General features: G+C 62.8%; 103 protein-coding genes and 1 pseudogene (2 of these 104 cut by a window edge). 35 read left to right on the forward strand and 69 right to left on the reverse strand.

Features of this window, described 5'->3' with window-relative positions; genetic code table 11:
- A protein-coding gene (gene glf / locus ACF07D_RS05185; protein ID WP_391504155.1) for a UDP-galactopyranose mutase crosses the window boundary here: on the reverse strand, window positions 1–639 show its 5' portion. The gene continues 501 nt to the left of window position 1, outside the view; 639 of the gene's 1,140 nt are visible here — the first part of the coding sequence; the start codon lies at window positions 637–639; its stop codon lies off the left edge, out of view.
- Between the two features lie 114 nt (window positions 640–753).
- On the opposite strand from glf, the gene ACF07D_RS05190 reads away from it, so the two are divergent.
- Together ACF07D_RS05190 and ACF07D_RS05195 are read left to right on the forward strand one after the other, a co-directional pair.
- Entirely contained in the window at window positions 754–2,538 is a 1,785-nt protein-coding gene (locus tag ACF07D_RS05190; RefSeq protein WP_391504156.1) for a LicD family protein, read from the forward strand.
- Window positions 2,535–3,671, forward strand: a complete 1,137-nt coding sequence (locus tag ACF07D_RS05195; protein ID WP_391504157.1) for an acyltransferase family protein — start codon at window positions 2,535–2,537, stop codon at window positions 3,669–3,671. Before ACF07D_RS05190 ends, ACF07D_RS05195 begins: the two co-directional genes overlap by 4 nt.
- A gap of 84 nt (window positions 3,672–3,755) precedes the next feature.
- Here ACF07D_RS05195 and ACF07D_RS05200 read toward each other — a convergent pair whose 3' ends face one another.
- The 11 genes and pseudogenes from ACF07D_RS05200 to ACF07D_RS05250 form a co-directional block, all read right to left on the reverse strand.
- The gene (locus ACF07D_RS05200) at window positions 3,756–5,051 is read right to left on the reverse strand and encodes a nucleotide sugar dehydrogenase (protein ID WP_391504158.1); all 1,296 of its coding nucleotides are present in this window, start codon (window positions 5,049–5,051) and stop codon (window positions 3,756–3,758) included.
- Between the two features lie 85 nt (window positions 5,052–5,136).
- Window positions 5,137–6,228: a glycosyltransferase family 1 protein gene (locus tag ACF07D_RS05205; protein ID WP_391504159.1), complete on the reverse strand. Its 1,092-nt coding sequence runs from the start codon at window positions 6,226–6,228 to the stop codon at window positions 5,137–5,139.
- An 81-nt stretch (window positions 6,229–6,309) separates the two neighbouring features.
- Window positions 6,310–6,759, reverse strand: a complete 450-nt coding sequence (locus ACF07D_RS05210) for a hypothetical protein (RefSeq protein WP_391504367.1) — start codon at window positions 6,757–6,759, stop codon at window positions 6,310–6,312.
- A 156-nt stretch (window positions 6,760–6,915) separates the two neighbouring features.
- Window positions 6,916–7,392, reverse strand: a pseudogene (locus ACF07D_RS05215) (glycosyltransferase); the annotation flags it as partial.
- Window positions 7,389–7,991, reverse strand: a complete 603-nt coding sequence (locus ACF07D_RS05220) for a hypothetical protein (protein ID WP_391504160.1) — start codon at window positions 7,989–7,991, stop codon at window positions 7,389–7,391. The gene ACF07D_RS05220 and the pseudogene ACF07D_RS05215, both read right to left, overlap by 4 nt.
- Window positions 7,992–8,641: 650 nt before the next feature.
- Window positions 8,642–9,607, reverse strand: coding sequence for a hypothetical protein (locus ACF07D_RS05225; RefSeq protein ID WP_391504161.1), 966 nt, complete (start codon window positions 9,605–9,607; stop codon window positions 8,642–8,644).
- A 315-nt stretch (window positions 9,608–9,922) separates the two neighbouring features.
- Window positions 9,923–10,999, reverse strand: a complete 1,077-nt coding sequence (locus tag ACF07D_RS05230; protein ID WP_391504162.1) for a glycosyltransferase family 2 protein — start codon at window positions 10,997–10,999, stop codon at window positions 9,923–9,925.
- Window positions 11,000–12,124, reverse strand: a complete 1,125-nt coding sequence (locus ACF07D_RS05235; protein WP_391504163.1) for a glycosyltransferase family 1 protein — start codon at window positions 12,122–12,124, stop codon at window positions 11,000–11,002.
- On the reverse strand, window positions 12,121–13,926 hold the full coding sequence (locus ACF07D_RS05240; protein ID WP_391504164.1) for an ABC transporter ATP-binding protein: 1,806 nt from the start codon (window positions 13,924–13,926) through the stop codon (window positions 12,121–12,123). The genes ACF07D_RS05235 and ACF07D_RS05240 overlap by 4 nt, the downstream gene beginning before the upstream one ends.
- Entirely contained in the window at window positions 13,923–15,155 is a 1,233-nt protein-coding gene (locus ACF07D_RS05245) for a glycosyltransferase family 4 protein (RefSeq protein WP_391504165.1), read from the reverse strand. Before ACF07D_RS05245 ends, ACF07D_RS05240 begins: the two co-directional genes overlap by 4 nt.
- Window positions 15,155–16,273 (reverse strand): DegT/DnrJ/EryC1/StrS family aminotransferase, encoded by a 1,119-nt coding sequence (locus ACF07D_RS05250; protein WP_391504166.1) that lies wholly within the window; start codon window positions 16,271–16,273, stop codon window positions 15,155–15,157. The genes ACF07D_RS05245 and ACF07D_RS05250 overlap by 1 nt, the downstream gene beginning before the upstream one ends.
- 166 nt (window positions 16,274–16,439) lie before the next feature.
- Here ACF07D_RS05250 and ACF07D_RS05255 point away from each other — a divergent pair, with 166 nt between their 5' ends.
- From ACF07D_RS05255 to ACF07D_RS05290, 8 genes are all read left to right on the forward strand, one after another.
- Window positions 16,440–17,144 carry a glycosyltransferase family 2 protein gene (locus tag ACF07D_RS05255; protein ID WP_391504167.1) on the forward strand — a complete coding sequence of 235 codons (705 nt, stop codon included), beginning with the start codon at window positions 16,440–16,442 and terminating at the stop codon, window positions 17,142–17,144.
- Window positions 17,145–17,150: 6 nt separating this feature from the next.
- On the forward strand, window positions 17,151–17,522 hold the full coding sequence (locus tag ACF07D_RS05260; protein ID WP_391504168.1) for a DUF2304 domain-containing protein: 372 nt from the start codon (window positions 17,151–17,153) through the stop codon (window positions 17,520–17,522).
- Entirely contained in the window at window positions 17,519–19,498 is a 1,980-nt protein-coding gene (locus ACF07D_RS05265; protein WP_391504169.1) for a DUF6541 family protein, read from the forward strand. Before ACF07D_RS05260 ends, ACF07D_RS05265 begins: the two co-directional genes overlap by 4 nt.
- Window positions 19,499–19,576: 78 nt before the next feature.
- On the forward strand, window positions 19,577–20,572 hold the full coding sequence (locus ACF07D_RS05270) for a Gfo/Idh/MocA family oxidoreductase (protein ID WP_391504170.1): 996 nt from the start codon (window positions 19,577–19,579) through the stop codon (window positions 20,570–20,572).
- Window positions 20,573–20,728: 156 nt separating this feature from the next.
- Window positions 20,729–21,331, forward strand: coding sequence for an acyl-ACP--UDP-N- acetylglucosamine O-acyltransferase (locus ACF07D_RS05275; RefSeq protein ID WP_391504171.1), 603 nt, complete (start codon window positions 20,729–20,731; stop codon window positions 21,329–21,331).
- Entirely contained in the window at window positions 21,328–22,194 is an 867-nt protein-coding gene (locus ACF07D_RS05280) for an ABC transporter permease (protein WP_391504172.1), read from the forward strand. Before ACF07D_RS05275 ends, ACF07D_RS05280 begins: the two co-directional genes overlap by 4 nt.
- Before the next feature lie 139 nt (window positions 22,195–22,333).
- Window positions 22,334–23,296 (forward strand): ATP-binding cassette domain-containing protein, encoded by a 963-nt coding sequence (locus ACF07D_RS05285; protein WP_391504356.1) that lies wholly within the window; start codon window positions 22,334–22,336, stop codon window positions 23,294–23,296.
- Between the two features lie 26 nt (window positions 23,297–23,322).
- Complete coding sequence (locus ACF07D_RS05290; RefSeq protein WP_391504173.1) at window positions 23,323–25,128, forward strand: glycosyltransferase; 1,806 nt, start codon at window positions 23,323–23,325, stop codon at window positions 25,126–25,128.
- A 1,065-nt stretch (window positions 25,129–26,193) separates the two neighbouring features.
- Here ACF07D_RS05290 and ACF07D_RS05295 read toward each other — a convergent pair.
- From ACF07D_RS05295 to ACF07D_RS05310, 4 genes are all read right to left on the reverse strand, one after another.
- The gene (locus ACF07D_RS05295) at window positions 26,194–29,565 is read right to left on the reverse strand and encodes a CDP-glycerol glycerophosphotransferase family protein (protein ID WP_391504174.1); all 3,372 of its coding nucleotides are present in this window, start codon (window positions 29,563–29,565) and stop codon (window positions 26,194–26,196) included.
- Window positions 29,566–29,814: 249 nt separating this feature from the next.
- Window positions 29,815–31,575, reverse strand: coding sequence for a hypothetical protein (locus tag ACF07D_RS05300; RefSeq protein ID WP_391504175.1), 1,761 nt, complete (start codon window positions 31,573–31,575; stop codon window positions 29,815–29,817).
- Between the two features lie 198 nt (window positions 31,576–31,773).
- Entirely contained in the window at window positions 31,774–33,915 is a 2,142-nt protein-coding gene (locus ACF07D_RS05305; protein WP_391504176.1) for an LGFP repeat-containing protein, read from the reverse strand.
- 168 nt (window positions 33,916–34,083) lie between these two features.
- Window positions 34,084–34,929, reverse strand: coding sequence for a glycosyltransferase (locus ACF07D_RS05310; RefSeq protein WP_391504177.1), 846 nt, complete (start codon window positions 34,927–34,929; stop codon window positions 34,084–34,086).
- A gap of 115 nt (window positions 34,930–35,044) precedes the next feature.
- Here ACF07D_RS05310 and ACF07D_RS05315 point away from each other — a divergent pair, with 115 nt between their 5' ends.
- Together ACF07D_RS05315 and ACF07D_RS05320 are read left to right on the forward strand one after the other, a co-directional pair.
- Window positions 35,045–35,911, forward strand: a complete 867-nt coding sequence (locus tag ACF07D_RS05315; protein ID WP_391504178.1) for an ABC transporter permease — start codon at window positions 35,045–35,047, stop codon at window positions 35,909–35,911.
- The gene (locus ACF07D_RS05320; protein ID WP_391504179.1) at window positions 35,895–37,025 is read left to right on the forward strand and encodes an ATP-binding cassette domain-containing protein; all 1,131 of its coding nucleotides are present in this window, start codon (window positions 35,895–35,897) and stop codon (window positions 37,023–37,025) included. Before ACF07D_RS05315 ends, ACF07D_RS05320 begins: the two co-directional genes overlap by 17 nt.
- A gap of 77 nt (window positions 37,026–37,102) precedes the next feature.
- Here the strand turns inward: ACF07D_RS05320 and ACF07D_RS05325 are convergent, their stop codons facing one another.
- A complete protein-coding gene (locus tag ACF07D_RS05325) occupies window positions 37,103–38,107 on the reverse strand; it encodes an SDR family NAD(P)-dependent oxidoreductase (RefSeq protein ID WP_391504180.1) in 1,005 nt (334 codons plus the stop codon).
- A gap of 131 nt (window positions 38,108–38,238) precedes the next feature.
- On the opposite strand from ACF07D_RS05325, the gene ACF07D_RS05330 reads away from it, so the two are divergent.
- Entirely contained in the window at window positions 38,239–38,796 is a 558-nt protein-coding gene (locus tag ACF07D_RS05330; protein WP_391504181.1) for a TetR/AcrR family transcriptional regulator, read from the forward strand.
- A 15-nt stretch (window positions 38,797–38,811) separates the two neighbouring features.
- Here ACF07D_RS05330 and ACF07D_RS05335 read toward each other — a convergent pair whose 3' ends face one another.
- The 3 genes from ACF07D_RS05335 to galE are packed head-to-tail and all read right to left on the reverse strand — an operon-like array spanning window position 38,812 to window position 42,281.
- Window positions 38,812–39,792, reverse strand: coding sequence for a glycosyltransferase (locus ACF07D_RS05335; protein WP_391504182.1), 981 nt, complete (start codon window positions 39,790–39,792; stop codon window positions 38,812–38,814).
- Window positions 39,793–39,840: 48 nt separating this feature from the next.
- Window positions 39,841–41,271, reverse strand: coding sequence for an LCP family protein (locus ACF07D_RS05340; RefSeq protein WP_119282775.1), 1,431 nt, complete (start codon window positions 41,269–41,271; stop codon window positions 39,841–39,843).
- Window positions 41,268–42,281 (reverse strand): UDP-glucose 4-epimerase GalE, encoded by a 1,014-nt coding sequence (gene galE / locus ACF07D_RS05345; RefSeq protein ID WP_391504183.1) that lies wholly within the window; start codon window positions 42,279–42,281, stop codon window positions 41,268–41,270. Before galE ends, ACF07D_RS05340 begins: the two co-directional genes overlap by 4 nt.
- A 142-nt stretch (window positions 42,282–42,423) precedes the next feature.
- Here galE and ACF07D_RS05350 point away from each other — a divergent pair, with 142 nt between their 5' ends.
- Entirely contained in the window at window positions 42,424–43,557 is a 1,134-nt protein-coding gene (locus ACF07D_RS05350) for a mannosyltransferase (RefSeq protein WP_391504184.1), read from the forward strand.
- A gap of 32 nt (window positions 43,558–43,589) precedes the next feature.
- Here the strand turns inward: ACF07D_RS05350 and purE are convergent, their stop codons facing one another.
- The 4 genes from purE to ACF07D_RS05370 are packed head-to-tail and all read right to left on the reverse strand — an operon-like array spanning window position 43,590 to window position 52,622.
- Window positions 43,590–44,102, reverse strand: a complete 513-nt coding sequence (purE, locus tag ACF07D_RS05355) for a 5-(carboxyamino)imidazole ribonucleotide mutase (RefSeq protein WP_391504185.1) — start codon at window positions 44,100–44,102, stop codon at window positions 43,590–43,592.
- Between the two features lie 36 nt (window positions 44,103–44,138).
- Window positions 44,139–45,320 carry a 5-(carboxyamino)imidazole ribonucleotide synthase gene (locus tag ACF07D_RS05360; protein ID WP_391504186.1) on the reverse strand — a complete coding sequence of 394 codons (1,182 nt, stop codon included), beginning with the start codon at window positions 45,318–45,320 and terminating at the stop codon, window positions 44,139–44,141.
- A 24-nt stretch (window positions 45,321–45,344) separates the two neighbouring features.
- Entirely contained in the window at window positions 45,345–46,295 is a 951-nt protein-coding gene (locus ACF07D_RS05365) for a YihY/virulence factor BrkB family protein (RefSeq protein WP_119282770.1), read from the reverse strand.
- Between the two features lie 60 nt (window positions 46,296–46,355).
- Window positions 46,356–52,622 carry a DUF5979 domain-containing protein gene (locus tag ACF07D_RS05370; protein WP_391504187.1) on the reverse strand — a complete coding sequence of 2,089 codons (6,267 nt, stop codon included), beginning with the start codon at window positions 52,620–52,622 and terminating at the stop codon, window positions 46,356–46,358.
- Between the two features lie 326 nt (window positions 52,623–52,948).
- On the opposite strand from ACF07D_RS05370, the gene ACF07D_RS05375 reads away from it, so the two are divergent.
- Complete coding sequence (locus tag ACF07D_RS05375; RefSeq protein WP_391504188.1) at window positions 52,949–54,592, forward strand: sigma-70 family RNA polymerase sigma factor; 1,644 nt, start codon at window positions 52,949–52,951, stop codon at window positions 54,590–54,592.
- A 109-nt stretch (window positions 54,593–54,701) separates the two neighbouring features.
- Here the strand turns inward: ACF07D_RS05375 and ACF07D_RS05380 are convergent, their stop codons facing one another.
- From ACF07D_RS05380 to sdhC, 4 genes are read right to left on the reverse strand one after another with little or no spacing between them, the layout of a single operon-like run.
- The gene (locus tag ACF07D_RS05380; protein ID WP_119282767.1) at window positions 54,702–55,469 is read right to left on the reverse strand and encodes a succinate dehydrogenase iron-sulfur subunit; all 768 of its coding nucleotides are present in this window, start codon (window positions 55,467–55,469) and stop codon (window positions 54,702–54,704) included.
- 3 nt (window positions 55,470–55,472) lie between these two features.
- Window positions 55,473–57,305, reverse strand: a complete 1,833-nt coding sequence (gene sdhA, locus ACF07D_RS05385) for a succinate dehydrogenase flavoprotein subunit (RefSeq protein WP_391504189.1) — start codon at window positions 57,303–57,305, stop codon at window positions 55,473–55,475.
- Window positions 57,306–57,351: 46 nt separating this feature from the next.
- Entirely contained in the window at window positions 57,352–57,795 is a 444-nt protein-coding gene (locus tag ACF07D_RS05390; protein WP_119282765.1) for a succinate dehydrogenase hydrophobic membrane anchor subunit, read from the reverse strand.
- Window positions 57,796–57,814: 19 nt separating this feature from the next.
- The gene (sdhC, locus tag ACF07D_RS05395) at window positions 57,815–58,231 is read right to left on the reverse strand and encodes a succinate dehydrogenase, cytochrome b556 subunit (protein WP_119282764.1); all 417 of its coding nucleotides are present in this window, start codon (window positions 58,229–58,231) and stop codon (window positions 57,815–57,817) included.
- A gap of 186 nt (window positions 58,232–58,417) precedes the next feature.
- Here sdhC and ACF07D_RS05400 point away from each other — a divergent pair, with 186 nt between their 5' ends.
- Window positions 58,418–59,539 (forward strand): mannose-1-phosphate guanylyltransferase, encoded by a 1,122-nt coding sequence (locus tag ACF07D_RS05400; RefSeq protein ID WP_391504190.1) that lies wholly within the window; start codon window positions 58,418–58,420, stop codon window positions 59,537–59,539.
- Window positions 59,540–59,568: 29 nt separating this feature from the next.
- Here ACF07D_RS05400 and ACF07D_RS05405 read toward each other — a convergent pair whose 3' ends face one another.
- Window positions 59,569–59,703 (reverse strand): hypothetical protein, encoded by a 135-nt coding sequence (locus ACF07D_RS05405; RefSeq protein WP_391504191.1) that lies wholly within the window; start codon window positions 59,701–59,703, stop codon window positions 59,569–59,571.
- Between the two features lie 261 nt (window positions 59,704–59,964).
- Here ACF07D_RS05405 and aspS point away from each other — a divergent pair, with 261 nt between their 5' ends.
- Window positions 59,965–61,308, forward strand: coding sequence for an aspartate--tRNA(Asn) ligase (gene aspS, locus ACF07D_RS05410; RefSeq protein WP_391504192.1), 1,344 nt, complete (start codon window positions 59,965–59,967; stop codon window positions 61,306–61,308).
- A 43-nt stretch (window positions 61,309–61,351) separates the two neighbouring features.
- Here the strand turns inward: aspS and ACF07D_RS05415 are convergent, their stop codons facing one another.
- The 6 genes from ACF07D_RS05415 to ACF07D_RS05440 form a co-directional block, all read right to left on the reverse strand.
- The gene (locus tag ACF07D_RS05415; protein ID WP_119282761.1) at window positions 61,352–61,888 is read right to left on the reverse strand and encodes a hypothetical protein; all 537 of its coding nucleotides are present in this window, start codon (window positions 61,886–61,888) and stop codon (window positions 61,352–61,354) included.
- Window positions 61,885–63,123: a signal peptidase I gene (locus tag ACF07D_RS05420; protein WP_391504193.1), complete on the reverse strand. Its 1,239-nt coding sequence runs from the start codon at window positions 63,121–63,123 to the stop codon at window positions 61,885–61,887. The genes ACF07D_RS05415 and ACF07D_RS05420 overlap by 4 nt, the downstream gene beginning before the upstream one ends.
- A 46-nt stretch (window positions 63,124–63,169) precedes the next feature.
- Window positions 63,170–63,814 carry a SipW-dependent-type signal peptide-containing protein gene (locus tag ACF07D_RS05425; protein WP_391504194.1) on the reverse strand — a complete coding sequence of 215 codons (645 nt, stop codon included), beginning with the start codon at window positions 63,812–63,814 and terminating at the stop codon, window positions 63,170–63,172.
- Between the two features lie 5 nt (window positions 63,815–63,819).
- The gene (locus tag ACF07D_RS05430) at window positions 63,820–64,401 is read right to left on the reverse strand and encodes a SipW-dependent-type signal peptide-containing protein (protein ID WP_391504195.1); all 582 of its coding nucleotides are present in this window, start codon (window positions 64,399–64,401) and stop codon (window positions 63,820–63,822) included.
- A gap of 86 nt (window positions 64,402–64,487) precedes the next feature.
- Window positions 64,488–65,231 (reverse strand): class I SAM-dependent methyltransferase, encoded by a 744-nt coding sequence (locus tag ACF07D_RS05435; RefSeq protein ID WP_391504196.1) that lies wholly within the window; start codon window positions 65,229–65,231, stop codon window positions 64,488–64,490.
- Window positions 65,228–66,211, reverse strand: a complete 984-nt coding sequence (locus tag ACF07D_RS05440; protein WP_391504197.1) for an NAD(P)/FAD-dependent oxidoreductase — start codon at window positions 66,209–66,211, stop codon at window positions 65,228–65,230. Before ACF07D_RS05440 ends, ACF07D_RS05435 begins: the two co-directional genes overlap by 4 nt.
- Window positions 66,212–66,298: 87 nt before the next feature.
- On the opposite strand from ACF07D_RS05440, the gene ACF07D_RS05445 reads away from it, so the two are divergent.
- The gene (locus tag ACF07D_RS05445) at window positions 66,299–66,898 is read left to right on the forward strand and encodes a helix-turn-helix domain-containing protein (protein ID WP_391504198.1); all 600 of its coding nucleotides are present in this window, start codon (window positions 66,299–66,301) and stop codon (window positions 66,896–66,898) included.
- Window positions 66,882–68,042, forward strand: coding sequence for an FAD-dependent oxidoreductase (locus ACF07D_RS05450; RefSeq protein WP_391504199.1), 1,161 nt, complete (start codon window positions 66,882–66,884; stop codon window positions 68,040–68,042). Before ACF07D_RS05445 ends, ACF07D_RS05450 begins: the two co-directional genes overlap by 17 nt.
- Here ACF07D_RS05450 and ACF07D_RS05455 read toward each other — a convergent pair.
- The gene (locus ACF07D_RS05455; protein ID WP_391504200.1) at window positions 67,984–68,805 is read right to left on the reverse strand and encodes a helix-turn-helix domain-containing protein; all 822 of its coding nucleotides are present in this window, start codon (window positions 68,803–68,805) and stop codon (window positions 67,984–67,986) included. The genes ACF07D_RS05450 and ACF07D_RS05455 overlap by 59 nt on opposite strands.
- A 73-nt stretch (window positions 68,806–68,878) precedes the next feature.
- On the opposite strand from ACF07D_RS05455, the gene ACF07D_RS05460 reads away from it, so the two are divergent.
- A complete protein-coding gene (locus ACF07D_RS05460; protein ID WP_391504201.1) occupies window positions 68,879–69,382 on the forward strand; it encodes a VOC family protein in 504 nt (167 codons plus the stop codon).
- 95 nt (window positions 69,383–69,477) lie between these two features.
- Here ACF07D_RS05460 and ACF07D_RS05465 read toward each other — a convergent pair whose 3' ends face one another.
- From ACF07D_RS05465 to ACF07D_RS05500, 8 genes are all read right to left on the reverse strand, one after another.
- On the reverse strand, window positions 69,478–70,050 hold the full coding sequence (locus tag ACF07D_RS05465; RefSeq protein WP_391504202.1) for a hypothetical protein: 573 nt from the start codon (window positions 70,048–70,050) through the stop codon (window positions 69,478–69,480).
- A gap of 135 nt (window positions 70,051–70,185) precedes the next feature.
- Complete coding sequence (locus tag ACF07D_RS05470) at window positions 70,186–70,809, reverse strand: hypothetical protein (protein ID WP_391504203.1); 624 nt, start codon at window positions 70,807–70,809, stop codon at window positions 70,186–70,188.
- A gap of 116 nt (window positions 70,810–70,925) precedes the next feature.
- Window positions 70,926–72,863: an alpha/beta hydrolase gene (locus ACF07D_RS05475; protein ID WP_391504204.1), complete on the reverse strand. Its 1,938-nt coding sequence runs from the start codon at window positions 72,861–72,863 to the stop codon at window positions 70,926–70,928.
- Window positions 72,864–73,106: 243 nt separating this feature from the next.
- Window positions 73,107–74,462: a GntP family permease gene (locus ACF07D_RS05480; protein ID WP_119282749.1), complete on the reverse strand. Its 1,356-nt coding sequence runs from the start codon at window positions 74,460–74,462 to the stop codon at window positions 73,107–73,109.
- Between the two features lie 59 nt (window positions 74,463–74,521).
- The gene (locus ACF07D_RS05485) at window positions 74,522–75,691 is read right to left on the reverse strand and encodes a glycerate kinase (RefSeq protein WP_391504205.1); all 1,170 of its coding nucleotides are present in this window, start codon (window positions 75,689–75,691) and stop codon (window positions 74,522–74,524) included.
- 114 nt (window positions 75,692–75,805) lie between these two features.
- Window positions 75,806–76,972, reverse strand: a complete 1,167-nt coding sequence (locus tag ACF07D_RS05490) for a CdaR family transcriptional regulator (RefSeq protein WP_391504206.1) — start codon at window positions 76,970–76,972, stop codon at window positions 75,806–75,808.
- A gap of 3 nt (window positions 76,973–76,975) precedes the next feature.
- The gene (locus tag ACF07D_RS05495) at window positions 76,976–77,278 is read right to left on the reverse strand and encodes a Dabb family protein (RefSeq protein WP_391504207.1); all 303 of its coding nucleotides are present in this window, start codon (window positions 77,276–77,278) and stop codon (window positions 76,976–76,978) included.
- 83 nt (window positions 77,279–77,361) lie between these two features.
- Window positions 77,362–77,652, reverse strand: a complete 291-nt coding sequence (locus ACF07D_RS05500; protein ID WP_391504208.1) for a glutaredoxin family protein — start codon at window positions 77,650–77,652, stop codon at window positions 77,362–77,364.
- Window positions 77,653–77,743: 91 nt separating this feature from the next.
- On the opposite strand from ACF07D_RS05500, the gene ACF07D_RS05505 reads away from it, so the two are divergent.
- Window positions 77,744–78,337, forward strand: coding sequence for a hypothetical protein (locus ACF07D_RS05505; RefSeq protein WP_119282744.1), 594 nt, complete (start codon window positions 77,744–77,746; stop codon window positions 78,335–78,337).
- A 68-nt stretch (window positions 78,338–78,405) separates the two neighbouring features.
- Here the strand turns inward: ACF07D_RS05505 and ACF07D_RS05510 are convergent, their stop codons facing one another.
- Window positions 78,406–78,504 carry a 30S ribosomal protein bS22 gene (locus tag ACF07D_RS05510; protein ID WP_005504750.1) on the reverse strand — a complete coding sequence of 33 codons (99 nt, stop codon included), beginning with the start codon at window positions 78,502–78,504 and terminating at the stop codon, window positions 78,406–78,408.
- 100 nt (window positions 78,505–78,604) lie between these two features.
- On the reverse strand, window positions 78,605–79,069 hold the full coding sequence (locus ACF07D_RS05515) for a helix-turn-helix transcriptional regulator (protein ID WP_119282743.1): 465 nt from the start codon (window positions 79,067–79,069) through the stop codon (window positions 78,605–78,607).
- Between the two features lie 141 nt (window positions 79,070–79,210).
- Here ACF07D_RS05515 and ACF07D_RS05520 point away from each other — a divergent pair, with 141 nt between their 5' ends.
- Window positions 79,211–80,578, forward strand: a complete 1,368-nt coding sequence (locus ACF07D_RS05520; protein WP_255808468.1) for a TrkH family potassium uptake protein — start codon at window positions 79,211–79,213, stop codon at window positions 80,576–80,578.
- Window positions 80,571–81,236 carry a TrkA family potassium uptake protein gene (locus tag ACF07D_RS05525; protein ID WP_119282741.1) on the forward strand — a complete coding sequence of 222 codons (666 nt, stop codon included), beginning with the start codon at window positions 80,571–80,573 and terminating at the stop codon, window positions 81,234–81,236. Before ACF07D_RS05520 ends, ACF07D_RS05525 begins: the two co-directional genes overlap by 8 nt.
- A 184-nt stretch (window positions 81,237–81,420) precedes the next feature.
- Here the strand turns inward: ACF07D_RS05525 and proC are convergent, their stop codons facing one another.
- Window positions 81,421–82,272: a pyrroline-5-carboxylate reductase gene (gene proC / locus ACF07D_RS05530; RefSeq protein WP_391504209.1), complete on the reverse strand. Its 852-nt coding sequence runs from the start codon at window positions 82,270–82,272 to the stop codon at window positions 81,421–81,423.
- A gap of 206 nt (window positions 82,273–82,478) precedes the next feature.
- Between proC and ACF07D_RS05535 the strand changes: the two genes are divergently transcribed.
- The 6 genes from ACF07D_RS05535 to ACF07D_RS05560 all read left to right on the forward strand — a co-directional run bounded on the left by ACF07D_RS05535 (window position 82,479) and on the right by ACF07D_RS05560 (window position 87,917).
- Window positions 82,479–83,441, forward strand: coding sequence for a cation diffusion facilitator family transporter (locus tag ACF07D_RS05535; protein WP_119282740.1), 963 nt, complete (start codon window positions 82,479–82,481; stop codon window positions 83,439–83,441).
- 4 nt (window positions 83,442–83,445) lie between these two features.
- The gene (locus ACF07D_RS05540; RefSeq protein ID WP_391504210.1) at window positions 83,446–83,715 is read left to right on the forward strand and encodes a DUF4031 domain-containing protein; all 270 of its coding nucleotides are present in this window, start codon (window positions 83,446–83,448) and stop codon (window positions 83,713–83,715) included.
- Between the two features lie 181 nt (window positions 83,716–83,896).
- Window positions 83,897–85,039, forward strand: a complete 1,143-nt coding sequence (locus ACF07D_RS05545) for an ABC transporter substrate-binding protein (RefSeq protein ID WP_391504211.1) — start codon at window positions 83,897–83,899, stop codon at window positions 85,037–85,039.
- Window positions 85,040–85,100: 61 nt separating this feature from the next.
- Complete coding sequence (locus tag ACF07D_RS05550) at window positions 85,101–85,946, forward strand: ABC transporter permease (RefSeq protein WP_391504212.1); 846 nt, start codon at window positions 85,101–85,103, stop codon at window positions 85,944–85,946.
- Window positions 85,943–86,821: an ABC transporter permease gene (locus ACF07D_RS05555; RefSeq protein ID WP_391504213.1), complete on the forward strand. Its 879-nt coding sequence runs from the start codon at window positions 85,943–85,945 to the stop codon at window positions 86,819–86,821. Before ACF07D_RS05550 ends, ACF07D_RS05555 begins: the two co-directional genes overlap by 4 nt.
- Complete coding sequence (locus ACF07D_RS05560; protein WP_391504214.1) at window positions 86,811–87,917, forward strand: ABC transporter ATP-binding protein; 1,107 nt, start codon at window positions 86,811–86,813, stop codon at window positions 87,915–87,917. Before ACF07D_RS05555 ends, ACF07D_RS05560 begins: the two co-directional genes overlap by 11 nt.
- 112 nt (window positions 87,918–88,029) lie before the next feature.
- Here ACF07D_RS05560 and ACF07D_RS05565 read toward each other — a convergent pair whose 3' ends face one another.
- Window positions 88,030–88,503 carry a nucleoside deaminase gene (locus tag ACF07D_RS05565; protein ID WP_391504215.1) on the reverse strand — a complete coding sequence of 158 codons (474 nt, stop codon included), beginning with the start codon at window positions 88,501–88,503 and terminating at the stop codon, window positions 88,030–88,032.
- 17 nt (window positions 88,504–88,520) lie between these two features.
- On the opposite strand from ACF07D_RS05565, the gene upp reads away from it, so the two are divergent.
- Window positions 88,521–89,156: a uracil phosphoribosyltransferase gene (gene upp / locus ACF07D_RS05570; RefSeq protein ID WP_119282733.1), complete on the forward strand. Its 636-nt coding sequence runs from the start codon at window positions 88,521–88,523 to the stop codon at window positions 89,154–89,156.
- Between the two features lie 100 nt (window positions 89,157–89,256).
- On the opposite strand, the gene ACF07D_RS05575 is transcribed toward upp, so the two are convergent.
- From ACF07D_RS05575 to ACF07D_RS05590, 4 genes are all read right to left on the reverse strand, one after another.
- On the reverse strand, window positions 89,257–90,210 hold the full coding sequence (locus tag ACF07D_RS05575) for an aldo/keto reductase (RefSeq protein WP_391504216.1): 954 nt from the start codon (window positions 90,208–90,210) through the stop codon (window positions 89,257–89,259).
- Window positions 90,211–90,253: 43 nt separating this feature from the next.
- Complete coding sequence (locus ACF07D_RS05580; protein ID WP_119282871.1) at window positions 90,254–91,171, reverse strand: glycerophosphodiester phosphodiesterase family protein; 918 nt, start codon at window positions 91,169–91,171, stop codon at window positions 90,254–90,256.
- A 174-nt stretch (window positions 91,172–91,345) separates the two neighbouring features.
- Window positions 91,346–93,520, reverse strand: coding sequence for an ATP-dependent Clp protease ATP-binding subunit (locus ACF07D_RS05585; protein WP_391504217.1), 2,175 nt, complete (start codon window positions 93,518–93,520; stop codon window positions 91,346–91,348).
- 127 nt (window positions 93,521–93,647) lie between these two features.
- Window positions 93,648–94,373: an AAA family ATPase gene (locus tag ACF07D_RS05590; protein WP_255808475.1), complete on the reverse strand. Its 726-nt coding sequence runs from the start codon at window positions 94,371–94,373 to the stop codon at window positions 93,648–93,650.
- 220 nt (window positions 94,374–94,593) lie between these two features.
- On the opposite strand from ACF07D_RS05590, the gene ACF07D_RS05595 reads away from it, so the two are divergent.
- Window positions 94,594–95,637, forward strand: a complete 1,044-nt coding sequence (locus ACF07D_RS05595) for a low specificity L-threonine aldolase (protein ID WP_119282729.1) — start codon at window positions 94,594–94,596, stop codon at window positions 95,635–95,637.
- Window positions 95,638–95,694: 57 nt separating this feature from the next.
- Here ACF07D_RS05595 and ACF07D_RS05600 read toward each other — a convergent pair whose 3' ends face one another.
- Window positions 95,695–96,306, reverse strand: a complete 612-nt coding sequence (locus ACF07D_RS05600; RefSeq protein WP_119282728.1) for a LysE/ArgO family amino acid transporter — start codon at window positions 96,304–96,306, stop codon at window positions 95,695–95,697.
- Window positions 96,307–96,397: 91 nt separating this feature from the next.
- Here ACF07D_RS05600 and ACF07D_RS05605 point away from each other — a divergent pair, with 91 nt between their 5' ends.
- Entirely contained in the window at window positions 96,398–97,303 is a 906-nt protein-coding gene (locus ACF07D_RS05605) for a LysR family transcriptional regulator ArgP (RefSeq protein ID WP_391504218.1), read from the forward strand.
- A 65-nt stretch (window positions 97,304–97,368) separates the two neighbouring features.
- The gene (locus tag ACF07D_RS05610; RefSeq protein ID WP_119282726.1) at window positions 97,369–97,944 is read left to right on the forward strand and encodes a nitroreductase family protein; all 576 of its coding nucleotides are present in this window, start codon (window positions 97,369–97,371) and stop codon (window positions 97,942–97,944) included.
- A 42-nt stretch (window positions 97,945–97,986) separates the two neighbouring features.
- Here ACF07D_RS05610 and ACF07D_RS05615 read toward each other — a convergent pair whose 3' ends face one another.
- The 10 genes from ACF07D_RS05615 to ACF07D_RS05660 form a co-directional block, all read right to left on the reverse strand.
- Complete coding sequence (locus ACF07D_RS05615) at window positions 97,987–98,406, reverse strand: hypothetical protein (RefSeq protein ID WP_119282725.1); 420 nt, start codon at window positions 98,404–98,406, stop codon at window positions 97,987–97,989.
- A gap of 2 nt (window positions 98,407–98,408) precedes the next feature.
- A complete protein-coding gene (locus tag ACF07D_RS05620; protein WP_119282724.1) occupies window positions 98,409–99,191 on the reverse strand; it encodes a uroporphyrinogen-III synthase in 783 nt (260 codons plus the stop codon).
- A gap of 203 nt (window positions 99,192–99,394) precedes the next feature.
- Window positions 99,395–99,661, reverse strand: a complete 267-nt coding sequence (locus ACF07D_RS05625; RefSeq protein ID WP_119282723.1) for a DUF3618 domain-containing protein — start codon at window positions 99,659–99,661, stop codon at window positions 99,395–99,397.
- Window positions 99,658–100,119 (reverse strand): phage holin family protein, encoded by a 462-nt coding sequence (locus ACF07D_RS05630; protein ID WP_119282722.1) that lies wholly within the window; start codon window positions 100,117–100,119, stop codon window positions 99,658–99,660. Before ACF07D_RS05630 ends, ACF07D_RS05625 begins: the two co-directional genes overlap by 4 nt.
- Complete coding sequence (locus ACF07D_RS05635; RefSeq protein WP_391504219.1) at window positions 100,116–100,421, reverse strand: YtxH domain-containing protein; 306 nt, start codon at window positions 100,419–100,421, stop codon at window positions 100,116–100,118. Before ACF07D_RS05635 ends, ACF07D_RS05630 begins: the two co-directional genes overlap by 4 nt.
- 112 nt (window positions 100,422–100,533) lie before the next feature.
- Window positions 100,534–101,910 carry a hypothetical protein gene (locus tag ACF07D_RS05640; RefSeq protein ID WP_391504220.1) on the reverse strand — a complete coding sequence of 459 codons (1,377 nt, stop codon included), beginning with the start codon at window positions 101,908–101,910 and terminating at the stop codon, window positions 100,534–100,536.
- The gene (locus ACF07D_RS05645; protein WP_391504221.1) at window positions 101,907–103,115 is read right to left on the reverse strand and encodes a CPBP family intramembrane glutamic endopeptidase; all 1,209 of its coding nucleotides are present in this window, start codon (window positions 103,113–103,115) and stop codon (window positions 101,907–101,909) included. Before ACF07D_RS05645 ends, ACF07D_RS05640 begins: the two co-directional genes overlap by 4 nt.
- 11 nt (window positions 103,116–103,126) lie before the next feature.
- Window positions 103,127–104,512, reverse strand: a complete 1,386-nt coding sequence (locus tag ACF07D_RS05650) for a glycine--tRNA ligase (protein ID WP_391504222.1) — start codon at window positions 104,510–104,512, stop codon at window positions 103,127–103,129.
- A gap of 231 nt (window positions 104,513–104,743) precedes the next feature.
- The gene (locus tag ACF07D_RS05655; protein WP_391504223.1) at window positions 104,744–105,679 is read right to left on the reverse strand and encodes a 2-hydroxyacid dehydrogenase; all 936 of its coding nucleotides are present in this window, start codon (window positions 105,677–105,679) and stop codon (window positions 104,744–104,746) included.
- A gap of 70 nt (window positions 105,680–105,749) precedes the next feature.
- The gene (locus ACF07D_RS05660; protein WP_255808478.1) at window positions 105,750–106,706 is read right to left on the reverse strand and encodes an alpha/beta hydrolase; all 957 of its coding nucleotides are present in this window, start codon (window positions 106,704–106,706) and stop codon (window positions 105,750–105,752) included.
- Window positions 106,707–106,746: 40 nt separating this feature from the next.
- On the opposite strand from ACF07D_RS05660, the gene ACF07D_RS05665 reads away from it, so the two are divergent.
- Entirely contained in the window at window positions 106,747–107,631 is an 885-nt protein-coding gene (locus tag ACF07D_RS05665) for an alpha/beta hydrolase (protein WP_119282716.1), read from the forward strand.
- 25 nt (window positions 107,632–107,656) lie between these two features.
- Here the strand turns inward: ACF07D_RS05665 and ACF07D_RS05670 are convergent, their stop codons facing one another.
- From ACF07D_RS05670 to ACF07D_RS05690, 5 genes are read right to left on the reverse strand one after another with little or no spacing between them, the layout of a single operon-like run.
- Window positions 107,657–109,165, reverse strand: coding sequence for a sugar ABC transporter ATP-binding protein (locus ACF07D_RS05670; protein WP_391504224.1), 1,509 nt, complete (start codon window positions 109,163–109,165; stop codon window positions 107,657–107,659).
- On the reverse strand, window positions 109,162–110,136 hold the full coding sequence (locus tag ACF07D_RS05675) for an ABC transporter permease (protein WP_391504225.1): 975 nt from the start codon (window positions 110,134–110,136) through the stop codon (window positions 109,162–109,164). Before ACF07D_RS05675 ends, ACF07D_RS05670 begins: the two co-directional genes overlap by 4 nt.
- 26 nt (window positions 110,137–110,162) lie before the next feature.
- Window positions 110,163–111,242, reverse strand: a complete 1,080-nt coding sequence (locus ACF07D_RS05680; RefSeq protein ID WP_391504226.1) for an ABC transporter permease — start codon at window positions 111,240–111,242, stop codon at window positions 110,163–110,165.
- Entirely contained in the window at window positions 111,239–112,330 is a 1,092-nt protein-coding gene (locus ACF07D_RS05685) for a mandelate racemase/muconate lactonizing enzyme family protein (protein ID WP_391504227.1), read from the reverse strand. The genes ACF07D_RS05680 and ACF07D_RS05685 overlap by 4 nt, the downstream gene beginning before the upstream one ends.
- Window positions 112,331–112,368: 38 nt before the next feature.
- Entirely contained in the window at window positions 112,369–113,430 is a 1,062-nt protein-coding gene (locus ACF07D_RS05690) for a sugar ABC transporter substrate-binding protein (RefSeq protein WP_391504228.1), read from the reverse strand.
- A 138-nt stretch (window positions 113,431–113,568) separates the two neighbouring features.
- On the opposite strand from ACF07D_RS05690, the gene ACF07D_RS05695 reads away from it, so the two are divergent.
- The gene (locus ACF07D_RS05695; RefSeq protein WP_391504229.1) at window positions 113,569–114,246 is read left to right on the forward strand and encodes a GntR family transcriptional regulator; all 678 of its coding nucleotides are present in this window, start codon (window positions 113,569–113,571) and stop codon (window positions 114,244–114,246) included.
- On the opposite strand, the gene ACF07D_RS05700 is transcribed toward ACF07D_RS05695, so the two are convergent.
- Window positions 114,243–115,343: the 3' portion of an MFS transporter gene (locus ACF07D_RS05700; RefSeq protein WP_391504357.1), read on the reverse strand. Its footprint extends 108 nt past the window's final position; 1,101 of the gene's 1,209 nt are visible here — the last part of the coding sequence; its start codon lies off the right edge, out of view; it ends in the stop codon at window positions 114,243–114,245. The two genes, ACF07D_RS05695 and ACF07D_RS05700, sit on opposite strands and share 4 nt — an antisense overlap.

A 115,343-nucleotide genomic window follows, 5' to 3' on the forward strand; every position in this document is an offset into this window, starting at 1 on the left:
GAGACGCACCTCGATGTTCGGGTGGTCAGCCATCTTCTCGAGCCATGCCGTGTAACCGTTGACAGGCAGGCCCTCGTGAGTGTCATTGAAGTAGCGGTTGTCGTAGTTGTAGCGAACCGGAAGGCGGCTGATGATCTCGGCGGGAAGCTCCGTGGTGGGCGTCTGCCACTGCTTCGACGTGTAGTCGCGGATGAACGCTTCGTAGAGCGGGCGCCCGATGAGCGAGATGCCCTTCTCCTCGAGGTTCTGAGCGCTCTTCGTGTCGAACTCCCCAGCCTGCTCCGCGATCAACGCACGAGCCTCGTCCGGGCTGTAGGCGGCGCGGAAGAACTGATTGATGGTACCGAGGTTGATCGGCAGCGGGTAGACCTCGCCCTTGAAGTTCGAATACACCTTGTGCACGTAGCTCGTGAATTCGGTGAAACGGTTCACGTACTCCCACACGGTCTCGTTCGAGGTGTGGAAGAGGTGGGCACCGTAGCGGTGCACCTCGATACCGGTCTCGGGCTCGGCCTCGGAGTAGGCATTCCCTCCGATGTGATTGCGGCGGTCGATCACGACCACCTTCTTGCCGGCGCTTGCGGCGCGCTCGGCGATGGTGAGGCCAAAGAAACCAGAGCCAACTACGAGAAGATCCATGGGGTCTAGTCTATCCGTCGAGATGCTGTGCTCGGCCTTGGCTGTGAGCACATTCCGCCTGGGGAGTATGCTGGATCGGATACCCAGGTATTCCGAATCGAGCAGCCACCACCCATGAACCCCTCAGCAGACGATGCGACGATCGCGCTTCCCGCGTTGCCCGGCAGCGTCGCCTCAATAGATATCTGCTTCGACGGGGTGAGAGTGTGGTCGATAGATCTCAGCGCCAGCGCGCTGCCTGAGGATCGTACCCTCCCCTGGCCGGAGCCGCTGATACCGCACCTTGTAGGATCCACCGAGATTACTGTCGTGGACTCTGGAGACGGCGTCGAGTACGCCCGGTTCCCTGCGGTCTTCGACGCGGCACCGACTCGAACTACAGTGGTCGACGGTGCAGGAATCCCGCTGGCAATTAACAAATGGGGCAGACTGGGCAAGACGCTGGGAGCCGGAAATCCCGGGGTGCAAGAACGGATCCTGCAACGCACGAGCGAAATCATCGAGGTGTTACGTGGTTTCGGGCTACGCCCATTCATTGTTGGTGGCACCCTGCTCGGCGCCGTGCGGGATGGCGCATTGCTCCCACACGACGACGACGCCGATGTCGCCTACCTTTCTGAACACACCCACCCTGCGGACGTCGCACGCGAAGGGTTCTCAGTCGGCCATCGCTTGCAAGCTGTCGGCTACGAGCTTGTCAGACACAGCGCGACCCACATGCAGTTGTACTTCAGGGACTCAGCAGGCGCGCTCGACCACTATGTCGACGTATTTACCGCGTTCTATTCTGCTGACGGACTCATAAACCAGCCCTTCCACGTACGCGGCGACCTCGCGCGCGACGACATGCTTCCCTTCTCGACTGTTGAGATCGACGGCAAGGAGTTCCCGGCCCCGGCGAGGCCTGAAGCGTGGCTCGAAATCAATTACGACAAGAACTGGCGCACTCCAATCCCGGGGTACCACTTGGATACCCCAGTCGGCACGAAGCGGCGCTTCGACGCATGGTTTGGGGCCTTCCACTTCCAAAGGGACTTCTGGAACGACTGGTACACGGAACGCGGCGCGGAGGGCGACGCCGAATGGGATCCTGGTCGGAACTGGGTCGCAGCACAGAACTCGTCGCTGACGGCGCCAACGCTGATCGATTTGGGTGCTGGCTCCGGCGCGTTCAGCGCCGAGCTTGCGGCCCTGTCGCCGGGGCGCAGAGTCATTGCCGCAGACTTTGCTCACGCTGCGACAGCGCTCACGAGAACCCGCGTGGAACGGACAGCAGTCGAGTCAGCGCACGTCAACCTTTATCGCACGCTGTCACTCGCAGCACCCCAAAGCCTCGGAGTGGCCGGACCCTTCGACGTCGTCGCAGTGCATCTACTTGATCAATCAGGTCACCTCGCGCGCGGAAATGCACTTCGGTTGATCCGCATGGCCCTTCGGTCGGGAGGCGCAGGCTTCGCGACGCTCTTCGGTATGCCTGCTGAGAATGTGTCGTTTGACGACCCCACAACTTGGCATCTCGCGCGTCACGATCTGGTTCGCGAGGCAAAAGATCTTGGTCTCGCGGTCGACTTCGAACCAATCTCAAACGAAGACGTTGCTGCCTCTGACCAGGCACAAAGCACCCGCGCCCCGTACGGAGCCCGATTCACACTGAGCGACCAGCCGTTCCCACCGAAGGAGGAGTCTTTGCGACAGCGCCTGAAGCGCCTATTCTTGCGCGCCCGCCCGCAGAGTGCACGCGAAGCAATTGAGACGCTCACTGAGCGCGTCTCAGAGCTTGAGCACGAACTCGATGAGTATCGACGCGATAGCCTCAGGATCGCGGAACTCATGGACCTCGCTGAGCAGCGGCTAACTCCTCCTGCTTCTAGCCCAAGATCCGACACCGGCACAAAGTGAGAGACGCTGCCGCCACCACTTCGGTCCGCCTTGATTCACTCACAGGCCTGCGTTGGTGGGCTGCGTTTGCGGTCTTCCTATTCCATATGCGGGTATTTGCGCCCCTCCCGCACACGAGCGATCTAGTTACGTTTGGCAACTTCGGCGTCACCTTCTTCTTTGTCTTGTCGGGATTCGTCCTCACGTGGTCAGCACGGCCCCAAACCAAACCCACAACTTTCTGGTGGCGACGGTTCGCAAGAATCTACCCGGCCCACATTGTTGCGCTACTGCTTGCCGTTCCGGTTTTCTATAACTTTTCCCCGGCACCCGCGGATTGGTGGGTAAAGCCGGTCTCTGTCGCAGTTCTGTTGCTGTCGGTCTTCTTGTTACAGGGCTGGTCCACCTCACCGGAGATCCTCTTCTCAGGAAACCCTGCCGCATGGACCCTCACGTGTGAAGCATTCTTCTATGCGCTTCATCCGGCTCTTCATCGCGGATTCCTCAAGCTGACCAGACGTGGAGCACTGTGGGCGACCCTTGCCGTCATTCTCCTCGCTCTTGTTTACAGGCTCGCGACTCTCGCGTTTCCGACCGCCTGGTTCGCGATGCTGCCCTTGCCAGTTGTCAGGTTGACCGAGTTCGTGATCGGAATCGGTATAGCGCGTGCGATGCTGCTTGGCTGGCGCCCTAAGACGCCAGTCTGGGGCTGCTATGTTCTTGGCGCAGGCTTTCTTGTTTGGTTCGTTCTGGCGATTAGACTCGATCTGAGCGACATTGTTTCTGTGTCTGCTCTGCGTATCGCAAACGAAATTGTCATAGTACTGTTTGCATTGACGATCTCGGCAGTGGCGGCCCGGGACCTCGAAGGACGGCGCTCTATCCTCCAGCATCCCATGCTGGTAAAACTTGGTGAATGGTCCTTCTGCTTCTATCTCATCCACGCAACCGTCATGTATGTATTCCTCGATGTCTTTGGAATACAGGCTGCGGCTTGGCGCAATTTGGGCTGGCACGCTTTGGTGTTTTTGGTGGCAGCGCTCGGCTCATGGCTGATGCACACAACACTTGAACGCCCGGTTGAAAGCCGCATGCGAAGGTGGTGGGACGAGAAGCAAGCCAACGGTCGCGAGAACTCACCCGCACGCAGTTGAGGCTGTGGTCTTGAAAGGGAACTGTTTCATCGTCGGGCCAATGTACGTGCGCCGCCCGCGTTCTTGTGTCCCTTGGGCCTGTGATTAGGCTGGGCCTCCGATGACAATGCGCGGGACGCCACGCCACTTTGCCGGGTCTGTGGTGTTGCGTCCATCCGCAAAGAGCTTGATTTCTGGGAACTCGGCCGGCCCAAACTCGAGATAGTCTGCATGGTCGGCTTGCAAGATTGCCACGTCCACCGGGTCACCAATGGTGTGCGCTCGAAAACCCAACGCGGCAAGTTCATCCTCAGCAAAAAGTGGGTCATGCACGGTAACCAATGCTCCGCGACTTTCCAGTTCTGCAACTGTCGGGAAGACACCCGACACCGCAGTCTCTTTTACTCCGCCCCGATAGGCCGCCCCGAGGACAGCCACTCGCAGGCCAGCCAGATCGCCAATCACCGCTTCAACGCGATCCACAACGTATCTTGGCATCGTCGCATTGAAGTTGCGCGCAGTGCGTACGATGTCTGCTTCTGGGTCTGTCGAGAGGTAGAGCCTTGGGTAAACCGGAATACAGTGTCCACCTACAGCAATTCCCGGCTTGTGGATATGGCTGAAGGGCTGCGAATTGCACGCTTCAATAACCTTATAGACATCAATTCCAGCCGTATCGGCGAAGCGTGCAAACTGGTTCGCGAGGCCGATGTTCACGTCTCGGTAGGTCGTTTCGGCAAGCTTTGCCATCTCGGCGGCCTCAGCGGTCCCCATGTCCCAGACGCCGTTCGCGCGTTTCAGATCGGGGCGCTCGTCAAACGTCAGAACCGCCTCGTAGAATTCGATGGCTCTCTGCGTGCCGGCTGCTGTCAGGCCGCCAACGAGTTTGGGATACTTCTTCAGGTCTGCGAACACTCGACCGGTAAGCACCCGTTCCGGGGAGAACACTACATGGAAGTCCTCGCCTTCTTTCAACCCTGAGACTTCTTCGATCAGAGGTTTCCACCTGTTCCGGACAGTTCCGACCGGCAAAGTGGTTTCGTACGAGACAAGAGTGCCAGGAGTCAGCTGTTCCGCCAAGGAGCGGGTCGCCGCATCCATCCACCGAAAATCTGGCAGCCACGTTTCTTCGTCAACGAGCAACGGAACAACGATCACGACCGCATCCGCACCGGGAATCGCCTGTGCGTAGTTCGTCGTCGCTGTGAGCTTCCCAGCCGGCACAAGCTCGGCCAGTCGCGCAGCAAGCCCTGCCTCGCCAGGGAAGGGCTCTTCACCGCGGTTGATCGCGTCCACAAGAGCTTGATTGACATCGACGCCAATGACGTCATGGCCCCTCGAGGCATACTGCGTAGCAAGTGGGAGTCCGATTTTGCCGGTAGCGACGACTGCGATTTTCACGCTATCAGTCTACTCGTGCAATCTTAACTAGATGTTAGCCCTCCCCTGCGTCGCGCTGACGGAGACGGCTATCTACACTAGGTTGTCAGAGCCTAGCGATGGCTGCCTTCCACAGCGCTACCTGCGCATCACTCGAAAGCTCATGCGCTGCAGCATTCGCGGCTGACTTCCAGCGGGCGACGGTCGCGGGGGTGAGCTTGTTGAATTGGTCGGCCAAATCGTCGGCGGAGAAGCTCTCTGATACAGCTCCGAGAGCGTATCTCGAAACCAGTTCCGCCATCTCGGGCGACGGCCCGACGATCATCCCCAGACGGGCCTGAACAAAGTCGAAGAGTTTGTTCGGAAGTGCCCACTTGTAACTAAAGTTCAATGGCTCGAGCACAAAGACCCCAACGTCGAATTCGTTCAGGGTCCGGATTAACTCGGCGTAGGGGACGGCCTCGTGAACCGTCAACTGTTCGAGCGAATCACTCCGCGCCCTGAGCTCTGCCACATACGTTGGGTCGTTTGCAGTCAGGAAGAGGTCAAGCGTAACGTCCGCGGAACTACGCTCGAGCGCGTCGATCATGATCTCCAACTTGCGGTCTCGGAGAGCTGCTCCTGAATGCACGAGCCTGATGGGCGGAGCTACGTCTTGCACGGGGAGTTCATGCGCGGGTGACGCGTTTGTTACGACCTCAGCGTTGAAGCCGAACACTCTCTCATACTCGCGCGATAGCCCGGAAGAGACAGTGGACCACGAGTTTGCTTTAGCCACGAAGGTCCGCACCATCCACCCCACAAAGGGCGCGACGAAAAGTCGCCATCTCAGCAGATCCTCCTTCTGCCGCGGTGAGAATTCATGAAGATCTATATGAACCCCCCGCACGGGGCGCAGCTCGAGTGCTATCCCTGCAGGGTCAACGTCGTTCGCAAGGACGATGTCGAAGGAGCGCCCCGCAAGCCTCTGTCGCGCTTCCTGGATCGCGGGGTTGCCCCAATAGGCTGCGCGGTATTGTCGGCTTAATAGCAACGAGCGGCTGTACGCCCAGACTGGATGCTCAGCCGACAGCTCGATGTGGGCGTCAACACCGTCAGGCTGCGAGCCGTAGCCACAGGTCGTCACGGCGTAGTCGTCCACGAAACCCGCGATCTGTTTCAGCAGGCGGGCGTCCGATCGGAGCTCTGAAAACGACAAGATGAGCAGGCTTGGCCGTGGTGTCATAAGTCAATTCTCCCGCAACTTGCGCTCGAGAGGCACGCCAGCCAGCCCACAGTCTCAATAGCGAGCAAGCAAACTCGACGCCGCAAACCGTACCGGTGCTTCACGATGCAGAAGATAACGCAGCCTGGCTGGTAGGAGGGCCTGCAAAGAGAAATAGTGCTTCCTCTTCTCAGCCGCTCGCAGCAGGCTAGCACTGTCAACGCTCGGATCGACTGCAATATTAAGAAAGGCGATATCGGCTCGCGAAAGAACACCCTCTCCTGCCGAGGTACGAGAAAGCTCCGTCCTCAGAAGAGTTGCCACCCGGGCAAGCTCCTCCCGCTCTGAAAGATTCCAGTGATCGATATGGGGCCGGTTGTGCACCAACGGAACTAGGCTGCTTCGGATGAGCTTGACGAGCAGTGCGTGGCGTTGCAGGTCCCGCAGAGAACGGAATGTGTCCCCCGACAGCAGGGGCGCAAGAAACTCGAGGTCTCTCCTGATCTCCGGAACCTGCGTCGTCACCCGCCCGGCTCCATCGCCGTGTATGAGATAGGCCGGACCCCGCCGATCGTAGGATACGCGCTGCCCTGAGAACCACAGGTGCGTGACATATGAGATATCTTCGCCGGTACGAACCCCGGGTTCAAACCGAAGTGCTGGAAACGCCCGCCGAGAGACAAGCCCAAGCGGCGCGCTCCGATAGCTCAGTCTATCGCGCACACCGTCCAACCGACCACTGCGCCAGGGCCGGGTGGGTGGGGAAGGCACCGCCGGTCCGTTAGCGTGACGAACTCGTGCGAGTACTACAGCTGACGAGGTTCTATTGGCACGAATGAGCCATGAGTCGACCGCTCCTGGCTCAAGTTCATCATCGGATCCCATCACCGAGGTGAACTCGCCGGTCGCGAGTTCCAGCCCCAGGTTGAAGGGCCCCGCCGGGCTTGCAATACCATCGTTGAGTTCGACGAGCCTCAGTCGCGGGTCACTGGCGAGCTTCCCCAATCGCCCCCGGACGCCGGCACTAGGTGTGTTGTGACACACGATCGTGAGCCTGAGGTCCGCATCCGTGTGGTTGAGTACCGATCCGACAGAGCGTTCAAGATCCCGCTCAGGCGTGTGCGTCGCGATAATGACGTCTACCTGGGGCACGCTCACTGGCTACTCCGCAAAGCGATCTCAGGGTCCACGCCAAGGAGATTCTCAGCCAGCACCTGCGCCGACATCCTTCCGTCGTGTACAGCTGCCGCGAACTCTGTGCCCTCCGCGGCGAGTGCGCGATAGCGGTCTCGTTGCAGGAGAATGCTCTCCACCACGTTCCGGAGCGTCGCCGGGGTCGCTTCCACGACCGGAACGTCTCTGTGCGTGGTATCTCTGATGTGAGCTCGAACTTGATCATGGAGGTGCCCGACAACGATGCGACCAGCAGCCATCGCTTCGATTGCTGCAGTAGCGTAGTTCCCGACTCGGAACTGCTCTAAGACAATATCTGCACTCCGGATAATCTCCGGCATCTCAGCCGCCGGCACGCCCTGAATTCGCCGGTACTCGATGTGTCCTTCTGCTGCCAACTCTTCCATGATTGGATCCACCATGGCTGATCCCTTCACGTTAGCCTTACTCGGGGCATGGACGACAACTGGAACCTCCCGAATGAGCGGAGCTGGCCCACCCTGCCATCTCTCAGGGTTCACAACAATGGGAAGCAGCTTCGCCCCGGGCCAGTCCAACGCTAGGTCGGAAGTTGCGATGAACACGGGAGCATTGACTTTCCGAAGAATCTCACGATTGGCAAGAGCCTGACGTTCGAGCGTAGGTATCAGCTCCCAGCCGGGATCATTGAAGTGTGACCATCTATCGATTTCTCGGTGTCGGCTAGGCAGACGTAAATCAGAACCGTGCGACACCATACCGACGCCGACGCCGCGAGACTGGAGCGCTTCCGCCTCGGCGACAGGGTCCCCATTGAAGAGCGTACCGAAAATCGGACGCTCTGCTTCGAATAGAACGTGCGTGAAGGAGGTAGCAATACGTTCAAACTGAGCGCGTTGCCATTTTCGCGAATGGTGAAAGACCTCCACAGGGACAATATTGTCTCCGGGGAAGCCAAAGTCTCCAGGGACGGTGTAGTGCATGCTCGATGCACCGACCCCCGCGAGCCGCTCGACCGACCGGGCCCATGCATTGCCCTGGCCCGCGAAGTTAACGGGCGCAATGAAAAGCCGTACATCACTGTCGGGGGCAAACGGCGGGGGTGGAATGTCGCGCGGGTGGTATCCATACTTCTTCGGGTTGAGGCGCACCGAGAGCGGCTCGGGAAGTAGGTCGATTCCACGCCCTGCAATTGACTTGACTCGTCGCAAGAGCGTATGTTGCGCCGATGGCTTCATATGTCGGTTACTCCCCGTTATCGTTCTTGCACACTTGCCCCTAGGAAGTCCGCCAGCGCTCTGGCCGCGAACCGCCCGTCGTGCACCGCGGACGCGAACTCCCTACTGTCTTGGGAAATAGTTCTCGCCGAAGCCGGTGACTCTAGGAGCTGAAGGATCACCTCTTCAAGCGTATCTGGCGTGGCCTCTACGATGGGAAGCTCCCGGCCAGTCCGCTCGCGCACTTCTGAGCGCACAAAGTCGGACACATGACCGACTGTGATACGTCCCGTCAACATCGCTTCGCAGGCGGCTACGCCGTAGTCGCCAAGCCTGAATTGGTCTAACACGATATCAGCGTCTCGGTAGACAGCGGGCATGTCAGATGCTGCGACTCCACGTACTCGTCGGTACTCTATGAGACCACGATCATGCAGACGTTGCATGATTGGGTCGATCAGCTCGGACCCCTTGACTATTCCGTTACTCGGGGCGTGGGCCACGACGGGACGCAGTCTGGACATCGGCAGGGGGCCGGCCTGCCACAAGTTCGAGTCAACTACTACCGGCAGCCAGTTAGCTCCTGGAGGCGCATCGGCCAGAAGCCCCAGCGTGGAGACAAAGACCATGCCGCCAAGTCGGTCAAGAAGTGCCCTGTTTGCTGCAGCATCGCGTTCGAGTCGGGGAGTGAGGGCCCATTCTCCCTCAGAGAACGGGGAGTATCGCTCCGCAAGCACATGACGAGATGGCAAGCGCAGGTCTGTTCCATGCGCGACAAAAGCCACTCTGACGCCTGAGTCCCGGAGTGCATCGACTTGTTGCTCAAGGGTTTCATCAAACACTCTTCCGAAAAGTCGTCTTTCGGCTTCAACAAGTACGTGGGTGAAGCCTGCAGCTACGGCGTGAGCCTGGGAGCGCTGCCACGAGCGAGACAGAACATAGCCGGTTGCGGGGACCGACTGATCGACGGGGAACCCGAACTCTCCGATTCCTGTGTAGGCCATCGAAACGGCGCCCACGTCAGCGAAGTTCCGCTCTGCGGCACGGGCCCAAGCGTCTCCCTGCCCGCCAAAATTCACTGGCCCAATAAACAGCCGAACTCTTGTGGCTGGAGGTACCGCTACAGTCATTGCCGCGGGGTCATATTTGAAGCGGCGTGGCACCAGGGCCCGGACGAACGCGTCAGGGAGCAATCGAACTGCGCGCCCGGCGATGTTGGTGATGCCCTGAGGCAGCATACTCGTCTCCTCGATCAGTCATCGGTTTCGGGGCCGAATCTTGCCCACGTGGTGCCACGGTTACACCCGTAAGGCCTACTCCTACGCACCAAGCCTTGCCAAATAGTATCCAACGTAACGAACAAGAGTGCTCTCTCGGTGCAAGCTGTATCGAAGCTTCACTGGCAACACGCTGTCACGCCGACTGCTGCGCCCCCATGACGCAACAGCCTCGACGGCGTCCTCCTCCGTAATTACCGTTGTTCGAAGCACGTCTAATAGTCTGTGATCTCGGGCAGGCAGAGGCTCAAGCGCACGAGGTGCATGTAGGTCAGCGCTGAGAAGCACTTCCCTGAGTTGGCTAATTTCGTCCTCAGTCCAAGCCTCGTGCGAGTCCCGGAACACCACGTCCGAGAGAACGTTTGCTCTAATGCGGGCAGTCAGCACTGCCGCACGAACCCGCTCAGGGAGAGCCGGGAACCACTCGCTCTCTAGTATCTGTGTCACCGGCTCTAACATTGTCTCGATTGCAGGCCGCATTGAAGTGACGCGGTCAACCGCATCGGCACCAATCACGTAGCGCGGTGAGTCGAAGGCGACGCCCACCCGCCGAGCGCGTGCCAGCAATGCCGTCGTAAAAGGGATGTCTTCGCCGGTCCGTAAACCCTCCGCGAACCTCAGGCGTGGCTGCTCTAGCTGGGTGCGGAGAATCAGGCCAATCGGTGCCGCACGCGAAAAGAGACGGTCCTTGCTAACGTCCAAACTGTTCCGGCGCCAAGGGCGAACTGCGGGGTTACGCAGCTTCATACCACCCTGGTGTTGAAGGCCAGCAAACAGCACGTCCAACCGATGCCGCTCAGCCTGTGCTATCCAAGCGTCAAGCGCGCCTGAGTCCAAATAGTCGTCGCTGCCGAGGATTCCGACGTATTTCGCGGTCGCCTTTTCCAGCCCGTGGTTGAAGGGCCCTGCCGGGCTCGAGATTCCGTCTTCGAACTGCTCAAGCCGCAGTTGATCGTTTTCCAGTTCCCGCAACCCAGGTATGTCATCCGGAGAAATTCCGTGGGCAACGACGGTCACTCGAACATCCGACCGTTCGGCGGCGGCGATCGACTGCAAGCAGCGAAGCACCGGCCTCCTCACATCGTGGACTGCGACTACAAGATCGACGAGCGGTGTCACTCAGGCACCTGCAAGTAAGCGTTCAAGGGCCAGAGCCCACTCCTTCACCTGATGTTCTGCAGACAGCTCATCTGCGGCCCGATCTGCAGCGCGCTTCCAAGCCAGCACCTTCTCAGGCGTCAGCTCATTGATTTCCTGAGCCAGCCCTTCTGGGGTGAAGTCCCCAGCTACCGTTCCGAGACCATATTCGCGAACAATTGTGCTCATCTCTGCTGACGGGCCGACCACGATGCCAAGCCTCGCCTGGACAAAATCGAACAGCTTGTTCGGAAGCGCCCACTCGTAGTTGAAATTTATCGGCTTCAGAACGAAAACACCGACGTCGTATTCAGCAAGTGCATCAGGTAGAGCTGCGTATGGCACTGGCTCGTGGACAGTGACGGCGGGAATTTCTGCGGCGCGAGCGACAATCTCTGCATGGTAGCTCGGATCGTTCTTTGTGAGAAAGAGATCCAACGTGACAGGTCGCGTAGCTCGGCGCACCCCCTCGAGCATGTCTAGAAGGTTTCTGTCACGAAGGCACGCTCCACTATGCACAAGGCGGATCGGCTCCGAAACCGACCGGACAGGCCTGTTTTGGTATGGGGCTGCATTTGTCACAATTTCGGGTGTGATCCCGAACACTCGCTCGTATTCACGGGCGAGTCCCATACTCACGGTGGTCCAAGACGCCGCTTTCGTGACATATTTGCGACATAACCAGACGAAGTAGGGTGAGATCTTTTGAGCCCACGCCAGATTGTGCTCTTTCATTCTCGGCGTGTACTCATGTAGATCAGCGTGCACCCCGGCATGCGGTTTGAGCTCCAAAGCAAGGGGCACCGTCTCAACGTCATTCGCAAGCACTACGTCCCACGAGCCGGGGACTAGCTGTTCCCGGCACCAGCGTACTGCGCCTAGTCGGCTGTATACAGCCCGATACTGTCGCAGCGTGATGTAGCGGCCGTACAAGTCATACGCCAAGCGATCATCGGGGATGCGGAAATGCTCGACAACTCCACTCGGCGGCTCGCCATAGCCACAAGTCGTAACCTCGTAACGCTCCTTGAAAAGTTCAACCTGCTTTAGCACACGCGCGTCGTTCGTTATCGGCGAAAAGGACAGGATCAAGACCTTAGGTTTCATATTGACCCTTCTTCAGTGGGATTATGGAGCCCAGCTAGGCTCGCCTGGATTGCAAATTCAGGCACCGAGCCCACCAGCTCGGCAAAGCTTCCCTGTGCCGCAATCCTCCCGTCGGACATAAACAAGATCTGGTCGCTATCACGAATTGTCGAGAGCCTGTGCGCTACGGCGACAACAGTGACTTCGCCGCGAAGTTCCTGGATAGCGGAAGCAACATCAGACTCAGTCTTTGTGTCTAGCGCGCTTGTGGCTTCATCCAGAACGAGGATCAAGGGATCGCTGTATAGGGCCCTAGCAATACCCATCCGTTGCCGTTGCCCGCCAGACATCGACATGCCTCGCTCGCCGATCTTTCCGTGGATACCTCCGGGTCGTTGCTGAACGAAGTCCCACAACTGCGCACGCTGCAGAGCGGACTGCACTCGCCCGAGATCAATCTCCTCACCCCAGGTCAAAGCAATGTTCTGTGCAATCGTCCCGTCAAAGAGCGAGACGTCCTGGGGCACATACCCCACCCTCGAACGCCAATCTGCAAGAACTTCTTCGATTCTCTGTCCGTCAACCTCGATCGTGCCGCTTGAAGGCACGAGAAGGCCGAGTATGAGATCTACAATCGTAGACTTACCAGCTCCCGAGGCCCCGACCAGGCCAACTGTAGTCCCAATCGGCACTTTCAGATTGATCCCCTGCACCGCAGGACGATCACTGTGCGGATAGGTGAACTCTACGTCTCGAAACTCAAGCATCCTCGGTTCGTCTGCGAGTGGCTTGTGGCCGATCACCTCTGCACGCTCGAGGTACCCCTGGGCAAGATCAATGTCATCCATGACAGCTTGAACTTGAGGGAGGTTCGAATGAGTCTGAGTAACAATCGCTTGGAAGCCAGTAAGGGATGGGACGAGGCGGAAGCCCGCGACACCAAAGAGAGCTACCGCCGCAAAAGCCGCGGCCATGCCCCCGTCGCTCGCGTATGCTACGCCTCCGACCAAAACGAAGCCACCAATAAGTGCGGATTCGAGAACGAACTTCGGAACCGCGCCAAGAAAGCTGATATTGGCTCGCGCCCGTGTCGTGTGGATCCTGTTTGTATGCACCACTCCAGCGACTTCTTCGGCTTTGTTACGGAGAGTGATCTCTTTGAGAGCACCAACCATCTCCGTCATGAGCGCTGCAACTTTGAATGAGTAGTCTCGGTTGACACGCCCCGCTTGCACTGACTTCCTTGACACCCAGAAGTACAAGACGGCAGCAATGAGCCCCAGGTACAGGAGCGTAACCAACGCAGTGATTGGCTGGGCAACGACGATCACAGCGAGCACAGCCACAGCCGTCGTGACGAGCGTCGGCAACGTGAGAAGCGGAAGAAGGAACCCAGCGATAACCGCCGCTATGCCCACATCCGCCATCCGAACCAACTGGGAAGTGCTTCTTTGAAGACGCTCTGTCCAAGGGGCTCGAATATATGCTCCAAAGAGCCTGTCACCGATCTCTAATTCGAATGCGGCAAATCGCCGCGTGGCGAACCATTGAAGCAATACGGAGAGGACAGATTTGCTAATGATCAAGGCACAGGAAGCGACCAGGATCCAGATGTACCCGTCGGGCCCGACCTCACCAACAAGGGGCAACTGAATTGGCTGGTTTTGCACCATGCCGGACATGGAGAGCGCTAGAATTCCCAGCGCAGCCACGTCGAGAAGCGCAAGGCCGGCGCTGAGGACGACGTACCAGTTGAGGAAGCTCTTCGCCTTTGGCGGCAGAAGCGGCATCAGTCGCTTCAGAGTTTGCCACAGAATCTTCATTCTCCATGTCCTTTACGTTGGGGATGGCCAGGAGGAACAGCAAGTCCGATACTGTTGACAGCTCTCTGGGCAACCCGGTCCAGTCCCCACTCCTGATGTGCCCATTTCGCAATGCGGCTCCGCTCCGCTTCGAAGCTCCCTGCTGCTGCGCAATCCAAAGCACGTTCCATCGCATCGGCAACGTCCTTGACTGCGTAGTCGCTAACGAAACCGGCCCGCCCAGCAGCGATGAAATTGGCGCCTGGGCCCGAGCCAGCAAAGATTGCGGGCGTACCCGTTGCTGCGGATGCGTAAAGCTTCGTGGGAAACGCGAAATCGTACCCCTGTCCCGGGCGCAAGCTCGCGAGGGACGCTACTGAGCCACGAAGCCACGAAGCCACGGCTTCTGGTTCGAGGCGGGGCAGAAAACGGACTGTGCCGCTAGGTAGTCCCGCAGCCGCCCGCTCAATATGGGGTCGTTCACTTCCCTGTCCAACGTAGACCAAGCGGACATCGGGTCTCTTCTTCCAAAGCTCCTGAAAGGCTTCTAGGAAGATACCCGCTCCGTGCACTTCGGATGCAGTGCCCGCATAGAGAAAGTACGGTCCGTCGACACTTTCCCTTGGGCCCTCTTCAGCGAAGGCCGCGAGGTCAATCCCATTGCCAATGGTGTGCACATTCCGCACTATTCCGAGCTCGCGCAGTCTCGAGGTCACCCCTTCACTCACCGAGAGGACATGCGAGGCGCCTCGGAGCGCAAATTGTTCAAGTTTGCGAACTACCTTCGCAACAATTCCCGGCGTTTCAACGGCTCCAAGTGCGTCAGCCCAAATATCTGCAGCATAATACGCGTAGGGAATGCGCCGCAGCATGCAGACGAGCCTTACGACCGCCCCTGTGGTCGGTGGCGGCTCCGTGACTACGAGAGCGGGTTTGTGCATAGACAGCAGCCTCAGAAGCAATGGAACATCAAAGCTCATGTACTGTGCATAGCCGCGCACGTAGCCGTCGGCGTCCCGAAGAACGGGAGCTCGACGCAGATCAACAGTGGGTGCCACTCCAGGATCAACGTCTGCGTACTCTCGCGGCGGTCTAGAGGTCAGAACTCGAACGTCGACCCCTATTTTTGAGTAGGCGTTCGCGAGCGCCCGCAGACGAAAGGAAGCGGCCGAAGGTTCAGGCGCGAAGATCCGACTCGCTATGACCACTCTGGTGCGCCTCATCGGTCGGCGTGCAGCTTGAGAAGGCATTACGCTCCTGCGCCAACCACCTTCTGGACCGCGGATGCGATCCGCTCGAGGTCCGATGAGGAAAGCGAAGGATGCACTGGCAACGAAAGCACTTCGCTAGCAGCTTTCTCTGTTTCAGGAAGGTCAAGGTTCATCGCAAAACGTGCCAAGGAGGGCAAACGGTGATTGGGAATGGGGTAGTACACGCCTGAGCCGACGCCGTATTCGTCTTTCAACGCCGTTCGGATCTGATCGCGTTCGCCTGCATCAACCCGGATCGTGTACTGGTGGTAAACATGCACCGCACCCTCACGCACAACGGGCACCGTCACTCCTGACACATTCCCAAGTTGAGCATCGAGAAATGCTGCATTCTCCTGGCGCTTTGCGGTCCAAGCGTCGACCTTAGTCAGCTGCACACGGCCAATAGCTGCATGGATATCCGTCATACGCGCGTTGAAGCCTATGACCTCATTCTCGTACTGGGTCTCCATCCCCTGATTCCGCAATAGACGAACCCCGCGAGCGAGTTCAGCAGTAGCGCAACTCACCATCCCGCCCTCCCCCGAGGTCATATTCTTTGTGGGGTACAAGCTGAACATAGCAAAATCACCCAGAGTTCCCACGGGCCGCCCCCGCCAACTGGCTCCGTGTGCCTGAGCCGCATCTTCGTAGATAGCGATGCCAGTTTCGGAGGCCACTTTGGCGATCTCATCTGCAAGGAACGGGTGGCCGTAAAGGTGCACAGGCATAACGCCTTTTGTTCGGGGCGTGATTGCGCTACGGACAGCCGCAGGGTCAAGAGTGAAAGTCTCAGGCTCAATATCCACAAAGACCGGCGTTGCACCCGTCAGCGCGACAGAGTTTCCAGTGGCGGCAAACGTGAATGAAGGCACAATCACCTCGTCGCCCGGCCCAACTCCGGCCGCAAGCAAGCCTAGGTGCTGCCCGCTAGTCCCGGAATTAACTGCGACGGTCTCACGTCCGTTGACGAAGTGAGCTGCAAACTCTCTTTCGAACGCGGCTACTTCTGGCCCCTGCGCCACCATGCCAGAACGCATCACGCGATCCACTGCGGCGCGCTCCTCGTCGCCGATCAACGGTCGCGCTGGCGGAATAAAGTGAGGCTCAGTCGCCATGATTGCCTTTCCCAGAACTAGATGCCTAACGCCCTGAGGGTCAAGCAGCAGGCCACCTCGAAGATCGGCCTGCAGGCATAATCTTAGCTGACCGTGTGTTGGCTCAGCTGGGCTGCGCTCAACACACGAGGTGCTGACTTTTGCCAGTGTCTGAGACAATACATGCATGACTTCGCTCAGTTCCGGGGCTCTACCCCCGGCACACACTAATCCAGACACCTGGGTAGTGATCCCACTCTTCAATGAGGCCACGGTAATCGGTGAGGTTGTGGCTGGGCTTGTGCCTTCATTCTGCAACGTCGTCTGTATTGACGATGGCTCGACGGATGGCTCGGGTGAGGTCGCGCGTGCCGCCGGTGCCAAGCTTGTCCGCCACCCAATCAACCTCGGCCAGGGGGCCGCTCTTCAGACTGGTTTCGAGTATGCGCTACAACGGGGCGCAACGTTCGTTATCACGTTTGATGCTGACGGACAGCATCGTGTCGTGGATGCTTTGTCAATGCTTAGGCGCGCTCGCGATGAGGGACTATCGATAGTGTTTGGATCTCGTTTCCTTGATGATCGAACCAAACCGGGACTTCTTAAGAAGATTGTTTTGAAAACGGCCGTCTGGGTCACAAACCTGACCACTCGCACTCGGCTGACTGATGCGCATAATGGCCTTCGCGTGATACGCGAGGATGCACTTCGACGAGTGAAGCTCCGTCAGGACCGAATGGCGCACGGGACAGAAATCGTCGTACAGCTTGGACGCACTGGCCTTCCGTATGCTGAAGAGCCTGTAGAGGTCATCTACAGCGAGTATTCGAAGGCTAAGGGTCAGTCTCTTTTGAACTCGGTCAATATCCTCATAGATCTCGTAATCCGGTAGGTGCCCATGCAGCTCATCCAGTTTCTTCTGATTCTCGTTGTTCTGGTCGCCGCTGGACTCGCAATGAGGTTTTTGCCAGGCGACCGCTCTCTGGCCTTGAAGCGCATACTCGCGTTGGGGTTCGTTTTTATCGCAGTGTTGGCGATTATCTTTCCAGAGGCGCTGACTGCCGTCGCTACGTTCTTCGGTGTGGGACGTGGTACGGACCTTCTGCTGTACGTCTTCGTGGTTATGACGCTGCTATTTGCTGTTGCGACGATTCGGGCCAAAGCGCGCAGCGACGCGCGCGTGACTGACCTTGCTCGGGCAGTCGCTTTAATGGATGCTCGAATCTCCGAGCAAGATGACAGTTCGCCAGCGGGGCGCAACAACGAATGAGTGCTTGGATATCGCTCCTATTACCTTCGGCAATTGCGCTCGCGGTGCTGGGAGCACTAGGCCTACCAATCGCGTTCGCACTCAGGCTTAAGGGCTTCTTCGCGTTTGTCACGGCAATTCCTGCGGCTCTGGGAGTCCTCGCCCTGGCGGCAATTTTCGCCCCCTCCCTCGGGCAAGAATGGAGTTTCTTCGTTCCCCTCGCCTTGGCGGCAGTCATCGTCCTTGTGCTTCTCTTCATCGGAACACGCCTAGGTCCGCAGGGTCAACCGGTAGCTCGCCCGCACCGCGCAACGGTGCCCCTCGTATCAGCCGCCCTGGGCGGTCTGGCAATAGCGGCTACCCTCGTGATGAGCCTGAAAGCCCCTGATGCGATCTCTCAGACTTTCGACGCGAATTTCCATCTCAACGCCGTCCGCCAGATACTTGACACAGGCAATGCTTCGCCCTTTGACCTGGACCTCGCCGCTCCTGGTACCAGCGTCTTCTATCCGGCCTTGTGGCATGGCTTCGTTGCGCTCGTCGCCCAGATTAGTGGCGCGAGCATCCCCCTAGCAACCAATGCAGTTGTCTTCGTAGTGTGTGCGGTTATATGGCCGCTTGGAATGGTGACGCTGGGGCGAGCCGTGGCGGGACCTAGCCTCAGTACGACGCTTATCTCCGGTGTGCTCGCAGCAGCGTTTCCGAATTTTCCACTAGCGTTGGTTGGATACGGCGTGCTGTATCCGAATCTCCTCTCAATAGCGCTCGTCCCGTACATCGTGGTCGCTCTAATGCAACTTCTCGGTCTTGCACGTGCGCGCACCGCTGAACGATCTTCGCTTGGGGTTGCCTGGCTGCTGCTCGCGGGCTCACTTGGCGCGTCGGTCCTCGCGCACCCGAATGCGATCCACATCTCCTTGCTCTGGCTCGCGGCCCCTGCCTTGTTCGCGGCGATACGTGCGTGGAGAGGTGACCCAGTTGGCGATTGGTCAGGCAGGATCGCGCTACCGCAGGCGAGTCGCAAAGTACGCAAGCTGCGAGGGCTCATTGCCCCGCCGCTGTTGGTCCTCGCGTTCGCCGCTGCTTGGTACGCGGGCCGCACCTTCGATAACCCGTGGGGCGGAAAGCACAGTCCCGTGGCGGCGCTCATCGACGCTCTTGGGCTAACCCCCCATTTGGAGGGGCATGTTTGGCCCCTCTCCCTGCTTGTACTCCTCGGCAGTATTGCAGCGTGGCGTTCCCGAAAGAGTCGATGGGCTCTAGCGAGTGCGCTTGTGTTGCTTGGCATATACGTGATTGCCGACGGTTTTCCACCGAGCGCTTGGCGAACGTCTATTCTCGCCCCTTGGTACTCCGACCCATGGAGATTGTCCGCTCTCGTATGGCTCGGTGTGTTTCCTTTGGCCGTGCTCGGAGCGACGAAACTCTGGCGCCTAGCCTCAGTCGGCGTACGGCGTGCGACGCGCATGCTTGGGCGCAAGGAGTCCTGGTACACCTTTGTTGCTGGTTTCAGCCTCGTCTTCTTGCTCGCAGCTACACAAGGAGCGGGCGCATACGCGGGTGTCCAGTTCGTGAGTAAGCACTACTCGTCGAGCTCTGACAGTCGACTCCTGACCCCTGATGAGCGCACGCTACTTGAGCGGGTGTCGGATTTCGTGGCCCCCGACGAGGTCATCATCAATAACCCTTGGAACGGAGGGGCCTTAGCCTACGCGCTAGGGGACCGGCAAGTGCTGACGCCGCACACTGGCGGGCGTTATGACCCCCGGATCCTTGAGCTGATCGCTGGGATAGATCGAGGAGGAGAGCGCGCGTGCGAGCTCAGCGCGGCATTCAACGCACGTTTTGTGCTCGATTTCGGAACGGAATATGTTTTCAAGGGCACCCCCCTTGCCAAACCTTATGAGCCAATTAGTGACATTCAAGACGCGCCAGCCCTTACGGAGGTCGATCGCGAGGGAGACGCTGTGCTTTACCGGGTCGACGGTTGCGATTGAACGTTGATGGCGCCAACGGGGAATACACTGAAAGAGGTCACGCCATGAACGCAGAGCCTTTGAAGGAAGAAGCAACTTATGAGCATTAGGTACGGCCTCATCGGGCTCGGGATGATGGGGCGCCATCACGCAAGGGTTCTTCGTGAGATCGACGGAGTCGAGCTTATTGCGCTCGCAGACCCCATGGGTGACCCACATGGAGTTTCAGGCGACACCCCGCTCTTTGACTCTGTCCAAGGCATCATCGACGCACAAATTGACGCTGCTGTCGTCGCTGTCCCAACAAGGTTCCACGAGGAGGTAGCGCTCGAACTCGCGGCGGCTGGCGTGCATACGCTCGTGGAGAAACCTGTCGCCCACACGCTCGAAGCAGCGAAACGCGTAGTCGCCGCGTTTGAGGAGGCGAACCTCATCGCAGCGGTCGGCCATGTCGAACGGTTCAACCCTGCTCTTATGAGTTTGCGGGCACGAATCGAAAATGGGGACCTCGGAGAGGTCTACCAGATCCAGACACGGCGGCAAGGGCCCTTCCCCGCGCGCATCGCGGATGTGGGGGTGGTTAAGGATCTCGGCAGCCACGACATCGACCTCACCTCATGGCTGGCCCAGTCAAGATACGAGACGCTCGCCGCGCAGACCACACACAGAAGCGGGCGCGAACACGAAGACATGGTCTCGATTACTGGATCGCTCGAAAACGGCATCATGGTCAATCACATCGTGAATTGGCTTACGCCGTTCAAAGAACGACTTACCCTGGTAACCGGAGAACGCGGCGCCTTCGTAGCAGATACTTTAACCGCTGATCTCACTTTCTACGAGAACGGCACCGGACACGGAACTTGGGACGCAGTTACCACCTTTAGGGGGGTCAGCGAGGGCACCGTTACACGGTTTGCCCTCGATAAGCGTGAGCCGCTGCGCAATGAGCATGAGGCGTTCCGCGATGCGATCCTTGGCGAGCGTCAGGATCATGTGTCGCTCCGCGAAGGCTACGAGACGCTGAGAGTTGCGGAAGCGGCCATCGAGTCAGCGTCAACTGGCAAGACACTGCGTTTGTCGGAGAGCGCATAAATGTCGGAGCGTGTGAGCCCCCTGGCGTTCATTGGTGAGGGCGTCGAGCTCGGCGCTGATGTCACAATCGGACCAGGCGCCGTAATTCTCGGCCCTTGCATCGTTGAGGACAATGTTTGGATCGGACCGGGCGCTCAGATTGGCGCGCCACCCGAGATGGCTTCCCTCACGCAGAACGCAGCCTGGAGCGGCGAGCTTGACCACGCTGGCGTCCGGATTTGCGCCGGAGCTGTCGTGCGCGAAGGCGCCGTCATCCATCAGGGGACCTACCGCGAGACCACCGTCGGCGCGCGGAGCTGGGTTCTGAACCGTGCATACTTGGCCCACGATGTGCTCCTTGGAGCCGACGCTACCGTCTCAGCTGGCGTGTCGGTAGGCGGCCACTGCGAGATCGGCGACCGGGTCAATATTGGGATGAACGCAGTGATTCACCAACGCCGTGTCATTGCCCCAGGCGCGATGATCGGAATGGGAACTCCCGTAACACGGGACGTACCGCCGTTCGCGAAGGTGTATGGCACGCCGCCACGCATCGCCGGCATTAACGCCGTCGGGCTAGAACGTGCTGGTCACCCCCCGGATCTTGCCAAAGGCCTCCAGGAATACTACGTGCAAGGCGAGTACTTCGTGGATACAAGTTTGCCGCTTCTTGGCATCGAGCCGTTAGCGTCCCAGATCGACTGGTGGCGCTCGCGCAATGGAAAGAATCCCCCGAAGTTCGCGGGACACTTCGAAGAAAAGTACACTAGCTCTTCGTGACGTATAAAGCAGCGCTCAACGACCCTGAGTACGACACCCCTGGCAAGAGCAACGGTCTACTCGACGTATTTAGGCACCGTTACCTTCTGGGTTTGCTTCTCCGAAAGGGAATCGCCACACGATACTACGGCTCCGCTCTCGGCTGGGTATGGTCGTACATTCGCCCTGGCGCCCAGTTCCTCATGTACTACCTCGTGATCGGGGTCATCATGGGCGTCGATCGAGGGATCCCCTACTTTCCGATTTACCTTTTTTCGGGAATCGTCGCGGTAAACCTCTTCGCGGAGGTCCTTCGAAATACGACGAGTGCGATCACGGACAACAAGTCACTCATTAGCAAGATATTTCTCCCCCGTGAGCTCTTTCCAGTTGCAGCGGTTGGCGTCGCCGCGGTTCACTTTCTCCCGCAAGCTCTCCTCCTACTTGCCGTAGCACTGCTCTTCGGATGGTCAATCACTTGGCTCCAAGTCGTGGCGTTCCTTGTCGGAGCGTTCCTCATCGTCATCTTTGGGTTAGGTCTCGGGCTATTCTTTGGCGCTATTAACGTCGCTTACCGGGATGCAAAGAACTTTGTGGATCTCATTTTGATGTTTTCGACCTGGGCTTCTCCAGTGCTGTACTCCTGGAGCATGGTCCATGACAGAGCTCCTGAGTGGCTCTTCAACATCTACATGGTCAATCCTATGACCGTCGCCGTCGAGATGTTCCACGACGCATTCTGGTTGCCATTGGCTCCAGGCGCCATAAGACCAGATTCACTGCTCGAGTTCGCAATCGTTGGGACTCTAATCGCTGCAGTCACGCTTTGCGTTGGACAGATCGTATTTAGAAAGTTGGAGGGCAGCTTTGCGCAGCGACTCTAGTCAAGATGAGCGTCCGGCCATCATTTTCAATGATGTCCAGAAGTCCTTCAAGATCAACCACACGCATTCTTTCAAAGAAGCGCTGGTAGCAACCCTACGCCGCAAAGATCTCACCACTTCCTTCCAAGCCGTCGACAATGTGTCCTTCGAGGTCCCCAAAGGTCAGTCGGTCGCTCTCATGGGACGCAATGGCTCAGGAAAATCAACCACGCTAAAACTCTTGTCCGGGGTACTTCGACCAGATTCAGGATGGATCCGGAGCCGGGGGCGAGTTGCTGGGCTGCTTGAAGTTGGAGCGGGGTTCCACCCAGATTTGTCTGGCCGTGAGAATGTCTACTTGAACGCAGCAATCCTCGGGATGTCGAGAGAGGAAACTGAGGCTAGATTTCAGCAGATACTGGAGTTTTCTGAGATCGGTGATTTCATCGACACCGAGGTCAAACGTTACTCCTCGGGAATGTACGCTCGGCTCGGTTTTTCGGTTGCCGTTCACACCGAGCTTGACATCCTCCTGGTGGACGAAATACTTTCTGTGGGCGATGCTCCGTTTCGGCGCAAATGCGACGAGAAGATGCAGGAGCTTCGCGAGCTCGGAAAGACTATGTTCATTGTCAGCCACAACTCCAGTCACGTTAAGCGACTATGTGAACGAGGCATTGTCCTAGAGCGAGGCTCAGTAGTTTTTGACGGCGAGATCAATGAAGCAGTCGAGGCTTTGAACGCACGCACAGTCGAACCTCTGCCATTCCCGGTCTCGGGTCCTATCCGAGACGCGCATCTGCAGTACCCAGCTTATGGTCGACCTACAGGCCCGGAAATAGCGCTCAATGCCGAGGGCTCGAGCTCATATCAGGAGTTTGATCGAGGCGTCATTACTACCTATATCGCCGACGATGGCGAGCGACGCACCCACGGGCTTGGTCGTGGCGTCTTCCTCGCGGCATACATGAGGAATGGTGGCCCCGAGGGGCCTTGGGGATGCGTCGCCGGAAGCCCGCATGGCATCATTGAGGACTACGAGGCACGGACGCTCAGTTTCCAACACGGAGTGGCTTCTTATCACATCGAAACCGGTCTTACGTTTACACCGCATACGGGTTAGCCAATACCTCTATTTAAGGGCGCATCGTGAAACACTACTCACTCCTGGCAAAAATCTCGCGAGATCATGGCGGTATGACGCGGGCGAGCTTTCGCAGGTCCAAAGCGCTTGCTCGGCTCGGTGAAGACGTTGAGGTACTGACATTCAATGTCGAACCGGATTTCACAGCCGTTATCGATCATGTACGTTCAGCCGGTGAGCTGGGCTCACTCACCGTCCGCAACATGCACACCGAGCTCTGTCGGTCTCCGTCAATGTTCGACCCGGATGCTGCCGAACGACTCGGGTTCACGCGTATCTGCGACCCGTTCCGCCCCACTTCTGATCTCACCCCATTGATCGGGGATTTCACCTCTGACTCGCAAGATTTTGCGGTCACTGAATGGCACGATCACGCCGGAGTACTACGCAGGATCGACCTTCGAAATCGCGAAGGTACGCTCTTCTTTGTTGACGAGCGCAAAGCAAATACCCCGCACCCGAGACGGCTCACGGTTCTTGATTCCAAGACGGGGATTCCGCTTTTCCAAGGAGGGAGTTTCGCTCTCCAAACCCTCTGGCTGGATGCGGTCGTGGGTTCAGACCTCTCGGCCATCACAATTGACGGAGTGGCCCCGAGCGAAGCATTCGCAGGGTACATGCGTCCGAACGTAGTGAAATTCCTAATTCAGCACACCATTCATCAGGTGTCCGGAACGGATCCTGTTACTGGCCCGCTTGAAGCTCGCGTGGCCAACCCGCTCCGCCAGAATCGCACGTTTGATGGACTCGTCACCTTAACGGAGAAGCAGCGCGCACATCTCCTGTCCCGCATTGATCCTTGCACAAAGACAACCGCGATTCCCAACGTAAACCCCGCCCCGAACGATGCACAAGAAGGTATTCCTCGTGATCCTAACCTGTGCGTTGTTGTGTCCAGGATAGAGGAAAGCAACAAGCAGCTATCCCACGTTTTGGGAGCGCTCGACATCGCACGACGGACGAACCCTAACATACACGCTGAGATCTATGGCGGCCCCAATGCCGGCCCAGTATGGGACCGGCTTCACGCCGACCTAGAAGCGCGAGGCCTCGGTGACTCAGTCAAATTCTACGGGCATGAAGAACAAGCAACGCGCCATTTCTGGCGGGCCGGGTTCACCGCTCTCACAAGCAAATTTGAGGGTCAATCCCTGGCATTGGTCGAAGCAATGTCTCGGGGTGCCATCCCCCTATCCTATGACGTGAACTACGGCCCGTCCGAGATCGTCCGTGATGGGCATACGGGTTATCTGGTACCCCCCAATGACATCCAAGCTCTTGCGGATCGCATGGTCCTTGTATCGCGGGAGGGCCCCGCCATCTATGAAATGCGAGAACGCGGTATCGCCGCGTCGAACACGTACAGTGAGGCCACAGTCGCCGGGGCTTGGTCTGGATTGTACGCAGACGCACTACAGGTACTTCCGTTGCGAGAGCGTCTTAGGTCGGCACACGCCTGGGCGACGAGCATCACATTAAGGGGAGGTCGGGACGTCCTGCTGAACTGCGTTCTCCAGGCGCCGCTGAGCCGCGCGTCACTTAAGAGCTCAAAAGTCCACTTGCAAGCTATCGACCATCACAGCCTCAAGTACGCGAGCATTGCGCCAAAGTCAGTGCGGATCAGACAAGGGATTATCAAGGCTCAGTTTGTCGTACCGCCCCATAGCTTCCACGAACTTGGCCGGCGAGACGTGACTGCTTGGTTGCGCCTATCGATTAATAGTCTCGCTTGGGACGTCCGTGTCTCGTGGGATGAAGCATGGTCAGCCTGGCCGGCGCGTTCACCGTCTGGGCAGCTAAATTTACGTTAACAGCTTCGCTACGCCACTGCTATTGGAGGGCGCCCTAAGAACACTTCGGGCTGTCCGCGCCGATAGCCATTGATGATTTGACCCGGCCTTCAGGTCGGTGGGGCGCTAGTGCTCAATGGCCGCCCCAGCTTGTCGCGATCTCATTCCCGACTGTCAATGGCTTGCCTCGACACAAGGGCGGTTAACCTCTTTTCATCACCGATAGAAACTCGACGACACGCTCTTTTGGGGGTTTCTCTGCCATAAGTGTTAGAGATACCACCACGCCAAAAAACATGTGCTTCAATGCAAGTTTGCCGATGATTGTGCGCCATACTAGACGCGCGCGACGGTCAGATGTCGACCTAGAGGTTGTCAATCTACGACCAAAGCCTCAGCGAGCACGCTCGTTTGCCCGAGAAAGCTCGAGCAGGTTCTCCCGCTCCTGCCACGGGAGGGGCCCGCTTCCGGCCGAGAGGTCACACATGCCAAACACGGAATAGGAGTTCGTCGTCGCCGACCATATGATGCTGGTTTGTGGAACCCGTTGGACAACGTTTAGCCTGTGAGATCTGGGGTGAATGCTTTGGCCGCGCTTTCCGCGCCAATACTTACTAGCTCGCGCGTCCGGTTATGTTGGTAGCACTTCGCGCTCTGATCAGGGGCGAAAATCACATTGTCGGTGTTTGGATCGATTCACGCAGATTGCTCCTAGGGAAAGAGGCTCTACTCAAAACACGGTCCGGGCGTGTGACGGTTCTTACCTGAACTTTTCGCGGCCTTGGACGGGGTTACAGTCTTACTCGCGCGTACTAGAAACGTGGTTGCGTTGCTTTCGCTCCGATCGCGTCCCAGGTGTATCCCACTCTTTGCGCCCCTTCTATGCATCTCCTGGCGCGGACGCGATAGATAACGGGGAGTCCGTCCGCGCTCATGTCACGGGGCGATCGCGCAGCGCCTAAGGGGTGCCGCCGTGCCCCTTCATGAAAAATCAAGGCCTCAGGTTCTTGGGGCCATTAACCCCGCCACACCACTGCCGGAGGTCCGCGACTCTCAAAAGAATCTCCCGCGCGGTTTCCTCACAGGCTACTTCCTGCTGGCCGATTGAACTCCCCACACCTCATCGACCACTCGCCGTGCCGCATTACCATCTTCCAACGAACAAAATCGGTCCACGAAGGCCAGGTACTTTGCGTCAGGTGACCAGCTTGGGGCAAGCAAGGAGCGAACTGAAGCGGCTACCTGTGCTTGTTCCATCAGTACTGGTCCGGGAACTATCTCTTCATATTCGAAATAAAATCCTCGGACTCCATCTGCGTATGAGGACAGGTCCGGCGCAAAGAAAATCATCGGCTTCCGGGTAACCGCGAAGTCGAACATCACAGACGAGTAGTCGGTGATTACGAGGTCAGCCGCGAGGTACAAGTCGTTGATCTCTGGATAGTAAGTAACATCAACAACGCTCCCGCTTGAACCAACGCTCGACCCTGCTCTCGCGTTATGGCCGTGACCACGTACCAGGAGCACATACTCCTCACCGAGCTCTTCAGTTAGGGCTTGAAGGTCCAAAAGTTCGACGAAGTCTGCCACCCAGGCTTGCGCTGATTTGTTGTCGCGCCAGGTCGGAGCGTAAAGCACAACTTTCTTGTCGTCTGGAATATCCAGCCGCTTCCGAATCTGGGACGCCAAGCTCTTATCTCGGGGGGAGAGTACATCGTTACGGGGGTAGCCTGTCTCAAGAATAGTCCCCTGATATCTGAACTCCTCAGCAAACTTGTCACTACAAAATGAGTTCGGGGAGACAAGGTAATCCCAAGAAGCCGCCTGTCTGTCCATACGCTCGATCCAGACTGGCTCGCGACGCCGGTCTTCCCAGTAGGAACGTCCGATCTTCTTCAAAGGCGTACCGTGCCAAGTCTGAATATAGGTCTGGAATGACCTCTTCTTGAACCAACTAAAGAAGTAAATGTTGTTGACCAAGTGTTCGGACCGAGAGATTTTGTCGTACCAGTCGCGAGAGTAGCGAATGACGGGAATTGCCCCTTCCGGCAGCGCAACCGTTGGGTCTACGACACCCCAAAAGAGCTTCAAATCAGGATATCTGAGACGGAGTTCTCTATGGAGTGCCAGCGCCGAATCAGTAGCTTGTTCACCTAGGTAGGATTGGAAGAAGACAGAGTTCGGAATAGGTTCCAGATCGGCCTCGCGGTGCCAGCGCTGCAACCTAGCCTGTCCCAAGGAGCCTGTGACGTCGTCCGGCGAGGGGAATGAGAGGTCGATCCACAGCCCTCCAGAAGCGGTCCGAGTCAGTCGCGTCCTATAAGCCGCGCCCTCGGCATCAATTGGGAGTTGGTCGTGCAGGGACTCGCTGAGCCCAAATCGTGACCGTCGCCGGTCATTCTTTACTACAAAACTGTACCCACCTAGCGGGGCAGCCCTACGGTGTCCGAACTCATCAACCTCCAGTAGAAACGTGGCTGTAAACCGATTATCGGCCCAAGATACTTCGATTGCCGGAATCCAGTGCAGGTTCGACTCGAGCCCCATCTCCAAAGGAGTTCTTGAGCTACCAGTCCCCTTAACAACTAACCTGTGTCCATCAAGTTGAACATCTGAGATCAGTGGCGCATAACTACCAGACCGCCATAGAAAGCTCCCTGACTTGGAGCGCGATACTAAGTAGTCCTGTCGCGCAACTGCGCCTTCCGGCAGGAGATCATTGGGCACTACCAGCGACCTACGAAGCAAGAACCCGTGTCGAAGTGGAAGCCGCTTCGTGTTCGACCCAAGCACAATAGTTTGCGACGAACGTTGTCCGTCACTTGTTGAACTACCGACACGTAGACGGCAAGCTCTATCCGTGACCTCGATGGACTCAACGAAGGCCTTGGCGCTCTCTGCAACTACAGTAAAGCCTTCACCTCGTGGCAAGTCGAGAAGGACTCTCGTACCTGACCTGGAAACGTATGAGTCCCACGAGCCCGCAGATCCATTCTGAACGACCTGGCTTACGGCAATATCCCTCACACGACGTCCCTGCGTGATTTGCATACGCAACTCGAGCTTGCCATGTTCGAGAGCGAACCTCGCGACATCGTCGGCAGCCAGGCTCGCGCTGAATCCAGCTGCATCGTAATCTGGCCACCGGGAATGATACCACCGCGAGACAAACTGATGTAGAGCCCGAATGTCAAAGTCGAGCTCTGCACCGTCCAACGCTGACCGGAGATAGAGTCGAGACACCGGACGGTCGCCGCTTGTAAGCGAGATGTGACGGACAAAGCCCCAACCATGCAGTTCAAGAACTCCGCCACGCCAGCTCACGCGGTTGATTCCGTGATCTGTTCGCAATTCCGGTTCGCCCACCTCAAACAAGGCATCCGGAAATGCTGTCTGGACCTCATCCGGGTATGTAGGCGTAAATCGCACAGTACCGTCCGCGTCAACGCGAGTCGGAAGGTGATGCCCCACCTCGTTGTGGGTGAGCATAACGTGGCCGAGTTCCTCGGGCGTACCTTGGTCAAGGGCAAAGAGGGCCACACGGGTTCTTACGTCAATCCGTTCTTGGATGGCGGGCGTGACGTGATCCGACAACATATGGACAAGTTCTTGAACTCGAGCTCTGTAGACTGCGTCGGCATGAAGGGACTCAGACAAGTACGGCATTAGGTCCATTCCAAGAACCTTGGCCACCCAAGCGTCGAAGAAGTCTTGGCTTGCGTTCTCACGCAGGTACTCATAGACGCTCTTCACTACGGCTACACGGTCGCGAACATCCTCTAAGGACCGTTTGTTTTGGGTAATTGACGTCCCATCGAATCGTATCCGCCATTTGTAGACGATCTCCGGGATCACGTCGAAAGCCCTTGCCAACAGGTAAGCGCGAGTGAGTGGGAACTGGTCTTCATAGCGAATACCCTCAGGGAATTCAAGACCTATGCGGTCAACGAATGACATTCTGAACAGCTTGTTCCATGCAAAGACGTTCGCCAGACCGCCGGTGAACTGGTCGGAGGTTATACCAAGCTGCTCCTCTTCGTGCAGTTCGCCCAGCCAAGGTGGAAGGTACTCGGACGTCTCGGACATCCGGTAGTACGCACCTACCACGAAGTCCGATCCAGATAACTCAAGCGTCCGCAACATAGCCCTGTACGCGTTCGGGGGGATAACGTCATCAGAGTCCGCAAAGACCAAGAACTCACCCGTCGCGTGCCGCATCCCCGCGTTTCGCGCAGCACCAAGACCGGAGTTCGCTTGTTGGAGGAGAACAACTCTGCTGTCTTTTCGAGCGAAGTCACGAGCAATGCTCAGCGATGAGTCTGTGGAGCCGTCGTCGACCAAAATGATCTGCAGGTTGCTATAACTCTGGTTGACAATCGACCTCAAGCACTCGGCGAGGTACTCCTCGACGTTGTATATCGGAACGACAACCGAAACAACGGATGTCTGCCGCTCCAATAGAGGCTCGCGTTGGAGTGCCCGGCGCACGACACCTCGCATAGGTACCGGCAATGCATCGAACATGCGGCGACGTGACCGCGCAAACTTCTCGTTTGTAAGGAGACTCTCGATGCTGCGGTTGAGCTGCTCATTGAAGGGAAGAATAGCTAGTTCCTAACTTTCGCACTTGTCGGGCAACCTTTGGATGCGGGGCGATTGGCCCGCCCCCGAGCGCCTAGACTGCATTGCGGTCAACGCGCCATTCTATCAGGCGGGGCCCTCGACACTGCCCGTAACCCTGGGAGCACCGTCGTCGTTCGGATGACCGTTGCCCGCTCTTGAAGCTAGGACTAGTTCTTCGACCATGTCGGCGAGTTCTGACACACGGCGTTGGTCCTCACGCAACTCATCAATCTCGGCATTCAAACGCGCAATTTCACTAGCCACCTCCGCCGGTGCCACCGAGCGTCTGAACGATGCAAATGCGCTTCTCAAACGTCGCAGCATACGTTTAACCTCTTTCATCAAGCTTGTGGATTTGCCCTCCGACACCGGGCTGATCGCTACTGGGGATTGGGCCCCAGCACTCCTGCATTCAATTTTCACGCGCGTATACGTTCTCTCACGGTCACTAACCATCACCCGTCCGGATCCGATAGGTATGACTGCCAGGCCAAAACCACTTGCTTCTCGAGCGAGTTCATCCAGATGAAGGTGCCACGTTCTTGGATCATCAAACGAATAGTTTTCTGCAAGGGAATCCAAGAAATCGATGGTCCCGAGCCCGCCCGATTTCACTGCCATCCGCATCATCGGCCAGAAGCCGGCTTTTCGGCGCCTTGGGTCTTGGCCTTCAGCGACAAACCCGGCAAATACGTCGAACGCACCGGCTGGAAGCGTCGCGACGAAGTGAAGAACCGCATTGTAGTTTGCGAAGCTAACATCAAAAACCTCTGGTTGCAGTTCACCACGTGCGCACTCACGTGCTGCATCAGAATAGTCGATTCCGACGACGACAGATCCCGGAAGCGTCGACACAGAAGACGGAAGATCAACCTTCGTCCCGCACCCCAGATTGACTACCGTGCGACTCGTGAGACGGACATCCAAATCCACGTTGGCAAGGCGCGCATAATTCACCTCTTCGGGGTGTTCGGTCGCAAGCAGTTCCCAAAAATGCCGGTGCATGTTGAACGATCCGAATTGACTGTTGAATCTACGCGCAGTTGCCGGGGGCGTGACTAGCTGAAATCCAGGTTGAGGTGTCCGCCAATTTTCATCGTAATTCATCTCGAGCCACGCCTCGAGATCGGCAGGGGCATTAAAGCTCTCCCCTCGGATCGGAAGATCCCTGAATGGCAACAATTGGTTACGCTTGAAAGGTCCTCTGACGTGGAAAGGCTGACACAAGTTACCCCGCGAGAAATACGCGGCGAATACATCAACGTAAAGCGAGTCGTCCAAGCTCTGCCGGGGTGGTGGATACACCTGCAAGTGTGCAAACGAATGGACACGAACTCGATAGCCAAGAGCTCGCAAGTCCTTCGATAGTCGCATTATCGATCTCGCGACGGCACTTGGGTGCCCGTCTTCAAGGAAGACCGCAACATCTGCGTCGTCGTCGTGGGCCAACAAGTCGCCGTCTCGGTAAGGCCCAAGCGCGGTTCCCCCGACGACAAAGACACGGTGATTGAGCGATTCGAGGGCGTCACGTACGCTCATGAGTACCCGAAGAAGCTCGTTCCTGAGGTCGCTCCCGGCACCATCCGCGAGCATCGGTTTGGGGCGCAACCACTTGTTGAGCATTAAGGGTCGACCACGGGCATCCTCAAAGCGAAACGCTTTCCCGGAATCATCAAAAACCAACCATTGTTGAGCTAGCAGGTCGCCGTCTGCGGAATTCACTACAGCAACCTCGGCGCTTCCGAACAGCCGCTGGGATAACGCGGGCGGCCAAGGAAAGAACTCTTCGCGTTCCTCGACCAATGAAATCGACCAAATACGCTGGTCGTTGAAGATCACATCCACAGAGGTAAGGGTTCGGAGCGTCTTGGGAATATGTACGCCGCTAGCCTGCACGATTACCTGTTCCAGCGGCTCATTCCTTCCGTCACTGATGTTTGACTACCGGTACCCTACAGTTCAGGTCCTTGTCACCATCCTTTCACCCTTGCAGCCTGCGGGGCTGCGAACAAGCCTCTAGCCGGGGGAGGAACTCAGGAACAGTTACCCACGCTGTGGCTCTGCCAATCCATTGGAGCTGGCCGCGTCTTCGACTTCGGAACTACTCTCAGAAGTCTCCCCATTCACGCCAGCGCCAGGCCCATCAGCATTAGCGTCTGGCACGGGTGTTTCGTCAGATGGGGATTGCTCCGCGCGCTCCAGCCGCTGGGACGGAGCGAGCTGCACTGAGACCTTGCCAGAAGCATCAACCCGAAGCGACCCGTTCCTAAACTGCTGGGTCACACCTGCACTGTCTTCAACCAGCGGCCCTATTGGGAACCCCAATGGACCTGCCTGAGCTCCACGGGCTTCGTATGCTTCGAGCATCACACCGAAGACTTCCCATGCGCTTTCAAAGTCTTCCTGGTAGATGACTCCTTGTTCAAACCGCTGGATAGCCCGATCCCCCGCTAGAGTCACTGGAGCTCCAACGGGATAGCCCACTACCCCAGCACCGGACTTAATAGTCCAGTAACGACGAAGTATTGGCCCGGTCACTTCCCACGCTGCCCCTGTCGAAGACTGATAGAGCGACCCTCCTTCAAAAGGTTGACCAAACCCACCGTTCTTGTAGTAAAGCATCGGACCCGTTGGATAGCGCAGCACTCCAGTAGTTGACTTTTGGGCCCAATACCGGCTCAACATGCTTCCAGAGATCGCGAATGCTTCCTGGCCATTTCTGCCATAGATTGATCCGCCCGAGAATGCCTGGCCGACCCCTCCACTGAGGTAGTTATTCTGGTTTCCGGTGGGGTACCCCAGCAGTCCGGATATTGATCCGTTCTTCCAGAAGGCATCCCGCACCGCGCCTGACACCTTTCGGCCCCCAGTCGCCTCGGACCAATAGATCGAGCCTCCCTCAAATCCTTGGCCTCTGCCGCCATCCTTGTAATGGGATGCTCCGCCTGTTGGGTACCCCAAAGACCCCGAGACTGACCCCAGCCGCCAGTACTCGTCCCGGAGCGGAGGAGCGACTATTGCTCCTCTGGTGCGCGGTCCCACGTAGACAGATCCGCCCTCAAAGCCCTGTCCAACCCCGCCATCACGATAGGCGTTCTCTTTGCCACTGGGAAACCCAAGGGGCCCGGTCCAGGAGCCGTTCGCCCAATAGAAGTCACGAATTGGTGTGGTGTAGACAACATGAGCTCCTGTTCCGGAGGACCAGTAGATGCTGCCTCCGGCAAAGCCCTGCCCTACCGCGCCGTTGGCATAAATGCTCGCTTTGGCCGCGGGCTGGCCAAGCCTCCCTGCGTTACCTCCGACGGCTTCATAGGCTGCCAGGACGCGGCTATGAACCTCAGGCCCAGCTGGACTACCGAACCAAGCCTTATAGAAGTTGTAGAAGTTGCGATTTCCATACGACGAGCAGTTGTCGCCCGTACCCCATCCGGCGTTCAGCGCCGCCTGGTTGGGACGATATGGAGTGTAGATGTAGAGGGCCGCCGTCGCCCAGTTCTCAATACGAACGCTCGAGGTCCCACATGACGTGTTCGGATGCCATTGAATTGTGTTGTTCTGGAACGGCTTGTAGTTGTAGCTATTGGGGAAGGCTCTGTAGACCTTAAGCTGCCAGGCTGCACGGTAGACCTGTTGGAAGAACCCGCCCTGCGTTGGGTCGCAGTTGGCGGTTCCACCCGGGCCACTGTCCGGGCAGGCGTACCCCATCGCTTTGAAGTACTGCTCGTTATTTGGCCACGGATCGGTGATGAGGCTCTGCTCTTTTTGCAGCGTAATCAGCAGTACGCGCTGGCTGATTCCGCAGGCTTTGCCCACCTTTGCAACAATCTGAGCCGCGGTCTCGTTCCCACCGCCTACGTATGCGCTGCAGTACGCGTTCGAAGCACGACTCTGGGTCTTCGCAACGTAATCGCGCGTACATTTTGAAGCGAGCGTTGTTGAAACGCCACCCCAGGTCACCCGCTTGCCTACCTCGTAACCTTTACGCCCAAGCCAACATTCAGGGACCTGCTGATTCAGAAACGTCTGCACCTGAGCAGCGGTCATGGCGTTGCCGTCGTAGAAGTTGGCATCCGACACGATGTTTCCCGCTTGGAAGCCGTCAGATGGGCCAGCTGCCATCGCCGGTTCCGGTGCTGTCAAAAATCCAACGGCCACAGCGAGCGTTGCAACGATGGTCGCAAACACGCGCATAGGCGTGCGGAGGGCGGGAAGACGCGAGGCCGATGACGGATCAGCCTGCGGTGAGGTGGTGGGCCGCATCGACTCAACTTTCACTCTACAGTTGAAGCTTTTCGGCAAGTCTACGGGAATGCCATTTTCACGTCACCCTGTATCAGCGGAGCTTGCGCAACTCTACCCATTGTCCCCGGGGAGTCCTCCCCCAACGAACCGCCTGAACAGCACCCGCTTGACCCAAGCGGGCATGAGCCGGTACGCCCCCTTGATAACGACATTGCGGAGGTACTGGCCTCGCGTAATGAATCCCATGCGGAGCATTTCGCGCTGCAACGCCCACTCCGTCTTCGCTTCCTGCCAGCCGCCGCGTCGAGCAAATGCACCCGCCCCGACGCGGTACTTCACCAGGGGCTTCGCAATGTTCTCGACTCGAGCGCCAGCCGCAATTAGCCGGATCCCAAGCCAATAGTCTTCCATCTTGCCGAACGCCTCGTACCGCCCGATCCGGTCGAGCGCGTCAACGCGATACATCATGGTGGGGTGGTTAAACGGGTTGTGGGTTCGCGCATGCTCCCTGATACGTTCCGACCCGACCGGGGGTATTCGCTTCGCGGTCGGCAAATCCGGATCAGACTCAAACTCCACCATGCCTGCCCCGACGAGATCGTATCCCCGACTCAACAGCGACCATTGCGTTGCGAACCGCTCCGGCACAGACACGTCGTCGGCGTCCATCCGAGCAACAACTGAGTACGAGACCGCGTCGAGTCCTGCATTCAGCGCCGCAGTCAGTCCGCTGTTCTGAGCAAGGCGTACGACCCGGACGGGCACTGGACTCTCCGATTCGATGCGGGCGAGCTCCTGCGCCAACGCAGTAGGAACTGGGCCGTCTTGCACGATCACCGCTTCGCTCGGCCGCAAGGTCTGGTCGTCGACGCTGCTTGAATACGCGAGCCGAAGGAACGACGGATCATCGCCTGCGTATACAGGCAGCAACAGCGAGAATTCAGGAACGTTTTCCATGGTCTCTAAGACTAGCTGCGATGCGCCAGATAGCTTCTCCCACTGTTCAGCTCGCCGTAACCGCAGCGGAGCACAAACAACTTCGGGTTCAGGATGCGGCCAGTAGACTTCCCGTGTGAGCGCAAACGCGATTCTGAGTGATCCCGACTTCCGAAAGCCCGGGGCGGACAGAGGGCTGCTCGGGGTGCTCCGGCACCGGCACCTCCTCTCCCTCCTCCTCAAAAAGGGCATCTCGACGAGATATCACGGCTCAGCGCTCGGCTGGGTGTGGTCGTACATCCGGCCCGCCGCGCAATTCTTGATGTACTACCTCGTCCTCGGCGTGCTCCTGGGCGGACGAAAAGACATTACTCTGTTCCCGATCTACCTGTTCTCGGGCATTGTCGCGGTCAACCTGTTTAGCGAGGTGCTCCGTAATACGACGAGCGCCATCACCGACAACAAGTCACTTGTGAAAAAGATTTACCTGCCGCGCGCGCTCTTCCCGCTTGCCGCCGTCGGCGTCGGGCTCGTGCACTTCTTGCCGCAGGCGATCCTGCTACTGGTAGTCGCCCTCGTCTTTGGGTGGGCTTTCGGTTGGCTCGCGGTCGGGTCGTTCCTCGTGGGCATCTTGTTGATCCTCACGTTTGGGCTTGGGCTTGGATTCTTCTTCGGCGCAATCAACGTTGCGTACCGGGACGCGAAGAACTTTGTCGACCTGATCCTGATGTTCGCGACATGGGCGTCGCCGGTGCTGTACTCCTGGGAGCTTGTGCATACGCATGCGCCCACGTGGCTGTACAACATTTACATGGTGAACCCCGTCACGGCGGCCGTTGAGCTCTTCCACACGGCGTTCTGGGTACCCATCGCACCAGATGATCCCCGCCCGACGAGTATTTTGCTCCACACGCTGATCGCTGCGGCCATTGCACTGGGCACGCTCATCATCGGCCAGCTCACCTTTAGAAAGTTGGAGGGGTCCTTTGCCCAGAACCTCTGAACCAGACAACCGGCCGGTCATTGCTTTCGAGAACGTGAGCAAGAGCTTCAAGATCAAGCATGCCCACTCGTTCAAGCAAGCATTCATCTCTGCGATCAAGCGCAAAGAGCTCTCGAGCCATTTCAACGCAGTCGACGACCTGAGTTTCGAGGTTCCCGAGGGGCAGTCGGTGGCGCTCATGGGGCGGAACGGCTCAGGAAAGTCAACCACGCTCAAGCTGTTGTCGGGTGTCATGGACCCCGACTCCGGCTGGGTGCGTATCCGCGGCCGCGTAGCAGGTCTCCTCGAAGTGGGTGCGGGATTTCATCCGGACCTGACGGGAAGAGAAAACGTGTACTTGAACGCTGCGATTCTCGGCATGAGCAAGGAGGAGACCGACGAGCGCTTCGACGAGATTCTTGCTTTTTCGGAGATCGGTGACTTCATTGACACCGAAGTAAAACGATATTCGTCAGGCATGTACGCGCGTCTCGGTTTCTCGGTTGCCGTGCACACTGAGCTCGATACCTTGCTCGTCGACGAGGTGCTGTCTGTCGGCGACGCCGAGTTCCGCAAAAAGTGCGAGCGCCGGATGCTCGAACTGCAGGAGCAAGGCAAGACGATGTTCATCGTAAGCCACAGCGCAAACCAGGTTCGCAAACTCTGTTCACGTGGCATCGTGCTCGAGCACGGGCGCAAGGTTTTCGACGGACCCATCGATGAGGCGCTGGTGCGGCTGCAATCTAACCCGGACCTCGTCGAGACCGTGTTCCCAGTTGCGGGCTCCATCTACGATCTGTACTCCGCGGATCCCGAGAGGTTTGGGGCCCCAATCGGACCACAGCGCGAAACAGGCGATCGTATTCGCGGGTTCTTCCAGGAGTTTGAGCGCGGGATCATCACGAGCCACTACCCTCGGGGGCGTGTTGAGCCGCTGACGATCGGGCTGAGCAAGGGGAACTTCCTCGCAGCGTACATGCGCAGCGGCGGCCCAGCGGGTCCGTGGGGTTTCATGCAGACAGGTCCCGTTGGGAATCTCGATGAGTTCGAGCCACGCGTGATGGAGTTCACGAACGGGCGCGCAGTGTTCACTCTCGACGAGGGGCTTCACTTCGAAGCGAACGACGCGGGCTAAACCTGTCGCGAGGCGCGCCACGATGGGCCAGGGGCTGGGGCCAGGCCGAAGCCCCGCCCAGCCCCGCCGCAGGCTCCCTACTGCACCGACCAGCCGCCGTCGGACGTCAGGATCGCGCCGTTGATGTTCACGCCGTCGTCGCTGAGAAGGAACGTGATTGACGCAGCGAGCTGTTCTGCCGTTGCGACCGACGGGATCGCATCTTGGAACGGCTTCAGTCTGGCGCTGCCGAACTCTGAGACGTTCGCAGGGAAGGGGATGCCCGTTGCAACGCCGCCGGGTGCGACTGCGTTGACGCGCAGGCCCTCGGTTGCGTACATGAAGGCCGCGCTCTTCGTCAGGCCGATGACGCCGTGCTTCGATGCCGTGTAGGCGTTACCTGATGCGTTGCCGCGGATACCTGCCTCCGAGGAGATGTTCACGATGGAGCCCGCTCCGGCCGCGCGCATCGCGGGAACGACGGCGCGGGTGAGCTTGAAGACTCCGGTGAGGTTGATACCGATGACGCGGTCCCAGATCTCGTCGCTCGTTTCGTGGATCGGAGAAAAATCGTCGTTCACTCCGGCGATGTTCGCGAGCCCGTCGATGCGCTCGCCGGCCGCCTCAAGGATCTTGTCGATGTCAGCTTGCTTGGTGACGTCGCCTGCGACGGGGACAACGCTCCCCTCCGGCGCATCGTTCGCGAGGTCGGCGAGCTTCTCGGCCGAGATATCGACGGCGACGACGCGGCCGCCCTCTCGCGCGATACGTGAGGCGGTCGCGCGGCCGATCCCGCTCGCGGCTCCAGTGACGATGACTGTCTTGCCGTCGAAGCGGCCACCGGTGACGCGCTCGCGCCACGCCCCGCCCTCGGTGTCGTCAGGCAGTTCGCCGTCGTTGACTGAACGTACAAGATCGTCGACGACTGACTGGGGCATCTGTCCCTGGCTGAGGGCGACGAGCTGCTGCAAGGGGAGTGCGCGGACTGGAGTGAGCGACTCGGCGTCGCCTCCGGACTGCGAGAGCATCGCGCGAATTGCCGCGCCGCCCTCCGGGTGATCGAGCCACTCCCCGATTGTGCTGTTGGCGGTGAGCGTGGACATAGGGCCTCCCTCGTTGGGTGTCCCTGCCCTGCGCAGGGACGAACACCCTCAGACTACTCCAACACGTGTCGGAGATGCCATGCGTTCGTCCGCGGCGTACGGGCACCAGATTTCCTGCGAGAATCGAAGTCATGGATCCACGCGCGGCACACACCCAATCGCTTCTGCGCTCGGCAATCGTGACGCTCGCGTCAGATCGCCCGATCACCGAGATCACCGTCAAAGACATCATCGAGCTCGCGGGCGTGAACCGCTCGAGCTTCTATCAGCACTTTGAGAGCCGCGAGGAGCTCCTCGCCGTCGCGCTGGAGCATCTCGAGACCGAGATGGCGCGCGCCGACGAGCCTGTGATCATCACCGACGTTTCGAGACCGCCCGCGGAGCTTGTGCGCTTCATGCACCACTTCGCAGACAACGCAGGACTCTACCGAGGCGTCTTCGGCCCGAACGGCTCCGCGCTTGTCGTTGCTCGGGTACGCGCACGGATCCTTGAGCTCGTGCGCGCCGGGATCCTCATCTCACCGGAGTATCGCCGCCTCACCGACCTTCCGGTCGACATCGAGGCCGCAGGCACCTCGGGGGCGCTGCTCGGCGTGATCGAGGCCTGGCTCGCGCAGGATCCGCTGCCGGCGCCCGAGACTGCCGCAGGCTGGATGTGGAGCGTCCTCACCCGGACGCGGCCGCTTTAGGCCTCCGCACGGCGACTAGGAGCGACGCTCGACCTTCTCGAGCCGCTCAATCTCGATCATCACGTCGACTGGCACGCCTGTGTCTCGGAGCACGTCACGCGTCGACCGTGGGTTCGTGCGCATGCCCTCGCGCCACCCGCGCTTCAAGCAGTCACGCAACTGGGCGCGGTCACTCGACGCTTTGAACGTGCGAACCCAGCGTCGCAGGCTCGCACCGAAGTACAGGAACTTTTCCCAGCCGTACAGCGCATCTGAGCGGCGGAACACCCACAGCTTGTTGCGTACCTCGAAGAAGAAGCGGGGGCCAGGATCGGCGTCGCTCGACCCTCGCTTCGCTGTCTTGTGCGTGACGACGGAGGCTGGCGTGTACACACCTCGGGCGCCACGAAGCAACCGTGCCGAGTATTCGAAGTCGTCGTTCCACAGGAAGTAGTCGGCGATCGGCAGCCCCAGCTCACGTACCCTGGCGGCGCGCAGAAACGCTGACACGAACGAGATGGATCGAATCTCCATGCCCCCCGCGGCCGCGGCACGCTCCCGCTCAGCCTGGCCTGCGCGGATCTTTGCCTTCGGCGTGTTCATCGGGTGGTCCTCGCCGTCGGTCCACACCACGCGCGAGCCCATCACGGCGAGGTCATCGCGGCCAGAGGCTCGGTAGCGCTCGTGCGTCTCGAGGGCGCCAGCGAGCGCGTCTGGCCCGGGCACGGTGTCGTCGTCCATGACCCAGACCCAGTCGGTCTCCTCGTCGACAACGGCGGCGGCGATACCGACGGCGAAGCCGCCCGCCCCGCCCGTGTTCTTGTCGAGCTTGATGAGCCGAGCGCACTCGCCCCATTCGGCGAGCCGCTCCTCAGCGAACTCGGTCGAGCCGTCTGTCGAGGCGTTGTCGACAACGACAAGCCTGTCGACGGGTCGCGACTGCGCCGCGAGCGCGTCGAGCGCCTCGCCGAGCAAATCGCGTCGGTTAAAGGCGACCAGTACTGCAGTGACCCGCATGACCACCCTTTCGTTGCACGTGAAACCCGACCTAGTCTAGGGGATCGATCACTGAGCATCACCCTCAGGCTGCGGGCTTGCTGCCGCGACGCCTTGCGCAACGAGGTCACGAATCACCGCGTAGTCGGGCGCCTCGGGGTCAACCGTTGGCGGCACGAGCTCGACGTTCACGATCTCGTGACCGCGCGCCTTTCCAGCGAGGTCGACAAATCTGCCAAGCATCGAATCGGGAATATCAGTCTTCACGAGCTGGGTTCCTGCCGCGGCGATCTCTTGGAAGCGCAGCAGCACGTTCGCCGGGTTCATCTGGGCGAGGATCGCAGCCTGCAGGTCCCGCTGCCGCTGCATCCGGTCGTAGTCGCCGTTCGTCGATCCGTAGCGAGACCTGGCGAACCACTGGGCGTAGTAGCCGTTGAGGTGCTGCTCGCCGGGCTCGATCCACTCGTCGACGTTCACGAGCTCGCCAGTGTACTCGTCGATCCCGCCGCCGATGGGCAGCGGCTCGGGAACGTTCACGGTGACACCACCGAGTGCGTCGATGATGCTCGAGAATGCGTCCATGTTCAGCAGCACGAAGAACTGCGGGTCGAGTCCTGTGGCGCCCTGCACAGCGTCTTTCGTCGCCTCGATACCAGGTTCGGACCCCTGCTTCACAGCTTCGGGGTAGAGGCCCCCATACATGTCTGGGAAATCTTCAACCTCGGTATAGACGGCGTTGAGGTAGCACGTTGTGTAACAGCCTCCCCAGTCACCGAACGAGTTGGGCGCGACGCCGAAACCGTAGGGGTGGATCGCCGCCATCGGAGACTCCTCAGGGAATGGCATCTCGATAAGCTCACGCGGCAGCCCAATGATCACCGACTGGCCGGTCTTCGCGTCGACACTCACGAGCGAGATCGAGTCAGGGCGCATACCCTCCCGGTCAGAGCCAGCGTCGGTTCCGAGCAGCAGGATGTTGTAGCGCCCGTCGATTGGGGCCACAGCGGGTGCGCCGATGAAGATACTCCCGATCGCGCCGCGACCAGAGTTAATGAGCGTCGCGGCCCACGCCGCGCCGGCGACGGGCACCAGGGTGAGGATCACCGAGAGCATGGCGACAGGCACCCGCCATTTCGGCTTCACTTTGACGAGCCGCGTGAGGCGGAGGGTGTCAATGCCGAGAACGAGCCACATGATGCCGACACCGACGACAAGCCACTGGAGCACGAGCAAGAACAGGCCGTTCGTGAGCACGGAGAGCGTCGCGGCGCGCGCGAACAGCAGTCCGAGGAGCGTGATCGCCGCGAACAGCAGCGCCCCGACAGTCACCCCGATGCCAAACCTGCCGAGCTTGCGATTGCCGGCGAGCAGCTGCGCGCTGCCAGGCAGCAAGAACCCGAGTACCACGAGCCACCGCGCGCGCTTGGTCATGAGCGGCGGCGACGACAGATCCGGGGTGCGGATCGGCCGTTCTAGGTCATAGTCAAGACTTACGCTCATACACCGTACCCGTCGGGGTTCGCAGACTGCCAGGCCCACGAATCCCTGCAGGCATCGGCGAGCGAGCGGCTCGTCTGCCACTCCAACTCGCGGTTCGCCTTCGCCGGGTTCGCAACCGTTTCGGCGACGTCGCCGTCGCGCCCTGGAACAACGACATATGGGATCTCCCGCCCCGCCGCCTCCCCGAAAGCGCGAACGACGTCGAGCACGCTCGAGCCGGTGCCAGATCCGAGGTTGAAAGCAGTGACGCCTGCGGTCATCCGCTCAAGCGCCGCAACGTGCCCCTCGGCGAGGTCCATGACGTGAATGTAATCGCGGACGCCTGTTCCGTCGGGGGTCGGGTAGGTGTCTCCGAACACGCTGAGCTTCTCGCGTTTACCGACCGCGACCTGCGCAATGAATGGCATGAGATTGTTCGGAATCCCTGACGGGTCCTCTCCGATACGCCCAGAAGGGTGGGCCCCCACGGGGTTGAAGTAGCGCAGCAGGACCGCCTCAAGTTCTGGCCACGACACCTGCGCGTCGCGAATGATCTGCTCGATCATCGCCTTCGACCAGCCATACGGGTTCGTGAGGCCAACCCCGGCAGGGTGTTCCTCATCCTGAGGAACGTACTGCGGGTCTCCGTACACAGTGGCGCTCGAGCTAAACACGAGCCTCGTGATTCCGCGCTCGCGCATGAGGTCAAGCAGGTTGAGCGTCGAGTCGATGTTGACACGGTAGTAGCGTGTCGGCTGAGCAACTGACTCGCCAACGGCTTTGAGCCCAGCAAAATGCACGACGGCGTCGACTTCGAGCCCTGCGAACGCCGCCTCGGCGGCGGCGCGATCGGCGAGGTCGGCTTCGATCACCGGAATCTCGCGACCGGTGAGCTCCTCGACCCTGCGAACCGCCTCGCGGCTACTGTTCGAGAAATCGTCGAGCACGACGACCTCGTGGCCGCGCTCAAGGAGCACAAGGGCAGTGTGGGAGCCGATGTAGCCGGCCCCTCCGGTGAGCAGAACACGCATAGCAAGAGGCTACTTCACGTGATTGTGGAGAACCATGAGGCACTCCGTGAACTCTCAGGGCGCGCCGCACAGAAACTGCAATGGCAGCCCCGTAGAATAGCTCAAGGCAAGCAGTAAGTTAAGGTGCGTTTCGGAGGTGGGCATGGCGACTCTCAGCCTCATCGCCGAGCCCTTTCCCGATTGGGAAGCCCGCGTGCACTTCGCCGCAGCCGAAGATCTCGCGAACGCACTCGCTGCGACCGCTCCACGCAGCTGCAGCGCGCGCTTCCTCTCAGCCCGCGGCACGGTTCCGCCCGAGTTCAACTCACCACGGATCTCCGCGGAGCACCTGCCAATGGGCGCGAACGCACTGCCCATCCTGTGGCAGTCAAGCACGACCGCCCGCCCGCTCGACGGCGAGATGACCCACTCGGTGACACCGATGATCCCGCTGCGCTCCCGCGCAGAAGACGACGGCACGCAGACCACGGTGACTGTTCCGAACGGGCTCGCATGGGAAGCCCCAGATCTCCTGACCCCTGCGCAGGCACGGCTGACTCGGTCGTTCGTGAAGCGCGCTGCGCGCTACGCAGACGTGCTCATTACGACCTCGCACTCGACCGCGTCACTGCTCCAGGAACACTACGGGCACGACCTGCCAGTGCAGGTCATTCCGCCAGTTGCCCCCTCAGCATTTCTCGCGGCAGCCGACTCGGAATCGCGCCGCGAGCGTCTCGGTCTGCCCGAGCGCTACCTCGTGACGACTGCGAATCTCGACGACCACGGCCGCCTGCAGTGGGTCCTTGACGCATACGAGTCAGACCCCTCGCTCCCCCACCTTGTTGTGGTCTCTGGCCTCGACCCTGTACAGCACGTGAAGGGCGCACCGCAGCCCGGCGACGTCGTCAGCCAGCTACCAGCGAGCATTCGTGACAGAGTCACAGTTGTGCCTGTCGAGGACCTCTCCGACGTCGGGGCGATCCTCTCGGGCGCCGCGATGCTCCTCCAGCCCCAGTCGTTCGCAGGCACGGGATACACGATCGCCGCAGCCCTCATGGCTGGCGTTCCTGTGCTTCACGCGGGCTCAACAGCGTTCGACGAGCAGGTACTCGACGCCGGAATCGCCGAGCCAGAAGCTCCCGGTTTCATCACCGCACTCTCGCGCCTGTTTATCGCGAGTGCGGGTGACGGCACAAGCGAGCTGGAGCGGTTGACAGTCCATGCCGCAGACCGCGGTCGGAGCTACTCCTGGAACTCGGTCGCGTGGCAGCTCTGGGAGACGCACGCCCTCATCTAGGTCGCGTGTCGCTTTGGCCCTTGTCGCGCGGGTTACGCCGTGCCAGCGACCCGTGCCTGCAGGGCAGCGTTCTTCTCAGTGACCATGTCGGTGAGGCCCTGGGCGTACTCATCGAGCTTGGCGCGGAGCGCGTCGTCGCTCGTCGCAAGAATTCGGGCTGCAAGGATTCCAGCGTTCTTCGCGCCACCAATCGAGACCGTCGCGACGGGAATGCCACCTGGCATTTGCACGATTGAGAGCAGCGAATCCATACCGTCGAGCCGCGCGAGCGGCACAGGAACCCCGATGACTGGCAGCGAGGTCATCGAAGCGACCATGCCCGGAAGGTGGGCGGCGCCGCCTGCACCGGCGATGATGACACGCACGCCACGACCGGCTGCCTCGCGAGCGTAGCTCACCATCTTGTCGGGCGTCCGGTGCGCGCTCACGACCTCGACCTCGTGCGAGATTCCGAACTCGCGGAGCATGAGCACCGCGTCTTCCATCACGTTGAAGTCTGAGTCGGAGCCCATAATGACGCCGACGAGTGGTGCAGATTCGCTCATGCCCCTATCGTACCGGGCGGCCCGGGCTCCCTGATGCTACGCGAACCCGTCTGCCGCCGCGCGCGCCTCGGCGAGCGCGGTTTCGAGCGTGTCACCGACAACAGTCACGTGCCCCACCTTGCGTCCGGGGCGAGGCAGTTTCCCGTAGCTGTGAATCTTCGCGGCCGGGTGCGCTGCAAGCACCGCCGGGTACCGAACTGGCATTGGACCCTCGGCTGGCCCACCGAGCACATTCACCATCACCGCGAACGGCGCGGCCATTGCAGGGTCGCCGAGCGGCAGATCGGTGACGGCGCGAAGGTGCTGCTCGAACTGGCTCGTGACAGATCCCTCGATCGAGAAGTGACCGGAGTTGTGGGGGCGCATCGCGAGCTCGTTGACGAGCACGCGTCCGTCGCGAGTTTCGAACATCTCGACGGCGAGCACTCCGGTTGCGTCGACGCCCTCAGCGACGATCGCCCCGATTCGCGCGGCCTCCACAGCGGTCGCCGGGTCAGACACCGGGGCGGGTGCGAGCACAACATCGCACACGCCATCGCGCTGGATCGTCTCGACGAGCGGCCACGCGCGGGTCTCCCCGGTGGGCCTACGGGCGATGAGCTGCGCGAGCTCTCGGGTGAAGTCAACGAGCTCCTCAGCGAGCAGGAATCCGCCGCGCGCGTCTTCGGCGAGCGCCGCGAACCAGTCGCGCACTTCGTCGGCCTGCGACACGACGCGTACGCCCTTCCCGTCGTAGCCGCCGCGGGCGGTCTTCACGACGGCGCGGCCTCCGTTCGCATCGATGAACGCCTGCAGCGACGATTCGTCGGCGACAGCGGCCCACGCGGGGATCGGAACGCCAAGTGCGGCAAGCTTCTCACGCATCAGGATCTTGTCTTGCGCATATTGCAGCGCGTGCGGGCGCGGGTGCACCTGCTTGCCGCGGCGCTCAAGCTCGGTGAGGATCTCGTGAGGCACGTGCTCGTGATCGAAGGTGATGACGTCGACGGTTTCGGCGAACGCGTACACAGTCTCTGGGTCGCGATAGTCGCCAACCATGTCGGCCGCCCGCTGGGCGCTCATGCCTTCGGTTTCGGCGAGCACTGAGATCTCGAGCCCCAGGTGGATTGCCGGCGGCACCATCATTCGGGCGAGCTGGCCACCGCCGATGACGCCGACGCGGATTGAGGTCTTCGCAGCAGGTTCCTGGTTCTCGCTCACCACACCATTCTGCCGCATTCGCGTCGGGCGCGGAGCCACAAGCTACTCGAAGAGCCTGAAGGCGTCGCTTGGCTCGCCTGACTCCGGAGTCCCGAGCCTTGGATCGAGACCTGTCGCGATCCAAGCGGAGGTGAGCAGTAGCGCCCGACAGATGAAGTTGAACCACAAGAGCAGGCCAACGAAGATCGCGAACGGCGCAAGGAGCGGATTACTCGTCGCACCTCCGAGCAGCGCGGTGCCGAGAAGCTTCAGGCCGAAAAGGGCTGCAGCGCCGACCATGCACCCGGTGATGAGGTTCCACCAGCCGATACGCACCTCGGCGAGGTAGCGGTGAATCGCGACGAGCACGAGCACGTCGAAGACGTACATCGCCCCGTAGCGAACGAATGTGCCGATACCGCCGAAGAACCAGTTGTCGGCGCTGACGCCGAGCCACGACAGCAGGAGGTCCGTGAGGTTCGAGCTCACGAGCACAAGCGCCGCCGACACGATGATCGCGATGAAGAATGCAACGGCAAGCGCAAAGTCGCGCACCTTGAGCAGCACCGCATTGCGGTACTCCTTGACTTCAAGGCCGAAGATGATGCGGATCGACCTGCGAGTTCCGGTGAACCAGTTGATCGCGACCCACACGAGCGACAGGCCGGCGATCACCGATGTCCAGTCGAGCGCGCGAGTCTCGAGGAGCGATTGCACAGGCACCGCCGCGTCTGCACTGCCCTCTCCAAGCAGCCCTGGCACGAAGACGTTGATTTGTTCAATGATCGTGGCAAGCAGTTCTGGCTGGCCGCGCAGCATGATGCTGAAGACGCTGAACCCGACGACGAGGCCGGCAAACACGGCGAACAGCGCTTGATAGCTCATGCCCCCGGAGAGCACGCTTCCCCCGACGTCGGTAAAGTGCGAGAACGTTCGGTACGGCCGGGTGCGCTGAATGCGCTGCCAGATACTCATCCCGCGGGCGATCACACCTGGCCGCGGGCTTGCATTCATGTGAGCGAGTGTAGCGCGGGCGGGAGCACGTTTCATGTCCCCGCCCGCGCGTCACTTCAGCTACTGGCTGTGTCGCGCGGATCGTCGGGCCCGCGCCAAGCCTGCGAACGCCGTGCCCGCTCCAGCAAGCAACACGAGCATCGCAGCAGTTGCGAATGCCCAGACTCCGGCGCTGCCAGTCTCGGAGAGCGGCTCAGGTGCCACAGGCGGCTCCGGAGTGACAGGCGGCTCGGGATCAACAGGCGGTTCTGGATCTACAGGCGGCTCGGGGTCGACGGGCGGCTCGGGGTCGATGGGCGTGTACCCATTCACGAACTGCACTCGCGTCGTCGCAGCGTTGGCGCCCTCACGGATGTGAACCTCAGCCGTCGAGCCGTCAGCAGAAGGGAATACCCCTTCGCCAACGTCAATCGCCCGCACGTTCTCGCCGAATGCGCCGAGCGACCCGGCCTCCACGACCGAACAGTTGGCGCCAATCGGGATGCCGTCGACGGCCACAGCGCCATCGCGTGGCACCCAGACACGCGACTTCTCCCCCAGATCGAGTGCGACTCGCTCGGGCCCGGCGGCCAGACCGCTCGGTACTGTGCAGGCGAGGTCAATCGCGAACTGTTCTGGTGCACGGTCAGCGCCGAGCCCTGTGACTACCTTCGAGATCTCGAGCGTTCCGGTCTTCAGGGTGACTCCCGCGCGCTGCGGCGCGGCGGGGAGGTTCACGCGCACCCCGTTCGTTCCCCACCCGACGACACCGTGCTGGTTCCAGGCGAACTGGCGCTCAGTGAACTGCTCGAGTGTGGGGCGCAGCGCGTCGTCGGTGCCGCCGACGACGTTGACTGTCTCAAACTCGACAAGCACACTCTTGCCAGGCATGAGCGGTGATGCTTCCATGTCAACGCTGATCCGCAGGCCGGCAACCTCGGCAGCGTCGCCAGTGAAGTTCTCAAGTGGCGTCCACTCGTTCGCTGGGTTCGCGGTTGTGTCGGCACACTCTGGGTCGTTGCCCCACTGAGACGTCCCCGGAGTGCCTCCCACACATGCTGCTGCATTCGTGGTGACTTCCGTGGTGTAGCTCGCCCCAGCTGGCAGGCCCGTCACCCGAATACCCGAGAGGTCTGCGAGGACGGGAGCGAATGTACTGCCGCGCGACCCGCCGCCCGCGAGCATCGCGTCACCCGGCGCGCTGAGCATGTCGACGATTGTCATGCGCGACAGCGCGTTCGTGCCTGAGTTGATGCTCTCGAGTTTCCAGGAGTCAGTCGCGCCGACCGCGGTATACGACGCGCATGGGCTGCGCGTGTAGTCGGAGCCGACCGGCACGTAGTTGCCCGGAGCACACTCAGCTCCAGTGGCTGTGTCAAGCGCTCCGGATACGAGCTGTTCGCCAAGCGTCGGCACTGACTCGCCGCTGACTGTCTTTCGCGCTCCAACGACGGTACCGGCTCGCGGCTGCACGTAGTTCGTGTTCGAACACCGGTTCGGTGCGTCGCTCGCGGTCGGAGCCTGCCCGTGTGCTGTGGGTTGTTCACAGACCGCGAGGGGCACACCTGTCTCGACGACAACCTGATTGATCGCGCGGTCGCCCGCGGCGAGCGGCTCCATGATGAGACCGAGGGAGATCTCGACCTTCTCGCCGGGTTGCATGCGGGCATGCTTGCCCCAGTCGAAGACAAGGCTGCGTCCGTCGTCCGAGAGGGTCACGGCTGGCGCGCCGCTCACACCGCTGACCCCGTTTGGCCCCGGCGTACTCGTCGCGGTCGGTGCAACGCCATCCCACGAGAGCGATTCGGGCAGCTCATCGGTCACCTTCGTGATCGGCAAGATACTGGTTCCGACGTTCGTGAACACGAGTTTCCACGGCGCGCTCGCGAGCGCTTCGACCCGGTGGGTCGACGTATCGTTCGGAGCCCGCTTTTCAACTCGAAGGCCGTTCTCCCCCGGCGAGAACCTGACGTCGTCCACGTCGTTCGCGTCCGCCTCACCAAACGTCGTGTTCGTCGCGGTCACCGTCGCGCGATTCACCACGCTGTCGGAGCGCCAGTTCACCTCGGCCCCGGGGCGCAGCTTCACACCAAACATCAACTTCGTGCTGCCCCACGAGGCATTCCACGATTGCGCGCCTGCTGGGAAGACCGTCCCGTCCGCGCGATCAAACACGGCCGCGACGCCGCGCACCTCGCTGAGATCACCCGTGAAGTTCTCAAGGTTCAGCCACTCGTCAGCAACCCTCACCTGCAGGCGTACCCTGTCGGCGCCAGTCGGAAGCGCAGGGGTGTCAAGCGACACGAGCTGGAAACGTTCCCAGAAGGCTGGCGTCGCATCCTGAATCTTCAGCGTGTTGATGGGGGCCGTCGACCCGCGTGGATCTGCGGTGAGCTCCACCCGCACGGTGGCGCCGGGGTCGCTCTCGTAGACGGTGTCGTTCGTCCGGTCCGCGTGGACGACGGACACTGTCTTTTTCAGTCCAACGTTGACGGCTGCCTGGACGAGGGCGACGTTCGCGTCGTCACGCTTCGTTGGCTGCGCAACTGGCGCCACGACCGCGTCCCAGCCGCGCGCGACGGCTTCGTTCGGCACGTTGACGACGCTGCCGAGCTCCCCGCCACGCACGGGTTCTCCGGAGAGCCGCTCGGTCGCCCTGAGCTGCACGTCAAGACGCATCACCAGATCGTCTCCGACCTCGATGCGGTTGCCGTTCGCTGCTGGATCAGTGCCCGAATACGTTGCCGCGATCCCGATAGCGTCCGGGAGCTTGGCGAGGAACTCGGCGTCTCCATCGAGCACCTGCTGCAGGGTCCACACGGAGGTTGTGCCCGCTGGGGTGCCGTCGTAGAGCCAGAGCTCGACTGTGCTCTCGTCGGAGTTGATCGCCGCGGGCAATTTCCCGAAGCTCACCCCTGTCAACGTGAACTCGTTGAAGTGGTTGCCGGATTGCGAGCCAACCTCTGCCTCGAAGTCTCGTCCCGTGAAGGGGCTCGCGTCGATTGTGAGCTCGTCTCCTGAGGCTGGATTCGCCGTGTCGGTCACTCGAATCTTCCCGAGGCGCATACCGCCGTTGGATTCGGCGGGGGCCGTCGACGAGTTCCGGGCAGTGAGCGTGAATCGGGCGCGAGGGTAATCGGCCTGGTCGATCTCGCCCGGGTTCGGGGTCACGAGGCGCACATTCTTGCTGGCATCTCCCCCGGGCAACGGTTCCACCCGCTTGGTGAGTGTCACGTTCGTCGCGCCGTCAAGGATCTGAATCGTGTCGTTTGCCCGCTCCGACACCGGCTGGCCGGTCTCGGGAACCGCGGTCACGCTGAAGACGTTGTCTACGCACCCGTCGCCGCCGCCCTCACAGTTGAACGAGGTGCCCGCCTCCTTCACCCACTTCACGGACCCATTGGCCGTGCGGGCGCGGTCGCGCAGTTGCCACTCAAGGGCGTACTCGCGAATTTCACCTGACGTACTCACGCCTGTCCCCGGCGCGGGCGCGGTGAGATCAGGATCAGCGCCCGCGTGCGCGGCCTCGCGTGCTTCGCGGTTCTCGCCGAGCACGAGTCGGACGCCGAGCGTTGTCGCCCGCTCGTCGGCGGTGAGCGTGTAACCAACGAAGCCCTTCTCGTTCATCCAGCCGCTGCCAGGGGCGGGCACTGCGAGCCACTCGCTCCCGTTCCACAGCTCGACCGCGGTGACGGCGTCCCAGCGCAGCATCGCGTCATGGGCGACGCCGGCGGCATTTCCGGCGAAGTGGATTGGGCGAACGCGCGTCAGGTCGAAGGCCTCGAACACCGTGCCAGCGCCGGAAGCTGTTGGACTCGCAGGATCCTGCAGCAGAACTGTCGGGTAGGTTCCCGCAGTCAGCGCCCACGACTGGGTCGTAAAGGTTGTCGCGCCTGACTGCGAGGTGAGGGCGCCGTGACCCCACGTCTTCTGCGCCCACAGCGCACCGTCATTGCCTGGCCCCGTGCCGGGGCGTGGGCGGACGCCAACCTGTACCTTGCTCGTCTCCGTGCCAGTGACGACGCGGTCGTCGAGCTTACCCTCAGCCGTCACGGTCGCGACGTTCTCGTATTTGACTGCCTGCTCGAAGTCTGTCGCCGTCGGAGTCGTCGCATCGCTCCGCAGCGTCTGCCGCGCGGTGAAGGAGATGTTCGGTTTCACGAGCGTCGTCTGTGAGAAGCCCTCGGCGTTCGTGTACACGAATCTGATGCCCGTCGCACCCGACGGCACATCGATCGGTGTCGCCTCGTCGGGGTTGTGCGCGAGCGTCTTCCATGCGCCGTCCGCGTCCATGTAGCGGATCTCGAGGTCTGCCTGGGTGATCGGGTCGCCGCTGTTCGCTGGGCGTGTGATCGGGGGGAGAATCTGCTTCGCGTCGAAGGCGTCCCAGAAGGTGCCGTCGCCAGTGAGCGCGTCCTCGACAACGATCTCGGTCGGCTTCGTCCGCCCTCCCTCAGTTTTCACTTCGGTGTCGAGTTGGACGACGACGTCCTGGCCCGCAGAGACGACCCCGGGGCCGACACGCTTCGTGATGCTCGTGTCGATGCGGGGCGCGACATACCCGACAGTTGCGCTTGCGATCGAGGTGTCCGGTTCGAGCCCCTCGCGCCCTCCGGTCACGGCGATAACGTTCTTGAGCTTCGCAGTCTGCCCCCCTGGGGCGACAAACGACTCGGCCGAGCTCGAGCCGAGTTCGTACCGCAGCTCGCTCGAGGCGCCTGGCTTGATCGCTCCTGTGAAGGTGAGTTCGAAGCCAGCGACTGTCTTGCCGGCAGCGGGGCCTGGCAATGCGGCTCCGGCGTCGAGGTTGACAGGATCTTTCGTCCCGTCTGAATAGGACCAGGTGAGCGTCGCACCGGTCGCTCCGGCCGGCCACGCGGCCGCGGCGTCAGTCTGACCGAATCCTTCGAAACGGAGCTGGTCCCCGAAGAAGTCCTCGTGTGACCCTTCCGCAGGTTCTGCGATCGTGAGCGAGTCGAGCACAGTGCTCGCGGGCATGTCGCTGTTGATTGCACGCAGCACCACGCCAACGCTATCGCCGGCAGTCACGCCAGTCAGTTCATCGGTTTCGGCGCCACCAGGAGCTGCGAAGAATCGCTTTTGCGCGTCAACTCCGATGACCTGGGGAGACACGGCGAACGGCGCCTCGGCGTCTTTCGAGACAGGATCCTGACCATCGGCAGCCACTGTCGCCCGCACGTCGTTCGCGATCGCATAGCCATCGGAGAGTTCAGCGCCACTTGTGCGATGAGCGGCACGCTGCGTCGCAGCGAACTGCTGCGAGGCGATAGCCCCTGGCGCGATCGTTCCTTCGTAGTTCAGGCGCACGCCCCCGATGTCTGCGTTCGGGATCGATGCGTCCCATGAAACCCAGTTCCACGTGCCGTTGGCGAATCTGTACACGTCGACGGTGGCCGAAGTGGCACCCGTCGGAAGCTGCGTGGTGGGGTCAGCCGGGCTGACGAACCCAGCGAAGTCAATGTAGTTGAACGGATTGCCTTCCGGGAGCTCGGTGGCTCCCTCGGGGGCAAGCTCGGGCCTCGCCGGGTCCTGCAGACTCAACCGTGTCGCGGCGACGTTGGAGGCCTGTGTCGCCCGGATATCGAGTGTCGATTGGGCGCCTGGCTGGTAGCCCTGCGCGGCCGGCGCCCAGGTCTTCGCCGGGGCAACGTCGATGGCGATCGGATTGTCGACGGCGATCACTGCGCTGTCGGCCGCCTGGAGCTCCTGTGCCCCAGCCTTGGCCGTGAACGTAGCCGTGTTTGTCAGATCGCGCCTGAGCAGCGGGTCATCGGCTGCGAGTCCCTCTGGCACTGTCAGCGTGTATTCGAGGACGCCGGTGTCCCGGGTCGACATGCCGAGCCCCTCCGGGTTCGTTGCCCCGGCCTGCACTGGCCGCTCAACGCCGACGCTGATCACCCGCTCCGCCTGGGTCTGTCCAACGATTCCACCGACTGCCCCCTCCGGTGCAGCGCCGTCGGTGACCCCTGGAAGTGAGAGCGTGACGCCTGTGGTGCTTCCGCCGACGAGCGCCGTCAGGCCGCTGAGCTGCCAGCCTGCGAACTCCTCAGGAAGGACGTCGGTGACACGCACCGGGCCATCAGCGTCAGCGTCGTTCACTCGGAACTCGACCCAGTACGTTACCGAGTCGCCCGGCCGGAGATCGCGCACAGCGTCGACGTAGTCGCCATCGCCCTGTTTAATCTTCTTCGCAAGCATGATCGACGCGCCCTCGCTGGCCGCTGCCGGAGCTGCGCCGCTGCTTGCGACAACCGCAGTGCCAACGAGCATGGCGGTCAGCCCACCCGCGAGCAGTTTCGCCAGGGTGCGCCGCGCTTGTTGCCTCACGCGACGCCCCCTGAGATTCCCCAAATTCATGCGTTTCTCCCCTGTGTTCACCGTGTGTCCCCACACACGGAAGTACCCGGCTCCTGGCACTCGGATGCTCCTTGGGGGGATTCCTGACAGGAGCCGGGCAATAAGTAACACGGCGAAACCGCTGAATCGTGACGCTCGGTTGCAAATTAATAAATTTGCGGCGTCTCAACTCGCACATTCCCAGCCGCGTCAGGGATACTGTCTGCGGGGATTCACACGCGCCTTCGGTTTTGGGAGATCGGATGCGCGGCACTCACGCGCGTGAGCGTGTTACGGGTGCGTAAAAGGGGGACTACTTGCGCAAGGAAGCACTCCGGCAGCGCGACGCGATGTCGGATGAGGAATTACTCGGTGTGTGCCGAGCAGGGGATGCCGAGGCGTTTGCCGCGCTCTGGGAACGGCACAGGAAAGCCGGCCTCACGGCGGCGCGCAACATCGCTCCTACGCTTGATCCCGAGGATCTCGTGTCGGATTCATACCTGCGCATCTTCGAGCTCGTGCGCGCAGGCCGCGGGCCAACCGGGGCCTTCAGGCCGTACCTGTATCAAGTCATCAGGTCAGCAGCAGCTGATCGCTTCAGGTCCGGCGAGCAGGCGGGCGTCGAACTACCCGACATTCCCGATCTGCACGAGGCTGCCCCGTGGGAAGACAATGCCTTTGACCTGAACGCTGTCTCCGAGGCGTTCGCCACGCTCGGTCCACGGTGGCAGGCAGTGCTCTGGTACACGGAGGTCGAGGGGATGCCTCCCCGTGAGACGGCAAAACTGCTCGGCCTCTCAGCGAACAGCACCTCGGTGCTCGCGGGCCGCGCACGCGACGCGCTGAAGTCGGCCTGGGTCGAAGCGCACGTGAACCGGGAGATCACCGAAGGCGCGTGCAGGTTCACGCTCGAGCACTTGCAGCGGTTCCAGCGGGACAAGCTCACCGCGGGGCTCACGAGGCAAGTCGCGGCGCACCTCGACGACTGCGAGTCTTGCTCGCGGGCCGCGGGTGAGTATTCGACGCTGAACCGCCAGCTCGGCCTCGTGCTCGCATGGGTGAGTCTCGGCGGTGCCGGTACAGCGGCGCTCGCGAGCCAGCTTGGCCTTGCAGGCAAGCTGGGTGCCGTTGGCGCGGGCATGTCAGGAGCTGCCTCTGGCCAGGGTGGCGGAGCAGGCGGCGCAGCAGGCGGAACCGGGCCTGCGGCATTCGCCTCGAGCCTCGGCAGCGTCGTCGGGTCGATCGGAGTTCCCGCGGCCGTGGGCGGCGCGACTCTGCTCACCCTGGCCGCAGTCGGCGTTGGCGTGGCCGCGTTCGCGCTTCCGAACGTGCTGAGTGCTTCACCTGAGCCGACGCCACAGTCCGAGGTCAACCCTGTCGGCACGGCCTCAGACCCAGGAGGCTCAAGCCATACGGGCGGCGCTGCGAGCTCCGGTTCAAAGCCCAAAACTACCCCCCAAGCGGCGTCCGAGCCCGGAGCCGCGCGAATCGACGAGCTTTCGAACGGGCAAGCAGTGGAGCCACTCGCCGACGCGTCACCTGCTGAGACTAGCCTTGCTGAGAATCCTGCGCCGGCCCTCCCGCCAGCGCCTCAGCCCGACCCTGCGGCTCCCTCGACCCCAAGCAAGCCGCCAGTCACGCTGCCACCGACTCCAAAGCCACCAGTGACGGTTCCGCCCGAGGTCGACCCACCAGAAGTCGACCCACCAGAAGTCGACCCACCAGAAGTCGACCCACCCGAAGTCGACCCACCAGAAGTCGACCCACCCGAGGTGGACCCTCCAGAGGTGGACCCACCCGAAGTCGACCCACCAGAGACTGGCCCGCCCGTCACTGAGTGCCCTGCGGGCTGGTGGCACCCCTGCAACTGGCCGCCGATCTCATGGCCGCCGCATTCGAAGCCGGCAATCGAGGTGTCGACGCTGCCAGCTGCGCCACACGACTCGACGTCGGCCAGCTGAGTCGCCTGCGTTTCGCCGGCGCTCCACGGTGTCGCCACTGGCACCAACGCAAAACGTCCCTCCTACCGAAAGGCAGGGAGGGACGTTTTGCGTTGGCCGGAGCCGGGAGCTAGACAGTCACGCCGGTGCGGATCGCGGCCTTGACCTCGGCGATTGCCTTGGTGACCTGAATGCCGCGGGGGCATGCCTCGGAGCAGTTGAAGGTGGTGCGGCAGCGCCACACGCCTTCCTTGTCGTTGAGGATGTCGAGACGGACCTGCGCGTTGTCGTCGCGCGAGTCGAAGATGAAACGGTGCGCATTCACGATCGCCGCGGGGCCGAAGTATTGGCCGTCGGTCCAGAAGACAGGGCACGACGTGGTGCACGCTGCGCACAGAATGCACTTCGTGGTGTCGTCGAAGCGCTCGCGCGAAGCGATGTCCTGGATACGCTCCTTGCCGGGCTCGGCGGCAGTGTTCGCAACGAGGAACGGCTGCACCTCGCGGAACGACGCGAAGAAGGGCTCCATGTCAACGATGAGGTCCTTCTCGAGGGGCAGGCCCTTGATCGCCTCGACGTAGATGGGCTTTGTGACGTCGAGATCCTTCACGAGCGTCTTGCAGGCGAGGCGGTTGCGGCCGTTGATGCGCATCGCATCCGAGCCGCAGATGCCGTGCGCGCAGGATCGACGGAACGACAGGGTTCCGTCCATGTCCCACTTGATCTTATGGAGCGCATCGAGGATACGGTCCGTCGGATACATCTCGACGTCGAAGTCTTCCCAGTAGGCGTCGCGGCCCGATTCAGGGTCAAAGCGGCGGATCAGGAGCGTAACGTTGAACGGCTTGATTTCTTCCACGGCGTTCTGGCCGGGTGCCTCAGTCGTGACAGCACTCATGGTTTAGTACTTCCTCTCCAGCGGCGGGTAACGCAACTCGCCCTGCTCGTCCTTCACCACGGTGACCGGCTTCCAATCCAGGCGGATGTGGTCCTCGGGGTTCGCCGAATGCGGGTCACCCGTGAGGTAGGCCATCGTGTGCTTCATGTAGTTCTCGTCATCGCGGTCCGGATAGTCGTCGCGCATGTGTCCGCCACGGCTCTCCTTACGGTTACGTGCCGTGTAAGTGAGCACCTCTGCGAGGTCGAGAAGGAACCCGAGCTCGATCGCCTCAAGGAGGTCGGTGTTGTACCGCATGCCGCGATCCTGCACGCCGACGTTCTTGTAGCGCTCGCGCAGATCGTGAATCACGCCGAGCACCTCGGTGAGCGAATCCTCGGTGCGGAACACCTGGGCGCCACGGTCCATTGCTTCCTGCAGTTCACGCCGGATGTCGGAGACGCGCTCGGTACCGGTTCCGTTGCGGAAGCCCTCGACGAGCTCGCGGATCTCCTTCGCGGGATCAGCAGGCAGGTCGACAAACGACGCGGTCTGAGCGTAGTCGGCGGCCGCGTTACCCGAACGCTTGCCGAACACGTTGATGTCGAGCAGCGAGTTCGTGCCGAGACGGTTCGAGCCGTGCACCGAAACGCAGGCGCACTCGCCGGCCGCGTAGAGGCCCGGAACAACCGTGTCGTTGTCCATCAGTACCTCTGCATCGACGTTTGTCGGAATGCCGCCCATTGCGTAGTGCGCCGTCGGGAAGACCGGAACCGGCTCGACGACGGGGTCCACACCGAGGTAGGTGCGTGCGAACTCCGTGATGTCCGGGAGCTTCGTCTCGAGCACCTCTGCGCCCAGGTGGGTGCAGTCGAGGTAGACGTAGTCCTTGTTCGGGCCGGCGCCGCGGCCGTCAAGCACCTCCTGCACCATCGAGCGGGCGACGATGTCGCGCGGAGCGAGATCCTTAATCGTCGGCGCGTAACGCTCCATGAAGCGCTCGCCGCTCGCGTTACGCAGGATCGCGCCCTCACCGCGCGCACCCTCGGTGAGGAGAATGCCGAGGCCAGCGAGGCCGGTCGGGTGGAACTGGTAGAACTCCATGTCCTCGAGCGGCAGACCCTTGCGCCAGATGATGCCAACGCCGTCACCCGTCAGAGTGTGCGCGTTCGACGTGGTCTTGAAGATCTTGCCGAAGCCGCCTGTCGCAAACACGATCGACTTCGCCTGGAACACGTGCAGCTGGCCGGTCGCGAGCTCGTAGGCCACGACACCTGCGGGCTTGCGATCCTTGCCCTCGCCCGTCATGACCAGGTCGAGCACGTAGAACTCGTTGTAGAAGTTGATGCCGAGCTTCACGCAGTTCTGGAACAGCGTCTGGAGAATCATGTGGCCGGTGCGGTCTGCCGCGTAGCACGCACGGCGCACAGCAGCCTTGCCGTGATCGCGGGTGTGCCCGCCGAAGCGGCGCTGGTCGATCTTGCCGTCAGCCGTACGGTTGAAGGGCAGACCCATGTTCTCGAGGTCGATGACCGCGTCGATCGCTTCCTTCGCGAGGATCTCAGCCGCGTCCTGGTCAACGAGGTAGTCGCCGCCCTTGACGGTGTCAAAGGTGTGCCACTCCCAGTTGTCTTCCTCAACGTTAGCGAGCGCTGCAGCCATGCCACCCTGGGCTGCGCCGGTGTGCGAACGCGTCGGGTAGAGCTTCGAGATGACCGCGGTCTTCGCCTTCGGCCCCGCCTCGATCGCCGCTCGCATGCCCGCGCCGCCAGCCCCGACGATTACTACGTCGAACTGGTGGTAGGTCACGCCGTCCTTCACGGTGACGTCTTCGCCCTCATGAGTGTTCGTGGTCACTGGATTCCTAACTTTTCCGAATTCTGTACGTCTCGCTGCGGGCCGATTACTGGGCCGAGCAGAAGGAGGCTACGAGCGCGGGATCAGCCCCGGCCGGGCACGGATCGAAGGTGAAGATCACAAGCGTGCCGAGGAGGATGAGGAGTGCAGCCGACAGCCACACGAGCGTACGGAGCACCTTGTTCAGGCGCGGGCGGACGACGTAGTCGTTGACGATCGTCCGCATGCCGTTCGCGCCGTGAATGAGTGCCAGCCACAGAAGCAGCAGGTCCCAGACCTTCCAGAACGGGTTCGCGAGCTTGCCGCCGACGAAGCCGAAATCGATTGCGCTGATGCCGTCGCCGATCATCAGGTTCGAGAACAGGTGTCCGAATACGAGCACGACGAGCAGAACGCCCGACACGCGCATGTAGATCCAGCCCCACTTTTCCCAGTTGGTGTTCTTCTTCGCCGGGGTCTTCGCGCGGGGCGCGTCAATTGTCATAGCCATGATTATTCTCCGCCCTCGCTTAGTGGCTGAACACGTTCATCAGGTGGCGCGGCAGGAAGCCGGCCATCGTTACGGCCCACATTGCAATGACTACCCAGAACATCACCTTGTGGTACTTGGCGCCCTTGCTCCAGTAGTCAACGAGGATGATGCGCAGGCCGTTGAACGCGTGGAACACGATCGCTGCGACGAGCACCGACTCTCCAAGCCCCATGATGGGTGTCTTGTACGCGCTCATGACGGCGTTGTATGCCTCCGGGCTGACACGAATGAGCGCCGTGTCGAGCACATGCACAAGCAGGAAGAAGAAGATCGCAACACCGGTGATGCGGTGCAAGACCCAGGACCACATGCCCTCGTTGCCGCGGTAGAGCGTACCGCCGCGTTGGGTTTTCTTCTTGGCCGCTGGAGCGGCTTCAGCGGGTAGGGCTGACACGAGCTTCCTCCTTGGTCGTCACGCTGCAAAGTCCAGATTCTTTGAGGAAGCGCCCGATATGCGGGCACGCCACATTGCTGAGAATTCTCTGCGACTTCCATTATGGCACTCTCTCGGGGTGTCTCGAACACCTCGGCGCGCGTCGGCGATACACGATCCCCTATGTGCGGTGATTAGGCTGGCTTCATGACCTCTCCAAACCCCGCGCTCGACAGGCTCACCTGCGTCATCCCCGCAGGCGGAGTTGGTTCGCGCCTGTGGCCCCTCTCCCGCGCGAACGCGCCAAAGTTTCTGCTCGACCTCACCGGCGCGGGCGACTCGCTGCTGTCCGCGACGTGGTCTCGCCTGACGCCCCTCGCGCCCTCCGAGCGCATCATGGTTGTCACCGGAAACGCGCATCGCAAATCTGTACTCGCGCAATTGCCAGACATCCTCCCCGAGAACCTCGTCACCGAAAGCGAGCCGAAGGACTCGTCGGCCGCAATCGGTCTCGCGGCCGCGATCCTTGAGCTGCGCGATCCCGACGCGATCCTGGGTTCGTTCGCAGCTGACCACGTGATTCGCGGTGACGTGCTGTTCCGTCGGGCGGTCGCGACCGCGGTTCGCGCGGCCGACCAGGGTTACATCGCCACGATCGGCATCCACCCGACGCACGCGGCGACTGGCTTCGGCTACATCTCGTGCGGCGAGGCCCGCACTGACCTTTCGCCGTTTGACCTGTACGACGTCACCGAGTTCGTCGAGAAGCCCGACGCAGCAACGGCCGAGGGCTACCTCAAAGCCGGCGGCTACCTGTGGAACGCGGGCATGTTCATCGCGAAAGCGTCTGTGCTGCTCGAACAGATGGCACTCTCCGAGCCCGAGCTCGTCGACGCGCTGCGCGAGATCGCAGCGTCGTGGGGCAAGAAGCGCGGCGCGGAGGTGCGCGAACGCCTGTGGCCGACACTGCCGAAGATCGCCATTGACTACTCGGTCGCCGAACCCGCCGCCGCTGCCGGCAAGATGGTCTGCGTCGCCGCCCACTTTGAGTGGGACGACGTCGGCGACTTCGCCTCGGTCGCGAACCTGCTCACGCGCGGCAGGCCCTCCGATCTCGCCGTGCTCGGCGACGGCGCGCAGGTGCTCTCTGACGCTTCGAGCGGAATCGTCGTCTCGGAGAGCGACCGTCTGGTCGCTCTCGTCGGGATGGAGGACGTCGTCGTCGTCGATACCGCGGACGTGCTACTCGTCACGACGAAGGATCGCGCGCAAGACGTGAAACGCCTTGTCGAGCGGATGAAGGTCTCGGGGGGCGGCCACCTGCTCTAGGGCAGGCGCCCTGCCCTCCTTTTCTCCCTCTACCCCTGCCCCTCGCTCCTCCCCTCCTCCCACCCTTCGCTCCTGCTCCTCCCCTCCTCCCGCACTTCCACCTCCACCTCCACCTCCACCTCCTCCCGCACCTCCACCTCCACCTCCACCCCTACCCTCGCCACAGAGACCTTTCCTCGCAGAATGACCCGATTCCGACAGTAGGAATGGGGTGCTCTTGCAGGGTTGGCGCTGTTCCGCGGCCGACGGACAGGTAGCTCGGGGCCGGGCTGGCTGGGTGACGCGGGGTCAGGCTGGCCGGGTGACTCGAGGTCGGCCCGGACCACCCGGCGTGGACGGGCGCAGAGGCACCGCGCGGCAGGCGTGCGGTGGCCCGCCAGAGGAGTGCACGTTTCACCTCTCCGCCGACCGAGTAGACTGTCGGGGTGACTGAGCGTGTATTGATTAAGGACCTGGCCGCACGCGTTGACGGCCCCGTACGCGTATCCGGCTGGGTTGAGAAGGTACGCGACCAGCGGTACGTGCAGTTTGTCGTGCTCCGCGACGAGTCGGGCGCAGTGCAGCTCGTCAACGGCGGCGTGCTTCGTGAGCCCGACCCCGAGAACCCGCGCTCCGACATCCTGGTGCCCCGCACGGCGACGATCTCCGAGCTCACACACGGCACCTTCGTGACCGTCGAGGGCGAGCTGCAGCACAACGAGCGTGTGAAGCTTGGCGGCGTCGAGATTCAGATCGAGACCATTGAGGTCGTCACCAAGGCACTCCCCGACAACCCTGTCGCAGACGACTCGAACATCGACGTGCGCCTCGACTGGCGCTTCCTCGACCTCCGCCGCCCCGAGCAGAACCTCGTGTTCCGCGTGCAGACAACCTTCTTGCACGCGCTGCGAAACGTCTGGGTTGAGCGCGGTTTCATCGAGATTCAGACCCCGAAGCTCATGGCATCGGCGTCGGAGTCACGCGCAGAACTCTTCGAGGTCGAATACTTCGAGGGCAAGGCGTTCCTCGCGCAGAGCCCCCAGTTCTTCAAGCAGATGGCGCAGGCCGCTGGCTTCGGGGGCATCTTCGAGGTCGGCCCGGCGTTCCGCGCCGACCACTCGTTCACCTCGCGCCACGCGACCGAGTTCACTTCAATCGACACCGAGCTCAGCTGGATCGACTCCCACGAGGATGTCATGGAGATCCACGAGGAGCTCATTGTCGCTGGTCTTACCGCGGTGAAGGAGAAGCACGGCGAGGAGATCCAGAAGCTCTTCAATGTTGACCTGCAGGTTCCGGCTCGTCCCTTCCCCCGCATTCCCCTCGCTGAGGCGAAGGAGATCGTGAAGGCCCGCGGCTACGAGATCCCCCGCGCCGACGCCGACATGGACCCCGAAGGCGAGCGACAGATCGCCGCACACGTGAAGGAAGCCTTCGGGTCAGACTTCGTGTTCGTCACCGACTACGACGTCTCGATCCGCCCGTTCTACCACATGCGCAACGAAGAGAACCCCGAGCTCACCAAGAGCTACGACCTCATCTACCGCGGCACCGAGATCTCGACAGGCGCGCAGCGCGAGCACCGCATCGAGGTGCTCGAAGCGCAGGCGCGCGACAAGGGGATGGACCCAGCCGAGCTCGGCTTCTACCTCGACTTCTTCCGCTACGGCATGCCGTCGCACGGCGGGTTCGGCATGGGCCTGAACCGTGTGCTGATGCTCATGCTCGAGCAGCCCTCGATCCGCGAGACGACGTACCTGTTCCGCGGACCGAACCGCCTGCTTCCGTAGTAGATACAGCAGCAGTAACACCACTGAGTGAGGCCCCCAGGCGCTATGCGCTGGGGGCCTCACTCAGTGTGCAGGTCGGGTTCGCTCCAGCGAGTCCCATCGTCGCGGTGGCAACGAGCCACGAGGATCGCCACCCGCCCGGACCAATGAACCGTACGGCAACGGTGGAGCTGCCACCAAGCAGGCCGCCAAGGAGCCCGCCGCTCGCGACTGTAGAGTATGCACTCGGCGTCCCCGTGGTCGACACGTTGCCGAGAAGAGCTGCGGTGAGTGGAAGCAAGAGCCCACCCGTCGAGTAGCCAAACTCAGCCTGCGCGAGGGTGTATCCGGTTGCTGTGGCGGGAGCCCGCCAGTTGACGGTGACCGTCGGTGACAGCCCGAGCAGGCCCGGCGTAGTGACGCAGGCGGCCGTACTGACTGGCGCGGGAACCGTGAGTGCGGTGAACACCCCTCGCGCAGCCTCTGCATCGGCCCAGGCGGCCTCGGTGTCGCGCGCACCCGGGGCAAGTCCGACGAGCAGCACGAGCGGCAGCGCCGCTGCAAGCGCCCGCCGGCGCCCCCTCCGAGCTAGCGGGCTCACGGCTCTCCCCTTCGTTCTCTGAATGCCGTCACGCCCGACGCTGTCGCGGCGGCGGCGAGACCAATCGCGACCGCCCCGCCTGCGAGGAGCCACGCCGGCTGGACCCCGCCGGTTGCCGGCAGCGCCGCGATAGGCCCCGGCTCCGCTGTCACGACCTCGCTGCCGCCGGCAGCGCGTAGGGTGAGTGTGACTGTCCCCGCGGCGACCTGCGGCACTGTTGCTGAGATCAGGTACCACCGCTCGCTGTCATTCGGGAGCACCGTCACGAGGCGCGGTGCCGCAACGATGTCGATCGTGCCGTCGCCGGAGACTTGCGTCTCAGCGCCCGGGCACTCGCCTGCCAGCCACTCAGTGTCGCACTCGCGGACGTCAAGCCGAAGCCCCAACGAGGCCGCCCCGGCGGCTTCGAGGGTGACCGATACTTCACCGGGCTCGGGCGAGTGTACCCGCACCCCCACTTGCCACAGCACCGGCACTGTCGGCCGCATCGTTCGCATCGCGACAGGATCGCCGATCGAGGTCAGCGTGATGTTCTTCCCCGCCGAAACGGCCCGCACCATGGTCTCGCCAGGTTCATGGTCCGGCCCTGCTCCGAGCGCGGGGGCAGCACCGAGCGGCCCGGCCGCGCCTCCGAGAGCGAGCGCTGCGGTGAGTATGGCGAGGCTCGCCACCGGAGCGGCGTGCCGCGGGCCCGAACGCTCGTCGTCACGCTCGGTGGCCGAGACGCCACTCCCCCGCTGATCCCGCCCTTTCGGCCAGAAGGCCCACGTGACGAGTATCGCGGTTGCGACAGTCAGGGCCCCGAGGACCAGGGGGTTCGAGAACCAGACGATCAGCCGCGCGAGGTGCGGGACCGAGAACACGACGAGGCGTGCGGAGTCAACTGTGTACGGCGCAGGATCATCCGCCTCGTTCGCGTCGCCTCGCATGGTGATCGTCCGCGTTGGGCCGTCCCCCACGATACTCGTCACCCTGTGTGTCACGGGTAGCTGGCCCGGGCGATCAACAGTGATCACATCTCCCACCCTGATATCGGTCGCCGGGATCTCGCGGACGAGCGCGGCGGAGCCTGCCGGGATCGTGGGCGACATCGACCCTGTCTTGAACATGATGATCGAGACGTTCATGAGCGCCCCGAGCAAGACGAGCAGCACACAGAGCGCCCCGCCAAGCGCCGCGACGTTCAACAGCGCATTCGCTGCGATGGCGCGGACGCGCCGCCCGTCTCTCATCATCCTGTGCCTGCCCCTTTCCGCCTGCCAGCGCTCCCCGCATCGTCGGCTAACTCGACGAGGTTCCCGTGAATGTCCAAGTCGCGGTCGCGGTCAGTCCTTGGGCCGCGTTGGGGGTGCCGTCCGGCAGAGTAACCGCGAAGCAGTAGGTCACCGGTGAGCCTCCGGCGGCTGCAAGCGGCTGCGTGGTGCCCGATGCTGTCGACAGTGCGCTGTCGGAGGCCACGACCACCGTCCCGGCTGCGTATGTGGTCGACGTGCACTGGCTCCCAGCGGGAACGGTTCGCACCCCGTACCTCAGGTACGCCCCGAGCCCGGTGCCGGCGACCGTCGCGCCGCCGAGGGCAACGCTGCCTGGCACCGTGGTGTCGGTGGTCGTTCGCACGACGAATCGTGCGAACGTTGTCGTGCCAGGCGACATCGCGGTCGGCGAGATCGCGAACGAGAGCGCCGCGGGCGCAGATGCCGGATGGTCGGCGAACGCCGTCGCATCAGTGGACCCCTGGATCCCGAACTTGCTTGCGGCAAAGGTGCCTTGGGCGGTCTCAGTGTCGGTCCAGGCAGCGAGCGTCATGCTCCCGCCTATCCCCAGTACGAGCGCGCCCGCGAGGAGCGCGCGCACCTTGGTGAACGTTCCGGTCGTGTCTGGTCGACGTCCTCTCCGATGCGACCGCCGGCCGTCTCGCAGAGCCATGATCGCTAGAGTGTCGCGCCAGACTCAGCGCTGAACGTCCAGGTGATCGACCCGTCCGCGCCCTGTGCAAGGGTGTCGTCCGCGACTACTCGGAAGCAGAGGAACGCAGGTGCGGCAAGCGACATGAGCTCGAACGTGGACCCGTTGGCGTTGGTGCCTGCCCCGAAGGCTGCAGCGTCACAGGTCGTGCTCGTCGTGTACACGTAGCTCGCGGTGGTGCCCGGGATCGCGTCACTCACGTCCTGCGCGACTGTCACTTCGGCTTCGTAAGTCGATCCAGGCGAGAGGCGCACCGCGTAGCCGGCGTAGACCTGCGAGCCTGGCGCGAGGTTGTCTGCCCCCACGGCAAAGCTCAACTGCGCGGGATCCCCAGAGGTCGGATTGTCGCTAAACGCCGACCCGTCCTTCGACCCCTCGATGCCAAACGTGCCCGTCCCGAAGACGCCACGCACCCACTCGTTGTCGGTCCACGCGGCGAGCGTAACTGCCGCGCCGACGCCAAGCACGAGCCCACCCGCAAGAAGCGCGCGGGCCTTGGTCCAGCCGCGCCGCGACCGGATAGAAACTTCATTGTTGGTAGCAACCATGAGCAATACCCCTTTGTATCAATCACCCAGCCATCCCCATGATGGATTGGCCACATGCTACGTCAATCCATCGGATTTCAACAGGTTCAGTCTGATGCTTCTCCGGTCAGACGCCGCGCGACAGTCACGATGTCGGTGGCAGCTACGCGCTCACCGCGGCTTGTCACTCCATCCCGAGCCCAAGATTCATTCACGACAACGTCCCAGTCAGTCGGGTCGAGCGCGAGGCCCGCAAGCTCGCTGGCGGGCGTTGGGAACGAGTCAGGGGCATGGTGGCAGTGGCCCGAGTCTTCGCCCGCTGCGGCTGCCGGCGGTGCCCCATGGGAGATCACAACGAGGTAGCCGCCTGGCACCACATGACGCGTTGCGGCGCGCAAGACATCAGTGCGGGGCAAGCGCACGGGCGACTGCAGAAAGCTTGCGGTGACGAGCTCGTACGCGTCACTGGCGCCAGCCGCGAATGTCTGCTCAGCCCATTCCGAGAGGTCTGTCACGATAAAGTGTGCGCGCAGACCGCGAGCCTGTGCCTCGTCCTTGGCGCGCGCGACGGCCGTCGGAGAAAGGTCAAGACCGGATGCGTCCCATCCTCGCTCAGCAAGCCAAAGTACGTCACCCCCCTCCCCGCAGCCAAGGTCAAGGGAGCGAGGTTGCCCGACTGCATCCCGCCTCCGAGGCCCGTCGTCGACGCAAGCCAGTGCCGATCCTGATGGGTCAACGTGCTCCGTGACAACTGCGGCGAGCGCGGCGTTCACGCTCCCCGACCAGACCCTCTCCACTCCGCCGTAGCGCTGCTCCCAGAACGCCGCGGGATCCTGCTCGTGCCCGCTCATGCGCGCCCCGCTTCCGAGGCGGCGACTGCGTCGGAAAAGTCCTCTTCGACAAGCGCAAAGTTCACGGCTCCACCGGCCCCCGCCCCGGCCCCCATAGCCATCGGGACAGTCGCCATCGGTGCGACGACGTTTCCGGCCGCCCAGATGCGCGGGTGGCTTGTGCGGCCCATCGGGTCGACTGTGAGAAAGCTGCCGAATGGCGACTCCGCGCGGTCGAGTTCCAGCCCCGAGAGGAAGTCATCGTGTGCCTGCAGGCGACTCGCCGTAAAGATTGCGTCGATGCTGTGCGAGGCGCCGCCCGTGGTCGTCACGAGCATCTCGGCTGCGGCGCCCGAGGTCACGCTTGCCACAGGATCAGGTTCGACGCGTATTCCCCGAGCACGAAGCGCACGCTCGTCGGTGGCCTCAAGCTCGCCCAGCTCTGCACCGAACACGGTGACATCGTCGCTCCACTGCCTGATGAGCTTCGCCTGGTGCATCGAGGCCGGAGAGGTCGCGAGCACCCCGAGACGGGCGCCGCGAACCTCCCAACCGTGGCAGTAGGGGCAGTGCAGGACCGTGCGCCCCCAGCGCTCGGCGAGGCCAGGAATGCCCGGGAGCCTGTCGGTCACGCCCGTCGCCACCACAAGAGCGCGGGCGGTGAGTGCAGCGGCTCGGGGTGCGAGGTCACCATCGGTGCTTCCCCCGTCCGCTGATGTCGTAACCGCAAGCCTGTCCCCCGAGTCCCGCACTGTCGCGACGCGCGCCGCGCGAAACTCGACCCCGTACGTGCGTGCCTCACGGCGCCCGCGCTCAAGGAGTTCCAGCGGTGGGGTGCCGTCGAGCCCAAGGACGTTGTGCATGTGAGACGCGAACCGGTTGCGCGGCTGACCGGCGTCGATCACGAGGGTACGTCGAAGCGAGCGTCCGAGGGCCTGCGCGGCGCTCAACCCGGCGGCGCCTGCGCCAATAACGATTGCGTCGAAGTCTGTGGTTTCCATACGTTCATGGTTCAGGATCGCATGCGATAATGGCAATCAGTATTGCGATATTGGCAAGAATTGGCACGGTGGACCCGGGAGGCTCGCATGGACGAACTCACACAGCTCGGCCCGCGCCTGCGCGCTGCGCGCCAGCGCCGCGGCATGACACTGGAGAACCTCGCTGGTCGTGCAGGCATGTCGGTGTCGACCCTGTCACGCCTCGAATCGGGTAAACGCCAGGCCAGTCTCGAGCTGCTGCTTCCGTTGACAAGGCAGCTCGGCATCCGGGTCGACGACCTACTCGCGCCGCCCACCCGCGACCCGCGAGTTCACCGCACCCCGGTCACACGGGGCGGGATGACGATAGCCCCACTCACCAGGGCTGAGTCAGACGTTCGCGCATTCAAAATCACATACAGGCCAGACGCGCCGGCGCGAGAGCCTCAGGTTCACGACGGACACGAGTGGCTCTACGTGCTCTCGGGCAAACTCAGTCTTGAGCTTGGAGAACAGCACCTCACGCTCGAGCCTGGTGAAGCCGCCGAGTTCGACACCACGGTGCCGCACCGGATGCGAGCGGCGGGCGCACACCCTGTCGAGGTCATCAGCATCTTCAACGCCGCCGGCGAACGGGTCCACGTGCACTCACCGGCGAGCGCGCAACAGTCGGGCGAGATACGCTCGGAGCATGGGCACACAGACTGACCACATCATTGTCGGCGGCGGCATCATGGGACTTTCGGCCGCCTGGCAGTTGGCCGAGCGCGGGGCGCGCGTCCACCTCATCGAGCAGCTCGACCGCCACCACGCGCGCGGCGCCTCGCACGGCTCGACGCGCAACATCAACAATGCGTATCACGAGGAGTTCTACCTCGACCTGTTCGACGAGGCGTTCGCGCTCTGGCGCGAGCTCGAAGCTGGTGTGTCAGCTCCCCTCCTTGGCCTCCACGGCCTCGTTACGCAGGGCGACGAGACTGTCGTGCTTGCTGCGCACGATGCACTCGTCGCTCGCGGCGCCGACGTCGCTCTCCTCACGCCTGCCGAGGCTAGCGAGCGCTGGGCTGGCATGCGATTCGCTGGGCCGGTCCTGCTCAGCCGACAGGCCGGAATCGGTTACGCTGCCCGGGCCCTCGACGCCCTCGAAGCCGCCGCGGTAAGCGCCGGAGTGACGATCGAGCGACATGCGCGGGTGCGCGGCATCAACCCATCGACAGAACGCGTGCGCATCGAGGTCGAGGGGGCTGACGGCGCCGTACGAACAGTCGATGCCGAAGGCGCGATCGTTGCCGCCGGCGCGTGGTCCAAGCCACTGCTCGAGGGCCTCGTCGAGCTCCCGGAGCTCACCGTCACCGAGGAGCACCCGGCGCACTTCACCCCGCGCGACCCTGCCGTGCTGTGGCCATCGTTCAACCACATGTTCACCCCCGCGGAGCTCGATGTGCGGGGAGGCAACGTCTACGGCATGCCGAGCCCTGGCGAGGGCGTCAAGGTAGGTCTGCACGCGGTCGGCCACGTCGTCGATCCGGATCAGCGCACCTTCGCCGCAACGCGCGAAGTGCGGGCGGCGGTGCGCGAGCACGTCGCCGAGTGGTTCCCTGGGATCGACCCCGACACCGGCGTCGAGATCAGCTGCACCTATACATCGACGCCGTCCGGGCGCTTCGTGCTCGACCGCGTCGGGCGCCTCACCGTCGCCGCCGGCTTCTCCGGCCACGGCTACAAGTTTGCCCCCGCGATCGGGCGGATCCTCGCGGACTCCGCTACCGGTGTCGCGCCCCCTCCGGAGAAGTTCAGGCTCCCCGCGCACGGGACCGGTACTCCCGAGGGGTCATCCCCAGAACAGCCTTGAAGTCGCGCGTGAAGTGTGCGTGATCGGCGTAGCCAGTCGCCGCGGCGATCTCGGCGATGCTTGCCGCACCGCCTGTGGCTGCGTCCTTGCCCGAACCGCCCCCGCGTAAGCACTCGGCAGCCTCCTGCAGCCGCCGCCGCTGAATCATTGAATGCAGCGAGAGCCCAAACGACCGCGCCGCGACACGCTGCAGGGTGCGCGTGGAGACGTGCAGCGCTGCCGCGAGCTGATCGACGCGCGTAATCTCGGGGTCCGCAATGAGCTCTGCGGCCCGGTTCGCGAGGAGCCCGTCGGCATCGGGCTCCGTCAGCCGGTCGCGGAGCCACCTAGTCAACGCGGCGACCGCGGCGCCTCGGCGCTCGTCTCCCGTCCAGATTGACTCAGCCATCGCCTGCACAACAGTCGCAAGTAGCCCGGGTTCGGCGAGCGTCACAGCTCCATCACGTAGCCGGGCGGGATCCGGCGCGAGCGCGGGCACCGCCGCCGGCTTGAGTAGCGCCCCGACAGCCCACCCAGACCCGGTCAGTTCCCGGCTCGATCGTCGAGTCGACGGCCCGACGAGGCTCACACTGCCAGGCTCGACGACGAGGTTGCAGGCAGGAAACGGCAGAACTTCCTGCGTGACAGTCACCCCATCAGGCAGTCGCCACTCGGGAATCCAGAACCACGTAACCCACGCGGCTACTTCTGCGGGGGCCGGCACGCGGTGAAACTCAGGGAGGCGGTCTGGGTAGAGCACTCCCCTCCGGCTCTCGATCTCCATTCGGCCTCCTCAGGCAGCGCACCTGTCACAAATGTACAAGCCGGCGAAGCCGACGCGATCCTAGGCTCACTGCATGACCACCACCGAATTCCCCGCCGCGAACGGCAAGCACACCACCGACGGGCGCCCAAACGGCGCCACCAGCCTGACACCATTCATCGCGATCCCGGGCGCGCGCGAGGCAATGGCCTTCTACCGTGACGTGTTTGGGGCCCGCGTCGTCGACGTCACAGATATCGGAGGAGCCGTCGTCCACGCCGAACTCGCCTTCGAGTTCGGTCACCTGCAACTCGGCGAGCCCTCACCCGCGTACAAGCTCGTCGCCCCGCCCGCGGGAGACGACGACTGCTACTCCCTCGGGCTCTACGTCAGCGATGCAGAGGCCGTCGTTGCCCGAGCGCTCGCGGCCGGGGCAACGCTACGCGAACCGCTCGCAAACTTCGTGTCTGGCGACCGCTTCGCAAGCATTCGCGACCCGTTTGGCGTGCGGTGGTCAGTCATGACCCGTATCGAAGACCTCTCAGAAGAAGAAAGCGCGGCGCGGGTGCGCGAATGGAGCAAGAGTTTCGGGGCATAGGCCTCGCGGCGAGGCTGCACGACCAAGGCCGGGCTGGCACACACATGCATGGTCAGGTCTAACGAGCTTCGACGCTTGGCCCCCAGAGCTTAGGGCTATCCCATTTGGGGGAACTCGATATACACGCCAGGAATAGACTCCTCGCCCGGAGGGAAGAACGAGCCCTTAGGGATCCGGTAGTCAATGTCGTCTGCCAGCTCGGGCTGGTCCGCCCAGTACAGGCCGCTCAACACCTTGAGGTTGTACTGCCCGTTATCCTGCACCTGATACACCACACTGAAGCCATCCTCAGTCACCGCATGAGCCTCAAACCTGTGCACACCCAACCCAGTCTGATTCTCGACATCAACGAGCTCGGCATCCCACCCCTTCGACTCGAAATACGCGACCATCGGCTCAGCATCCTCACGAGCACCAACCGCGCCCTCCGGTTCGATCCAACGACCAAGATCAATAAAATACGTGTTTCGGCTGTCCGCACCAGGAAGTGGAATATCAGCACGCGGCCCTCCCCATGGGCCACCGGCGCCGCCGGTGTGCCACCCCCACACCCCGTCACTGACCTGCAACTGCGCCTCGGTCAACAACTCACGCGCACGCTCATACCGCACACCGTACAAGTCAAACCGCTCCTCAGCAGACAACCCAGACACCTCAGCGCGAGTCATCCCCGACGAATCCTGAACACCCCAACTCGCCAGCCCCGGCGAACACCCGACAAGACTCAGCGCCAACAGAGCCACCAACGCTCCTGGGCGACAACCGCGGCGGGTAGCAGGAGAAGACATAGATTGAGTCACGGTCTACTTTTCATGCTCTTCCAGCTTCGGGTCACTCCACTTGGGAAACTCGACATACACGCCAGGGACCGACTCATCGTCTGGCGGGAAGAACGAATCCAGAGGTATCCGGTGGTTGATCTCTATGAGGAGTTCAGGGCGGTCCGCCCAGAAGAGGCCGCTCATCACCGACAAGTTGTACTGCCCGTTGTCCTGCACCTGATACACCACGTTGAAGCCATCCTGAGTCACCGCACGAGCCTCAAACCTGTGAGGGCCGAGCCCGGTCTGGCTCTCAATATCGGCAAGCTCGGCATCCCACCCCTTCGACTCGAAATACGCGACCATCGGCTCAGCATCCTCGCGAGCACCAACCGCGCCCTCCGGATGAATCGTGCGCGTCAAATCAATGTAATACGTGTTCCGGCTATCAGAACCCGGGAACGGGTATGCAGCATGAGGACCGCCCCGCGGTCCGCCAACACCGCCAGTCAGCCACCGCCACGGTCCAGGGGACAGCTGCAACTGTGCCTCGGTCAACAACTCGCGCGCACGCTCGTACCGCACACCATACAAATCAAACCGCTCCTCAGCCGACAACCCCGCCACCTCAGCCCGAGTCATCCCCGACGAATCCTGAACACCCATACTCACCACTCCTCCAATCCCTTCCGAACACCCAACCACGCCCAGCGCGAGGCCGGCAGCCGCCAGCGCAATCGAGAGCCGCGCGAACGCTCGCTTTAAGCCTGTCGTGTTTCGCATCACTTCTCCATCGTTCCGGCGAGCACAGCGCCACTCTCGCTGAGCGCGGTGGAGCCTACTGAGAGGTACCCAACCGTCCCGCTTAGGTTCAACGGACTCCACGAGTCCTCCTCAACGTACAGATTGTGCATCGTCGTGGCCTTAAGCGGAACGCCCCCTGGCCCCTCCGAGGGCTCCGCGCTGAGCGTGTCGAAGCCTGCGATATCGCGAGGGTCCAGGCCCTTCCCCCCTCCCTTGCCCATCCACGCGAGGTTGTCTCCCGAGGCGTGCACCGCGTACTTCTGAGTGGCGTTGATCTGGCCAGCGGTCGTGCCGTCAGCGACCCCGGCGGAGCCGAGCGTGACGAGCGCACCGACCTCAAAACTCGTCTGCTTCAGCGCCTGCACGGCGACAGTGGAGCCGTAGGAGTGGGCGAAGACCGCGAGCTGCTCGGAAGGGTTGCCATACTCGCCCCGGCTCGCGCTGATGCCGTTGAGGAACGAGGCGAGCTCCCTGGCGCCCGAATCGGCGTGACCGAGGTCTCGCACCTGGCCGACTGTTTTCGGAGAGCGATACCCGATCCAGTTCACCACGGCGAATGAGTCCGTGTCACTTTTGCGGAATGCATCCTCGTACAGCGCCTGGGCGGCCTTGTTGCCGTTGAACATGTCGCCGACGTCGGAGCCCATGCCCGAGGCGAGCACGCCGACGTTTGAAGCCACGTCGAGGTTGCCGAGAGAGATTCCCGCGACAAGTGCGCCGTCGTGGCTGCCCAGACCGACCAACTGCACAACGGGATGACCGGGAGCGCCCTTGGCATCCTCATCAGCCTCACCCAGCGCGTCATTGATCGCTTTGAGTTGACTGACGAACTCACTGTATGACACGTTCGCGAAGCCATCCGCCGCGCCGTTAAGCGAGGGGTGGCGGGAGTTCGCCGTACGCAGCGGGTCGGTGAACCCCATCAGTTCGTAGGCGATCTTCGGGTTCTCGAGGGCGTACTCTAAGAACTCCCGTGAAGCGGCGTCTTTCGCCCAGGCAGGCAGACCGCTCAGACTCGCAAGCGCGAGGAGCGCTTCGGGCGGCAGCAACCGCACGTCGGCTGGAGAAAGTCCGAGCGAGTTCCAGTACTCGGCCGCTTCTGCTGGCGAGAGCGCGCCGTCGAGCAGTTGCTTGAAGCGTGCACTCTCTGCGACGTCAAGCGCTGTCGCGCGTGCGAGAAGGTCGAGCCGCGCGTCGCTCAGGCTGCCCCCGCCCGCGCGCGCGAACTGGTCAGCGATACGGCCGATCCAGGTGGCGTCTGCGGTATTCTCGCTCACCATCCTCGGAAACCCGGAAACGAAAGACATTGTTCCGAACCGCAACCACGAACACGATGCGACGAAGCTGGCCCAGGCGTTCTGAACTGCCACAATGTGCTGCTCAAGGCGGGCGTCAAGCGAGCGCGAACGTGCGGCGAACGTGCGGAGTCGCAATGGATCAGCCGAGCTTCGCCCGCCCCGCCCGCCCCGACGAGCTGACCGCTCTCGCACCCCGGGCGCAAAGGCTCCAGAGATCTCAGGAGGCGCGATCGCATACTCGGAAGGCTTGGGGTCGAGAGCCGCGGCGCTGTCGTAAGCCGCCCCGGTCAGGTCCGCCGCTCGTTCCGCCTGGCGCTGATCCTCGCGGGCCTGCCATTCGGCGGTCTCCTGAAGCCGACGTCGCTCGTTCTCGGCACGACGCTTCGCTTCCCGAATCGCCAAAGTGAGATCCTCAAGCACACCAGCCAGTCGCAGCCTGTCTTCCAACTCCGCCGTTCGCGTCAACGCGAAAGCCTTCGAGTAGGCGCCCGCGAAGTTCACCATCGCAATTTCGGCCGCGGTGCTTCGCTCACCAGACTGGCCCCTAAGTGTGGATTCAGCACTGGTCAGCGCGTGAATCACGGCATCGGCCGCGGCATCATTGAACTCGATATTCAAGTCGCACGCTCCACATTCCCCGATCTACCGACATTTTCGACTCGACAGTATCCTCATTCCAGACATTCGATGCGTTGGTGTGTCAGTAATCAGCGCCAGTTTCCTACAGGCGTCAATACTAACAATAAACAGAACAACTATTCGATTCTGTCCACAGGTGCACTGCAATGACGAAGCCCGGGCCCGCAGGCAGCGACGTGTGATCTGCCTGCGGGCCCGGGCTGAGCGCTCGGGGAAGGTGGACTACAGCATGATGAGGCTGATCACCCAGACCGCAACGAACGCGGAGACGCCCTGAATGAGGGTCGCCGGCGTCAGCGTGCGATACGCCGTCGCGGTCGGAATCCGGCTGAACTGCGACACCACCCAGAAGTACGAGTCGTTTGCGTGCGAGACAACCATCGCACCCGCGCCGATCGCGAGCACCGAGAGCACGGCACCGATGTCGCTGCCGAGCCCGAGCGCTGGCAGCAGCGGCAGCATCATCGCAGACGTTGTCACCATCGCGACTGTCGACGATCCCTGCGCGGTCTTCAACGCCGCAGACACGATGAACGGCACCGCAATGCCGATGCCGAGCGTCGCGAGGTTGTCGGCGAGGAACGTGGTGATGCTGCTCTTGCCGAGCACGCCGCCAAAGGCAGCGCCGGCCGCGGTGATCATAAGGATCGGTGCCGAGATCGTGATGCCGTCAGCGATCTGCGCGTTGAAGCGCTCGAGCTTGCCGTTGCCTCGCAGGAGGAAGATCGCGGCGATGAGTCCGAGCGCGAGCGCCACGACGGGGGTTCCGACGAAGTTCAGTGTGGCCGCGAAGCCGCCCTCGCCAAACGGGAGCCCGGGAAGCTTCGCGATCGACGCGAGGCAGATAAGCAGGATAGGGATCAGGATCGGCAGGAACGCGACAAAACCGTTCGGGAGCTTGCCGTACGCGGCCCTGAGATCCTCGTAGCTTTCCTCAACCTCGCCCTCGGCGAGCGGCAGCAGTTCAACATCGCGCTTCAGGAAGGTGTTCGCGTAGAAGAGCGCCGCAAGGGCGGACACGGCGGCGACGATGAGGCCGAGGCCGATGAGCAGGCCGAGGTGAGAGTCGACTTCGAGGTTCGCGGCGGCGGCGAGCGGGCCCGGAGTCGGCGGCACGAGGGTGTGCGTTGCGTAGAGACCGGTCATCAGCGCGATCGACATCGCAACGAGCGACACCCCTGTTCGCTTCGCGATCGCTTTGCGCAGCGAGTTCAGGATCACGAACCCCGAGTCGCAGAACACCGGGATCGAGACGATGTACCCGATGACCGACATCGTGAGCGTCGGGAAGCGCGTTCCGATGAGCTTAATGAGCGCGTCAGCCATCGCGATCGCCGCACCCGAGCGTTCGAGGATCACACCGATCATCGTGCCGAAGAGGATCACGAGGCCGATGTTGCCAAGGGTCTTCCCGAACGACTCGGTGATTGTCGGAATGATCTCTTCAACCGGGAGTCCGAAGGCGAATGCCCCGATGAAGGCGGCGCCGAGCAGCGCGAGGAACGGGGATATCTTGAACTTGGCCGTGACCAGCACAATACTGGCGACGAGCACCAGGAGCACGATGAGATCGAGCACGGTTTCTCTCTTTCTTGAATGACGACTGTGTCAGTGTGTTGAGCCGCCCGACGGCTGTGTCAGGCGGTGGTCTCCGGCGAGATCGCGAGCGCGACAACATTCGCAGCCGTCTCTGAGATCCGGGGCTCAGCGGCTGCGACGAGGTCGGCGAGATGAGTCGGGCCTGCGGCGATCGAGAACGCGGCCGTAATTCCTGCGGCCCGGCTCTCGGCGGCTGTCAAAGCGACGGACCCAGCAATGACCACAAGCGGCACCCCGACTGGCTTGGTCCGGGCCACGAGGTCGACGACCTTGCCGTTCACCGACTGGGCGTCAAGTTGCCCTTCGCCAGTGAGCACGAGGGTCGCCCGCGCAAGAAGTTCGGGGAGCCCGATCGCTTCGGACACCAGGTCAGCCCCGGCAACCGTCTCCGCGCCGAGAAGCGCGACCGCGGTGAGGGCGATGCCGCCCGCTGCGCCGAAGCCTGGCCTATTTGTGTAATTCTCCGCTGGCAGGTCGTTGCGTTCTGCGAGCACGGTCGCGAGCATCTCAAGCCCGGCGTCGATCACCTCGATGTCCCCGGGGCTCGCGCCCTTCTGCGGCCCAAAGACTGCGGCGGCCCCGTCGGGCCCGCAGAGCGGAAACCCGACATCCACAGCAATCTTCCACGTCGCAGCCTGGGCCCGAGGGTCGAGACCCGACGCGTCGACCGCTGCGATCGAGCTGAGTCCCGCCGCGCCCGGCTTCACGTCGTTGCCACCGGCGTCGAGAAACCGGACGCCGAGCGCCCGCAGGATGCCGGTGCCCCCCTCGCTCGTCGCCGAGCCGCCAACCGAGAGCAGGATCTCGGTCACTCCGTGATCGAGCGCGTCGAGCACGAGTTGCCCGACGCCGAACGTGTCGGCCTCGAGTGGTCGAAGCGCCTCGTCGCTCACCCACGGCAAGCCGTTCGCCTCTGCCGCTTCGATGATCGCTGTCGCGCCGTCCGCGCTCACGCCGTAGCGTGCCGTGCGCGGCCGGCCGAGCGCGTCGAGCACACGCGCATCGCGCGCTTCGACCCCCCACGCTGCGAGCAGGGCGTCGAGTGTGCCTTCCCCGCCATCTGCGAGCGGAATCTCGATGTACTCTGCCGCGTCGCCAAGCACCTCGCGAGCCCCCGCGATCATCGCGCGCGCTGCCGCATCGGCGGTGCAGCTGCCCTTGAACGAGTCGGGGGCTGCAACAATCACTGGGCGTTCTTTGCCTGGCATGCGTTTCAGCCTAGGAGCGCCGAGGGCTTCCGAACAGGTGCATAGCGCACCAATGATTACCTAAAGTGCGCACGCGACTGGTGCACTATGCACCACTTCGAGTGGGGTAGTGAGTCAGCGCGTACTTGCGCTCGCCTCCCCCGCGGCCCGCTGAGCTGCGAGCGCAAGCGCGAGCACTGCCGCCTGCTCTGGAACTCGCACGTCAAAGCCGGTGCGCTCGGTTACAGTCAGAAGATGACGCCGAACTGTGTTGCGGTGGGTATACCCAGAGCGCGAGAGTTCCGCAGCAGTCCCTGTCGCGAGGTAGGCCCCAAGCGTTTCGCGCTCGCCCGCGCTCAGATCCTGCAGCAGGCCGACAAGGCTTTCCGTAAGCGTCGCCGGCAGCTGTGCTGCCGCGAGGTGCAGCAGGTGAGAGCTCGCAGCGCGCACGCCTGGCTTCAGCCACGTCGTGCGCTGAGCTGAGAGAGCGGCAAGCTGGTTTGCCTCGACCGCAAGTTTGGTCTCGCTGTGACACACACTGCCGTAGACAACGGCGGCCCCAGGCAGGAGCGCGCTGACTCGCTCGGCGAGCGCAGCGCCCGCCCCTGAGCCCGCGGCGCTCCGACTATCGGTGGCGCGCTCGACATCACTCGCCAGCACCCACAGCACGCCACGTAGCGCGCCAACGACAACGTACGGCCCGAGGGCCCCGCGCAGTCGCGCGACCCGCGCCGAGTCGAATACCGCGGCGCCCGGCACTCCGCCAACTGCCGCGGCTGGAACCATGCCCGCGACAAGCACCCACGGGCCAGCCAGCGCAGGCGCGCGCTGACCGAGCGAACCGATCGCGTCGAGCGGCCGCGAACCGTACACGAGCCGCGCGAGCACGTCGCGGTCGGCTGCATCTCGACGAGACTCCCCGGCGAGCTCAGATTCACGCTCAAACAAGAGCGCGATGGTGAGCACGAGCACAGGAGCCAGCGACTGCACCTTTTCGGGGGTGCCAGTGACTCCAACAACCCCGATCACCGTGCCGCGGTATTCAAGCGGAAGGTTCACTCCCGGCCGCTCACCCGACCGCACCGTCTCGGCGTACACGCTGACGGCCGCGTTCGTTGCCGCAGCCTCCCGGGCGCCGGGATGCATCGTTCCCACACGCGTCGCATCACTTGAGGCGATAATGAACCCTTGGGCATCCATGAGGTTCAGATTCTCTTGAATAGCCGGCGCGAGCTCGTCAACGATCCGCTGCGCGAGCGCCGAGCTCAGGTGAATCTGCTGCGGCCGCGGCTCCGCGCTCATGACTTAGACCTCGAAGTCGACCCCGGCACGACCTGCAGCGCGCTCCTTGACGAGAGCGACGACGGCGAGGTGGTCGGGGTGGGTCGCGTACACGTCGAGTGCGGCCAGATCCTCGTGGTCGCTGACGAGCACGAGGTCCCAGTTCGCGTCAGCGTTGTAGGCGTTGAGGTGCACCTCGAGCGACAGAATGCCTGGCACGGTCTCTGGCAGCGGGCGGAGCGCCTCAGCGATCTCCGCAGCCTGGCGCGCCCGGTCTTCCTGGGTCTCGCCATTCATCTTCCAGCTCACAATATGGCGTACAGTCACGGGGTCTCCTTCAACTAGTGGGGGCGCGCGACCTGAGTGGTCGAGCGCGACGTATGATGCTGAGCTAGGGTGCGCCTGGCCGGTCAGCGCCGCCAGAACAGTTTCTTGTTCCCGGCGGCACGCCTGACCGCAGTCTCGAACTTCTCGGCGTCAACGTGCCAGATCGCGTGGCGCCTGTCGCCGATGCGTACCACGGGGATGTCTTCCGAGTGCAGGCGCGCCAACTCGGCGTCCTCAAGAATGTTCAGTTCTGCAAGCTCGGTGGCGACGCCGTCAGCAGCGAGCTCAGCGCGCACCCGCTCGACGACGTCCCGTGCGTCGTCACAGAGGTGACAGCCTGGCTTACCGATGAGGGTGATGCGAACTGGTTCCACGCTGCAAGTCTAGGCCGAGGAGCCGGGCCCCGTCGTCGCGCTCCACTCCAGGGCTCGCATCGGCACGACCGTGTTGGCTAGCCTGGGTGACATGCGCAGACCTATCCAGCTCTCCGTGACCGCGGCCGCGCTCGTGCTCCTCACCGGCTGCGGTGCCGCAGCCGGCGCAGGCGGAACTCCCGGCACTGACTCTGGCACCCCAGCAGGCCCAGGCCCGTCTGAGCCGCCCGAGCCGCAGTTCAGCTTCGAGCACGTATCGTCGTGCTCCCAGGTTGAGGCCGCGGTTCAGCCTTACATCGAAGGACTCGTCCCCAACGAGGCAAACGTCGTTGATGAATGGGGCGTCAGCTGTTCATGGGAGACGGCCGATGGCGAACTCGACCCAGCGAACATTAGATCGGTATCCGTGCAACTCGCGCCCGTTGAACGTGACGCAGAAGCGCCGGACCCGAGCCTGGTCGCACAGACCGAGGGAGGCGTCGTGATCGACGACACCTGGGTCACCTCGACAGGGGGCGTCGCCTTTTCGCTCACACTCGGCACCGCGGTCGCCGGGGCCACCGCAACAACCGTGTGGGTGCCTGGTGTCGAGGCGACTATCGGCGGCGGCACATGGGATGGCTACCCGGCGCTGGACGGCCCAGCGGCGGTCGAGGTCGTGCGTGGGTTGATCACGCAGACCTGAGAAGCCGCCCGCAACGAAACAGCGGCCGGCAACGAAGTAATTCGTTGCCGGCCGCTGTTCAGTAGAAACTACTTCTTGTTGCGACGCTGGTGGCGAGTCTTCCGAAGCAGTTTGCGGTGCTTCTTCTTGGACATACGCTTGCGGCGCTTCTTGATTACTGAACCCATCAGTTACCTCACGTCTCTCGGGCCGTACGGGGCCTAACCGTAACGTGGCCCACAAGATCAACAGTCTACAACGCCAAGCTCGCTCGCGCGAACTGGCAGGTTACTCTCGCAGCTTAAACCGCGCGACGAGCTCCTTCACTCGGTGCTCGGCGACAGCCGCCGCGCGCCCGATGCGCTCCGCCGCGCTCGCCGCCTCCTCTGGCAGCACAGGCTCGTCGTCTTGCAGCCCGGCGGGACCCGTGAGCGAAGAACCATTGCCATCGAGGTACTCGACGGTTACCTCAGTCTCGAATCCGGCCGACAGGAACGGGATCACGAAGTCCTCGACCATTTCGAGCGGTTCGGCATTCAGCGAGTAGAACCGGTGCTGCCCCTCCTCGCGAACCGTGACGAGTTCGGCGTCGCGGAGCACCTTCAGGTGCTTCGAAACTGTAGGCTGGCTGATCTCAAGCTGGTTGACAATCTCGGAGACGCTCATCTCGGCATCGTCGACATGACGATCGAGCAGCACCTGCAAGATGTCACGTCTGGTCGCGTCTGCGATCACTCCGAAAATGTCTGGCATAGACACCAGGGTATCCCGACCAGTGTGTAGCATGACAACATTGACCCCAACCGTTCGCTGAAAGAAGGAGAAGTGAGCTCAAGCGCACTGACGAACAGGGCTCCCTTTCAGGGGAATAGGCCGTCGTGGTTTCATGCGCTCGTGCACACCACCCCTGCCCGGTTCGCGATCCTCGTCTTTACGAGCCTCGTAGCTATCTGGACGGCGCTGCTCGCACTCCCTATCTCAAGCGCGTCAGGCGAACTCACACCGCTCGCTGATGCGCTGTTCACCGCGGTATCTGCGATCTGCGTCACGGGCCTTTCTACGATTGACATGGCGACGCACTGGTCACTCTTCGGCGAGATCGTCATTCTGCTCGGCATTCAGATCGGCGGCGTCGGCGTTCTCACCATCGCAAGCCTGCTCGGCCTGACTGTCACCCGCCGACTCGGTCTGCGGCAGCGGCTCCTCGTCGCGAGCGACACGAACCCGAACCGCACTGCTCGCGGCGCCTCCGAGAGCCAGGCAGTTGGTCTCGGCGATATCGGCGGGCTCCTCTCGGCTGTCGCGATCAGCCTCCTCGTGATCGAGGCCGGTCTGACGCTGCTCATCACCCCCAGGCTGATGGCCGACGGCATGGACCTCTGGCATGCGCTGTGGAACGGGTTCTACCTCGCTGCCTCCGCCTTCACGAACACGGGCTTCGTCCCACTCGCGGGTGGGCTCGAGCCGTACCTTGGCGACTACTACCTACTCACAGTGCTCGCGCTCGGCGTCTTCCTCGGCAGCATCGGCTTCCCAGTGATCTTCGCGCTGTACAGGTATGTGGTGAAGGGGTCAGAGAAGCGCCGCCACATCGGCCTGCACGCGAAGCTCACGCTCGCGACAACACTCGTGTTCGTCATTCTTGGCTGGCTGCTCATCACCTCGCTCGAGTGGAATAACCCGGCGACGCTCGGCGCTGAGCCAGTCGGCCGCACCCTGTACGACGCGTGGTACATGTCGATCATGACGCGGTCGGGCGGCCTCGGCATCATCGACCCCATGGAGATGAACGGCTCAACGCGGCTCGTTATCGACATGCTGATGTTCGTCGGGGGCGGCTCCGCCTCGACCGCCGGCGGAATCAAGGTGACCACAATCGCCGTGCTGTTCCTCGCCGCCTACGCGGAGGCCCGCGGCTACCAAGACATGCAGGCGTTTGGCAGGAGGATCCCGACAGAGGTACTCCGAGTGGCCGTGTCCGTGCTCATCTGGGGCGCGACCATCGTGCTCATTTCGACAACAGCCATCATGCACATCGCAGGCACGACCCTCGACGAGACGCTGTTCGAGGTGATCTCTGCGTTCGGCACGTGTGGGCTGAGCACCGGCCTCTCCGAGGCATTGCCAGACGCCGGCAAGTACGTTCTTGCGGCGACGATGTGGGCGGGCCGTGTCGGCACCGTTACCCTCGCTGCCGCCGTCGCTGCGACAAGCAGGTCGCGGCTCTTCAGGTTCCCAGAGGAAAGGCCGATCGTTGGTTGATATTCGAAGTGATGCGCCCGTCATCGTGATCGGGCTTGGGCGCTTTGGCGCCTCAACTGCTGGCCAGCTCGACAGGCAGGACCGCGAGGTCCTTGTCGTCGACAGCAATGCAGAGCTCGTGCAGAAGTGGTCCGATCGCGTGACCCACGCGGTGCAGGCCGACGCACGATCAATGGAGGCGCTGCAGCAGATCGGCGCCGACGAGTTTCAGATCGCGGTTGTCGCGACCGGCGCCTCAATCGAGTCGAGCGTGCTCATCGCCGCGAACCTCGTCGATCTCGGGGTGCCGCAGATCTGGGCAAAGGCGATTTCGCACTCGCACGGCAAGATTCTCGAGCGCATCGGCGTAAACCACGTCATTTACCCGGAGCGCGAGGCTGGCGAGCGAGTCGCGCACCTGCTCTCGGGGGCGATGCTCGACTTCATCCAGTTCGACGACAACTACGTCATCGCGAAAATGTACCCTCCGCGGTCAGTCCGCGGCCGCACGCTGCGCGAGAGCGGCGTGCGCACCCGGTACAGGGTGACGGTCGTCGGAGTAAAGACCCCGGGCGAGCCATTCACCCACGCGACGCAAGACACCATGATCTCGCGACACGACCTCATTATCGTGTCGGGAACCGCCGCTGACGTCGAGCGGTTCGCGACGATCGGTTAGGTACGCCCGCCCGCACACCACCTGTCATCTGCACAAGAAATGCCAGAACACGACCGGACTGGCATATCGTGTGCAGATCCCATAGGAACCGGCGAACAACACGACGGAGGTCGGGCCTGAGGTCGGGCCGGAGGCAGCGGGAGACAGCTCCGGCGACACAGCCGGCGCCCACCCGCCTGACCCGCTACTCGCCCCGCTGCAGCTCCTCCGAGCGGCGAACGTTTGCGGCGAGCGCCCTGTCGAACAGTTCGCCCCAGTTTGCGTCCTGCAGCACGAACACTGCTTGCTCAGTCGTTCCCTTCGGGCTCGTCACGTTGCGGCGCAGCTGTGCGGGATCCTCACCGCTCTGCACGAGAAGCTCGGCCGCGCCCGACACTGTTCCGTTCACGAGTACTCGCGCCTGCTCGGGGGTGAATCCGCGACGGATTGCCGCCGCCGTCATCTCCTCGACGTACAGGAAGACGTAGGCGGGTCCAGATCCCGACACCGCAGCGACATCGTTGATCTGATCCTCGCGCACGACAATCACGTCGCCGACAGTCTCGAACAACTGCCTGACGGCCTCGACGGCCTCAGCCGACGCTGATTCTCCTCCGGCGACGCCGGTGACGCCGCGTCCGAGGTGCGAGGGAGTGTTCGGCATCGCACGCACGACCTGCGCGCCTGGAAGCTCTGCCTCTATCTGTTCGCATGACACCCCGGCAGCGACGCTCACCACGATTGTTCCTGGAGCGATCTCGGACGCGATGTCTTTCGCAACGCCCGCGATCATCCAGGGCTTGACCGCGAGCATCACGAGCTCGGCATCTCGCACTGCAATCCGGTTCGCGTCAGCGTCTGTCTCAGCCGCGTATGCAACCACGTCGGCGGCGCCATCGAACTCGGAGGCACTCGCCGCCGAGTTCGTTGTCACGGTGATGGGAAGCTCGATGTCCACGTCGGGATTGCGGAGGCCCGAAAGGATCGCTCCGCCCATCGAGCCGACTCCGATCATTGCTGTGCGGGGAAGCGTTGCGGTCTCTGGCTGCGTCGTCATATGTCCAGTCTGCCCGACATCACGCTCCGCTTGTTCAGCGAGTCTCAAGAAATCGCACGCACGCCGATCTCATTGGCCGCTGACAGGTGGCGAGTGAAGTACTGAAGATCGAGGGCAACGTTCCTGGGGCTTGCCGAGTGACTCCTGGCAAAGCATGTGGCTCCGCATACACTTGAGGCCGAAGGGCATTCAACCCAGGAGGCACAATGAGCAGTGAAGGTGGCAAGCGCGCGATCATCGCGGCGCTCCTCGCGAATGTTGGTATCGCCATTACGAAGTTCATCGCGTGGGCGCTTTCGGGCTCATCGGCGATGCTCGCGGAGGGCGTGCACTCGCTCGCCGACTCAGGCAACCAGCTCCTTCTCCTCATCGGCGGCCGCAAGGCGAAGCGCGCGCCCGACCGCGAGCACCCGTTCGGGTACGGCCGCGAGCGCTACGTCTACGCCTTCATCGTCGCTGTCGTGCTGTTCTCGGTCGGCGGTCTCTTCTCAATCTGGGAGGGCATCTCAAAGATCAGGGATCCGCACACCCTCGAGATGTGGTGGTTGCCCCTCGCCGTGCTCGCGATCGCGATTGTGCTCGAGAGCCTCTCGCTGCGCACCGCGATCAAGGAGAGCAGGCCGCTGAAGGGCAAGTCGACCTGGCTCTCGTTCATTCGCCGCTCGAAGTCGCCAGAGCTTCCGGTGATCCTGCTCGAGGACTTCGCCGCTCTCACCGGCCTGACGTTCGCCTTCATCGGCGTCGGCCTCACGGTCATCACGGGGAACACATTCTTCGACGCTGCAGCGACGATCCTCATTGGTCTGCTCCTCATCGCGGTCGCCGTCATCATCGGGCTCGAGACCAAGAGCCTGCTCGTCGGCGAAGGCGCAACCGAAGAAGACGTGAAGAAGATCCAACTCGCTCTCGCGGACGCGAAAGAGATCGACAGGATCATCCACATGAAGACCCTGTATCTCGGCCCCGATGAGATCATGGTCGCCGCGAAGGTCTCGCTCCCTGCGAGCACAACGATGTCTGAGGTTTCAGTCATCATCAACATGGCGGAGCGTCGTGTCCGCGAAGCGGTTCCAGCGGCGCGCGTGATCTATATCGAACCCGATGTGTGGCTCGACCCCAATCTGCCGACACCGACGACGAGCTCGATCGTCATGCTGTCCTCCGACTAGCACCATGGTGCTCATTGACGACCCCAGTTGGCCGGCACACGGCACGCTGTGGGCCCACCTCGTGAGCGACGACAATCTCGCAGAACTGCACGCGTTCGCCGCGGCCAACGGTATCCCCAAGCGAGGGTTCGACCACGACCACTACGACGTACCAGCGGAGCGGCACGCCGAGCTCGTTGCTGCCGGCGCCACACACGTCAGCGGGCACGAACTCGTGAGGCGTCTCATCGGTTCGGGCCTCCGGGTGACGATGCGGGAGCGGCGCGGACGCTAGCAACGCCTCGACTACGAGGAGTTTCGAGAACGCTTGCCGCCCGTTTACCGAGCGTCAACGAACTCGTGAGCCCGCGTTCGCTGCGCCTTTCTATCGTTGACGCGTCAGATCGGGAAGTTCAGGATCGGGACGGCACACGCGCCGCCCGGGAGCATCCCGCGACGCTAACGAAAGGCTCACTGTGACTTCACGTGTCTTCTACCGCCGTGCCGCGCTCGCTGCCGGCGTTCTCGCGCTCACCGGCAGCCTCGCGGCGTGCTCGACGGGCGCTTCGGCTGAGGGCGGTGACGCGGCCGGTTCAGTCGACGCGGCCACTGCCACAAGCGCAGCCGACTTCGGCGGCATGGACGGGCTCATTGAGGCTGCGAAGGCCGAGGGTGAACTCAACGTCGTCGCGCTGCCGGAGGACTGGGCGAACTACGGCAAGATCATCGCCGGTTTCGAGGAGGCGTACGGGATCACCGTGAATTCCGCCTCGCCCGACGCGTCGAGCGCTGAGGAGATCCAGGCCGCCGAGAACCTCAAGGGTCAGGACACCGCACCCGATGTCTTCGATCTCGGAGCCGCGGTCGCGCTCGCGAACACCGACAAGTTCGCCGCCTACAAGGTCGAGAAGTGGGACGAGATCCCTGCGGAAAACAAGGAAGCTACCGGCCTCTGGGTGAACAACTACTCGGGCATCATGTCGATCGGCTACGACGCGGACAAGCTCTCGGAGCCCAAGAAGCTCGACGACCTGCTCGGGTCAGGGTTCAAGGGTGCGGTCGCGCTCAACGGCGACCCGACGCAGGCGGGTGCGGCGTTTGCCGCGGTGGGATCGATCTCTGCGCTGAACGGCGGGGGCGTCGACGACTTCGGCCCGGGCATCGACTTCGCACAGCAGCTCCGTGACGCTGGCAACTTCCTGACAGTCGACCCGACCCCCGCGACGATCGCCTCCGGCGAGACCCCGGTGGTCTTCGACTGGTCGTTCAATAACATCGCGGCCGCCGACGGCAAGCCGAGCTGGAAGACCACCGTGCTCGACGGCCCCGTCTATGTCTCGTTCTACAACGAGGCGATCAACGCCGACGCACCGCACCCCGCCGCTGCCCGCCTGTGGCAGGAGTGGATCTTCTCGGACGAGGCGCAGGCGCTGTTCCTTGAGGGCAATGCGGTACCTGTCAGGATCGACGCGCTCAAGGAAGCCGGCTCAGTCGACGAGTCACTCATCGAGCAGGTGAGCTTCGGAACGAGCTCCGAGGACTGGGTCTCGCCCGATCAGGCGCAGACCGACGCCGCGAACGCGCTGCTCGCCGAGCGCTGGGCCGCGGTCGTCAAGTAGTGCATTGGCCTGTCCGCCGCGCTCGGCCCGGCGGACAGGCCCACGCGTTTCCGCCCTCCTCATGCGCAACTTCCTCGCGGCGCTCGGCCTCCTTCCGTTCGGCGCCTACGTTCTGCTGTTCCTCCTCGTTCCGACGGTCGTCGCCGTCGGATCAGGGTTCGTGTCAGACGGCAATCTCTCCCTCGCGAACCTGCCCGTACTGTTCGCGCCCGAGACCCTGTCGGCCTTCTGGGCGAGCATCTGGCTGAGCGCGATCACCGCTATCGCCGGCGCCGTCGTTGGCGCGGTCCTCTGCTGGGCGCTCGCAGCGCTCCCCGAGCAGGGCCCCCTGCGGCGCGTCGTCGACTCCGCAAGCTCCGTGCTCGCACAGTTTGGCGGCGTGATGCTCGCCTTCGCCTTCATCGCGACGATCGGGAGCCAAGGTCTCATCACCGTTCTCCTCCGCGAGCGACTCGGAACCGACATCTACGCCGACGGGGTCTGGCTCTACGAGTTGCCGGGCCTCGTGCTCCCGTACCTGTACTTCCAGGTGCCGCTCATGGTCATCACGTTCCTCCCGGCGGTACTCGCGCTCCGCCAAGGCTGGGCTGAGGCCGTCGCGACCCTCGGCGGTCGCGGCGTGAGCTACTGGCTACGTGTCGGGATCCCGATCCTCACCCCCGCGTTCCTCGGCTCGCTGCTGCTGCTCTTCGCGAACGCCTTCTCGTCGTACGCGACGGCCGCGGCCCTCATCAGCCAGGGCTCGCAGATCGTGCCACTGAAGATTCGCGCCTCGCTCATCGGCGAGACTGGCGCCTCGCTCGCGTCGAACGCGGGCGTGCTTGCACTCGGCATGATCGTCATCATGACGATCGTGATGCTCGGCTACGGCCGCCTCATGGCCCGCACGACTCGGTGGCAGGGATGAGCGCGGGCATCCCCGGGCGCCCCTCGCCCACCGTTGCGCGGCTCGTCGTCGCCGCCATCGGCCTTGTGTTTCTCATCCCGCTCGTCGCGATGCTCGAGTTCACCCTGCGCAACACCGCCGGTGGACACGACCTCTCGCACTGGGCGGCTCTCGTCGGTCCTGACAAGGCCCGCGGCTACCGCGTGCTCGCGCAGGGGATTCAGAACTCGCTGCTGCTCGCCGTGATCTCGCTCGGGATCGTGCTCGTGCTGTTCTTTCCGACAATCGTGCTCGTGCACCTCCGGTTCCCGCGGCTGCAGCGCGCGCTCGACCTCCTCACAGTGCTGCCGATCGCGATCCCGGCCATCGTGCTCGTCGTCGGCTTCGCGCCGATCTACAGGGTCATCGGTCAGGCCGTCGGATCGGGGGTGTGGACGCTCGCCCTCGCCTACGGCGTGCTCGTGCTGCCGTTCGCATACCGGGCAATCGCCTCCGACCTCACCGGAATGGACGCGCGAGTCCGCGCCGAGGCAGCGCGCTCCCTCGGTGCGGGCTGGACGACAGTGCTCGTTCGCGTCATCGCCCCCGGGGTGCGGCGGGGGCTCCTCGCCGCCTCGCTCATCACGATCGCGATCGTGCTCGGTGAGTTCACCGTGTCGTCGCTGCTGAACCGGGTCACCCTGCAGACCGCGCTCCTGCAGGTCTCAAAGTCAGACCCCTTCGTCGCGGTGGCGGTCGCACTTATCTCGCTCGTCGGGGCGTTCGTGCTGCTGCTCATCGTGAGCGCGACGGGCGGCCCGCCCCGGCGTCGACGCCCGCGCACCATCCCCGGTCCCACCCGCGCGCACGTCGCAACGCGTGCGCCCCATCTCAAGGAGTCTGGCCGTGGCCGCTAACCCCACCGCTACCCCGTCACCAGTCCGCCTTGAGGGGGTGACCAAGTCTTACGGCTCGACCACAGTGCTGCACGGTGTCGACCTCGCGCTCGAACCTGGCGAGCTCGTCTGCCTGCTCGGCCCGTCGGGCTGTGGAAAGACGACGGCGCTGCGATGCATCGCCGGGCTCGAGCAGGTGTCGAGCGGACGGATCATGCTCGGCGACGACGACGTGACCAACGTTCCCGTCAGCCGTCGCGACATCGGCATGGTGTTTCAGCAGTACTCCCTGTTCCCGCACCTCTCAGTCGCGCGAAACGTCGAGTTTGGGCTGCGAATGCGGCGCGTCAACCGGGCCGAACGCGCGCGACGCGTTGGGGAAGTCCTCGAGATCGTCGGCCTCGATCATCTCGCCGAGCGGTTTCCGCACGAGCTGTCCGGCGGCCAGCAGCAGCGCGTCGCGCTCGCTCGGGCGCTCGTGACGCGGCCACGCGCCTTGCTGCTCGACGAACCGCTCTCGGCGCTCGACGCGAAGGTTCGCGTTCGGCTGCGCGAGCAGATCCGGGCGATCCAGACCGAGCTCGGCATCAGCACCGTCTTCGTCACGCACGATCAGGAGGAAGCGCTCGCGATCTCAGACAGAGTCGCGGTGATGGAGTCGGGCAGGATCGCGCAGCTCGGTTCCCCGGAGGAGCTCTACCGGCGGCCAGCGTCTCCGTTCGTCGCCGACTTCGTTGGCCTCTCGAACCTGGTGACGGGTGTGCTCGACGTACGCCCAGACGGTGCGGTCGTGCGTGTGCAGGGCGCGGTGATCCCTGTGCTCGGGCAGGCGGGTTCGATTCCCGACGCAGGCACTGCAGTGACGGCGTACGTCCGGCCGGAGCACGTGCGGTTGATGGTCACGCGGCCGGGGGCGGACTCCGGTGGTGGTGCCGGTGGTGCTGACGGTGCTGGCGGCACAGTCGTGTCGAGCGGGTTCCTCGGATCGATCAGGCGCACGGTTGTCGAACTCCACGACGGCACGACGATCGCGGCCCAGCACGGCGCAGACACGGCATACGCTGCGGGTGATCCCGTCTCAGTGTCGTTCGCGGACGAGCCTGTCGCCATCTCGTAGGCCCGCAGCTTTCGACACATCAACTTCGCGAACCCACATCCTCGATGTGGGTTTCAAGGTGTGCACTCGAGAGATTGATGTGCTCGGGCGCAGGGGTGGCGCGGCAGCCCCGCTAGCGACGCTCCGAGAAGAACGCCTCGAGGAGGGCAGCGCACTCGTCCGCCCGCACACCGGCAGTAACCTCCGGGACAGGGTGCGGCAGCCTGCCGTCGCGCAGCAGGTCGTACACGCTCCCGACAGCGCCGGCCTTCACGTCCCACGCCCCGAACACGACCCGCGGCACCCGAGCGGCGAGGATGACCCCGGCGCACATCACGCACGGTTCAAGAGTGACGACGAGCGTGCACCCGTCGAGGATCCTGTCGCCGAGCGCGGCGGCCGCGGCACGGATGGCGATCACCTCAGCGTGACCCGTCGGGTCTGTGTTCGCTTCGCGGTCGTTCCGACCTGCCGCGATCACTGTCCCGTCAGGGCCAAGGATCACCGCCCCTACAGGGATCTCCCCCGCCGCTGCGGCCTCGCGAGCTGACTCGAGCGCGCGTTCCATCGCTGCAAGCTCGTCTGGTGATGGAGGGATGGTGGTCACGGCAATAGAATAGGCGTATGCGAGTCTTCGTTGCAGATCATCCACTGATCACACACAAACTGACGGTGCTGCGCGACGCGAAAACGCCGCAGCCCACGTTCCGCCTTCTCGTCGAAGAAATCATGACGCTGCTTGCCTACGAGGCAACCCGTGAGGTGCGCGTCGATCCCCTCGAGATCCAAACCCCTGTCGCCAAGACGACCGGGGTGCGACTCAGCGAGCCGCTCCCGCTCATCGTCCCGATTCTGCGCGCGGGCCTCGGCATGCTCGAGGGCATGGTGAAGCTCGTGCCGACGGCAGAGGTCGGGTTCCTTGGCATGGTCCGCGACGAGCAGACCCTTGAGCCGACGACCTACGCCGAGCGCCTGCCCGACTCGCTCGCTGGCCGCCAGTGCTTCGTGCTCGACCCGATGCTCGCGACAGGCGGCTCGCTCGCCGCAGCGATTGACTTCTTGTTCGCGCGCGGCGCCGACGACATCACCGCGATCTGCATCCTGGGAACGCCCGAGGGCGTCGAGGCGATGCGCAAGGCCGCGGGCGACCGCAACGTCACACTCGTGCTTGGCGCGCTCGACGAGGGTCTCGACGAGAACGCGTACATCGTTCCGGGTCTCGGCGACGCGGGTGACCGTCTCTACGGCACCGCAGAATAGCACCGGGCCAGCCCCGGTAGGTTTCCGAACCAAGCGAAGAGCCGCCAGCACCCCACTCGGGTGCTGGCGGCTCTTCGCGTTCAGGGGGCGGGAGACGCCTCTACGCAGCGGCTGCGCTCAGCGCGCGCAGATCCTCATCGCTCAGTTCGAGGTTCATCGACGCGAGGAGCGCAGCCAACTGACCCGTTGTGCGGGCGCTCGCGATCGGCCCTCCAACCGTCGGCTGCTGCCGCAACCATGCTAGCGACACACTCGCGACTTCAACGCCTTCGCGCTCCGCAATCGCGTCGAGCGCCTGGAGCACACTGCGCCCGCGGTCGTCGAGATAGCTGACGGCTTGCCCCGCACGGGGGCTCGCCCCTGCCTGCTCAGCGGCGGCGGCGTCCCTATACTTGCCCGCAAGAAACCCTTTGGCGAGCCCGAAGTACGGGAACACTGTGAGATTCTCGTCCGTTGCAACGTCGCGGAGCCCGTTCCTCTCGAAGTCGCGCTCAAGCAGGTTGTAGTGCGGCTGCAACGCGACGGGAAGGTGATAGCCACCAGCCCTGGCAATCTCGAACCACTCGGTGACGCGCTCGGCTGTGTAGTTCGAGACACCGATCGCGCGCACCTTGCCAGCGTCAACGAGCTCTGAAAACGCGGCGACGGTTTCTTCGAGCGGCGTGTCGGCGTCGTCAAAATGCGCGTAGTAGAGATCGATCATGTCTGTCCGTAGGCGAGCAAGCGACGCGTCTGCCGCCGCTCGAACGTTCGCGGCCGCAAGGCCCGAGAACTCTGGATGCGTCGAGACCTTCGTTGCGATGGTCACGCGGTCACGGGTGCCGCGAGCCTGCAGCCACTCCCCGATGAGCGTCTCCGACTCGCCACCAGTGTTCCCGGGAACCCAGGCGGAGTAGCCGTCAGCCGTGTCAATGAAGTCTCCGCCACCCCGTACGAAGCCGTCGAGCACCTCGAACGACGCGTCGCGGTCTGCCGTCCAGCCGAACACATTCGCACCGAGGGCGAGCGGCGCGACCTCGAGTGCCGATTGACCGATGGGGACTCTCGTAACCATGTTGCTCCTTCGTCAGCGGCGCATGTGTGCACCCTCTGTGACGCTACACCGTCTCGCTCTGAGAGCGCCGCCAGCTGTCGAGCGCGACCGGGTCGTCGGTGATCATCAGGTCGATCCCGTGCGAGCGCGCCTGTTTCCACTGTTTCGCGGTATTGAGCGTGTACACCATAGTTCCGATCCCGAGCACTCGGGCTTCATCAACGAGCCCGAAGTCGGCTTCGAACACGCTCACGCGAGCGCCGATCGCCGAGATATTCAGAGACGCAGCGAGGTCGAGCGTCGGCCGATCCCATTCCCGGGTGAGCATCACCCGGGCGTAGTCAGGTGCAAGCGCGGCGAGGCGCTCGAGATTATCAACCTCGAACGACTCAAAAGCGACTCTATTCATCAGGTATCGAGCGTCGAGCATCGCCACCGCCCCAGCAACCTGCTCGTCGTTCCACGTTCCCTTCAATTCGATGAGGGCACGACTGTTCGTTGGAGCGAGCTCGTCGAGGAACGCCTCGAGCGTTGGTACCCGTTCGCCAGCAAATGCGCCGTCAAACCAAGATCCGGCGTCGAGTCCCTGGATCTGTGCCAGTGTGAGGTTCGCGACGGCTCCGGTGCCCGTCGTTGTCCTGTCAACCGTCGGGTCGTGCATGAGCACCGGGACGCCGTCAGCCGTGAGGTGCAAGTCGGCTTCGACAAAGTCGACGCCCTGCTCAAACGCGATCCGCATCGCCGCGAGCGTGTTCTCTGGCGCGAGTGCTGCCGCGCCACGGTGCGAGATGATCCCGAAGTCTTCCACCCTGCTGAGCGCGCCGTGGAGCTGCAGCACGCTGGCGCTCGCCGCATATGGGTTGGTTCCTAGGCCGGTGACGAGCATCACGACGAAGACGGCGGCGAGCAGCGCCGTCCGCGCCCCGCGCCGGCTGACGGGCCCTGTCTGTGCTGAGATCAGGCCGCCCGAAGTGCTAAACATGCGATACAAGTGGGGCTCCTGTCTCCGCGCTGCGTTGCGCGTGCCACTCACCCTATCGAATCCCGTTACCGTTTTGTGATTTTTCACTCGCGGTTGTCGCGCCGACCTCCCCCAGACGACGCAGAGCAAGAGGCCTGCCACAACTTCGCGTTGTGACAGGCCTCTGACTGACTGCTACGCCGCCGTGCCTGGCAGCAGCTCGAGACCCTCGCCGCCCGGTGCGACGTCAATCCTTGCGACATCGCCATCGCGGATCTCCCCGCCCAGAATCCCCCGAGCGAGCCGATCGTCGATTTCACGCTGCACGAGCCGCCGGAGCGGGCGCGCACCGTAGATCGGGTCGTAACCACGCTCCGCAAGCCAAGCTCGGGCGTCGGGAGTGACCGCGAGCGTGAGGCGGCGCTCAGCGAGCCTCGCCTGCAACCTGTCGATGGTGATCTCGACGATCTGCCCCAACGCGTCGACGGAGAGCGGATGGAAGATCACCATCTCGTCGAGTCTATTGACGAACTCTGGCTTGAACGCACGTCGCACCGTCTCCTGCACGGCCGCAACCTTCTCGGTCCAGGACATGTCTGGATCAACAAGGTACTGGCTCCCCAGGTTCGAAGTGAGAATAAGGATCGTGTTACGGAAGTCAACCGTGCGCCCCTGTCCGTCAGTGAGGCGGCCGTCATCGAGCACCTGCAAGAGCACGTCGAAGACCTCGGGGTGTGCCTTCTCAACCTCGTCGAGGAGCACCACGGAGTAGGGGCGCCGCCTGACGGCCTCGGTAAGCTGACCCCCCTGCTCGTAGCCAACGTAGCCTGGAGGGGCACCGACGAGGCGGGACACCGAGTGCTTCTCGCCGTACTCGCTCATGTCGATGCGCACCATCGCGTGCTCATCGTCAAACAGGAACTCGGCAAGAGCCTTCGCAAGCTCAGTCTTGCCGACGCCAGTTGGTCCAAGGAACAAGAACGAGCCCGTTGGGCGGTTGGGGTCGGCGATGCCCGCACGCGTCCTGCGGACAGCGTCAGCGACGGCCCGCGAGGCCTCCTCCTGGCCGACGACCCGCTTCGAGAGTTCGTGCTCGAGCGCGAGCAGTTTCTCGGTCTCGCCCTGCATCAGACGCCCGACGGGGATACCGGTCCAGGCCGCGACAACTCCGGCGATGTCCTCGTCAGTCACCTGCTCGTTCACCATGCGCGGCTCACCGTCCGGTCCAGCCGCCCCCTGCAGCTCCTCGCGCTCCGCTTCAGCAAGCTCCTTCTCAATGACCGGGATCTCGCCGTAGAGGAGCTTCGAGGCGCGCTCAAGGTTGCCCTCACGCTGCGCGCGCTCCGCGTCCATTCGCTTGTGATCGAGCTTCTCGCGGAGCTCACCAACCCGGTTCAGAGTGGCACGCTCGCGCTCCCACCGCGCTTCGAGCCCAGCAAGCTCGTTCTGTTTCTCAGTGAGGTCAGCCCGAAGCTTCGCGAGGCGCTCCTTCGACGCGTCGTCCTTTTCTTTCTTGAGCGCGAGCTCCTCGAGCTTCAGGCGATCAACGGCGCGCCGTAGCTCGTCGATTTCGAGCGGCGCAGAGTCGATTTCCATGCGCAGCCGAGACGCCGCCTCATCGATGAGGTCGATAGCCTTATCGGGCAGCTGTCGCGCTGTGATGTAGCGGTTCGAGAGCGACGCGGCAGCGACGAGGGCCGAGTCGGCGATCGTCACCTTGTGATGCGCCTCGTAGCGCTCCTTCAAACCGCGCAGAATAGCCACAGTGTCTTCGACAGATGGCTCGCCAACGTAGACTTGCTGGAAGCGCCGCTCAAGCGCTGCATCCTTCTCGATGTACTCACGGTACTCATCGAGCGTTGTCGCGCCGATCAGCCGCAGCTCGCCACGCGCCAGCATGGGTTTGAGCATCTGCGACGCTGCGACTGACGACTCCCCGCCACCGGCCCCCATGAGAGTGTGGAGCTCGTCAATGAAGGTGATGATCTGGCCGTCAGACTCCTTGATCTCGGCGAGCACGGCCTTCATGCGCTCCTCAAACTCGCCACGGTACTTTGCGCCAGCGATGAGCGCGGAGATATCGAGCGAGATGAGCTCTTTGCCCTTCAATGACTCGGCCACGTCGCCGGCGACGATGCGCTGGGCGAGCCCCTCGACGACGGCGGTCTTCCCAACGCCTGGTTCGCCAATAAGTACTGGGTTGTTCTTGGTGCGCCTGGTGAGCACCTGGCTGACGCGACGAATCTCGCTGTCGCGTCCAATGACAGGGTCAAGCTTCCCTGAGCGCGCCACCTCGGTGAGGTTCACGCCGAACTGCTCGAGCGCGCTTTCCTTGCCTTCGCCTTCGGCTGGCTGCCAATTTGCCTGCATGATGTCCTTTCGTGATGAGCGGCACGACCGGCACCCGCGGCCGGCCAGAAAACCTGAGTCGATATGACTCAAGTTTAATCGCTGTCGTCATTTCACGCCAGTCCATCACCTGAGACTCTGCTGAGCGCTACTCGAGATGCCGCAGGTACCTGTCTGGCGCTGCCATGAACCTGCGCCAGGCGTCGACGATCTCAAGGTCGTCATAGCTCGACCGCCGCATTCCCCACTCACCGAGCTCATAAATGTCTGCCCCCGGCACAGCCGCGAGTACCGGCGAGTGCGTGGACAGAATGACCTGCGACCCGTTCGCCGCAAGCTCACTCATACGCGCAAGCAGCCCGAGCGAGTTCGTGAAGGAGAGCGCTGACTCAGGCTCGTCGAACACCCACAAGCCACGCACGCGCTCACGAGCTCCCAGATACTCAAGAAAGGACTCGCCATGGCTCTGATAGTTGTGGCGACCAAGTGGGCCACTGTCTGCCGACTCAATCTCATACAGGTACCCAAAATGGCTGTGCATCGTCTCCGCCCGCAGAAACACCCCTTTACGCGATGCCCCAGCGCCTCGCGCAAGCTGCAGGTGAGACTCAAGCGGAGACTCACTCGCGAACGTTGAGTGCCTCGCGTTGTGTGTGCCACCCTCGGGGTTCAGTCCGTACGCCGCGGCGATGGCCTCAACTATTGTCGACTTGCCCGCACCGTTCTCGCCAACAAAGACAGTGATGGGTCCAAACTCAATGCCGACCTCAAGCAGCTGCCTCACCGCCGGGACCTGAGCGAACCACGCCTCACGGTCTGCCGGCGCTTGCGGATGCTCTTCGACCCAGCGCACAGGGAGTGAGTTCAGCGCCATATGAGCCTCCTTGATATCTCGCGTCGCTCTGACCCTACGGTGCGGGTCGGACATCGGCGAGTGCTCACGGGCTCGGCAGGTCCGACCGCCACGCCTTGTATCTGCAGAAGATCTGTCCGGATCGCCGGGGAGCGGCATACCTACAGCCGATTGCATTCGGTGGGTTCTGCGCGGTTCGCGGAAGCCGGTCTCGACGTCTCCATGGGTTTAGGGTGAAAGGGTGACCGATTCCTTCGCAGCCCACCCACACGCATTCGCCTCAGACAACTGGGCAGGCGTTCACCCCGAGGTCATGGAGGCGATCGCAGCCGCCAACGTCGGACACGCAGTCGCCTACGGCGGGGACCCGTGGACGTCCGAGCTGCAGGGCCACGCCCGCAGGCTGTTCGGTCCGGAGGCCGAGATCTTCCCTGTGTTTAACGGCTCGGGAGCCAACGTCCTCGCACTCCAATCAGCGATCCCACGATGGGGCGCAGTCATCTGCGCCACAACGGCACACGTGAATACCGACGAGACAGGAGCACCCGAGAAGACGGGTGGGCTGAAGCTTTTGCAGGTCGACACCCCTGACGGCAAGCTCACTCCCCAGCTCGTGGATCGCGAGGCCTGGGGGTGGGGGTCGCAGCACCGCGCGCAGCCCCTTGCGGTGACGATCTCACAGACCACAGAGCTTGGCACGAGCTACACGCCTCAAGAGATCCGGGAGCTCGCCGATCACGCCCACGAGCACGGCATGCTGCTGCACATCGACGGCTCCAGGATCGGCGCTGCCGCCGCGCACCTCGGCACGAGCCTCGCCTCGATCTCCAGCGACGCCGGTGCCGATTTGCTCAGCCTCGGTGCGACGAAGAGTGGCGGGCTGGGGGCCGAAGCCGTCGTGCTCCTCCGGCAGGGAACAGGAGCTGGTATCGACTACCTGCGCAAGATCAACCTCCAGCTCGCATCGAAGATGCGCTTCGCTTCGGCCCAGCTCAATGCCCTCTATGGCGGCGACCTGTGGCTCCGGTCGGCAACTCATTCGAACGCGATGGCAGCTCGCCTCGCTGCTGGCATCGAGCAGTCTGCGGCAGCGGGAGTGCGAATCGCGTTCCCGGTCCAGTCAAACGCCGTGTTCGTTGAGCTTCCCGAGGCCGTCGCCGAGCGCGCTCAGCGCCGGTTCACCTTCGGCGCCTGGCCAACACAGCGCGGCCTGTACAGGTTGATGTGTGCGTGGGACACGACCGAGGCAGACGTCGATGAGCTGATCGGGTTGCTCGCGGAATAGCTTGCTGAGCCGCACACCGCGGCAGTGCTCGCGGCGCACAGGGACTTCGAGTCGACGCTAGATCCCACCGAACGCCAACCTCGCAGCAATAACAAGCATGATTGCGGCCACAACACCATCGAGAATCTGCCACGAGCGAGGGGTCGCGAAGAAGCGCGTGAGGGCGCGGGCGCCATAGCCGAGCGTAAAGAACCAGCCGATGCTCGCGACAGCACCACCGAGCGCGAACCACCACTTGCCTGGGTCCCCCTGGGCGTTGCCGATTGACCCCATGAGCACCATAGTGTCGAGGTACACGTGCGGGTTGAGGTAGGTGATCGCGAGGCAGGCGAGCACGACGCTCTTCAGCGACCGCGGCTCTCCTTGGCCGCCCGCAACCAGCACCTCAGGTTTCAGGGATCTCCGCGCCGCAGAATACGCGTACCAGAGCAAGAACGCGACACCGCCCCAGCGAACGATCTCAAGCACGAGCGGGGCCCGCTCGACGACAAGCCCGATTCCCGCGATGCCGAGGGTCTCGAGAAGTGCGTCGGTCAGGCCGCAGATCAGCACGACGGGGAGCACGTGTTCCCGCCGAATACCCTGACGCAGCACGAAGGCATTCTGCGCACCAATCGCCACGATGAGAGAGAGCCCGCTGCCGATACCTGTAAGAAAGGGAAGAATCACGAAGACGACGCTACGGGTCCGCGCAGGCGCCGCGCTAGTTCAGCGGAGTGAAAGATTCTGAAGTTACATAAGCTGTACTTAATATAGGGGTGTGGACCTTCCGATCGAACACCTCCGCACCCTCGCAGCCGTCATCGACGAGGGCTCTCTCGAGGGCGCGGCGCGGGCGCTGCACGTTTCACCCTCAGCGGTGAGCCAACGGGTTCGCAGCATGGAGGAGCGGGTTGGCACCGTCCTGCTCCTACGCACACGACCCGTCACCACGACAGCCGCTGGGGCAACCCTGCTTCGGGCAGCACGCCAGGTCTCCCGGGTCATCGACGACGCAGCAACGGAGCTCGACGAGAGCAGCACCCGAGGGTCGCTCGTCAAGCTCGTCATCAACGCAGATTCGCTCGCGACCTGGTTCGTCCCAGCGCTCGCCAGGGCAGCCGCGGCTACTGGGGCGCGCTTCGAGGTGCTGCGGGCAGACGAAACCGTCTCGACCGAGAAGCTCCGAAGCGGCGAGGTCATGGCTGCGCTCACGTCGACGGCTGAAGCGGTGCCCGGGTGCGTCTCTGAGCTCATCGGCGTCGATAGGTATTACGCGGTCGCTTCGCCCGGGTTTATTGCAGCTCACCTTCCGAATGGCCTCACCAAAGCCGCGCTCGAGCGCGCACCGATGGTGGAGTTCGACAGGCACGACATGTTCCAACAGCGGTTCCTCTCGAACCTCGGTCACGTCGAAATCGCGCCTCCGCGCCACTACGTGCCTTCCTCCGCCGAGTTTGCGACCGCCGTCGAACTCGGTATGGGGTGGGGCATGCTGCCGCGCCTCCAGTGCGCCCCGCAGCTCGCGACGGGAGCGCTCGTTGAGCTCGCACCAGACGAGCCTCTCGACCTCCCGCTGTACTGGCAGCGGTGGAACCTCAGATCGCCCGTCCTCGACAAGCTCTCGGCGATCATTGCCGACGAGGCCAAGCAGGCACTGAACTTCGCGAAGGCGGAATACAGCTAACGCCTTGGGCGTTCATTCAATCTGGCGAGGGAATACCCCCGCGATTCGTTTCACCCAGGAGATTCATGTCTGCGAAGCACGCAACTACAAGCGCACCGATTCTGAGCACCCTCACGGAGCGTTGGAGCCCTCGCGCGTTCGATAGCGACCACTCGCTACCCGAGAACGCACTGTTGAGCGCATTCGAGGCCGCTCGTTGGTCGCCAAGCGCGAACAACTCTCAGCCCTGGCGATTCATCGTTGCTCGCCGCGGCACCGAGTCCTTCGCCAAGATCGAGGCCACCCTCGCAGGGTTCAACTCAGCGTGGGCCGGCGCGGCATCTGCCCTCGTTGTGAACCTTGCTGTTGTCAAGAATGAGGCTGGCGAACCGCAGCGTTGGGCCGAGTACGACCTCGGTCAGGCAGTCGCGCACCTCTCGGTGCAGGCGCACAGCGAGGGTCTCTATGTGCACCAGATGGGTGGCTTTGATGCCGCGAAGATCAGCGAGGTGTTCGGCCTCGGTGACGACCTGCACGCGGTTTCGGTCATGACGATCGGCAAGCTCGGGCTGCCCGAGCAGCTCGCAGAGCCCCTCAAGGAGCGCGAACTCGCGCCGCGTTCGCGCCTAGAGGTCGATGATCTCATCATCGTGAACGACTAACACGCTCACGCCGCTTCACACGGCGCTAGAGGCCGGGGCCACCTACTCGGTGGTTTCGGCCTCGTAGGCCTCGCCGTCGAGCCGCAGCGCCCGCACGAGGTCGGCCGCGTGCACCGTCGAAATTATGACACGCGAGAAGGTATCAAACTCTCCGACCCAGCCACGGTTCTCGTCGGCCCCCTCAGGCACGTCGAGATCGATCACGACTGCCTCGCGTCCCCTCCGGGCAAGCAGAAAATCCCTACCTCCGCGCGTGCGCCAGGTCCCGTACGCCAGGCCGCGTGGAAGTCCCGCGCCGGGCGAGCGGATTCCGCGGATCCACACCCAGGGATCCTCAGTGATCACTGCCGAGCGGATCGCAGCGCGGTCGAGCACGACATCGCGCCTACGCAGAGCAACTGTCTTCTCAGCGGCAGTCAGCCGGATGATGACCCGGTCTGCGTGAACCTCAACCCGAGCCATCGCTAGTCCAGCATGTCGCTGTGGTCGATTGCAGACTCAACGGCTTCGATGATCGCATCGATCTCTGCCTGGCGATCTCCACGAGCGCCCGCGAGTTCAAGCTCCGCAGCGGCAGCGACGGTACTCTCGCCGACGCAGACAACGAGCGTGTCTGCAGGAAGCTGCGGGAACTGCTTGCGCACTTCCTCAGCGATCTTCGCGGAGGCGACGAGGATCGCGTTGATGCGCCCCGAGTCGATATCTTCGCGGATGTGCACCGAAGCCGGGACCCCGATGGTGCGGAATGCGAGAACCTGAGTGACGTCGTGGCCACGCTCGATGAGCCCAGTGGTGAGCACCGGCGTCGCAACGTCTGACCGGAGGGTGAGCACGCGCAACACCTCGCCCGAGTCGATCTCAGTCCATTCCTTCAGCAGCTGAAACGTTGTGTTGTTGTCTTCGTCTGGTGTGAGCGTGACGGGATAACCGGCCTCACGGAAGGCGACGGCAGTTGCCTCTCCAACGATGGCGACTTTCGTCCGCTCATGGAACACCGCACTGTGGTGCTTGAGCACGTCAGCGACCGTCGCACTCGTCGCCGTCATCCAATCAAATTCACCGGCTTCGAGGTCCTTCAGAGCCTCGACAAGCTTGTCTTCTTCGCTCGTATGCGAGAAGTCCACGAGCGGGGCGATAACCGTCTGAGCGCCACGATCACGCAGCGCCTGCGAGACAAGGTCACCCCAGATCCCACCGCGTGGAACAAGCACACGGAGGCCGCCGAGCAGCTTAGCCTGATCCGACATACACCCCACATCACTCGAAACGAACAAGAATCGCGCAATGGCGACTTCTTAAAAACACGACCCCGGCAGAGTCGTGTGTTCACCTATTCTCGCTCTGCGCCGGGCAAGACGCAAAACCGAGGGCCTGATCCAGCCGATTGCAACCGAGCTGTTACGCACGCATTCGCGCGGGCCGGTAACATTCGACCCGCCCCTGGCGGCGGCTACGACCTGAAATTGCGCCCCGCTCGCTTCGCTATCGCCCACACAATAACTCCAGCTGTGGCCGCAACCGCAACAACTCCAGCAACGAATACGAGCGGCCGCTCCCTCCGTTCTTCGCGAACGCGCAGACTGACTCGCTCGGTCGCATCGTCGATGCGCTTTGCGTAGTTCAACCTGTCACTGAGCTGCCCCAGCGTGTCGTAGAGCTCGGCGCGGGCTGCGTCGGCCTCCGCGATGCCGAGTTGCCTGCGTTCCTGCGGATTCATCGCTGGCCTCCCTGGGGATTCGCACCGTAGGCGGTGTCAGTTGTGTGCCCCGGCTTCGCGTCGGCGTTGAAGCGCACGTCGGAGAGCGCCGCCACGTCGTTTCCGACACGATCAAGTGTCTGCTCGGGAACCGGGTTTCCCCGCTGGATGAGCTTGAACCCGGCAAAGAGCGCTGCGGCCGCGAGCAACAACAGCCCGGCTGCCACCACAAGCGCGGCGAGCCACCACGGCCAGACGAGCGCGAGCGCCGCAATCGCCGCAATCACGAGTGCCTGCAGCATGAAGAAGATGAAGAACAGCGCCACAGCAACACCAGCCGCACCGATTCCCGCCTTCTTCGCGGCGCCAATCGCTTCCTGCTTCGCGTTGTTGTACTCAATCTTGGCGAGCGAGACTATCTGCTGCGGCAGGCGCGCAAGGAGCTCAAACGTCCCGGCCTCATCGCGTTTGCGACTCATGCCGGCGTCTCCCCCTGGGCGTCAACTGCCCGGGGCCCCCGCGACTCTGGTGAAGGCGCGTCGCGATTTGGCTGGGTAGCCGCGACGAACGCAGACTTCGCTGCGCGCGATGCGGCGGCCTTGACGCCCTGGACTTGGTCGTTGACCGAACCCTTCACTGCTGTCACGCCCTGTTGCACGAGCGGCGTCTCCCAGACCGCAATCGCTCCGCGCTTGATCTGCTCGTAGCGGGCGCGACCAGCGCGGGTGCCCAACACGTATCCGACTGCGGCTCCGATAACGAAACCTACTTTGCCTCTCATGCACTGCCTCCCGAGCGTCGTGTCCCCAGCCTACTCTTCACCGCCGGGACCAAATACATTCCTGTTTCGAGATATACAGCCTACGCTGCGAGCATCTCAAAGACCACAGGCGTTATTCAGCGATACCTGTCAGCTTCCTCCGCAGGCGCACTGCCGCAGGCCTGAGTTCGGCGAGAGCGGCACCAAGTGAGCCCCCGTGGATATCCTCACCTGCGAGGAGCAGGGTGGGATACTCTCGACTCACTGCCTCGCGCGCCTCGCGACGTGCATCCCGCTCCGCATCAGTAGCGAACGGAGCTGCAAGCGTTGTGTGCGGCACGGTCGCCTCAGGCATCAATTGCACGCCAAGCTTCGCGACAGCCTCCGCGACAGGGGCCTGTCCGTTGGTACCCAGAGGCTCGGCTGGTCCGGTGAGCCGCAGCACTGCATCTCCGTCAGCGTCGGAGGTCAGTCGGGCTGCCCAGGGGTCGCCGGCAGCCGAAACGATCACCGCCAGGGCGTCCGTTCCCGCAGCGACCCCGGATGGAAGCCCCTGAATGCGGGTTTCGGCATATTGACGTGTCTTCGTTGGCCGGGCTTCCGCGAGGAGAGAGTGCAGGGAGGTGCGGGGGGCGTCAGTGACGATCTGCTCATCACGTGGCCACGCGACAGCGGCCTCCTGAGCACCGTCCGAAGCAGTTGCCTCGACAGCGTCGAGCTCACCGATCACCGCATCGAACCGCTGAGTCGTGCCGCTATCGTCAGTGACGGCCCATCGACCGTCTGATTCGCGCACACAGGCCGCCACCTCGCCAGCAAAGTGCTCCGCTCCAAACAGCCGGAGTCGCTCAACAAGGAGTTCCCCGAACCGTGGCCAGCCGCCATGAGGCTCAACGATCTGTTCACGTGAAGTGTGCTCGTCGAACTGGAGTTCGGCAGCGCCGCTGAGCGATCCTGCCCGGGTGAGCGCCTCGTTGAGGCCAGGCTCGACGAGTGCCGGCTCGGACCGGTGCGACTGCACCCCGAACCCCTCAACGACGAATGGCTCCACGAGAATCTCGCGCGCATTGCTCCCGAGACGCGAGTCAACAAGCGCACCGAAGTTGTGCTCCTTGCCGATGGTGAGGACAGGCTTCAGCCTGTCGAGATATGCCCGCAACGCGCCGCCAGTGCCAAGCAGCGCCATGCACGCCTTCGCGAGAGGCACCGGGGGTATTCCCCAGACTGAGCGCGCCGGGCTCGCGGCCCAGCCCCCTCCACGCGTGCGAAGCATCACGTTGGCGGCCTCGATCAGTCGCGGCGCTGCCTCAGGATTCGCTGCTCCATCTGCAGCGAGTGGCGCAGCGACCTCGTCGAGCAACGCAGAAACCTCGCCGCCGGCGTGCCGCACCGGGATCTCGGGCAGCCTGACTACCGGGTCGACAATCACTACCGTGACGCCGACCTCGGCGAGGTCGAGCGCGGCGGCAAATGCTGAGATGCCGCCGCCGAGCAGGAGCACCCGACTCACGCGGCGCCCGCCCCACCATTCGCGACCGGCGCCGCGCGCCAGACACGGTCAATCCGCTCGCGACCGTAGCCGTGCTTCTTGAAGATGCGCACGACGAGCCAGGCGAACAGGGCGAGGCCCGCGATCTCGCCGATGACTGATTCGATGCCGCCCGAGCTCTCGACCTGCCCAGTGCTGCCGCTCAGACCCGCCGACATGAAGCCAAACGCCGCAATATTGTTGATGATGTGAATCGCGATGGCGGCCTCGAGGCCGCCAGTCTTCCACGTCAGCCAGGCGGCAGTCAGACCCATCAGACCAACTGCCAGTAGGCCCCAGATGTCGTAGATGTGCATCGCAGCGAAGGCGAACGTTGAGAGCCCAATTGCGAGCCACGGCGATCGCATCCATGAACCGAGTACCTGCAGGAAAAGCCCCCTGAAGACGACTTCCTCGGCCGCGGCCTGGAACGGCACAAGGAGCAACACGAGGGCGAACGAGATCAGTGCAGCCGTCGCGTTAAACTCTGGCGCCTCGGCGGCGATAGGCTCAGCCGTCGGGTTGGCGACAAAGCTCTCAATCGCAAGTCCAAACAGGATTCCGACGCCGTTCATCACGATCACGCCGAGCACCGCGGCGGCAGTCGTGCGCCACAGGAGCCCCCACCGGATCCGCCCGGCAACAGACCACACCCTGCCGACGGGCCTGACCCCAAGCGCAAGCATCGCGAGCAGCACAGCCGGGATCATGAGCGCGACGGTGCCGAGGTTCAGCAGGATCGACAGTGGGTGCTGCGTGTCAAGGATCGGCGCGATCTGCATGAAGAGCGCATCGTTCACGTAGTCGGGGTCGAATGCAAGAAGCAGTGGCATCAGCGCGAGCGAGTACGCGATGTTCATCGCAAAGTAGATGCTTGCTGCAAGGACAAGCACGACCAGCGGTTTCCACCAGGCGTAGCGCGGGGCGCCGCGATAGAGCCGGTGGTACTCAAGCGGCTCGGTCTCAACCTCAACAAACTGCGGCTGCTGTTGCGCCCACGCCCACTGTGGGGAGACCGCAGGAGTACCGGCCTGCGGGTACTGCCCCTGTTGCGGGTACGGCGCGTATTGAGGGTGCGGCACGTGAACGTCAGGGTGAGTCGGCGCCGGGACTGGCGTCGACTCACCCTGGGGCTCAGCCCCTCCGGTGCTTGGCGTGTGACCGTCGATCGGTGGGGGTTGCGTCATGGTTATCCCTGTTACGCGCCGCGAAGACGCTCTGCGAGGTAGGCGTGGAGCTCGGCGCGGGGCACGCGCTCCTGCTGCATGGTGTCGCGCTCGCGCACGGTCACAGCGTCGTCGTCGAGCGAGTCGAAGTCGACAGTGACGCAGAACGGAGTACCGATCTCGTCCTGGCGACGGTAGCGGCGACCGATCGCCCCCGAATCGTCGAAGTCGATGTTCCAGTCCTCGCGAAGATCCTGTGCGATCTCCCGCGCGAGCGGCGACAACTTCTCGTTGCGGCTGAGGGGCAGCACGGCAGCCTTCACGGGCGCGAGGCGCGGATCGAGTGCAAGCATCGTGCGGGTGTCGGTGCCACCCTTCGCGTTCGGCACCTCCTCTTCGCGGTAGGCGTCAACGAGGAAGGCCATGAGCGAGCGTGTGAGGCCTGCGGCAGGCTCGATCACGTACGGGGTGTAGCGCTCGTTCTTCGTCTGGTCAAAGAAGCTGAGGTCCTTGCCCGAGTGCTCCGAGTGCGTGGTGAGGTCGAAGTTCGTGCGGTTTGCGATGCCTTCGAGCTCGCCCCACTCGCTGCCCTGGAAGCCGAAGCGGTACTCGATGTCAGCAGTGCGCTTCGAGTAGTGCGACAGCTTTTCTTTCGGGTGGTCGTAGAAGCGCAGGTTCTCGGCATCGATGCCGAGGTCGACGTACCAGTTCATCCGCTCGTTCATCCAGTACTCCTGCCACTCGTCATCAGTGCCAGGCTCGACGAAGAACTCCATCTCCATCTGCTCGAACTCGCGGGTTCGGAAAATGAAGTTTCCGGGGGTGATCTCGTTGCGGAAGCTCTTGCCGATCTGGCCGATGCCGAAGGGGGGCTTCATTCGCGCAGACTGCAGCACGTTCGCGAAGTTCACGAAGATACCCTGCGCGGTCTCGGGGCGAAGGTAGTGCAGCCCCGCCTCGTCATCAACAGGCCCGAGGTACGTCTTCAGCAGGCCCGAGAATGCGCGGGGCTCAGTGAACTGGCCGCGCGTGCCGCAGGCGACACAGACGATCTCAGAGAGGCCGTCTTTGGGTTCGCGGCCCTTCTTCTCCTCGAACTCCTCGATGAGGTGATCCTCGCGGTAACGCTTGTGGCAGTTCAGGCACTCGACGAGCGGATCGCTGAAGACCTCGACGTGACCCGATGCTTCCCAGACGCGCTTCGGAAGGATGACGCTCGAGTCGATGCCGACGACGTCGTCGCGACGCTGAACCATCGCCTTCCACCACTGGCGCTTGATGTTCTCTTTGAGAGCGGTTCCTAGCGGACCATAGTCCCACGCTGAGCGCGACCCACCGTAGATCTCACCTGCTTGGAAAACGAAGCCGCGGTGGCGGGCGAGAGAGATGACCTTATCGAGGCGGGACTGTTCAGCCATGTGTGTATTCACTCCAAGGGGCAGACGGGGATCTTGGTTCGTGTCGGGCGCCGACAGGCGCGCACGGACCCCTCCATCCTAGCCCTCGACGTGTGAGTTCGACTGGGCATCACGCTTTCCCTGACGTGCCTGCCGGAGCGCCCCTCGTACCGTAGCCGGAATGCAGGTGCAGCCCCACGGTCGAGACTGTCGGCGACGTGGGGCTGCACCGGAAAAGCGATTCAGTGCCTGTCAGCCACCCAAAACGATGTTCTCGGGGCGTTCCCCGGCACGAAGCTTTGAGATCTGCCTTGAGATCAGGGAGACCATGCGAGGCATCATCGCGGTCGAATCCCCTCCCGCGTGCGGCGTGATGAGGGCGTTCGGTAGTGACCACAGCGGGTGGTCGTCCGGGAGTGGCTCAGGGTCGGTGACGTCAAGCGCAGCTCGAAGGCGTCCCTTGGTGAGTTCTGCGACGAGATCGTCAGTCACGACGAGGGGCCCACGGCCGACGTTCACGATGAGCGCGTCATCGGGCAGCGCCGCGAGAGCGGCGGCGTCGAACAGCCCTCGTGTCTCGTCGCTGAGCGGCAGACCCAGGATCAGCACCTCCGTCTGTGGCAGGAGTGTGTGCAACTCGTCGAGGCCGTGAACGTGCACGGTCTCCCCAGCAAGGTTTTGCTCGTCACGTGCGGACCGCGCGAGCCGTGTGATCTTCGTCTCAAAGCCAGCGAGTCGGGCTTCGATCGCCTTGCCAACACCGCCGTAGCCCACGATGAGCACGTTGCGATCTGCGAGGCTCGGGAAGGTCTGCAGCTCCCACTTGCCCTCAAGCCCGTCGCGAATGAATCGTGGCAGCCCGCGCTGTGAGGCGATCGCGAGCCCGACAGCGAGCTCAGCCGTGGCCGCCTCGTGCACCGAGGTCGCGTTCGCGAGCGTGTAGCCGCTCGGCAAGAACTTCTCGATGCCGTTGTAACCGATCGACTGCCACTGGATCAGCTGAGTCGAGACTTCCGCGACGTTGGCGAGCCTGCGAATGCCACCCCAGTATGGCGGCACAATGATGTCGATATGGGGTCGGGGAGCCGGGCCTTCAAGGTCCCATTCGACGATGTCGACGCCGTCGATCTCTCCAATCGCCTCACGCAGTCCCGGATCAGTCGGCAGTGACACAACGAAATCGCTCATTTCCCCAGTCTAGGGGCGCGGTGTGCTTCCCCGCTGCTCGGGTCTCGCGTGATCCGAATCGTGGCCGCGGCTAGGGCCCCAGGGTCGCCCGCAGCTCGCTCACGAAGTGCGCCATCGTTGCGGCCGCCTGCTCTCTTGCGCTGGCGGATTCTTCCGGCCGATTCAGGTAGCCGTGCACGGTGCCGGCTTCGATCGTCTCCGTCACGGTAACTCCCGCGGCCCGCAGTTGATCGGCGAATTCTTCGCCAGACGCGCGCAGCTCGTCGGCGTCGGCGTTGACAATGATTGTGGGAGGGAGAAGCGCGAGCCTCGCTGCGGGCAGCTCACCCGCGACAAGGGCGCCAGCGTCCCTCCCCTCACTTCCGAGGTAGAAGTCGTACATCTCGGCGATGCGATCCGCGCGGAACCGCCGCGCCTCAGGCAATGCTGCGACGGCGTCGGCAAGCTGCGGATCGACGCGCTGCGTGCGGTGCAGTGTCGGATACTCAAGGAGCAGGGCCGCCGCCGCGCGCTCGGGGGCCGTCTCAGCCTGCGCAAGCGTCGCGAGGGTCGCGAGATGGGCGCCGGCGCTCGCCCCTCCGACGACGAGCGGGCCGCCGTATTCCGCCCCAGCCCAGGCAACGACGGCGGCGACGTCGTTCGCCGGTGCTGGCGCCTTCACTGTTTCGCTCGCGAGCACGTAATCGACAGAGATGACTCGCAGACCAGCCGCCGCGAAACTGCGCGCCACCCAGTCGGCCTCTGGCCAGTCGAGCGTGCCCCGGATAAACGAGCCGCCGTGCGCCCAGACAAGCGTCGCCCAGGGCTCGGCGTCGCCCGCGGGCTCATAGCCGCGTACCGGAACCCGATCAGAACCGATGCGATTGATTCCACCGTCGGGGGCGGGCCCCGGCCCCGCGACTTCGAAGGACGTGACGCTCACACGACTCACAAGTTCATCTCCTTCAGCTTCGCTCGGCACGCACGCCGACAGCATGAGCATCGCCGCAAGCACGAGCGGTGCAGCCCGGAGCAACGATCGCCGCATTCCCACAGTATATTTGCGCCCGGTGCGCAAGAATGGAGCCATGAACGACCAGCACTCCCCCGGACGCCGCGACTTCACCTACACCGATGAACACGGCATCGAGATCAGCGCATACGCGTGGCTGCCCGATCCCGAACGGCAGCCTGAGCCTGTCGGCGCCGTGCAGATCTCACACGGCATTGGCGAGCACGCCCTGCGCTACGACAGCTTCGCGCGTTTCCTCGCGCGAGCGGGGCTTGCCGTGTACGCGAACGACCACCGCGGTCACGGCGAGACCGGCCGCCGCCAGCATGACGGCGACCTCGCGCTTCTCGGCAAGCTCGGACCGGGCGGCCTTCGCGCAGCAGAGGGGGTCATTCGGCAGCTCACTGGCATCATTCGGTCCGAGCACCCCGGACTGCGAGTCGCTCAGTTCGGTCATTCGTGGGGCTCGCTCATGACCCAGCGAATTCTCAACGATGCGCCCCGGCAGTGGGACGCCGTCGTGCTCTCGGGGAGCGCCTATCGGACGCCGCGGTTCATGGAGAGCGGGAATCTCAATGCCATGTGGGCGGACGCAGACGGGGCGAACGGCTTCGAGTGGTTGAGCCGCGACCCAGAAACGGCCGCCGCGTTCATCGCGGATCCCCTGTGCTTCGAGGCGAACGTCTTGAAGCTGTTCGGAGTCAGCGACGGACTGAGGCTATTCGGCACCCCTGGCGCCGGCCTCGCCGTCGACGTCCCGCTGCTCATCGTCTCTGGAAGTGACGACCCGCTCAGTCGCGCCGACGGGTTGCGTCGCCTCGCCGACGCCTACCGCGCCCGAGGCGTGCGCGACGTGGCACTCAAGGTGTACCCGGGCGCCCGTCACGAACTCCTCAACGAGACGAACCGCGACGCGGTCTACACAGACCTCGCGACCTGGCTGCTCGAACACCTCGAATAGTCGTTCGAGGCCGCAGCCACCAAGCTCAGACGCTTCGGTGAATGTGCGCCATGACCGCGGCGCTCATCGTGTCGTAGTCGTGGTCGTTGGTGACCTCACCCCGCACAATGAATTCATCCATCACGACAATGCGGTCGGCGAGCGTCACGATCTCTGCAAGGTCGCTCGAAATGACGAGCAACGCGATCCCCTCGTCAGCCAGGCGCCAGATGAGTTCATAGAAGGCGCTCTTCGTCCGCACGTCGATGCCAACTGTCGGCTCGTCAATGATGAGGATCTCTGTTTCGGCGGCGAGCCACTTGGAGAGCGACACTTTCTGTTGGTTGCCACCTGAGAGTTCACCGGCAAGCTGATCCTGCGAAGAAATCTTGATATCAAGTGCTGCAACGTGAGCGTCAGTGACGACACGCTCACGTTTTCCTGAGACGATCCCAAACGCGCCGGACAGGCGCGACCAGATTGTCACCGCGATGTTTCGCGTAATCGACTGCTTGAGGAAGACCCCTTCTTCCTTGCGGTTCTCGGTCACGTAGCCGATTCGGTGCCGCTGGAGCGCTTCCAGCACCGAGCGGATGCGGGCCGGGGTGCCCGAGACGCGAATCTCGCCGGCTGTGATCGTCTCGAGTCCGACGATCGAGCGCGCGAGCTCTGTTCTGCCCGCGCCCACAAGCCCGTACATACCGAGTACTTCGCCCCGATACAGCTCTAGGGATACGTCACGGTGACCCGCCGTGGTGCTGACACCGCGAAGCTCCAACGCGGGAGTGCCGGAGCGATCAATGTCGCGCTGCTTCACATCGAGGGCGGCTAACGAGCGGCCGATCATGCTTGCAATCACCTCGTCACGTGAGGTATCGGCGATTGGCCGCGACTCCATCACCGTCGCGCCGTCGCGCAGCACCGTGACCGAATCGCAGTGCGCAAATACCTCGTCGAGTTTGTGACTGACGAGCACAATCGCGGTGCCGTCGGCGGCGAGCTCATGCAGAACGGTGTACAGCCGCTCGGACTCATCGACGCTCAACGAAGCCGTCGGCTCGTCAAGCAGCAACACCTTCGCGTGGCGATGCAACCCTCGAGCGATTTCTACGAGCTGAGTCTGCGCTGCCGAGAGATCACGCATAGGAGTGCGGGGGTCGATCTCGACTCGCAGCAGAGCGAGGCAGCGCTCCGCTTCTCGCCACACGGCGCCCCAATCGATTCGACCAAATCGACTCGGCATATGCGAGAGCACGATGTTCTCGCCGACGGTGAACTCACGAATCACATTGCGTTCCTGGTGGACGACACCCACGCCAGCTTCCATCGCCTCGAGCGGCGTCGCGAACGTCGTTGCATTGCCGCCAAGGATCAGTTCGCCAGAGTCGGCCGGCTGCACGCCAGTGACGATCTTGATGAGCGTCGACTTCCCTGCCCCGTTCTCGCCCATGAGCGCGTGGATCGACCCTGATTTGACAGTAAGTGTTGCGTCGGCGATGGCAACAACACCCGGAAAGCTTTTGCGGAGGTTTCGTACCTCAAGTGCTGCTGTCATCGTCCTGCCTCCACGAGTGCTGCCTCCGCGCGTTTCGCTCGGATTTCAAGTCCACGTTTGCCTGCGCGCGCCTCTCGCAGCCTGCCAAGCGCGACGGTGCCGAGCACGACCGCGCCGACAACGAAGTTCACCGCCGCCGCATCAAATTTGAAGATCGGGCTTGCAGAGTCGACGAGTCGCACAATCATTGCGGCAAACACGGTTCCGAGCACCGCCACCGAGCCACCCGCAAGCGCCACGCCTCCGATGATTGGCGCCGCAAAGCTCGAAAGCATCCAGTCCCCTCCGACAGTGGTGTTGACCCCTGGCAAGAACGAGAAGCTCACAAAGGCGGCAACTCCACAGAGCAAGCCAGACAGCGCGTGCGCGGTAATGACCGACCGATCAGTCGAGATACCCGCGAGCTGGGCACCGGCGGGGTTGCCTCCGCTGGCGAGCAGCTGCCTGCCAGTCACCGTCTGGCTGAAGAACACCGCAACAGCAATTGCGACAAGCACCGTGAGCACGAAGATGCTCGGGATCCCGAGAATGTCAGAACGCCCAAACGCTGCGACCTCAGGCCACGCCTTGCGCGAGATAGTGCTCGTCCCCACGAGCGCGTACTGCACGCCGATGAGGATCTGGGACATCGCGAGCGTCACAATGAAGCCATTGATTCGTGTTCCGACGACAAGCAGACCGTTCGTGAGACCAAGGAGTGCTCCGGTCAGCACTGCCGAGAGCGCGCCAATCCAGGCCGGCACTCCCCACGCGGTGATCATCACGCCAGACAGGCAGGCAGCGACGCCGCCGATCGCGCCAACCGCCAGGTTGAGTTGTCCGACGCACAGGGTCACCATTTGAGCGAGGCCGATGAGGATCGGCACACTCACGAAGCGGAAGAAGCTTGTGAGGGATACGGGCCCGAAGAATTGACCCGCCGTGGCAAATGCGAGAAAGGCGGCGCCTGCGACAACAACGCCGATCAGCATGAGATTGTTGGTACTGACTATGCGTTTCACTGGGTGACCTCCGATGATGTGCGCGCCGACGTTGGCGCTTGGGTCCGAGGGTTGGAGCGCCGGCGTCCGTTCGCCAATAGCTCGCGGAGCCGATCGGTAGACAATGCGATGATCAGGATCGCGCCGAGCAACACGTTGAGCGTCTCGAGGCCGACCCCGAAGAGCTCGAGCCCTTTTCGAATCACTGAGGTGAGCGTGATGCCTAGGACGGTTCCGACGATCGATACGGCTCCGCCAGCAAGCAGCGTGCCGCCAAGGATTGGGCCGAGGAAGGACGGCAGCATGAACTCTCCGCCAATTCCAGGCGTGAATGACCCGGTGCTTGCGCCAAGCAGGCACCCGGCGAGGGCTGCGAGCAGCCCTGATAACGCGTGCACGAGCACGACACGACGCCCGGTAGGCACTCCCGAGAGTTCAGCGGCGCGATCGTTGCTGCCTGTCATCAGTACCTCGCGGCCGAGCCGGGTGAGAGCGTAGAACCACCAGACTGCGGCGGCTGCAAGGAGCGCGGGAAGCACGATAAGCGGCACCGCGTTCGATCCGCACACTCCTGCCAGGCACACATCCGCAAAGGTCCCCCGGCCAAGCGCCTCGATCCCCGCGGGTTTCGACGTGAAGGCGTTTCCGGTGCTCCACGCTTTGTACAGCGTCGGGATGAGCCCCATTAGGCTGAAGCTGAGCGCAAGCGTCACGATGAATGAGTTCACCCCCGTGCGTGCGATGATCCATCCAGCCATCGCGCCAACAGCCGCACCCGCCGCACATCCGAGGAGCAGCCCGACAGCGAGCGGCATTCCAAACATGTCGAACGAGGCTCCTGCGACAAGCGCACCGATGCCAGCGAGCTGCCCGACCGCGATATTCATGTGCCCAATCGACAGTGCGGCCATCTGGGCGAGCCCAACGACCGCAAAGATCGAGATCGAGGTGAGCAAAGGCGCGATCACGAACGGTCCGTTGAGAAACGAGGGGTTCAAGAACGCAAACAGCGCGACGAGCGCCACGATGAGCACGAGGATCGCTGGCCTCGGTGAATGCAGCTCTGCCCGTGCGAGACGTTTCAACGAGGCGGTCATGCGACAGTCCTGTCTGAGATCGCGTCTTCGTCCCAGTCGATCCCGAGCCCGATCGTCTCGGGGGCAAGCGCCCGACCATCCACGATCTCCATCTGCGTGCGAGTGATCGCTCGGAGCTGCGGAATGTGCTCAACGTACCGCCCATTTGGAACCGCCGCCGCGAGGCTAACGTGAAGCTCCATGAGAAAGTGCGGGCACACATCCACGTTGTGTGTTTCGGCGAGGTGCGCAACCTTCAACCAGGGGGTGATTCCCCCGACCCTTGCGACATCGACCTGAACGATGCCCGCTGCCCCACGCACCAGGTACTCCCTAAACTGTGAGGCCGAGTACATCGACTCGCCGACCGCGATTGGAGTTGCAGTTGACGCGACAAGGCGACGGTGCCCTTCAATGTCGTCCGCCGGAAGTGGCTCCTCAATCCAGGCAAGGTCGAGCCCGTCGAACAGCCGCGCCCGCCTGATGGCTTCGGCTGCGGTCATAGATTGGTTCGCGTCGACCATGATGTCGAAACCGCTTCCGACTGCCTCGCGCACGGCACGCAGTCGTTCGAGATCCTCTGATCCAGTCGGCTTGCCGATTTTGAGTTTCACCCCGGACAGGCCTGCCGCTTTCGACGCAAGCGCGCCCTCGACGAGCGTTTCTGTCGGCAGGTGCAGCCAACCGCCTTCCGTGTCGTAGAGCGGAACGTCTCGCCGTGATCCTCCGGCAAGCCGCCAGAGTGGCAGCCCCGCTCGCTGCGCCCCGATATCCCACATTGCCGTATCAACCGCAGCCAGCGCGAGCGACGTGATCGCCCCAGTCGTGGTGGCGCGTGTCGCTGAGTACAGCGCAAACCAGACGGCTTCGATCCTGTCCGCGTCCAGCCCGATGAGTCGCGGCACGAGGTGGTCACGCAGCATCGACAGCACCGCGCGACCCCCCGTCCCGATGGTGTAGGAGTATCCAAGACCAGTCAGACCATCCGAGGTCTTGACCTCGACAAAGACTGTCTCTTGCTTTTCAAAACTCTGAATCGCATCAGTGCGCTCCGTCTCAACTGCGATGTCGACAAGAAATGCGCGGGCTTCGGTGATTCTGCTGCTCATGGGCTCCCAGGCTCCGTTTCGTACTTGGCGGACAGTGCTCACTTGCAGGTGAGCAGCTCGTCCGTAAACTGCTGCAGCACTGTCTCACCGAACGCGGTGCGCTCGGCGTCATAGCTGTCAACGTTGTCCTTCGTGACGACGAATGATCCGGAGTCGACGATCGCTCCCTGCTCCCGCATCTCGCAAGCACCGCTCGCAAGCTGCCCGAGGACCCAGCTCCCGACATACGCTTGAGCCTCCGGGTTTTGCGCGACGGTGCCGTAGACGGTGCCCTCACGAATGCTGTCGAGGATCGTCCGGTCGTCATCGATCGCGACAAGCCTGATGTCGAGACCTGCCTCGGCAATCGCTTCGGCAGATGCCACTGCCGGGTTGTATGCAGTCGAGACAATAGCTGCGACGTCGTCTCCGTGCGCAGCGATGAGATCCGAGACGGCCTTCTGCGCGGTTGCAAGGTCCGTGTCTACGTCGGTGATGTTCTGCATCAGCGTCACTTTGCCGCCGGTCTCGGCCACCGCACGCTCAACACCGGCGATACGGCGCTGGGTGTTCGAGTCGACGTTGTTGCCTGTCATGTGCACGAGGTTCCCCTCTCCACCGATCGCCTCGATCGCTGCGACGGCTGCCTGGTATGCGGCGAGCTCGGTGTCAGTCGAGAGGCAGAAATCCGCAAGGTTCTCATCGCCTGCTGGGCACGAGCCGATGGATGCCACAGCGAGCCCGGCATCGCTCAGGCGCTGAAACGTTGTGTTGATGTCTGTTGGCGATACGCCGAAGACGCCGAACGCGTTGTAGCCGTTGGCAGCGTATGAGTTGATGACGTCGTTCTGCTTCGTCTGATCCCACTCAGCAGTCTCGTTGAACGTGACATCGCCGAGCCCAAAGTCAGCGACTGCCCGAGCGCCTGCATCGGCCCAGGGTTTGAAGTAGGGGTGGGCTCCGCCTGAGACGAGGGCGACTTTGACCGAACTGAGGTCGGTAGTCGCCTCGCCCGGATTGTCACCGCCTGCACTCGGCGTTGTGCACGCCGCCAAGCTCAGGGCCAGGGCGGCTCCCGCCGCGGCCATGCCCAACCGGGTTGTCGTCTTCGTACTCATCATTGAGCCTCCATCTGTGCAGATTGCGTGTTCGCGGGGACGAACTGCAGATTGATTATTGCATATTTCGAAGATCGTATTTGATCTTCGTTCAAGCTAGACTCTCTGCTACACGCATCAGTTGTCAAGACGAAGGTGAAAATGACCACAATCGATGGTTTGCCAGGGCTCGGTTCCTCGACGCGGGTCATGCTCGCTGACGAGGTCTACGCCGTCATGCAGCAGGCGATCCTCGACGGCACTTTGCCTCCCAACACGCGGGTCAATGCTGGCGAACTCGCCCGCCAGTTCGACGTTTCCCCGACTCCAGTCCGCGAAGCGCTCGCCCGCCTTGAGTCGGATGGCCTCGTCGAAAAGCATGCGCTCAAGGGATACCGCACGAGCGACCTCCTCAATCGCGAACAGCTTCGAGAGATGTTTGAACTCAGACTTCTCCTCGAACCGGGAACAGCCGCACATGCGGCGGCGAGACGTACCCAGGAGCAACTCGACGCGCTCGTCACCGAGATCGACCTCGGTAGACAGGCAGTTGGCACCGACGATGCCTACGCCCTGCTCTCTCAGCACGACGTGCGGCTCCACGACCTCGTGTTTCGCGCGGCAGGCAACGCCACAGCGCTCACCGCATACAACCGCACGCACTGCCACCTGCACACGTACCGTCTCGCGTACACCGGAACCTACGTCCCAGACACCGTCGAGGAGCACGCGCAGATCGTCACAGCGATCGCCGCTGGCGACGCGGCAGCCGCCGAAAGCGCGATGCGGTCACACATTGAAAACTCAGCGACGCGGCTGCTCGTCACCCTCGACTCCTAGCCCCTGCCGCCCTTCCGTGGCATCCAGCGGAGAAACGCCCACGTACCGAACAGCCCGATCACGCCCATCGCCGCCGTCGCGACACCGATTGGGGCGACGGCAGCCATGCCCGAGAACAGCAGAGGCGCTGCGGCGGCACCCGCGCTCGTGAGCGTGCGCCACGAGCCAAGAAACGGTGCGGGATTCTGTTTCGGCGCAAGGTCCGCACCGAGCGTGAGTAGCAGTCCGCTCGAGAGTCCGTTTGCAACTCCGATAGCGGCGGCGAGCGTAACGAACCACACCGCCGCTGAGTCCAAGCCGCCTGTGAGCGAGAGCGTGAGAAACGCAACACTCATGATGAGCATTGACGGCACCACTGCCCACAGCCTGCCGAAGCGATCCATGACCTGGCCACTCGCGTAGAACAGCGCGAAGTCGAGTGCCCCCGAGATGCCGACAACGAGTGAGATCGTCTGGGCATCAAGGCCGATCGCGACGCCCCAGATAGGCAGCACGACCTGACGGGCGGCACGCAGCGCAGAGAGCGTGGACGCTGCGAGGCCGAGCCGGGCGAGCACGGCGCGGAACCTGATCATGGTGCTGAACACCCCATCTTTTGCGCCAGGGGTATCTGGCAAGCTCACACCGGCAGTCGCCTCGCCAGTGACTGGCTCGCGCGCGCCTGCTTCGAACTCGCGCTCCGGGTCTGGGCCGAACCACACGAGCAACACTGTCGCGGCGAGGCACGCAATGAGGAACCAAATGACGGCGCTCTCGTGCCCGCTCGCCCCCAGCAGCAGCGCGCCGACAAACGGCCCGAGGAACATGCCGAAGCGGTAGCTCCCACCGAGCAGCGCGAGCGCCCTAGCGCGGAAGTGGAACGGCACGTGCGTCGCCATGAACGAGTGCCTGGCGAGCCCGAACGCCGCGGCACAGAACCCATTGATAAAGATCGCGAGCGCGAGCACGCCGACGTTCGAGGCGAACGGGAGCATCAGCGCGCCCGCGAGCGCGAGAAAGCCTGAGACCACCATCGCCATACGCTCACCGACCCTCGCGACGAGCCACCCCGCCGGGATGTTTCCGCAGAGCTGCCCGACGACGAGCGCCGATGCGAC

The sequence above is a fragment of the Leucobacter sp. NPDC015123 genome (genome assembly GCF_043080205.1).
Taxonomy (GTDB): Bacteria; Actinomycetota; Actinomycetes; order Actinomycetales; family Microbacteriaceae; genus Leucobacter; species Leucobacter aridicollis_A.

Bases quoted from the DNA above. Each gene is read 5' to 3' on its own strand.
- ACF07D_RS05575 (WP_391504216.1), bottom strand. From the start codon at position 90,210: ATGGTTACGAGAGTCCCCATCGGTCAATCGGCACTCGAGGTCGCGCCG.
- ACF07D_RS05550 (WP_391504212.1), top strand. From the start codon at position 85,101: ATGCGCAACTTCCTCGCGGCGCTCGGCCTCCTTCCGTTCGGCGCCTAC.
- ACF07D_RS05690 (WP_391504228.1), bottom strand. From the start codon at position 113,430: ATGATGAGTACGAAGACGACAACCCGGTTGGGCATGGCCGCGGCGGGA.
- ACF07D_RS05650 (WP_391504222.1), bottom strand. From the start codon at position 104,512: ATGGCTGAACAGTCCCGCCTCGATAAGGTCATCTCTCTCGCCCGCCAC.
- ACF07D_RS05330 (WP_391504181.1), top strand. From the start codon at position 38,239: ATGGATCCACGCGCGGCACACACCCAATCGCTTCTGCGCTCGGCAATC.
- ACF07D_RS05440 (WP_391504197.1), bottom strand. From the start codon at position 66,211: ATGGAAACCACAGACTTCGACGCAATCGTTATTGGCGCAGGCGCCGCC.
- ACF07D_RS05365 (WP_119282770.1), bottom strand. From the start codon at position 46,295: ATGAATGCAAGCCCGCGGCCAGGTGTGATCGCCCGCGGGATGAGTATC.
- ACF07D_RS05540 (WP_391504210.1), top strand. From the start codon at position 83,446: ATGGTGCTCATTGACGACCCCAGTTGGCCGGCACACGGCACGCTGTGG.
- ACF07D_RS05425 (WP_391504194.1), bottom strand. From the start codon at position 63,814: ATGGCTCTGCGAGACGGCCGGCGGTCGCATCGGAGAGGACGTCGACCA.
- ACF07D_RS05390 (WP_119282765.1), bottom strand. From the start codon at position 57,795: ATGGCTATGACAATTGACGCGCCCCGCGCGAAGACCCCGGCGAAGAAG.
- ACF07D_RS05435 (WP_391504196.1), bottom strand. From the start codon at position 65,231: ATGAGCGGGCACGAGCAGGATCCCGCGGCGTTCTGGGAGCAGCGCTAC.
- ACF07D_RS05655 (WP_391504223.1), bottom strand. From the start codon at position 105,679: ATGAGCGATTTCGTTGTGTCACTGCCGACTGATCCGGGACTGCGTGAG.
- galE (WP_391504183.1), bottom strand. From the start codon at position 42,281: ATGCGTGTTCTGCTCACCGGAGGGGCCGGCTACATCGGCTCCCACACT.
- ACF07D_RS05490 (WP_391504206.1), bottom strand. From the start codon at position 76,972: ATGAGCGCGGAGCCGCGGCCGCAGCAGATTCACCTGAGCTCGGCGCTC.
- ACF07D_RS05335 (WP_391504182.1), bottom strand. From the start codon at position 39,792: ATGCGGGTCACTGCAGTACTGGTCGCCTTTAACCGACGCGATTTGCTC.
- ACF07D_RS05400 (WP_391504190.1), top strand. From the start codon at position 58,418: ATGACCTCTCCAAACCCCGCGCTCGACAGGCTCACCTGCGTCATCCCC.
- ACF07D_RS05635 (WP_391504219.1), bottom strand. From the start codon at position 100,421: ATGAGAGGCAAAGTAGGTTTCGTTATCGGAGCCGCAGTCGGATACGTG.
- upp (WP_119282733.1), top strand. From the start codon at position 88,521: ATGCGAGTCTTCGTTGCAGATCATCCACTGATCACACACAAACTGACG.
- ACF07D_RS05510 (WP_005504750.1), bottom strand. From the start codon at position 78,504: ATGGGTTCAGTAATCAAGAAGCGCCGCAAGCGTATGTCCAAGAAGAAG.
- purE (WP_391504185.1), bottom strand. From the start codon at position 44,102: ATGAGCGAATCTGCACCACTCGTCGGCGTCATTATGGGCTCCGACTCA.
- ACF07D_RS05470 (WP_391504203.1), bottom strand. From the start codon at position 70,809: ATGGGTGTTCAGGATTCGTCGGGGATGACTCGGGCTGAGGTGGCGGGG.
- ACF07D_RS05505 (WP_119282744.1), top strand. From the start codon at position 77,744: ATGCGCAGACCTATCCAGCTCTCCGTGACCGCGGCCGCGCTCGTGCTC.
- ACF07D_RS05665 (WP_119282716.1), top strand. From the start codon at position 106,747: ATGAACGACCAGCACTCCCCCGGACGCCGCGACTTCACCTACACCGAT.
- proC (WP_391504209.1), bottom strand. From the start codon at position 82,272: ATGACGACGCAGCCAGAGACCGCAACGCTTCCCCGCACAGCAATGATC.
- ACF07D_RS05660 (WP_255808478.1), bottom strand. From the start codon at position 106,706: ATGCGGCGATCGTTGCTCCGGGCTGCACCGCTCGTGCTTGCGGCGATG.
- ACF07D_RS05430 (WP_391504195.1), bottom strand. From the start codon at position 64,401: ATGGTTGCTACCAACAATGAAGTTTCTATCCGGTCGCGGCGCGGCTGG.
- ACF07D_RS05445 (WP_391504198.1), top strand. From the start codon at position 66,299: ATGGACGAACTCACACAGCTCGGCCCGCGCCTGCGCGCTGCGCGCCAG.
- ACF07D_RS05265 (WP_391504169.1), top strand. From the start codon at position 17,519: ATGAGTGCTTGGATATCGCTCCTATTACCTTCGGCAATTGCGCTCGCG.
- ACF07D_RS05645 (WP_391504221.1), bottom strand. From the start codon at position 103,115: ATGACGCAACCCCCACCGATCGACGGTCACACGCCAAGCACCGGAGGG.
- ACF07D_RS05225 (WP_391504161.1), bottom strand. From the start codon at position 9,607: ATGGCCTACACAGGAATCGGAGAGTTCGGGTTCCCCGTCGATCAGTCG.
- ACF07D_RS05235 (WP_391504163.1), bottom strand. From the start codon at position 12,124: ATGAAACCTAAGGTCTTGATCCTGTCCTTTTCGCCGATAACGAACGAC.
- ACF07D_RS05680 (WP_391504226.1), bottom strand. From the start codon at position 111,242: ATGACCGCCTCGTTGAAACGTCTCGCACGGGCAGAGCTGCATTCACCG.
- ACF07D_RS05245 (WP_391504165.1), bottom strand. From the start codon at position 15,155: ATGCCTTCTCAAGCTGCACGCCGACCGATGAGGCGCACCAGAGTGGTC.
- ACF07D_RS05275 (WP_391504171.1), top strand. From the start codon at position 20,729: ATGGCTTCCCTCACGCAGAACGCAGCCTGGAGCGGCGAGCTTGACCAC.
- ACF07D_RS05325 (WP_391504180.1), bottom strand. From the start codon at position 38,107: ATGTCCACGCTCACCGCCAACAGCACAATCGGGGAGTGGCTCGATCAC.
- ACF07D_RS05590 (WP_255808475.1), bottom strand. From the start codon at position 94,373: ATGGCGCTGAACTCACTCCCTGTGCGCTGGGTCGAAGAGCATCCGCAA.
- ACF07D_RS05485 (WP_391504205.1), bottom strand. From the start codon at position 75,691: ATGCCAGGCAAAGAACGCCCAGTGATTGTTGCAGCCCCCGACTCGTTC.
- ACF07D_RS05625 (WP_119282723.1), bottom strand. From the start codon at position 99,661: ATGAATCCGCAGGAACGCAGGCAACTCGGCATCGCGGAGGCCGACGCA.
- ACF07D_RS05465 (WP_391504202.1), bottom strand. From the start codon at position 70,050: ATGACTCGCGCTGAGGTGTCTGGGTTGTCTGCTGAGGAGCGGTTTGAC.
- ACF07D_RS05685 (WP_391504227.1), bottom strand. From the start codon at position 112,330: ATGAGCAGCAGAATCACCGAAGCCCGCGCATTTCTTGTCGACATCGCA.
- ACF07D_RS05695 (WP_391504229.1), top strand. From the start codon at position 113,569: ATGACCACAATCGATGGTTTGCCAGGGCTCGGTTCCTCGACGCGGGTC.
- ACF07D_RS05270 (WP_391504170.1), top strand. From the start codon at position 19,577: ATGAGCATTAGGTACGGCCTCATCGGGCTCGGGATGATGGGGCGCCAT.
- ACF07D_RS05450 (WP_391504199.1), top strand. From the start codon at position 66,882: ATGGGCACACAGACTGACCACATCATTGTCGGCGGCGGCATCATGGGA.
- ACF07D_RS05610 (WP_119282726.1), top strand. From the start codon at position 97,369: ATGTCTGCGAAGCACGCAACTACAAGCGCACCGATTCTGAGCACCCTC.
- ACF07D_RS05555 (WP_391504213.1), top strand. From the start codon at position 85,943: ATGAGCGCGGGCATCCCCGGGCGCCCCTCGCCCACCGTTGCGCGGCTC.
- ACF07D_RS05340 (WP_119282775.1), bottom strand. From the start codon at position 41,271: ATGAGCGTAAGTCTTGACTATGACCTAGAACGGCCGATCCGCACCCCG.
- ACF07D_RS05455 (WP_391504200.1), bottom strand. From the start codon at position 68,805: ATGGAGATCGAGAGCCGGAGGGGAGTGCTCTACCCAGACCGCCTCCCT.
- ACF07D_RS05580 (WP_119282871.1), bottom strand. From the start codon at position 91,171: ATGTTTAGCACTTCGGGCGGCCTGATCTCAGCACAGACAGGGCCCGTC.
- ACF07D_RS05420 (WP_391504193.1), bottom strand. From the start codon at position 63,123: ATGATGAGAGACGGGCGGCGCGTCCGCGCCATCGCAGCGAATGCGCTG.
- ACF07D_RS05675 (WP_391504225.1), bottom strand. From the start codon at position 110,136: ATGCTGATCGGCGTTGTTGTCGCAGGCGCCGCCTTTCTCGCATTTGCC.
- ACF07D_RS05535 (WP_119282740.1), top strand. From the start codon at position 82,479: ATGAGCAGTGAAGGTGGCAAGCGCGCGATCATCGCGGCGCTCCTCGCG.
- ACF07D_RS05260 (WP_391504168.1), top strand. From the start codon at position 17,151: ATGCAGCTCATCCAGTTTCTTCTGATTCTCGTTGTTCTGGTCGCCGCT.
- ACF07D_RS05380 (WP_119282767.1), bottom strand. From the start codon at position 55,469: ATGAGTGCTGTCACGACTGAGGCACCCGGCCAGAACGCCGTGGAAGAA.
- ACF07D_RS05255 (WP_391504167.1), top strand. From the start codon at position 16,440: ATGACTTCGCTCAGTTCCGGGGCTCTACCCCCGGCACACACTAATCCA.
- ACF07D_RS05250 (WP_391504166.1), bottom strand. From the start codon at position 16,273: ATGGCGACTGAGCCTCACTTTATTCCGCCAGCGCGACCGTTGATCGGC.
- ACF07D_RS05585 (WP_391504217.1), bottom strand. From the start codon at position 93,520: ATGCAGGCAAATTGGCAGCCAGCCGAAGGCGAAGGCAAGGAAAGCGCG.
- ACF07D_RS05350 (WP_391504184.1), top strand. From the start codon at position 42,424: ATGGCGACTCTCAGCCTCATCGCCGAGCCCTTTCCCGATTGGGAAGCC.
- ACF07D_RS05630 (WP_119282722.1), bottom strand. From the start codon at position 100,119: ATGAGTCGCAAACGCGATGAGGCCGGGACGTTTGAGCTCCTTGCGCGC.
- ACF07D_RS05515 (WP_119282743.1), bottom strand. From the start codon at position 79,069: ATGCCAGACATTTTCGGAGTGATCGCAGACGCGACCAGACGTGACATC.
- ACF07D_RS05670 (WP_391504224.1), bottom strand. From the start codon at position 109,165: ATGACAGCAGCACTTGAGGTACGAAACCTCCGCAAAAGCTTTCCGGGT.
- ACF07D_RS05615 (WP_119282725.1), bottom strand. From the start codon at position 98,406: ATGGCTCGGGTTGAGGTTCACGCAGACCGGGTCATCATCCGGCTGACT.
- ACF07D_RS05190 (WP_391504156.1), top strand. From the start codon at position 754: ATGAACCCCTCAGCAGACGATGCGACGATCGCGCTTCCCGCGTTGCCC.
- ACF07D_RS05360 (WP_391504186.1), bottom strand. From the start codon at position 45,320: ATGCGGCAGAATGGTGTGGTGAGCGAGAACCAGGAACCTGCTGCGAAG.
- ACF07D_RS05240 (WP_391504164.1), bottom strand. From the start codon at position 13,926: ATGAAGATTCTGTGGCAAACTCTGAAGCGACTGATGCCGCTTCTGCCG.
- ACF07D_RS05310 (WP_391504177.1), bottom strand. From the start codon at position 34,929: ATGGAAAACGTTCCTGAATTCTCGCTGTTGCTGCCTGTATACGCAGGC.
- ACF07D_RS05460 (WP_391504201.1), top strand. From the start codon at position 68,879: ATGACCACCACCGAATTCCCCGCCGCGAACGGCAAGCACACCACCGAC.
- ACF07D_RS05620 (WP_119282724.1), bottom strand. From the start codon at position 99,191: ATGTCGGATCAGGCTAAGCTGCTCGGCGGCCTCCGTGTGCTTGTTCCA.